The organism is Pseudomonas salmasensis (genome assembly GCF_014268375.2).
GTDB classification, from domain to species: Bacteria; Pseudomonadota; Gammaproteobacteria; order Pseudomonadales; family Pseudomonadaceae; genus Aquipseudomonas; species Aquipseudomonas salmasensis.
The window spans coordinates 57,672-173,014 of record NZ_CP077083.1; the positions used below are offsets into that span (position 1 = coordinate 57,672).

Here is a 115,343-nt window from a genome sequence, read left to right on the forward strand (position 1 = left end):
TTGGCCGGCAACCGCCACCAGGCACGCTGGGACGTGGCCGGTGTGCATCAGCAATTGGGCTTGTTTGCCGGCCTGCCGAGCCCCGATGAAACGCGGGTGGCATTACCCGAGCCCACGGTAGGCGAAGATTTGCACGCCGATTACGCTAGCCTTGGTACCACCCTGGGGCCCCATCCCCTGGCGTTGTTGCGCGCCGAGTTACGCCGGCGCCGCTGCCGCAGTTCCCAGGAGTTGCTTGCGGTGGAACATGGGCGCAACGTGAGCGTCGCCGGGCTGGTCACAGGGCGCCAGCGCCCAGGCACGGCGAGCGGCGTGACCTTTGTTACCCTGGAAGATGAGTTCGGCAACCTCAATGTGGTGGTCTGGCGCGACCTGGCCGAGCGTCAGCGCCAGGCGCTGGTGGGCTCGCGTTTGCTCAAGGTGGACGGCCGTTGGGAGGCGGTGGGCGAGGTGCGGCATCTGATCGCGGGGCGCCTCACCGATTTGACGCCGCTGCTGGAGGGGATTGTGGTGCGCAGCCGGGATTTTCATTAGTTCCAGGGGTTTGTGCATTCCTCTGTGTTCAGGATGAAACCATCCACCGCTGGCGCGCTCCAAAACTTGCGACTGTCTTGTCCCCGCACAGAGCCCAATCATGCAATTTTTATCCAACCCCCACGGCTGTGAAGGCTGGGCCGGCGAAATGGCCCAGCGGATTCGCACATTTGACTGGTCCAGTACCGACCTTGGCCCCTTGGATCAGTGGTCCACAAGCCTGGCCTGCACTGTGCAGATGATGCTGGCCTCACCCGTGCCGATGGTGATGCTGTGGGGGCGGGCGGGGTACATGATCTACAACGACAGCTATTCGGCATTTGCCGGCGGGCGCCATCCCTACCTGTTGGGTACACCGGTGGAACTGGGCTGGCCGGAAGTGGCCGAGTTCAACCGGCATGTGGTGGATACGTGCCTGGCGGGCGGCACCTTGTCGTTCAATAACAAGGAGCTGGTGTTATCGCGTCATGGCCAACCGGAAAGCGTATGGCTGGACCTTTATTACAGCCCCGTGGCCGGGGACAACCAACAGCCGGCCGGGGTGCTGGCGATTGTGGTGGAAACCACCGAACTGGTGAAGTCCGAGCGGGTGCGCCAGGAGCTCACCCATAATCTGGAGCAACGCGTGGCCGCTGAAGTGCAGGCGCGGTCTGCCGCCGAAGACCAGTTGCGCCAGTCCCAGAAGCTGGAAGCGATTGGCGGCCTGACCGGTGGCGTGGCCCATGACTTCAATAACTTGCTGCAAGTGATCGCCGGCAACCTGCATTTGCTCGCCCGGCATGAGCCAGACAATTGTCAGGTGCAACGTCGCGTCACCGCGGCCATCGCCGCTGTGGAGCGGGGGGCCAAGCTGTCGTCGCAACTGCTGGCCTTTGCCCGTCGCCAGCCCTTGTCGCCGGCGGTGTACAACCCGCAGCGCATCTACGCCGGCCTGGGCGAGCTGTTGCAACGGGCGTTGGGGGAAACCATTCATATCGACGTGCAATTGCCCCAGGATTCCTGGTGCATCAATGTCGACCGTAACCAGCTGGAAAATGCGTTGCTCAACCTGGCGATCAATGCCCGGGATGCCATGCAGGGTGAGGGCGTGATTCGTATCACCGGGGAAAATGTCATCCTCAACCCGGACGATTGCGTGGGCAAAAGCATCAAGCCCGGCGAATACGTGCGCCTGGCGGTGGCCGACACCGGCGTGGGCATGTCCGAGGCGACCCTCAAGCGTGCATTCGAACCCTTCTTCACCACCAAGCGCGAAGGCCACGGCACCGGCCTTGGGCTGAGCATGGTGTTCGGATTTGTGCGCCAAAGCGGCGGGCATGTGGACATGTGGAGTGAGGAGGGCAAGGGTTCGGTGGTGCAGATGTATTTTCCCCACTGCCTGGAGCCTGAATGCCTTGAGGACTACAACGATGTGGACCTGCAAGCCAGCGGCCAGGAAACCATCCTGGTGGTCGAGGACAATGAAGGTGTACGCCTGACGGTGGTCGAGTTACTGCAGCAGTCAGGCTACACCGTACTGACCGCCGAGGACGGCGACCGCGCGATGCAAGTGTTGCAGCGCGGCGCGGCGCCGGACCTGATCTTTACCGACGTGGTGATGCCCGGCCGGGTCAAGAGCACCGACCTGGCCACCTGGGCCCGCGCACAGAACCCGCCGGTGCCGGTGTTGTTTACCTCCGGCCACACCCGCGACATTCTGTCCTCCAATCATCTGCTCGGCGCCGATATCCACCTGCTGAGCAAACCCTACAGCCCCGATGCCCTGACCCAACGCGTGCGCAGGGTGCTCGGCGCAAGACAAGGTTGCCCATGACATCACAGCGCAACATCCCACCGCTCACCGCCCAGCAAACGGGCTTCGTCAGGGTGCGTGGCGCCCGTGAACATAACTTGCGTAATGTCGATGTGGATATTCCCCGGGACGCCCTGGTGGTGTTTACCGGCGTGTCTGGCTCCGGCAAATCGTCCCTGGCGTTTTCCACCGTGTATGCCGAGGCCCAGCGCCGCTATTTCGAATCGGTGGCGCCCTATGCGCGGCGCCTGATCGACCAGGTCGGCGTGCCGGATGTAGACAGCATCGAAGGCTTGCCGCCTGCTGTGGCCCTGCAACAGCAACGCGGTACACCGAGTGCGCGCTCGTCGGTGGGCAGTGTCACCACCTTGTCGAGCTTGATCCGCATGCTTTATTCCCGCGCGGGCCGTTATCCGAAAGGGCAGGCCATGTTGTACGCCGAGGACTTCTCGCCGAACCTGCCTCAAGGCGCGTGCCCGCAATGCCATGGCCTGGGCCGTGTGTACGAAGTGACCGAGGCGCTGATGGTGCCCGATCCGTCGTTGACCATCCGCCAGCGTGCAGTGGCGTCCTGGCCGTTGGCGTGGCAGGGCCAGAACCTGCGCGACATCCTTGTGACCCTGGGCTATGACGTGGACATCCCATGGCGCGACTTGCCGAAAAAGCAGCGCGACTGGATCCTGTTCACCGAAGAAACCCCCACCGTACCGGTATACGCCGGCTTCACCCCGCAACAGACCCGCGAGGCGTTGAAACGCAAGTTGGAGCCCAGTTACCAAGGCACCTTCAGCGGCGCTCGGCGCTACATCCTGCATACCTTCGCCCACACCCAAAGCGCGCTGATGAAAAAGCGCGTGTCGCAGTTCATGCAAGGCAGTGCTTGCCCCTTGTGCGAGGGCAAGCGCCTGAACCAGGCGGCGCTCTCGGTGAAGTTTGCCGGGGTGGATATCGGCGAGTTGTCGCAACTGTCCCTGGCGCAATTGGCCGACTTGCTGCGGCCGGTGGCGGCGGGGCAGGACACCATGAAACTGTCGGTGGAAAAACGCCTGGCGGCCCAACGCATTGCCCAGGACCTGCTCGAGCGGGTCAATACGTTGATCGAGCTGGGCCTGGGTTATCTGTCCTTGGAGCGCAGCACGCCGACCTTGTCGTCCGGCGAGCTGCAGCGTCTGCGCCTGGCCACCCAATTGGGTTCGCAGTTGTTCGGCGTTATTTATGTGCTCGATGAGCCTTCGGCGGGTTTGCACCCGGCGGATGGTGAAGCATTGTTCACTGCGCTTGATCGTTTGAAAGCCGCAGGCAATTCGCTGTTTGTGGTGGAGCATGACCTTGAAACCATGCGCCGCGCCGACTGGCTGATCGACGTGGGCCCGGCTGCCGGCGAGCATGGCGGGCAAGTGCTGTACAGCGGGCCGCCCGCAGGGTTGGCGGATGTCGAGGCCTCGCAGACCCGCGAATACCTGTTTGCCCAACCTCGCCTGGCCAATGCGCCAAGCCGCAAGCCGGCCGGTTGGCTGAAGCTTACAGGCGTGACGCGAAATAACCTGAACAATTTGAACGTGGATTTCCCGCTGGGCTGTTTCACCGCAGTGACCGGTATTTCTGGCTCGGGCAAATCCAGCCTGGTCAGCCAGGCGCTGCTGGAGCTGGTGGGCACGGGCCTGGGGCGTGTGCTGGAAAGCGACGACGAACCGAGCCTGGAAGATGCCGCACCGCAAGCCAGTGGCGGGCATATCAGCGCCGGGCTGGAACACATCCAGCGCCTCGTGCAGGTGGACCAGAAACCCATCGGCCGCACGCCGCGCTCCAACCTGGCGACCTACACCGGCTTGTTCGACAACGTGCGCAAACTGTTCGCCGCCACGCCTGCGGCCAAGAAGCACGGCTACGACGCCGGGCAATTTTCCTTCAACGTCGCCAAGGGCCGCTGCCCGAACTGCGAAGGTGAAGGCTTTGTCAGCGTTGAGCTGCTGTTCATGCCCAGCGTGTATGCGCCATGCCCCACCTGCCACGGCGCGCGCTACAACCCCGACACCCTGGCGATCAAATGGCAGGGCTTGAACATCGCCCAAGTGCTGGGGCTGACGGTGGAGCAGGCGGTGCAGGTGTTTGCCGAGCAGCCGGGCATCCTGCGCTCGTTAGTCGTGCTGCGCGATATCGGCCTGGGTTATCTGCGCCTGGGCCAGCCGGCTACCGAGCTGTCCGGCGGTGAAGCCCAACGCATCAAGCTTGCTACCGAGCTGCAACGTAACGCCCGGGGCGCCACGTTGTATGTCTTGGACGAACCGACCACCGGCTTGCACCCCAAGGACGTCGATCGTTTGCTCAGCCAGTTGAATCACCTGGTGGAGGCGGGGCATACGGTGGTTGTGGTGGAGCATGAAATGCGCGTGGTGGCCCAGAGTGACTGGGTGATTGATATCGGCCCGGGGGCAGGGGACCTGGGCGGAACGGTGGTGGCGTGCGGCACGCCCCACCAGGTTGCCAAGAGCAAACACAGCCGTACCGCGCCTTATCTAGCCTGTAGGAGCGAGCTTGCTCGCGAAAAACGTCAACGATAACGCGCGCTTCCTGAACGAACGCGGCGCCTTTGAGTTCTTCGCGAGCAAGGGGCATAGATGTAGGAGCGAGCTTGCTCGCGAAAAACGTCAACGATAACGCGCGCTGCCTGAATGAACGCGGCGCCTTTGAGTTCTTCGCGAGCAAGCTCGCTCCTACAGGGGGATTGTGGTGTTCCCCTTACATATGTTTGTTGTGCTGGATCTGCTCTTTGGCCAGCTTCACCACGTTCTCCACGGTAAACCCGAACTTCTCCTGCAACTTGACCAGCGGGGCCGAGGCGCCGAAGCTGTTCATCACCACTTTGGCGCCGGTCTGCCCGACGTAGCGGTCCCATCCCAAGGGCCCTGCCTGTTCCACCACTACGCGGGCTTTCACCGCCGGCGGCAGGACGCTGTCGCGGTAGGCTTGATCCTGGTCTTCAAACAACTCCCAACTGGGCATCGACACCACGCGAGCACCAATGCCTTGGTCTTTGAGCTGCTCATACGCGGCCACCGCCAAGCTGACTTCGCTGCCGGTGGCGATCAGGATGACCTGCGGTTGATCCGCGCCGGCCAACACATAGGCACCTTTGGCGGCGCCGGAAGCTGCGGCATAGTGGCTGCGGTCCAGGGTTGGCAATGCCTGGCGCGATAACACCATACAGCTGGGCCGATGGGTTTGTGCCAGCGCCACCTTCCACAGCTCAAGGGTTTCATTCGCATCGCCCGGTCGTAGCGTCAACAGCCCTGGGGTGGCACGCAGTTGGGTCAGGTGTTCGATGGGCTGGTGGGTGGGCCCGTCTTCGCCCACGCCGATGGAGTCATGGGTAAACACGAAGATCACCGGCAACTCCATGATCGCCGCCAGGCGGATCGGCGGTTTCATGTAGTCGCTGAACACCAGGAAGGTCGAGGTGTACGGCCGCAGGTAGGACAGCGCCATGCCATTGGCAATCGCGCCCATGGCGTGTTCGCGGATACCGAAGTGCAGGTTGCGCCCGCTGTAGTCATCGGCGCTGAAACGCCCGGCACCGTCGAAAGTGAGGTTGGTCTTGGTCGAGGGCGACAGGTCTGCCGAACCGCCCAGCAGCCAGGGGATCTGTTGGGCGAAGGCATTCAATACCTCGCCGCCCGAAGCACGGCTGGCGACGCCTTTGGCATCGGCGGCAAAGCTGGGCAGGTGTGCTTGCCAGTGCTCGGGCATTTCCCCGGCGCGCATGCGTTGCAGTTCATCGGCCCTTTGCGGGTCGAGGGCCGCCAGGGTCTGGTTCCACTCGGCGTACAGCGGCTCGGCGCGTTCGTAAAGAGCATCGCGCAACACTGTGCGAGCCTCTTCGGGCACCAGAAAACTTGAATCCTGCGGCCAGCCATAGGCGGCCTTGGTCAGGCGAATCTCGTCCTCGCCCAGTGGCTCGCCATGGGCCGCAGCGGTGTTGTGTTTGTGCGGTGAGCCGTAGCCGATCACGCTGTCCACCACGATCAGGGTGGGGGCGCCGGTATTGGCCTTGAAGGTTTCCAGCGCCACGCTCAAGGCCTGCAAGTCATTGGCATCGGTGACGTGTACGGTGTGCCAGCCATAGGCCCGGAAGCGTTGGATCACGTCTTCACTGAACGCCAGCTCAGTGTGGCCCTCGATGCTGATGGTGTTGTTGTCGTAGATCCAGCACAGGTTATCGAGCTTCAAGTGCCCGGCCAGGGACGCAGCTTCGCTGCTGATGCCTTCCATCATGTCGCCGTCACCGCACAGGGTGTAGACGTCGTAGTCAAACAGCACCTGGCCGTCGCGGTTGAAACGCTGGCCCAGCCAACGCTCGGCCATGGCCATGCCCACGCTGTTGGCGCAGCCCTGGCCCAACGGGCCGGTGGTGGTTTCTACGCCGGTGGTCATGCGGTACTCGGGATGGCCTGGGGTCTTGGAGCCGATCTGCCGGAACTGCTTGATATCGTCCAGGCTGACAGCCGGCTGGCCCGAACGCTGGCCGTGGGCATCGATCTCTACCACGCCGGCCAAGTGCAACAGCGAATACAGCAACATCGAGGCATGCCCCACCGACAGCACAAAGCGGTCACGGTTGGGCCAGTCGGGATGCTCGGGGTGATAACGCAGGAAGCGACTCCACAACGTATAACCCACCGGGGCCAGACCCATGGGCGTGCCCGGATGCCCCGAGTTGGCCTTCTGCACGGCATCCATGGCCAGGGTGCGTAGGGTGTTGATGCATTGGGTGTCGGCAGCAGTGGCAACGTGATTCATAAAACCGTTCTCCCTGGGGTGGCGATCTACAGTGGAGGGCAGGGCGGGGCAAAGGTTTGATCCCATCGCTTGCGCCGCGACGAACGGGATGCGATTGACCTCAAACATGACAAGACCGGTTGGAATGGGCTAGCTTCAAGGGCGTAGACCATCGATCAATCTGTGGAGGTACGCCATGCCAGTGAAACATGACCTGTATCAGGACTTGGGGTTGAGCAAGGAAGTTGTTCACGAACGCAGGGCGCAGGACAAACGGTTGGATTCGTTGCTCACCCAATATGATGCTGCCGACGGGGAGGTGCTGGCGGCGGAAAAAGCCAGTGCCAGCGATGAGGAGGTGGAAAAGCTGAAGAAGAAACGGCTATTGATCAAAGACGAAATTGTTGGGCGGCTGGATTGAGCAATCTCTCGTCACACATTTGGAATGTGCACATTTGTTCAGAATTGTCTGGAGGACAAGTGCCGTTTCACTCCTTATGATGCGCCCCGTCCACTCGGCTCTGGGGCTTGTTGCGACGCAAGGATTGCGTTGTTGAGCCGGGTGGGCATCCTCAGAATTTTTGCAATACAGGGCCGAATCGGTCGGCATGAAAATGCTGCCTGTGGGAGCTGGCTTGTCTGCGATGCCGGCCTGTCAGCCGACGCCTATCCACCTGACACCCCCGTAGTCCAACTGTGGGAGCTGGCTTGCCTGCGATGACGCCCTCACAGCCGCCCCATATCTACCTGGCGCCCCAACGATCCAACTGTGGGAGCGGGCTTGCTCGCGAAGGCGGCCTGGCGGGCGACACTGTTATATCGAGTACATATCCATTGCTGCGGTAACGGCCACTTAGGGTTCCGCCCTGACGGCGGCTCACTTTTGAACAGCGCAAAAGTAAGCAAAACGCTCTTGCCCCACCACTCGGCACCTCGCTTAGGCTCGGTGTGCCCGTAATCCGCCAGTGATTTGGGGGGCCGCCGCCACGCGCCATCCATGGCGCGGGGCGGCTAAACCGGCATCCCTGCCGGTTTACCCCCCAAATCCCTGTCGAATTCCGGCCAGCGTGGTTTGACGGGGCGCCTAAGATCAAAAGCAGATCAAGAGCGACTCGCTTCGCATCGTGGTTACCATTAAGGCCGTGGCGCCTGGCATCCAGTCATTTCAACAGCGTTTCAACGCATATATCCATAGAGCGCTGCTGCGTCTGCTCATACAACTGCAACTCATCAATCGTCCTGCGCCCCAGCGCTTGCTCAAAAGCCGTCCGGTTGGAGTTGCCCGCGTAGTGACTCTGTGCCCCATCCCCCAGGTTTGACTGGAAAATCCCCGCCGCACTGACCGGCAGAAAATCCTCGTACACCAGTGGTTCCACCGCCACATGGCCGGCGTTGACCAGCCCCTCCAATGTGCGAGGCTGGTCGATCTGGCGGCGTGCCTCCAAGCCCCTGTCGGTGACGAAGTAGCGAAAATACGCCAAGCCCTGTTCGCGCATCTGCGGGTAGTTATCGGGGAAGGCGTGAAAGTGCTGCTCCATCAATTGCACATAGCGCTCAGCGTTGGCCTCAGTGGGGAACGCGCCGAGTTCGTCGCGGGCGGCGTTCAGAAGTTGGTCGTAAAGGGCGCGGCCTTTGGGCGTGAGCGCGACGCCGCGTTGTTCGATTTCGCCGAAACGCGCGCTGTGGCTGCCGTGGGCGTCGGTGAAGGCGATGGGTTCGTCCAGGGCCTTGAAGCTGGTCTGGCGCAGCAGGATAGGGCACTGGCGCCGGGGCGGGCCTTCGATTACGGCTTTGGGGGTGATGCCTTTGCCGGGCATGGCGGCCTGTACCTGGTCGATGTCCAGGATACGTGGGGTGAGGTGGTTGATGTGCGGGCCTTTGAACGCGACGACGTCGGCGATCAGGCGGTGCTGGTCGCTGAGTTGCTGGTACTGGGCGCTGGTGACCGTGGCGGTGTGGTGCCAGCGGAACGTCTCCAGGGCCTGGCGGATAAAGGCCTCGGCGTCGCTGGCATTCAGGCCGCCTTGGGTTTCTGCTTGTTCGATCAAGGCCAAGGCCTCGGCGGTAAAGATCGAGCGCTTGGCCAAGGCGCTTTCGGCGAAGGCGCGCAGGTCGGGGTTTTCGATCAGTTCCAGGCGCAGTAATGAGGTGAACACGCGAAACGGGCTGGTTTGCAGCGCGTGTTCATGCACGGCGCGAAAGGCGGTTGAGTGAACAGGCACGCCAGCAGGAGTGAGGTCGTAGTAGCCCACCGGTTGCATGCCCATCACCGCGAACAAACGGCTGATGGTTGCCAGTTCCGCAGCGGTGCCCAGGCGGATGGCGCCGTGGCGTTCCATGTCCAGGCGCTGGATTTCGCCGGTACGTTGCAGGTGGTGCGCCAGGGCCGGTTCGCTGTCGAGCACGCGGGCATTGGTCTCGGCCACCAATTCCAGCAGCGCGCCATACAAGGGCACTTCATCTCGATACATGTCGGACATGGCCTTGGAAAAGCCCTTGCGGATCTCGTCAGGGCTGACATGGGCGGTGGCGTGCATAGAAAAATTCCTGATGGCTGGGGCGGTGAACGTGGCCTTTGCCTGATTTTGTTGAGCGGCCGGCTGGCTTGCAAACGAAGATTCCTCTGGACTTCATTCTGCAAATGAATGAGTTGACCCTGCGTCCAAGTCTTCATGTGCAAGCGGGCGTCATTGGGCTCTACACTGCGCCTCACTGTGTAGGTGAAGGAAGACCCAATGACGGCCAAACCCGCAACCAACCTGCTGGGCACCATTGAAGGCCAGCGCCTGGCAACGCAACACGCCGAGCGCTGGCGCGAGTGGGGCCCGTACTTGAGTGAACGCCAATGGGGCACGGTGCGCGAAGACTATAGCGCCGACGGCGACGCCTGGGCCTACTTCCCCCATGAGCATGCACGCAGCCGCGCCTATCGATGGGGCGAGGACGGCTTGGCCGGTTTTAGTGATAAGGCCCAACGCTGGTGCCTGGGCCTGGCGCTGTGGAACGAGCGCGACGCAATCCTCAAGGAGCGCCTGTTCGGCCTCAACAACGCCGAAGGCAACCATGGCGAAGACGTCAAGGAGCTGTACTTTTTCGTCGATGGCGTGCCGAGCCATGCCTACATGCGCATGCTCTACAAATACCCCCATGCGGCCTTTCCCTACGCCGACCTTATCGCCGAAAACGCCCGTCGTGGGCTGGCGGATGCCGAGTATGAAATCCTCGATACCGGTGTGTTTGCAGACAACCACTACTGCGACATCAGCGTCGAATACGCCAAGCATCAACCCGACGATATCTTCATGCGCATCACCGTGCATAACCGTTCGGAGCAACCCACACGCCTGCAGGTACTGCCCCAGCTCTGGGCGCGCAATGATTGGAGCTGGACCCTCGATGCACCCAAGCCCAGCTTGACGCTGGACGGCGAGCGACTGCTGGCCCGCCATCATGAACTCGATGACCGCCACCTCAGCGCCTGGGGCCAGGACGGGACGCAGTGGCTGTTCTGCGAAAATCAAACCAACCGTCCCAAGCTGGACGGGCAACCGGCGCCGGGGCCATTCAAGGATGGCATCAACGATTACGTGGTGGGCGGGCTTGAGTCGGCCGTTCGCCGGGACGCCGGCACCAAAGTGGCCGCGCATTTCACCCTTGAACTGGCGGGCCAGGAAAACAAAACCCTCTACCTGCGCTTTGCGCCTGTGGACGCGCCGGATGTCAATGCGCGCAAGCTGTTCGAACAGCGCCGGCAGGAGGCCGATGATTTCTACGCGGTCTTGCAACAGGACCTTACCGATGACGATGCGCGAAATGTGCAGCGCCAGGCCCTGGCCGGGCTGCTGTGGTCCAAGCAGCTGTACTATTTCGACGTGAACCAGTGGCTCGACGGCGACCCAGCCCAGCCCGCGCCACCGCCCGAGCGCCTGCACATCCGCAATACCCATTGGCGGCACCTGTCCAACTTCGACATCCTGTCCATGCCCGACACTTGGGAATACCCGTGGTACGCCTCCTGGGACCAAGGCTTCCAGGCGGTGGCCATCGCGCTGATCGACCCTGGTTACGCCAAGCAACAGCTGTTGTTGCTGGTAAAGGACCGCTTCATGCACCCCAACGGCCAGTTGCCGGCCTACGAATGGCGCTTTGACGACGCCAACCCTCCCGTGCATGCCTGGGCCAGCTGGCGCGTGTATCAGCAGGACAAGGCGCTGACCGGCGTGGGCGATATGGATTTCCTGGAGCGGATCTTTCACAAGCTGCTGCTGAACTTCTCCTGGTGGGTCAACCGCAAGGACGCCGAGGGCCGTAACCTGTTCCAGGGCGGTTTTCTGGGCCTGGACAATATTGCCTTGTTCGACCGTTCGGCCACGTTGCCGCCGGGTTACCAGTTGGACCAGGCCGACGGCACCGCCTGGGTGGCGGCCTATGCCCTGGACCTGATGCGCATCGGCCTGGAACTGGCCAAGCGTAATGCGGTGTATGTGGACATTGCCGTGAAGTTTTTCGAGCACTTTCTCTACATCGCCGGCGCCATCAACCGCGTCGATGACAGCGCCGAAGGCTTGTGGGATGAGCAGGACCAGTTTTTCTACGACGTGCTGCACCGCCCTGACGGCCACAGCGAACCGGTGCGCCTGCGTTCCATCGTCGGCCTGATGCCATTGTTTGCCGTGCTGGTGCTGGAACAGCGCGAGCATGAAGGCCTGGAAGGCTTGCGCGAGCGCCTGCTGGGTTTTATGCATCATCGGCCGGACCTGGCCAAGCTGGTTTCGCGCTGGACCGAGCCGGGGCAGGGCAACCGCCTGTTGCTGGCGCTGCTGCGCGGTGAACGCACCAAGGATTTGCTGCGACGCATGCTCGATGAACAGGAATTCTTGTCGGCCTTCGGCGTGCGGGCCCTGTCCAAGGCGTTCGCCGAGCAGCCCCTGGCGTTGAAGATGAATGGCGACACCTTGTGCGCCAGTTACCAGCCCGGTGAATCCGACTCACGCCTCTACGGCGGCAACTCCAATTGGCGCGGGCCGCTGTGGATGCCGGTGAACTACATGCTGATTGAATCGTTGCGCGAGTTTCATCGCTATTACGCGGAGCAATTTTCCGTGGAGTACCCGACGGGCAGTGGGTATCTGGCGTCTTTGGAGGAGGTGGCTGACAGCCTCAGCGAGCGGCTGAAGCGGTTGTTTCTCAGGGATGAAAACGGGGTGCGGCCGTCGATGGCAGGGTATGCGCAGTTGCAAGAGGACCCGGCCAGTCGTGACCTGGTGTTGTTCCATGAGTATTTTCATGGGGAGACAGGGCGAGGGTTGGGGGCTTCACACCAGACCGGCTGGAGTGCATTGGTGGCGTTACTGTTGCAACCAAAACCCTGAGCAATCCACAAACCAAATGTGGGAGCGGGCTTGCTCGCGAATGCGGTGATTCGGTGCCTGATGCATTAGCTGACACTTCGCATTCGCGAGCAAGCCCGCTCCCACAGGGATTCAGGGTTGCCCTTGAATCAGGAAGGGAACAGCTCGCTCAGCTTCATCGCCAGCATCATGTCGCCTTCGGTGCGCAGCTTGCCGCCCATGAAGGCCTGCATGCCGTCGGTGGAACCGTCGACGATGCCTTCCAGGGTTTCGCTGTCCATCACCAGGGTGACCTGAGCGTCAGGGTTTTCGCCTTCTTTGAGTTCGCAGGTCTTGTCCTTGACTACCAGCGAGAAATTCTTGGTGTCGTCGATACGGAAACCGAATACCAGGTCCAAGCCTTCGGCAGCGCTTGGGTTGAATTTGGCTTTCATTGCTTCTACTGCTTTAGCTACGTCAGTCATGGTTTCGATCCTTAAGGGTAGAGTCCAGTGACCTTGGGGTCACGGTTGGCCGCAGTTCATCGGAAAGTGATGAGCTGCGGCGCCTTCAACAGTTGCAAGTGGGCGTGACTGTTGAAGGAAGCCAGTGCCACCTCGCGACCACGGAACTTGAGTTGGTTGAGCGAGGTGTTAACAATTTGCCAGTTCATGTCGAAGGCCTGGGCGGCAGGCATTCGGGTAATCAGGTGGAGCATGGCGGTGATGGTGCCGCCGGAGGTGAATACGGCGATTTTGTCGGTGTGGTTCGCGGCGTCAAGAATGCGCTGCAAGCCCCCCTGGACCCGCTCGACAAACCCCAGCCAGCTTTCCAGCCCCGGCGGATCATAGGTGCCGGCCAGCCAGCGTTCGATGATCAGGGCGAAAATGCGCTGGAACTCGCTGCGGTTCTGCGGGCCATTGCGCAGGATGTGCACGGCATCCGGTTCACTGCTGAGCAGGTCGGGCAACAGGCCGCGAATAATCGCTTCGCCGTCGAACTCGTTGAACGCGCTGTCTGTTTCCAGCGCCGGCACCGGCAAGCCCAGGGCGCTGTACTGATCGAACGTGGCGCTGGCGGTGTGCTGCTGGCGACGCAGGTCGCCGGCGATGCAGCGGTCAAATGCAATGCCCAGGTCTGCCAGGTGGCGACCGAGCACTTGCGCTTGTTCCACGCCAACGGGCGAGAGGACGTCATAGTCGTCTGCACCAAAGGAGGCCTGGCCATGTCGAATCAGATAAATGCTGCCCACGTCCGTTTTCCCGGTACGTTGAAAGTCTGGCGAGGTTATGAGGATGCCTGCGAGCTGTCAATGAAAAAACATACGCTTGTTTTAAAAGCGCGTTGGAGCCCACCTGCTGGCGGTTTGATCACTGGCTCCTGCGCGGTAGCGTCGGTATGCTGGGGCCATCCGCGCCTGGCGCAGTGTATTTTTTAAGGAGACCTATGGATTTTTTGGCCGAATACGCGAGCTTTCTGGCGAAGACCGTCACCCTGGTGGTCGCTATTCTGGTAGTACTGATCAGCTTTGCAGCCCTGCGCAGCAAAGGTCGTCGTAAATCCGCCGGCCAATTGCAGGTCAGCAAGCTGAATGATTTTTACAAGGGATTGCGCGAGCGCCTGGAGTCGAGCCTGCTCGACAAGGACCAGCTCAAGGCCCTGCGCAAGTCCGAAAGCAAAGCCGAAAAGAAGAAAGACAAGAAGAAGCCCGAGGCCAAGCCACGGGTATTCGTGCTGGATTTCGACGGTGACATCAAGGCTTCGGCTACCGAAAGCCTGCGCCATGAAATTACCGCGCTGCTGAGCCTGGCCACGCCCAAGGATGAAGTGGTGCTGCGCCTGGAAAGCGGCGGCGGCATGGTGCACAGCTATGGTTTGGCCTCTTCGCAACTGGCGCGCATCCGCCAGGCGGGCGTGCCATTGACGGTGTGCATCGACAAAGTGGCGGCCAGCGGCGGCTACATGATGGCGTGCATTGGCGAGAAGATCATCAGCGCACCGTTCGCCATTCTCGGCTCCATTGGCGTGGTGGCGCAGTTGCCCAACGTCAATCGCCTGCTGAAAAAACACGACATCGATTTTGAAGTGCTGACCGCCGGTGAGTACAAGCGCACCCTCACAGTGTTTGGCGAAAACACCGAGAAGGGCCGGGAGAAGTTCCAGGAAGACTTGGACATCACCCACCAGCTGTTCAAGAACTTCGTTTCGCGTTACCGCCCACAGTTGGCGATTGACGAGGTGGCGACCGGTGAAGTGTGGCTGGGCGTCGCTGCGCTCGATAAACAGCTGGTCGATGAGCTGCAAACCAGCGATGAATACCTGGCCACCAAGGCCAAGACCGCCGAAGTGTTCCACCTGCGCTATGCCGAGCGTAAGAGCCTGCAAGAACGCGTGGGCCTGGCGGCCAGCGGCTCGGTGGACCGGGTGCTGTTGACTTGGTGGAGCCGCTTGACCCAGCAGCGGTTCTGGTAAGCCGTAATACCCTGTAGGAGCGAGCTTGCTCGCGAAAAAATCACAGGCGCCGCGTTCATTCATCAAGCGCGCGTTATCGTTGACGTTTTTCGCGAGCAAGCTCGCTCCTACAGGTGAGATCAGATAAGGCGAGGTTGGATAGAGTCCGCCAACTGCGTAAGGATCAGGCAGCACGACACCGCCCCCGCATCCAGCACCCCCAGCGAACGCTCTCCCAAACGACTGGCCCGGCCAATCTTGGCCACCAGGTCCTTGGTCGAATCCCGCCCCTGAGAAGCAGCGCTTTTCATCGCGTCGAGCGCATCGTTGAACGAAGCCCCCGATGCCTGCGCCCGTTCAAAAGCTTCCACCGCCGGGATCAACGTATCCATCAAGCACTTGTCGCCCACCCCCGCTTCGGTGATGTCCTGCAACGAGGTCAAGCCGCCGCGTAGCAGGTGGGCAAAGGTGGCGGCGTCGATGTCGTCACTGCCGCGCACTTCGTCGGCCATGCCGATAAACAGGCTGCCATACAGCGGCCCCATGGAGCCGCCGATGCCTTCCATCAGGCTCAGGGTCAGTTCGTCCAGGGCTTCGGCCAGGGTCAGTTGGCGGCCTTCGATCGTGCGGCCGCAATGGGCAAAACCCTTGGCCATGTTGATGCCATGGTCGCCGTCGCCTATGGCGCCGTCGACTTCGCTGAGGTACTCACGGTTGGCCACGATGACGCTGACCAGGTCGGCGACGAGGGCGCTGCCGTCATGGGTGGAAAAATGCTGGCTCATGGTTCACTCCGCCTGGGTCATGCCGATGGAGCGGCAGGGTTGGTCGATCAAGGTTTTCAGCTCAGCGTCGAGGCCTAGCAGGGTCAAGGTCACGCCCATCATTTCCAGGGACGTGAAGTAGTTGCCCACGTAGCAACGGTGAATCTTCAAGCCTTTGGCCTTGAGCTGCTTTTCGACCTCGGCGTAGAAAATATACAACTCCATCACCGGCGTGGCGCCAAGGCCAGAGACCAGCACCACCACGCTGTCGTCCTGGCTGAAATCGCGGTCGGCGAGGATCGGCGCCAGCATGCGCTCGGCCATGGCGGCAGCCGGTTCAATCGGGATGACTTCGATACCCGGTTCGCCATGATGGCCGATGCCCAATTCCATCTGGCCGTCGGGAATCTGGAAGTTCGGCTTGCCCACCGCCGCGATGGTGCACGGTGTAAGGCCGATACCAATCGAGCGGCAGCGGTCGACGGTTTTCTGCGCCACCCGAATCACGCCGTCCAGGTCGTAATGCTGGGCGGCGGCGGCACCGCCGATCTTCCACATGAAGATCTCCCCGGCCACGCCGCGACGCTTGGCGATCTCGGCCTTGGGCGCGGACGCCACGTCGTCGTTGGCGACCACCGTGCGGATGCGCATGTCTTTGCTGGCGGCCATTTTCATCGCCAGCTTCACGTTCATATTGTCGCCCGCGTAGTTGCCATACAGGCAGGCAACGCCTGCGCCATGGTCGGCGGCGCGGAAGGCGTCGAAAAAGCTTTTGGCGGTGGGCGAGGAAAAAATCTCGCCGACGGCCACTGCATCCACCAGCCCCGGGCCTACATAACCGAGGAACGCCGGCTCATGCCCGGAGCCGCCGCCAGTGACAATGCCGACGCGGCCCTGGGCGGACGGCCTGGCCTTGACGATGACCCGTGGGTTGCTCTCGTACTGACGCAGTTCGGGGTGCGCGACCAGGATGCCGCGCAGCATGTCTTCGACCACTTGGTCGGGATCGTTGATGACTCGATTCATAACGCGGGTTCCTGTTGTTTTTATTAACTGTAGGAGCGAGCTTGCTCGCGAAAAACGCCAACGATGACGCGGGCTGTCTGATTCAGCGTGGCGGCCTTGAGTTCTTCGCGAGCAAGCTCGCTCCTACAGTAAAAGCGGTTGAGTAAACTTTCAGGGTTCGAGCACAACCTTCAGCGATTTATCGCCGCGCTCCATCACCGCAAACGCTTCCTTGAAATCCGCCAGCGCAAACTTGTGGGTCACCACGTCGCGCATGTCGATCTTGCGGTTGCCGATAAAGTCGATGGCCCTGGGGTACATATACGGTCCCAGGTGCGAGCCGAGAATATCCAGTTCCTTGCGGTCGCCGATGATCGACCAATCTACGGTGGCCTCGTCATTGAACACGCTGAATTCCACAAAGCGTCCCAGCTTGCGCAGCATCGCCAGGCCCTGGTTCACCGCCTTGTGGTGCCCGGTGGCCTCGATATAGATGTCGCAACCGTAGCCATCGGTGATCTCACGGATTTTCGCCAGCACATCGACCTCGGCCGGGTTCCACACTTCGTCGGCGCCCATCCGCAGGGCGAGGGCGGCACGTTCGGGTTTCATGTCCAGCACGATGAGCTTTTTGGGGTTGCGCAACCGCACCGCGCCAATGATGCCCAGGCCCAGGGTGCCGGCACCGGCGACCACCACGATGTCGTCATGGTCGACGTTGGCACGTTCCGCCGCGTGCAACGAACAGGCCAGCGGCTCGATAAGGATCGCTTCATCGGGGGCGATGGATTCCGGCACTTTGTGGATGATGCCTTCCTTGGTGAAGATCATGTACTGGGCCATGGCGCCCTGCACATTGTTCTGGAAGCCATACAGGTCGTGCTTCTGGCACATCCAGTACTGGCCGTGGTTGCAGAAGCGGCAGCCCCAGCACGGCACGATCTGCTCGGAGATCACCCGGTCACCCACGGCCACGCCGCGCTTCTCGGCGCCTGGGCCAAGGGCGACCACGCGGCACACGAACTCATGGCCGGGGATCATCGGTGGCTTCACGTAGCGCGGTTGCTCGGCGTCGCCCCAGAACGACGGCGCGCCGCGATAGGTCTTGATATCGCCCATGCAAATGCCGCACAGCTCGACCTTGGTGAGGATCTCATCGGGGCCGGGGGTGGGCACGTCGACGGTTTCCAGGCGGTAGTCTTCCGGGCCGTGGCAGACCACGGCTTGCATGGTTTTCGGGATGCTTGGGGCGAGTTGTTCAGGTGTGCGTTCGGTGACGGTGGACATGACAAAACCTCACGACATAACGATGAATTACTGAATGCTGTAGCCGCCGTCGATCACCATGTTGGCACCGGTGATCATCTGCGCAGCATCGCTGAGCAGGTACAGCGCCAGCCCGGCGATTTCTTCCGGCTGGGCGAAGCGGCCCGCCGGAATCTGCAATTTGGCCCGTTCACCCACGTCGCCGGCCCAGGCCTTCTTGCCCAAAGCGGTTTCGACGATGGTCGGGGAGATGGCATTGACGTTCACCTGCGGCGCCCACTCCATGGCCAACACCTTGGTCATGCCGACGATCGCGGCTTTGCTGGCGCAGTAGGCGACGTGACGGTCCAGGCCAATCACGGCGGCCTGGGACGCCAGGTTGACGATGCGGCCGCTGCCTTGGGCGAGCATATGCCTGGCGCAGGCCTGGGCCACGAAGAAACTGGCCTTGAGGTTGATGTCCAGGGTGGTGTCCCAGGCGCTTTCAGTCACCTCAATGGCTTTGTCCAGCAGCACCACACCCGCACTGTTGATCAGGTAATCCAGGCGTTGGAAGTGGGCGAATACGCGGTCGATGGTGGGTTGTATCTGGCCGATCTGGCCAAGGTCGACGGCAATACCCAGGTGCCCGGCACCCAGGCCTGCGGCCACCTCGACCACGGCCGGGTCGCGGTCCAGCAGCGCCACTCGGGCGCCGCGTTCCGCCAGCAAGGTGGCGCAGGCCAGGCCAATGCCGGCGGCGCCACCGGTGATCACCGCGCAACGGCCGCTGAGGTCGAAGGCTTGGTTCCAGAAACCAGACATGAATGACTCCCCGTACAGATCAAAAGGTAGAACTCGGTCCAATGTGGGAGCTGGCTTGCCTGCGATTGCATCGACCCGGTCTACCTGATGCCCCGAGGTGCCTGCATCGCAGGCAAGCCAGCTCCCACAGTGGACGGTGTTTCAAGCCACTGGCTACTTACCGCCGCTGACTTGCTTGTACAGCGCATCCGCATTGGCATTGGTCACCGGCACCCAAGGCAGGATGTAGTTCTTGGCCGTGCCGTCGGCCCATTTCACATCCTTGCCATAGCGCTCCCAAATCACCGACTGCGGCTTGTAGTCCTCGCCGGCCAGGGCCCGCAACGCCACGTCCAGCGCGCCTTGAGACTGGGCCTGGGCGTCCTGCAGGAAGGTGGTGACTTCGTCCTTTTTCGCCGCCTGGATCGCATCCGGCATGCCGTCGATGGAGGTGACGGGCACGTCCTTGGAGGTGAGGCCATGGGACTTCAGCGCCTGCACGGCGCCCAGGGCCATGTCGTCGTTCTGGGCGATCACACCGTTAATGCCCTTGGGGTGGGCATTGAGCCAGTCTTCGGTGAGGGTCATGGCCTGGGCGCGGTCCCAGTTGGCGGTTTTCTTTTCGATGATCTTGATGTCCGGGTGTTTGCCCAGCACTTGCAGCTCGCCTTTTTCCCGGTCGATCTGCGCCGACTGGCCAATCGGGCCCTGGATGATCACCACGTTGCCCTTGCCATTGAGCTTGTCGACCATGGCCTGGGCCTGCAGGCGGCCGCCTTCCACGTCGTCGTTACCCACATACGGCACGCTGGCATCGGCTACTTTCGTATTGGAGGCGATGACCACCACGTCGTTGCTCATGGCGGCCTTGACGGTGCCGACGCCGGCCTTGGTATCAATCGGCACGAACAGGATCGCGTCGTAGCGTTGGGTCACCATGTTTTCGATCTGGTTGTTCTGGGTCAGGGCGTCGTAGTTGCCGTCGAACACGGTCAATTGCACGGTGCCATCCTTGACGGCTGGATGTTCCTTGAGCTCGCGGACCCAGTTCTGCATGAACTGGCCCTTGAGGCCATAGACGGCCGCGCCGATCTTGTAGGTCTTGCCATCGGCGGCCAGGGCGATACTGCTGGCGAGCAGGGAGAGGGCCGCCGCGGCGGCCAGGGTGGTACCCAGTTTCATAAGTAGAACTCCGGTTATTGTTATGGGTCGTTCTTCAGCGTTTCTTCTTGCGCCACACGTCGATCAGGACTGCGAACACGATGATCAGGCCCTTGGCGACCTGCTGGTAATAGGAGGACACGCCGAGCAGGTTCAGGCCGTTGTTGATCACGCCGATCAACAGTGCCCCGAACAAGGTGCCGACAATGCTGCCGGTACCGCCAGACAAACTGGTGCCGCCGATCACCACTGCGGCAATCGCGTCCAGCTCATAGGAAACCCCGGCCTGGGGCAGGGCAGAGGTGGTGCGTGCCGACAGCACCACGCCGGCCAACCCGGCGAGCAGGCCGGAGACCACGTAGACCGAGAACATCACTTTGCGCACACCGATGCCGGAGGTGCGTGCGCTTTTTTCGTTGCCGCCCACCGCGTACACGTAGCGGCCGTAGGTGGTGTAGCGCAGCACCATCCAGAAGATCAGCGCGACCACGGCGAAGATGATGATCGGCACGCCCACCGGGCCGACCTTGCCGATGCCCAGGGCCAGGTAGGTGTCGGGCAGGTCGGTGATCGGGCTGCCGTCGTTGAGAATAAAGGTCATGCCCCGGGCGATGCTGAGCATGCCGAGGGTGGCCACGAACGGCGGGATCGACAGGTTGGCGATCATAAAACCATTGACCACGCCGAGCATTGCGCCGGCAAACATCCCCGCGCTGACCGCCGCCAACAGGCCGTAACCCTGGGTGGCGACCATGGCGCTGCACAAGCCGGCGAACGCCAGGATCGACCCCACCGACAGGTCGATGCCCTTGGTCAGGATCACGTAGGTCATGCCCACGGCGAGAATGCCGTTGATGGAGGTCTGGCGCAGGATGTCCATCCAGTTGCGCCAAGTCATGAAGTATTCACTGGAAAACGCCATCACCACGCACAGCAGGATAAACACCAGCGGCAGGCCAAAGCGGTCGAGGGACAGGCGCAGGCGGTTGCGCGGCGCGGCGGTAACGGGGGCGACGATGGTTTTGGCATTCATGAGGCAAGACTCAACAAGGCTTCCTGGGAAAGGGCGGTGTCGGTGCTGATGGTGACCAGCCGGCCGCCTTTGAAGACGGCGATGCGATCGCTCAAGTGCAGCAGTTCCGGAGCTTCCGACGACACCACAATGGCTGCGCCGCCGGCGCGCACGAACTGGTCGAGCAGGTGGTAGATCTCCTGTTTGGCGCCTTCGTCGATGCCGCGGGTGGGTTCATCGCAGAGCAGGCACACCGGCTCCGTGGACAGGCATTTGGCGAGCACCACCTTTTGCTGGTTGCCGCCGCTCATGGACGCCACCGGCAGCTCCAAGGAGCTGGTCTTGATCTGCAGGCGCTTGACCATGTCTTCGGCCAGTTGCGCTTCCTTGCGTGCGTTGATCAGCGACCAGCTCGACAAGCGCTTATAGGCCGACAGTGCAATGTTGGACAGGATGCTGCCGGTCAGCACCAGGCCGCTGTCCTTGCGGTCTTCGGTGACCAGCGACATGCCGGCGTCGATGGTTGCCTTGGGCTGCCCGATGGGCATGGGCTTGCCTTGCAAGGTAACGCTGCCGGAGTCCGCCACGGTCAGGCCGTAGATGCAATTGAGGAATTCACTGCGCCCGGAACCCATCAGCCCATAAATGCCGAGGATCTCGCCACGGCGCAGGTGCAGGCTGATGTCGTGGAACTCGCCGGTGCGGCTCAGGTTGTCGACTTGCAGGCAGGTGCTGGCCGCACATTCGCGCCCCACCTTGTGGTCGATGCGCGTCAGTTCCTGGCCGACAATGCCGCGCACCAGGTGGTCGCGGTCGATATCGGCCATGCGCCCGCTTTCGACAAAGGCGCCATCACGGAAGATGCTGTAGTCATCGGCGATCTGCGCCAGTTCGCTCAGTCGATGGGACACGTACACGATACCGGCACCCCGTGCGGTAAGGCGGCGAATGGCCTTGAACAGGGTTTCGGCCTCGCGCTCGCCGATGGCCGAGGTGGGCTCGTCCATGATCATCACCTGGCAGTCATGGCTGAACGCCTTGGCGATTTCCACCAGTTGCATCTGCGCAACGCTCAAGCGGTGCATGGGGCTGGTGGCGTCGACGTCGAACTCCAGGCTTTCGAGCAGTTCGCGGGTGCGGCGGTTGAGGGCCTTGCTGTCGACGATGCAACCGGCGCGGCGTGGTTCGCGGCCCAGCCAGATGTTTTCGGCGACGGTCATGTAGGGGATGGGTTCGAGCTCTTGGGTGATCATCGCGATCCCTGCGGCCAGGGCTTCACTTGGGCGATTGAACTGCACTGGTGCGCCGTTGAGCAGAATGCTGCCAGCGTCACGCTGGGTGATGCCCATCAGGATGCTCAGGAAAGTCGACTTGCCAGCACCGTTGCCGCCGCACAGGGCGTGGACGCTGCCAGCGCGCAGAGCAAGGCGCCCGTCACGCAGGGCAGGCACCCCGGCATAAGCCTTGGCGACGTGTTCAGCCTGGAGCAGTAATGGCGTGGCCATCGGCGTGTCCTCGTGCTGTGAATTCTTATTAGGTCGCACAGTCATGTTTCGCTGTGATCATATGTGTATCAAATGAAATTCTGATCAGTCAATCTCTTTCACTTAAAAGGTGTGATTCTCATCTGTGATGGGGTTATGGCCTTTATATGGGGCATTGACTGGCGAGTCAGTTAAATCTCGCTTGACAGTAAGGGGTGAATGCTTGCGAAATGCGTGAGAGATATTTCACTAAGTGATCATTTGATCAGTGGAGTTTGGCACCATGAACACACCTTTCCCGGTGGCTATCGGATGTGATGAAGCGGGTTTTGAGCTCAAAGAGCTGTTGAAGCGCCATATCGAGGGGTTGGGGTACCCGGTGACCGACTTCGGTACGCATTCCACGGCGCCGGTGCTGTACCCGGACATCGCCTTGGCTGTGGCCACCGCCATCAATGCCGGGCAGCAGCGCCTCGGCGTGCTGGTGTGCGGCACCGGGATTGGTATGGCCATCTCGGCCAACAAGGTGCTGGGCATCCGTGCGGCCCAGGCCCATGACACCTATTCGGCGGAGCGGGCGCGCAAGAGCAACGATGCGCAGATCCTCTCCATCGGTGCGCGGGTTATCGGTGCGGAGTTGGCCAAAAGCATCGTCAGCGCGTTTTTGGCCTCGGAGTTCGAAGCGGCGCGGTCCGGGGCCAAGGTCGAGCGCATCAATGCGATCGAGCGCGATGGGCATCAGTAGTGGACGGCGCGGGGCAAGAGTCGGGAGAATGCGCCTTTGACGCCGAAACGGAAGCCCGTCCCCATGAGTGACAGTACCCAGCGCATGGCCAGTGATATCGATCAGATGACCGAAGTGGCGATGCTCTATTACCTTGAGAACGTCACTCAGGAGGCCATCGCCAAGCGCTTTGACCTGTCGCGGGCCAAAGTCAGCCGCCTGCTCAAGCGTGCGCGCGATGAAGGGATTGTCGAGGTGCGCGTATTGCAGCACCCGGCGATGAATAACGAGTTGGAGCGGGCGCTGGTGGAGCGCTTCAAGCTTGACCGCGCCTTGATCGCCGTCGACCACAGCGACCCCGACACCCAGCGCTCGGCGGTCGCCAGCCTGGTGGCCAACTACCTCAACAAAACCCTGGGCGACGGCATGATCGTGGCCGTGGGCATGGGCCGTAACGTCGGCGCGGTGGCCGATAACGTGTTTCTGCCGGTGACCCGCAACTGCACCTTTGTGTGTGCCATCGGCGGTTCGCTCAAGGCCGGCGAGTACATGAACCCTGACCACATCTGCCGACGCCTGGCCCTGCGCTTTGGTGGCGAGAGTGAAAGCCTCTACGCCCCGGCGCTGGTGGCCAACCCCGAGCTGCGCGGGGTGCTGATCAACAACGATACGGTGCGTTCGACCCTTGACCGCGCCCGCCGTGCCGATATTGCCCTGATCGGCATCGGCGACATGAGCGAGAACAGCAACATGGTGCGCATGGGCTGGTTCTCGCCCCAGGAAATCGCCCAGGCGCGCCTGTCTGGCACCGTGGGCGACATGATGGGCTATGACTTTATTGACATACACGGCCAGCCGGCGGTCAACGCCATTCAAGGGCGCGTGATCGGGTTGACGGTGCAGGAGCTGTTTCGCATCCCGGATGTGGTGGCGATTGCCAGTGAGAACACCAAGGCGGCGGCGACCCTGGGGGCGTTGCGCTCGGGGGTGATCAATACGCTGGCGACCACCGTCACCAATGCCCACACCATCCTGGCGCTGGACGATGCCACTCGCAAAACCTGATGAGTCGTCTATCTGGCAGGCGGGCAGGCTTTTTGTGGGAGCTGGCTTGCCTGCGATTGCATCGACCCGGTCTACCTGATGCACCGAGGTGCCCGCATCGCAGGCAAGCCAGCTCCCACAAGAGTTGCTGAGCTTCTGATAGCGGTTTACAGGTTTTGTAATAGTTTTGCGCTGTGGGAAATTTGTATTTCGAATGTAGGATTCAAGTCCTTTTGTCATTTCAGGACTTGCATGAACACCCTCTCGGAGCCTCCCAGTCGTCTTTCCCCAAGACCACCGCTGTCGCTGTTTCCGCTCAAGCACCCCGTATTCCGTCAACTAATCTTGTCCCGGTCTTATCACCGCACTTTGCCGTGCCTGGCGTTCTGAACACTTTAAAGACAGAGATTCTATAAATGGAATGGTTAGCGGATCCCACGGCCTGGCTTGGCCTTGCGACCTTGATTGTGCTGGAACTGGTGCTGGGTATCGACAACCTGGTGTTTATCGCGATTCTGGCGGACAAGTTGCCACCGGAGCAGCGTGACCGTGCGCGCTTGATCGGCTTGTCCCTGGCGTTGTTGATGCGCCTGGGCCTGTTGGCGAGTATTTCCTGGTTGGTGACCCTGACCCAGCCGCTGTTTGAGGTGTTCGACAAGAGCTTCTCGGGCCGTGACCTGATTATGCTGTTCGGCGGTATATTCCTGTTGTTCAAGGCCACCATGGAATTGCATGAGCGCCTTGAGGGCCATGTGGCGCAGCACAAGGGCAATGTGGCTTACGCGATGTTCTGGCCGATCGTCGCGCAGATCGTGGTGCTGGATGCGGTGTTCTCCCTCGACGCGGTGATTACCGCCGTGGGCATGGTCGACGAGCTGGCGGTGATGATGATCGCGGTGATCGTGTCCATCGGCCTGATGATCGTGGCGAGCAAGCCGCTGACCCGTTTCGTCAATGCGCACCCGACCGTGATTATGCTGTGCCTGGGCTTCTTGATGATGATCGGCTTTGCCCTGACCGCCGAAGGCCTGGGCTTCCATATTCCCAAGGGCTACCTGTACGCGGCCATTGGTTTCTCGATTCTGATCGAGGTGTTCAACCAGATCGCCCGCGCCCGTCGCAAGAAATCGGCCCAGGGTGTGTTGCCAGTGCGTGAGCGTACCGCCCATGCGGTGATGCGCTTGTTGGGTGGCCGCAGCCTGGCGGTGGAAGAGGTGGGTGAAGAAGTGGCTGACCTGCTGGGCGAGCCGGATGCTGCCCAGGGCCCGCTGTTTGACCGACGTGAGCGGGTGATGATCAGCGGCGTGCTGCAACTGGCCGAGCGGCCGATTCGCACCCTGATGACCCCAAGGGCCAAGGTTGACTGCATCGACCTGGCGGACGACCCCGAGGCTACCCGACTGAAACTGATGCACTCGTCCTACTCGCGCCTGCCGTTGATCCGTAACGGTGCGGTGGATGAACCCCTGGGCTTTGTGCACAAGAAAGAATTGCTCAAGGAATACCTGGCCGGCAACGAGCCGAACCTGGAACACCTGGCGCGTCGGGCGATCAACCTGCTGGAGAGTTTTTCGATCCTCAATGCCTTGGAGCAGATGCGCCAGGAGTCCACCCACATCGCCTTCGTGATCAACGAATTCGGCGACTTCATGGGGGTGTTGAGCATGACGGACATTCTGGAATCCATCGCCGGTGAATTGCCCGATGCCAGCGAAATCGAAGGGCCTGACATTATCGAGGACGGCGATGGTTTCCGTGCCAATGGCGCCTTGAACCTCAACCTGGTGCGTCAGCGTACGGGCTTCAAGGCGATGGCGACCGAGGATTATCAGACCTTGGCGGGTTTGGTGATGAGCCTGCTCGATCGCCTGCCAGTGGTGGGCGATAGCCTGGAGCATGAGGGCTGGCGTTTGACGGTGGCTGAAGTGGAGGAGCGTCGAGTGACACAAGTGCACTTGCGCCCTTGCTCAGGTCATAACGGTTGAAGATGTCTTTCACGCACTGCTCTTGTTCTTCCAGTGCGCCGAAGCCTTTGAATTTTTCTACCAGGGCGCCCTTCAGGTAGATCAGCAGCGTTGGGGTGCCTGTTACGTCAGGGTGCCTCGGCGTATGGGCGCAGTCGAGTATCAGGCTGACGACCCACGGATGCTTCGACGCGGTCTGTTGGAATACATGACATGCCTGCGCGCAAGCGGGGCATTGCTCTGAAAAAAACAGAATAAACACTGGGCGTGGCGTGTTCAGCACCCATCCAAACTCTGTGGCGCTGGAAATTCTGCGCGTGGCGACTCCCATGTCGATCCCCCTGCCTGCCGTGTTGGTTTTTGCCCACGCTAGGCCAGTGGGTCGTCACCGTCTACTGTCAACCTTCACAGGTGCGCGTCACTTCGAGGCGACCCGCCTGAGGGCGTCGTAACACCGTTGTGGGGCGTTGCGTAGCACAGCCATACGGCGACGGCGCAACGCTGCTTACAGCCCCAATCACTATCTCCCTGATCCCTAACGCATTTCTTGCCCCCATAGGTTTCCTCCGGCGTCTGTGGCACACTTTCTGCTGTCTATTCCGTTGTTACATACCAAGTTCCGGTATAGCGGAATACACAATCCCTGGAGTGCTTGTCATGCATCACCGACCTTCCGTATTCAAAGCGTGTGTTTTTCTTGTCGCTGCATCGGCTTCCTTCGCCAGCGGGGTGCAGGCGGCCGACAGCAAGCTTGATGATGTGCTCAAGCGCGGGCACTTGATCGTGGGTACAGGCAGTACCAATGCGCCGTGGCACTTCCAGGGAGCGGATGGCAAGTTGCAGGGGTTTGATATCGACATCGGCCGCATCGTGGCCAAAGGCTTGTTCAATGACCCGAGCAAGGTGGAGTTTGTGGTGCAGTCGTCCGATGCACGTATTCCCAACCTGCTCACCGACAAGGTCGACATGAGCTGCCAGTTCATCACTGTTACCGCAAGCCGTGCGCAGCAGGTGGCCTTTACCTTGCCGTACTACCGTGAAGGTGTCGGCCTGCTGCTGCCCAACAACAGCAAGTACAAGGAAATCGAAGACCTGCAGGCGGCAGGCGATGACGTTACCGTGGCCGTGCTGCAGAACGTGTATGCCGAAGAGCTGGTGCACCAGGCGCTGCCCAAGGCCAAGGTCGATCAGTACGACAGCGTTGACCTGATGTACCAGGCCGTGAACTCAGGCCGCGCCGATGCCGCCGCCACCGACCAGTCCTCGGTCAAATACCTGATGGTGCAGAACCCCGGTCGTTATCGCAGCCCCACTTATGCCTGGAGCCCGCAAACCTACGCCTGCGCGGTCAAGCGCGGCGACCAGGACTGGCTGAACTTCGTCAACACCGCGCTGCACGAAGCCATGACCGGTGTGGAATTCCCCGCCTACAAAGCCTCGTTCAAGCAGTGGTTCGGCGTGGACCTGCCAGAACCGGCGATTGGTTTTCCCGTGGAATTCAAGTGACCCGCAACAACAGGGGCGTGCCTGAACACGCCCCATACAGGTACTGCTGACCATGAACTATCAGTTGAACTTTGCCGCCGTCTGGCGTGATTTCGACACCTTGCTCGCGGGGCTCGGCCTGGGTTTGCAGTTGGCGTTGCTGTCGATCGCCATCGGCTGCGTGATTGGCCTGTTGATGGCGTTTGCCATGCTCTCCAGGCACCGCGCGTTGCGTATTTTTGCCTCGGTGTACGTGACGGTGGTGCGCAATACCCCGATCCTGGTGTTGATCCTGTTGATCTACTTTGCGTTGCCCTCCTTGGGCATTCGTCTGGATAAGATCCCCTCGTTCATCATCACCTTGTCACTGTATGCCGGTGCCTATCTCACCGAAGTGTTCCGCGCAGGCCTGGTGAATATTCCCAAGGGCTTGCGTGAAGCCGGCCTGGCCATCGGCCTGGGCGAGTGGCGGATCCGCGCTTACATCACCGTGCCGGTGATGCTGCGCAACGTGTTGCCGGCACTCTCGAATAATTTCATCTCGCTGTTCAAGGACACCTCTCTGGCCGCCGCGATTGCGGTGCCGGAGCTGACCTACTACGCCCGCAAGATCAACGTCGAAAGCTACCGGGTGATTGAAACCTGGCTGGTCACGACCGCGCTCTATGTGGCTGCCTGTTACCTGATTGCCATGCTGCTCCGTTACCTGGAACAGCGTTTGGCGATCCGTCGCTGAGGAAGGGTCCCCATGTACGAATCCCCCAGTTGGCTGCATGAATTGTGGATCGCGCGCGAAACGCTTTGGGCCGGCTTCCAGGCCAGTGTGGCGGTCTCGGCGCTGGCGATTATCTTTGGCACCCTGATCGGCATCGTCGCCGGGTTGATCCTGACCTACGGTAAATTCTGGATGCGTGCGCCGTTCCGTCTGTACGTCGATTTGATCCGTGGCACACCGGTGTTTGTGCTGGTGTTGGCGTGTTTCTACATGCTGCCGGCCCTTGGCTGGAACATCACCGCGTTTCAGGCCGGGGCCGTCGGGCTCACCTTGTTCTGTGGCTCCCATGTATCGGAAATCGTGCGCGGTGCGCTGCAAGCCATTCCCCGTGGGCAATTGGAAGCGGGTAAGGCGATTGGCCTGACGTTCTATCAGTCCCTGGGCTATGTGCTGTTGCCCCAGGCGCTGCGGCAGATCTTGCCGACCTGGGTCAACTCCTCCACGGAGATCGTCAAGGCTTCCACCTTGCTGTCGGTGATCGGCGTGGCGGAATTGCTGCTCAGCACCCAGCAGGTGATCGCGCGCACCTTCATGACGTTGGAGTTCTACCTGTTCGCCGGGTTTCTGTTCTTTGTTATCAACTACGCCATCGAATTATTCGGGCGCTACATTGAAAAGCGGGTGGCCTTGCCATGAACCAAGCTCAAACCAACCCAGCGCTGCTGGACATTCGTGGCCTGCGTAAACAATACGGCCAGGTGGAAGTGCTCAAGGGCGTTGACCTGTCCATGCAGCGCGGCAATGTGGTGACGTTGATCGGCTCCAGCGGCTCGGGCAAGACCACCTTGCTGCGCTGTGTGAACCTGCTGGAAGAGTTCCAGGGCGGGCAGATCACCCTGGACGGCGAGTCCATCGGCTACAGCGATGTTGGCGGCAAGCGTGTACGCCACCCGGAGCGCGTGATCGCCCAGCACCGCGCAATGACCGGCATGGCGTTCCAGCAATTCAACCTGTTCCCGCACCTGACCGCGCTGCAGAACGTCACCCTCGGCTTGCTCAAGGTCAAGAAGATGGGCAAGGATGAAGCGGTAGCGCTGGCCGAAAAATGGCTGGACCGCGTCGGCCTGCTGGAGCGCCGCAACCACTTTCCCGGCCAACTGTCCGGCGGCCAGCAACAGCGAGTGGCCATTGCCCGGGCCATTGCCATGAACCCCAGCCTGATGCTGTTCGACGAAGTCACCTCGGCCCTCGACCCGGAGTTGGTGGGCGAAGTGCTCAGCGTGATCAAGGGGCTGGCGGAGGAGGGCATGACCATGTTGCTGGTCACCCACGAGATGCGCTTTGCCTATGAGGTTTCAGACCAGATCGTGTTTATGAACCAGGGCCGCATTGAAGAGCAGGGCAGTGCGAAGGACATCTTCGAACGGCCGCAGTCGCCGCGACTGGCGGAATTTCTCAAGAACATTCGTTTTTAACAAGGAGCAACTTTTATGAGCATTACTCGTTACGGCACCGGCAGCACCGCAGGTGGCGGCCAGCCACGTCCATTCGCCCGCGCCGTGGAAGCCGATGGCTGGCTGTACGTGTCGGGCCAGGTGCCGGCGGTGGACGGCGAAATCATCAGTGGCGGCATCATCGAGCAAACTCGCCAGACGATGCGCAACGTGGTGGCGATCCTCGAAGAAGCCGGCTACGAGCTCAAGGATGTGGTGCGGGTGGGCGTATGGTTGGAAGACCCACGGGACTTCTGGAGTTTCAACAAGGTGTTCGGCGAATACTTCACCCCGGAACACGCCCCGGCGCGCGCCTGTGTGCAGGCCAACATGATGGTCGATTGCAAGGTCGAGATCGATTGCGTGGCCTACAAGAAAAAGGGCTGAATATTTAAACCCTGTAGGAGCGAGCTTGCTCGCGAAGATCGTCAACGATAACGCGGGTATTGTTTGTGAACGCGTTGCCCTGGAGTTTTTCGCGAGCAAGCTCGCTCCTACAGAAGAATTCATACCACTGGGGACCGAGTCCACCATGACCGAAGACACCATCAAACGCCGCGCCAAAGGCCTGGACCGTGCGTTCGATATCCTCGATTTTCTCAAGGAAATCGGCCAGCCCCTGCGCCCGAATGATATCGCCAGTGGCATCGGCAGCCCCAAATCCACGGTCTACGAACTGGTGGCGTCGTTGCTGGAGCGGCGCATCCTGGAGACTGTGGGCAAGGACGGCCACGTGTACCTGGGCCGGCAGCTGTATTTCCTCGGCCAGGCACACCTGCGCCACTTCGATCTGACCCGTGAGGCCGACCACGCCTTGCAGGAGATCGTCAGCCAGACCCACGAAACCGCGCAGATGTGCCTGCTCAACGGGCGCAAATACACGGTGGCGCTGATGCGCGAGGGCCAGCGGCATTTCCGTATTTCTTCGGATATCGGCGAAAACGCGCCCATTCCGTGGACCGCCTCGGGGCGCTTGTTGCTGGGGCATTTGAGCGACCAGCAGATCGTCGACCTGATCGACCCCGACGATTTCATCCTGCCGGACGGCCTGCGCCTGCCGCTGGACACTTTCCTGGCGCAGATCCGCCAGGCCAGCCTGGAGGGGTTCTTCTCCTTCGACAGTGTGGCCGACACCTTCACCCATTGTTTTGCCGCCCCGGTGCGTGATGCCCAGGGCATCAGCATCGCGACCCTGTGCATCGTCGCCCCCCGGGCCGATGCCAGCAAAAACTACCACGACTATCGCCGGGTACTGATCGACAGCGCCAACAGCCTGGCCCGACGCATCAACGAATAGGAGTTTTCCATGTCTGCCCTCAATGCCGTTGAAAAAGGTGCCGCCGCCGTCGGTGCCCATATGGTTCGGGATGTCAGCCTGCCGGCCCTGGTGCTGCACCGTGATGCCCTGGAACATAACATCCGCTGGATGCAGGACTTTGTCCGCAGCAGCGGCGCCGAGCTGGCGCCCCACGGCAAGACCAGCATGATGCCCGCGTTGTTCCAACGCCAGATCGAGGCCGGTGCCTGGGGCATCACCTTGGCCACCGCCGTGCAGACCCGCGCCGCCTACGCCAGCGGCGTGCGTCGTGTGCTGATGGCCAACCAACTGGTGGGCGCGGCGAACATGGCCTTGATCGCCGACCTGCTGGCCGATAAGGATTTTGACTTCCATTGCATGGTCGATCACCCGGACAACGTCGCCGACCTGGGCCTGTTCTTCGCCGCCCGTGGCCAGCGCCTCAACGTGATGATCGAGTACGGCGTGGTCGGTGGCCGCTGCGGTTGTCGCAGCGAGCAAGAGGTGCGTGAGCTGGCCAAGGCGATCCAGGCTCAGCCGGCATTGGCCCTCACTGGTATCGAAGGTTACGAAGGCGTGATCCACGGCGAGCATGCCGTCAGTGGCATTCGCGACTTTGCCGCCAGCCTGGTGAGCCTGGCGGTCGAGCTGCAAGACAGCGGCCTGTTCGACCTGCCCAAGCCGATCATCACCGCATCGGGTTCGGCCTGGTACGACCTGATCGCCGAGTCGTTCGAAACGCAGAACGCCGCCGGCCGCTTCCTCAGCGTGTTACGCCCTGGTAGTTACGTGGCCCACGACCATGGCATCTACAAAGAAGCGCAGTGCTGCGTACTCGAACGCCGCAGCGACCTCAACGAGGGCCTGCGCCCGGCAATGGAAGTCTGGGCACACGTGCAGTCGCTGCCGGAGCCTGGTTTTGCGGTGATCGCCCTGGGCAAGCGCGACGTGGCCTACGACGCCGGTTTGCCGGTTCCGCTCAAGCGCTACAGGGCCGGGATCGTGCCTGCGCAAGGTGATGATGTGAGCGGGTGCAAGGTCACGGCGGTAATGGACCAACATGCGTTCATGACGGTGGCGCCGGGGGTTGAATTGCGCATTGGCGATATCCTTTCATTTGGTACGTCCCACCCTTGCCTGACGTTTGATAAATGGCAGGTGGGGTGCCTGGTGGATGAGCAGTTGCAGGTGGTTGAGTCTCTGCGTACCTGCTTCTAGACCGCGTCGCGGCTATCGCAGGCAAGCCAGCTCCCACATTCGACTGCATTCCTCCAGTTGGAATAGGGTCAAGTGTGGAGCCGGGCTTGCCCGCGATGGGGCCCTCCAGCACACCTGAGAACTCTGCCATGAACACCCACCCCCACATCGCCCTCATCGGCGAATGCATGATCGAACTGCAACACCGCGCCGACGGCAGCCTGCACCAGAGCTTCGGCGGCGACACCCTGAACGCGGCGGTGTACCTGCGCCGCGAGCTGGGCGAGGTCGGCAGCGTTGACTACGTGACTGCCCTGGGCGATGACAGTTTCAGCGATGCCATGTGTGAGCATTGGCACGACGAAGGCCTTGGCCTGGGGATGGTCCAGCGCCTGCCAGGGCGCTTGCCGGGCTTGTATTGCATCCAGACTGACGCCCAGGGCGAACGTAAATTCCTCTACTGGCGCAACGAAGCGGCCGTGCGCGACTGCTTTACCACACCGGCCGCCGAGCCGGTCCTTGCGGCCTTGCCGGGCTATGACGTGGTGTATCTCAGCGGCATTACCCTGGCGGTGCTGGGAGATATCGGACGTGAGCGCTTACTGCAGGCGCTGATCGAAGCCCGCCGGCGTGGCGCCAAGGTGGTGTTCGATAACAACTACCGGCCACGGCTGTGGGCCGATGTGCAAACGGCCCGTGAGGCGTATCGCAGGGTGTTGGCCGAGGTGGACATTGCCTTGCTCACCGAGGATGACGAACTCGCGTTGTTTGGCTATGAGAATAGCGAGCAGGTGTTTGCGGCGTACCCGTCGATTGCAGAAGTGGTGCTCAAGCGGGGAGCGGACGCCTGCCTGGTTCGTTGCGCGGGGGAGCGCTTTGCGGTGCCGGCGTTGAAGGTGGAGAAAGTGGTGGACACCACGGCGGCGGGAGATTCGTTTAGTGCGGCGTATTTGGCCTGCCGGCTCAAGGGTGGCTCGCCGCAAGAGGCTGCATTGGCGGGGCATCGGTTGGCGAGCCGGGTGATTCAGGTGCCGGGGGCTTTAATACCGAGATGAATGGCCGCCTGCGGCGGATCGCGGGCAAGCCCGGCTCCCACATTTGTGTGGGTGTGCACTGCTAAATGTGGGAGCTGGCTTGCCTGCGATAGCGGACTGAAGCCATCCACTCAATCCCGGTAAAACACCTGCACCAAGTGATACCCAAACTTGCTCTTGATCGGCCCGTGCACCACCTTCACCGGTTTCTTGAAGATCACCGCATCAATGGCCCCCACCATCTGCCCGGGCCGCACTTCGCCCAGGTCACCACCGCGTTTGCCCGACGGGCAGGTGGAGTACTTCTTGGCCAGCACATCAAAGGCTTCGCCCTTGGCAATGCGCTGCTTGAGTTGTTCGGCTTCTTCGCTGGTTTTCACCAGGATATGACGGGCTTGGGCTTTCATGGGGCTCTACCAGCTGTGCGACGGCGCGCGATTATGCCTGAACTCAGGCCTCGACGCCGATCATGCTACGGATTTTGTTGGCCAACAGGTCAATGGAGAAAGGCTTGGCGACCATGTCCATACCGTCCTCCAGGAACCCCTGGCGCTCGGCGGCTTTCTCGGCATAACCGGTCATGAACAGCACACGCAGGCCTGGACGATGCTGGCGGGCGATTTCTGCCAGTTGCCGGCCGTTCATGCCGGGCAGGCCAACGTCGGTCACCAGCAAGTCCACACGCAAATCCGACTCCAGCAACGGCAGCGCCGCACGCGCATCCGCCGCCTGGTGCGCGGTGTAGCCCAATTCGTCGAGTACATTGACCACCAGCATACGCACCGCCGGGTCGTCCTCGACCACCACCACCGCTTCACCGGCCAGGGCCACGGGGGCTTCGGTCAAGCTGGTGGGCAGGCTGCTTTCCAGCGCCGTGCCATACAAGCGCGGCAGGTACAGGCGCACGCAGGTGCCCTGGCCTGGTTCGCTCTGGATGGTCACATGGCCGCCGGATTGCTGGGCAAAGCCGTAGATCATCGACAAGCCAAGGCCCGTGCCTTGGCCGATGGGCTTGGTGGTGAAGAACGGGTCGAACGCCTTGGCGAGGATTTTCGGCGCCATGCCGCTGCCGTTATCGCTCACGCCGAGCATCACATAGTCGCCGGCCTTGACCGGTTCCAGGGTGGTGATGTCGGTGCCGTCCAGGTAGCTGTTGGCGGTTTCGATCAGCAACTCACCGCCGTCGGGCATGGCGTCGCGGGCGTTGATCACCAGGTTGAGCAGGGCGTTTTCCAATTGGCTGGCGTCAGTGTTCACCGGCCAGATGTCCTTGCCCAGTTGTACCTTGAGTTCGATATGCGCGCCCTTGGTGCGCCGGAACAGGTCTTCCAGGGACGCCACCAGTTGGTTGGGGTCGGTGGGGCGACGGTCCAGCGACTGGCGCCGCGAGAACGCCAGCAGCCGGTGGGTAAGGGCGGCCGCACGGTGCGCGGAAGACACGGCGGCATCGGCAAAGCGGCCGATATCGTCGCTGCGCCCGGCGGCAATGTAACGCTGCATCAGGTCCAGGCTGCCAATGATGCCGGTGAGCATGTTGTTGAAGTCATGGGCGATACCGCCGGTGAGCTGGCCGACCGCTTCCATCTTCTGCGCATGGCGCAGGGCATCTTCTGCACGTTCGCGCTCGAACATCTCGTTCTGCAGGCGCTGGTTGGCCTCGGCCAGCGCCTGGGTGCGCTGGGCCACGCGTTCTTCAAGGTTCTCGTTGAGGTGGCGCAGGGCCTCTTCGGTGAGCTTGCGTTCGGTCTCGTCGATCACAAAGATGTAGAAACCATTCACCGAGCCATCATTGCTAAAACGCGGCAGGTACTTCATCAACGCATGGCGCGGGCGGCCATCGCGATGAGGCGTCACCGTCATGAAGCTGCACGCCTTGCCCTTGAGCGCGGCGGCGATCTTGTCTGCGCGCCCGGCATACACCTCGTCGCCGAGCACTTCGCGGATGGTCTTGCCGTACAGTTCCTGGGGCGTCTTGCCGTACCACTCCAGGTAGGCGCTGTTGTTGAGGCGAAAGCGCTGGTCATGGTCAACGTAGCCGATCAACACCGGCATGGCGTTGATGATCAGTTGCAGCTCGGTCTGGCTCTGGCGCAAGGCCTGCTCGGTGTTTTTGCGCTCGGTGAGGTCCAGTGCGGCGCCGAGGAACCGCGCCGGCCGGCCGTGCTGATCCTTGTAGCAGCGGCCACGGGCGAACACCCAGCGCACCTGGCCGTCGGCTTGCTGCAGGCGGTATTCCTCGGCGTATTCGGTGCCGTAGGTGATGCAATGCTTGATGCTGCGCGTCACCGTGCCCCGGTCTTCGGGGTGCACGCCGTGCAGGTAGGCACTGATGGGCAGCAGGCTTGAATCGTTGGGGTCGACGCCATGCAGGTAGGCGAAATGGGCGTCGGCAATGAAACGATCTTCACCGATATCCCAGTCCCAGGTGCCCACCGCGTCGGTGGCCGCCAATGCGAGTTGCAGGCGTTGCTCGGTGTTGTGCTGGGCCTTGAGGCTTTCTTCGGAACGCTGTTGCAGTTCGAGGGTTTTACTGCGCCGCTCATTGGTTTCAATGGCCGTGACCAGGATGCCGGCCACCTGGCAGCTTTCATCGCGCACCGGGCTGTAGGTCAGGTCCAGCCAGATTTCGGTGTCGCGGCCCTGGCGGTGCAGCACAAAGCGTTGCTCGCTGAAGGTGCGCACCTGGCCGCCGAGCACGGCGTCGTAGACCGGCGCGGCGAAGCTTTCAAGCTCCGGCCAAGTGTGGTGCGCCGGCTGGCCCAGGGCGCCGGGGTGCTTGCTGCCAATCAGGTGGGCAAAGCCATCGTTATAGAGTTGCGTTAGCTGCGGGCCCCACAGCAGCACCATCGGCATGGGTGAATGCACGACGATATCGACGGCAGTGCGCAGGCTTTGCGGCCACTCACTGGCCTCACCGAGGGGGCTTTGCGCCCAGTCCAGCCGCTTGATCAACGCAGCGGCTTCGCTACCGGTGGATGTTCCATTCATAAAAAGCCCTGAGCATGACGCTTTGAAAAAATGACAACACCCATTGTCCCAAGGAAAGGCAACGGGTGACTATCCCCAAAAAATAGCATGCCTTGAGGGTTTTTCTTCAAAACGCTGCATCAGCGCTGAAACCTTTCATCTAACAGGCCAGCTCCGCTCTGTCGCGAAATTGCTCCAGCGCCTGGGGGTTGGCCAGGGCATCGGTGTTCTTCACCGGCTCGCCATGCACCACGTTGCGCACTGCCAATTCGACGATTTTGCCGCTGATGGTGCGGGGGATATCCGTGACAGCGAGGATCTTCGCCGGCACGTGGCGCGGTGTGGTGTTGGCGCGAATCACCTGGCGGATCTGCTGTTGCAGCGCCTCGTCCAGTTCGATTCCGTCATTGAGCCGCACAAACAGCACCACGCGCACGTCGTCCTGCCAGCGTTGACCGATGGCGAGGCTTTCCAGCACCTGCGGGACTTTTTCCACCTGGCGGTAAATCTCGGCGGTGCCAATACGCACGCCGCCGGGGTTGAGCACCGCGTCTGAACGCCCGTGGATCAACAGGCTGCCGTTGGCGCGTTGCTCGGCATAGTCGCCCTGGGCCCACACGCCGGGAAACTGGCTGAAATACGAAGCGCGCAGTTTTTGCTGCTGCGGGTCGTTCCACAGCCCGATGGGCATAGCCGGGAAATGCCGGGTGCACACCAGTTCGCCTTTCTCCCCGACCAGGGGCCGGCCCTGGTCGTCCCACACTTCGATGGCCATGGCCAGGCTCTTGCACTGCATTTCACCGCGCCGCACGGGCAGCACCGGGTTGCCGATCACAAAGCAGGAGACAATGTCGGTGCCACCGGACATCGAGGACAGGCACAGCTCGGCTTTGATCTCGCGGTACACGTAGTCGTAACTCTGGGGCGACAGCGGCGAGCCGGTGGAAATCAGGCCCTTGAGGCTGCCCAGGTCGTGGCTCAAGCGCGGCTGCAACCCGGATTTTTCCAGGGTGGCGAGGAATTTGGGGCTGGTGCCGAACACGCTGATTTTTTCCGCATCGATCAGGTCGATCAAGCGTTCGTGGCCGGGGTGGAACGGTGATCCGTCGTACAGCACCGCAGTGGCGCCGATCGCCAGTACCGACACCAGCCAGTTCCACATCATCCAGCCGCAGGTGGTGTAGTAGAACAGGCAGTCCTCGCGGTTAAGGTCGGCATGCAGGCCGTGCTCCTTGAGGTGCGTCAGCAATACGCCGCCCGTGCCGTGGATGATGCACTTGGGGATGCCGGTGGTGCCGCTGGAATAGAGGATATACAGCGGGTGATCGAACGGCACCGCGACAAATTCGGGATCGCCACAGGCTTGGTAGAAGTCGTCCCACAGCGCGACGTGGGCGTGGGTGGTGTAGTCCCCAGCCTGCGCCTCGGGCTTGGCGTACGGCACGATGATCAGCTGTTGCAGGGAGGGCAGGCGCTCAAGGATTTCATTGAGCTTGGCGCTCTGGTCGATGCGCCTGCCGGCATAGCGGTAGCCTGCGCAGGTGATCAATACCTTGGGCTCGATCTGGCCGAAGCGGTCGATGACGCCTTGGGTGCCGAAGTCTGGCGAGGAGCACGACCAGATCGCACCGAGGCTGGTGGTGGCGAGCATGCCGACCAGGGTTTGCCAGGTGTTGGGCATACACGCGGCCACCCGGTCACCCCTGCCGACCCCGGCCGCCCGCAGGCTTTTTTGCAGGCCGGCCACGTGTTCCGCCAGTTGGGCATAGCTCAATTGTTCGCGTTGGCCGTCTTCGCTGACAGCCACCACCGCAGGGTGATCATCGCGGCGGCGCAACAGGTGTTCGGCAAAGTTCAGGGCGGCGCCGGGAAACCAATGGGCGCTGGGCATCTCGACGTCTTCGATCAGTGTGACGCTGGGCGGGCTGCGAAACTGCACGTCGAAGAACGCGACAATCGCCTGCCAGAAGTCCGGGCGCTGGTCGATGCTCCATTGGTGCAGGGCGGGGTAGTCGTTGAGTTGCACGCCGTGGCGTTGGTTGATGAAGCGGCGGAACTGGTCCATGCGCGTGTTGGCGATGCGTTCCGGGGAGGGTTGCCAGAGGATCTCGGACATAAGCTGCCTCTTGTTAAAATTGTGGGGGCTGTGTGTGAATTACTGGGCCAGCCAGCCACCATCGATGTTCCACGCCGCGCCGCGCACCTGGGCTCCGGCTTCGCTGCACAGAAACAACACCAGCTCGCCCAACTGCGACGGCGTCACAAACTCCAGCGACGGCTGTTTCTCCGCCAGCAGATCCTGCTGCGCTTGCTGTGGGTCGACCCCGCTGGCCACACGATCATCAATCTGCTTCTGCACCAGTGGCGTCAGCACCCAGCCCGGGCAGATGGCGTTGCAGGTCACATTGCTGGTGGCGGTTTCCAGGCCCACCACCTTGGTGAGGCCAATCACCCCATGCTTGGCCGCCACATACGCTGCCTTGCCCACTGAGCCGACTTGCCCGTGCACCGAGGCGATATTGACAATGCGCCCCCAGCCTTTGGCCTTCATGCCCGGCAAGCTCAGGCGGGTGCTGTGGAACACCGAGGACAGGTTGATGGCGATGATCGAATCCCAACGTTCCACAGGGAAATCTTCCACGGCTGCCACATGCTGGATCCCGGCATTGTTGACCAGGATGTCCACGCCACCGAACTCGCGCTCGGCGTAGGCGAGCATGTCGGCGATCTGCGCGGGGTCGCTGACGTCGGCCGGGTGGTGCCCGACCTTGCCGCCAAACGCCTGCACCTGGGCGATCACCGCACTGGCGTCGCCAAAGCCGTTGAGAATCAGGTTGGCGCCGGCCTTGGCGAGGCTCAGGGCTATCCCTAAGCCGATGCCGCTGGTGGAACCGGTGACCAAGGCGGTCTTGCCATTCAAAGTCGTCATGAAAACCTCACACAATGCCGGTGGCGTAGAAAGTACCGATCACCACGAACACCGCAAGGGTCTTGATGATCGTGATGCCAAAAATGTCCTTGTAGGCTTCGCGGTGGGTCAGCCCGGTGACCGCCAGCAGGGTGATCACCGCGCCGTTGTGGGGCAGGGTGTCCATACCGCCGCTGGCCATGGCCGCGACTCGGTGCAGCACTTCAAGAGGGATATTGGCCGCGTGGGCGGCTGCAATAAAGCTCTCGGACATCGCGGCGAGGGCGATGCTCATACCGCCGGAAGCAGAGCCGGTGATACCGGCCAGCAAGGTCACGGTAATCGCTTCGTTGACCAGCGGGTTGGGGATGCCCTTGAGCCAGTCCGCCAGTACCAGAAAACCCGGCAGCGAGGCGATCACGGCGCCAAACCCATATTCCGACGCGGTGTTCATCGCCGCCAGCAATGCACCGCTTACCGCGCTTTTACTGCCTTCGGCCAGCTTGCTCTTGATCGCCGAAAAGCCGAACACCAACACCACGATAATCCCCACCAGCAACGCCGCCTGCACCGCCCAGATCGCGGTGAGCTTGGCGATTTCGGTGGTCACCGGCGCGCTCATGCCCGGCAGGCTGAGGCTGTGGGTCTTGCCGTACCACTGCGGGATCCAGTGGGTAAACAGCAGGTTCATCACCCCCACCAGGATCAGCGGCGACAACGCGAGCCATGGGTTGGGCAAGCTCAGGTTGTCGGCGGTTTCCGGCTCATTGCGCAACTCGGTGCCATAGCCTTCACCGGCCCGCTGGGCCTTGTTGCGCTGGCGCGCCAGGTAGAGCATGCCGGCGCAGAACACGAAGATCGTGCCGATCAGCCCCAGCCACGGCGCCGCCCAGGCGGTGGTGTTGAAGAAGGTACTGGGGATGATGTTCTGGATCTGCGGCGTGCCGGGCAGGGCGTCCATGGTGAACGAAAACGCGCCGAGGGCGATGGTTGCCGGGATCAGGCGCTTGGGAATATTGCTCTGGCGGAACATCTCGGCGGCGAACGGGTACACCGCAAACACCACCACGAACAGCGACACGCCACCGTAGGTGAGCAGGGCGCAGACCAGCACAATCACCAGCATCGCCTGGCGCGTGCCGAGCAAGCGGATCGCGGCGGCGACGATCGAGCGCGAAAACCCCGACAGCTCAATGAGCTTGCCGAACACCGCACCGAGCAGGAACACCGGGAAATACAGCTTGATAAAGCCGACCATCTTTTCCATGAACACCCCGGTAAAGGCAGGGGCGACGGCGGACGGGTCGGTGAGCAGCACCGCGCCAAGGGCGGCGATGGGGGCGAACAGGATAACGCTATAGCCACGGTAGGCGGCCAGCATCAGCAGCGCGAGCGCGGCCAGGGCAATGATCACACTCATGGTGTGTCTCCATCGGATTGTTATTGTTGTGGGTGACGCTTTGGGAGGGAGCTATAGCGAGATGTGTGCCATATTTGTAACGTGTTGATATATATGAAGTTATTTGATTTTTTGGATATCTTTCCAGAAGACAGTCTCAATCGAGAGACGAGTGGAGATCCTTTGTGGGAGCTGGCTTGCCTGCGATAGCGGTGGTTCAGCGGGCTTATAGGGCACTGTTATACCGCTATCGCAGGCAAACCAGCTCCCACACACGCATGTCTTGATATTGGGAATTGTGTCTCTTTATTGAGACTGGGTTAGTCCAAGCGCCAACATTTTTTTATACAACGTCGACCGCCCAAGCCCCAACCGCTTGGCCGCCTCTACCACATTGCCTTCACAGGCCTTGAGCGCCTCCGCAATCACCTGCCGATCAAACCGCTCCCGCGCCGCCGCAAAGGTTTCACCTTCGACCGCCGCCACCGCGCCCCGCTGTACCGGGCTGAACGTGCCAATCGCTGCGCGAAGGTCGCTGGCATTGAGCATCAGGTCATCACTCAACAGCGCTGCCCGCTCCAGGACATTGCGCAGCTCGCGGATATTGCCCGGCCAGGCATGTTGGGCCAACAGCGCCAGCGCATCGCGGTCCAGTTCGTGCTGGCTGCGCAACTCCTCAAGGATCGCCTCGCTCAACGCCGGAATATCCTCCAGGCGTTCACGCAACGGCGGCACCTGGATCGGCAGCACGTTCAGTCGGTAATACAAATCCGCACGAAACTCGCCACGCTTGATCGCTGCTTCCAGGTCCATGGACGTCGCGGCAATCACCCGCACATCGCTGTGCAGCATCTCGTTGGAACCCACCGGTTCGAATTCCTTTTCCTGCAACACCCGCAGCAATTTGCTTTGCAGTGGCAGCGGCATGTCGCCGATTTCGTCGAGAAACAACGTGCCGCCCTGGGCGATCTGGAACTTGCCAGGGCGTCCCTTGCGGTCGGCACCGGTAAAGGCGCCGGGTGCGGTGCCGAAGAATTCGGCTTCAAGCAGGTCATGGGGAATCGCCGCGCTGTTGATGCTCACAAAGGCTTTGTGCGCCCGTGGCGATGCGCCGTGGATGGCCTGGGCGAGCAGCTCTTTGCCGGTGCCGGTTTCCCCGAGCAGCAATACCGGCGACTCGGCGCTCGCACTGCGCCGCGCCCGGCGCTTGACCTCCAGGCTCGCCGCGCTGGTGCCGATAAAGTGCGCGAAGTTGTATTTGCTCTGCCGCGATCGCAGCAGTGAGCGCGTGGAGGCCAGCTCCTGCTGCATGCTCAGGTAGCGCTCGATCAGCGGCGACAGGTTGCGCAGTTCATCGAACAGCGCAAAGCCAATCGCGCCGATCACCGCCCCGGCCTCGTCGTGGATCGGCAGGCGCATCACCACCAGCGGGCCCTTGGGAGTGTCCTGGATGTCCAGCAGGATCGGCCGGTCATTGCGCACCACCTGGCGCAGCAGGCTGTTGGAAATCACCTGCTCGCACGGCTGGCCGATGGCTTGGTCGGCGCTCTTGAGGCCAAAACGCTTGGCGTAACGCTCGTTCATCCACACGATATTCGCATCGCGGTCGACGATGACCGTGCCTTCGCTGGACTGCTCGATGATCTCGAACAGCGACTGGATGGCCAGGCCGCGAACCTGTTGGTAGTCCTTGAGGCTGGTACTCATGGAAACAAAATCCTGTAGGAGCGAGCTTGCTCGCGAAGGTCGTCAACGATAATGCGGTGTATCTGAAAAAACGGGGGGTATTTAAGTTTTTCGCGAGCAAGCTCGCTCCTACAGGGGGATGTGCGCTGCTGCCAGCAGTTCTTTGGTGTACGGGTGTTGGGGCGATTCGAACACATCATGGCTGGCGCCACGCTCCACTACCTTGCCATCCTTGACCACGATCATGTCATGGGCCATGGCCCGCACCACCGCCAGGTCATGGCTGATAAACAGGTAGGTCAGGCCATATTTGTCCTGCAGTTCGCGCAGCAGCGCCACCACTTGTTTCTGCACCGTACGGTCCAGGGCCGAGGTGGGTTCGTCGAGCAGCATCAGCGCGGGCTTGAGCACCAGGGCGCGGGCAATGGCAATGCGTTGGCGCTGGCCACCGGAAAACTCATGGGGGTAACGATGCCGGCTGGCGGGGTCCAGCCCCACGTCCTTGAGCACCTGGATCACTTGCGCTTCGCGGTCGGCCAGGCTGCACGGTGCGTGCACTTCCAGGCCTTCGCTGATGATCTGCTGCACCGACATGCGCGGGCTGAGGCTGCCATAGGGGTCCTGGAACACCACCTGCATCTGCTTGCGCCATGGGCGCATCTGCTGATGGTTGAGCGGGTCCAGGGCCTCACCCTGAAAGCGGATGCTGCCGCTGGAGTCGAGCAAGCGCAGGATCGCCTGGCCCAGGGTGGACTTGCCGGAACCGGACTCACCGACAATCCCCAACGTCTTGCCGCGCTGCACGCTGAGGCTGATGCCGTCCACCGCACGCAGGTAGGTCTTGGCCCGGAACAGCCCGCCGCCGAGGGGGAATTGCACGCTCAGGTCGTCCACTTCCAGTACCGTCTCACGCGGCTCGCTGCACAGCACATCGCCCGAAGGTTCGGCGTCCAACAGCAGGCGGCTGTAAGGATGCTGCGGGCTGGTGAACAAGGCCTGGCAGTCGGCCTGCTCGACGATTTCCCCGGCGCGCATCACACAGACCCGCTGGGCGATACTGCGCACCAGGTTCAGATCGTGGCTGATCAGCAGCAGTGACATGCCCAACCGCTGTTGCAAGGACTTGAGCAGCAGCAGGATCTTGCGCTGCACCGTCACGTCGAGCGCCGTGGTGGGCTCATCGGCAATCAGCAGTTCGGGCTCGCAGGCCAGGGCCATGGCGATCATCACCCGCTGGCGCTGGCCGCCGGACAATTGATGGGGGTAGGCCTTGAGCCGTTCCTGGGGTTTCTGGATGCCCACCAGTTCCAGCAGTTCGAGGATGCGCGCCTGCGCCGCCTTGCCGCCAAGGCCCTTGTGCAGCAGCAGGGTTTCGCCGATCTGCTTTTCGATGCTGTGCAGCGGGTTCAGGGAGGTCATCGGCTCCTGGAAGATCATGGCAATGCGGTTACCGCGCAATTTTTGCAGGGTGCTTGGTGAGGCGCCGATCAGTTCCTGGCCGCGATACTTGATCGAACCCAGGGTTTCGGTGCCGGCTTGCGGCAGCAGTTGCAGGATCGAATGGGCCGTCACCGACTTGCCCGAGCCCGACTCGCCCACCAGCGCCAGGCACTCGCCGGGGCGCACGTCCAGGCTCAGGTTGCGCACGACGGTCTGGCCGTTGAAAGCGACGCACAGGTCGCGGATTTCGATCAGGTTCATACGCAGTCACTCATGAGCGGGGGTCGAAGGCATCACGCAGTGCCTCGCCGATAAACACCAGCAACGACAGAATCAGCGCCAGGGTGAAAAACGCCGTCAGCCCCAGCCACGGCGCTTGCAGGTTCTGCTTGCCCTGGCCGATCAGCTCGCCCAGGGACGCGCTGCCGGCGGGCATGCCAAAGCCAAGGAAATCCAGGGCGCTCAAGGTGGAAATCGCCCCGGTCAAGATAAACGGCAAATAGCTGAGGGTCGCGGTCATGGCGTTGGGCAGGATGTGCCGACGAATGATCTTGCCGTCGCCCAGGCCCAGGGCGCGCGCGGCCTTGACGTATTCCAGGTTGCGCCCGCGCAGGAACTCGGCGCGCACCACGTCCACCAGGGCCAGCCAGGAAAACAGCGCCATGATCCCCAGCAACCACCAGAAGTTCGGCTCCACAAACCCCGACAGGATAATCAGCAGGTACAGCACCGGCAGGCCAGACCACACCTCCAGGATGCGTTGCCCAAGCAAGTCCACCCAGCCGCCGTAGTAGCCCTGCAACGCCCCGGCGGCAATCCCGATGACGGCGCTGATGGCGGTCAGTGCCAGGGCAAACAGGATCGACACCCGTGCACCAAAGATCACCCGCGCCAATACATCGCGGGACTGGTCGTCGGTGCCCAGCCGGTTCACCGCCGACGGCGGGCTCGGAGCAGGGCGGGTAAGTTCGTAGTTGGGGGTGTCATCGCTGAACGGAATCGGCGGGAACAGCATCCAGCCTCCCTCCTGCTTGATCAGCTTTTGCACATAGTCACTGCGGTAGTCCGCCTGGAACGGCAATTGCCCGCCGAACTGCTGCTCGGTGTAGCGCTTGAACACCGGGAAATACAGCTCGTTCTTGAAACTGAGCACCAAGGGCTTGTCATTGGCGATCAACTCGCCGCCCAAGGTCAGGATGAACAGGCCGATAAACAGCCACAGCGACCACCAGCCACGGCGGTTTTTCTTGAAACGCTCGAAACGCCGACGCGCCACGGGAGACAGGTTGAGCATCAGGCGTTCCTCGCGGCGAAGTCGATACGCGGGTCCACCAGGGTGTAGCAGAGGTCACCGATGAGTTTTATCAAAAGGCCGAACAGGGTGAAGATAAACAGCGAGCCAAACACCACCGGGTAGTCCCGGGACACGGCCGCCTCGTAGCTCATGCGGCCCAGGCCATCGAGGGAGAAGATCACCTCAATCAGCAGCGAACCGGCAAAGAACACACTGATAAACGCCTGGGGAATCCCCGAGATCACCAGCAGCATGGCATTGCGGAATACGTGACCGTACAGCACCCGGCGTTCGCTCAAACCCTTGGCGCGGGCGGTGACCACGTACTGGCGGGTAATTTCATTGAGGAACGAGTTCTTGGTGAGGATGGTCAAGGTGGCGAACCCGCCGATCACCAGCGCCGTGACCGGTAGCACCAGGTGCCAGAAATAGTCGGCCACCTTGCCCACGGTGCTCAGTTCGGCGAAGTTTTCCGAGACCAGCCCGCGTACCGGGAACCAGTTCAGCGAGGTGCCGCCGGCGAACACCACGATCAGGAACATCGCAAACAGGAACGCCGGCATCGCATAACCGATGACGATGGCCGTGCTGCTCCACATATCAAAGCTGCTGCCATGGCGCACGGCCTTGCGTATGCCCAGCGGGATCGACACCAGGTAGGTGATCAGCGTGGCCCACAGGCCGAGGGAAATGGTGACGGGCATCTTTTCCAGGATCAGGTCAGTCACCGTCGCGCCGCGAAAGAAGCTGTTGCCGAAGTCCAGTTGGGCGTAGTTCTTGAGCATCAACCACAGGCGTTCCGGCGCGGATTTGTCGAAGCCGTATTGTTTTTCGATGTCCTTGATCAGCTTCGGGTCCAGGCCGCGGCTGGCCCGCGAGCCGCTGATGCCTTCGCCGGATGCACCGGCTACACCGCCGCCGCCAATGCCTTGCAAGTGCGCGATGGCTTGTTCCACCGGCCCGCCGGGCGCGGCCTGCACGATCACGAAGTTCACCAACAGGATGATCACCAGCGTCGGGATGATCAGCAGCAGGCGCCGTACGATATAGGCAAACATCAGTGGGCCTCTCCGCGTTTTTTCAATTCAGCCTGCATTTGTTCGTTCGTCAGCGGGGTGGGGCTGACTTCCCACCAGGTTTCCAGGGCTTCGTCGTTCTTCGCCTCGATGGCCGGGCGCCCGAAACGGTTCCACCACGCGGCGGAGGTGCCCGGTGGGTAATAGTTGGGGATCCACAGGTAATTCCATTGCAGTACACGGTCCAGGGCGTGGGCATAGGTGAGCATCTTCGCCTGGGTGTCGGCCTTGACCAGGCCATGGATCAGCGTATCGACGGCCGGGTCCTTGAGCACGATGTAGTTGTTGGCGCCCGAATCGAACGCGGCGGCAGAACCGAAATAGTTGTACAGCTCCATGCCGGGCGAGGTGGTCACAGGGAAGCCTGTGACGATCATGTCGTAGTCGCGGGCCATCAGCCGGTTGACGTATTGCGAAGAGTCTATGCGGCGGATATTCAGGGTGATGCCGATCTGCGCCAGGTTGCGTTTGTAGGGTAGCAACAGGCGCTCAACGCCGTTCTGCACATTCAGGAAGGTGAATTCCAGCGGTTCGCCCTGGGCATTCACGAGTTTGTCGCCCACGGGTTTCCAGCCAGCGTCTTCCAGCAGGGCCAAGGCTTGCAGCTGTTTATCGCGGATCATGCCACTGCCATCGGTGACCGGGGCCTTGAACACCTGGGTAAACACCTCGTCGGGAATCTGCCCGCGCAGGGGTTCGAGGATCGCCAGTTCTTCCGGAGTGGGTAACTGGCTGGCGGCCAGCGGGCTATTGGAGAAATAGCTCTGCTGGCGAATGTACAGGTTGCGCATCATCTGCCGGTTGGCCCATTCAAAATCCCACAGCATCGCCAGGGCCTGGCGCACGCGGCGATCCTTGAACATCGGTTTTTGCACATTGAACACATAACCCTGGGCCGGCTGCGGCATCTCCTTGGCCAGATGCGCGCGCTGCAAGCGGCCATCGTCCAGGGCCGGGCCGTTGTAGCCGATGGAGTAACCAGTGGCAGAGAATTCACGGTTGAAATCGTAGGCGCCGCCACGCAGCACCTGGCGCGCTACTTCGGTGTCGCCGAAGTACTCCAGGCTCAGGTGATCGAAGTTGTACAGGCCACGGCTGACCGGCAAGTCCTTGCCCCACCAGTCGGGGTCGCGGGTGAAGGTGATGGTGCTGCCGGAGTCGATCTTGCTGACCTTGTAAGGGCCGCTGCCCAGCGGGGCTTCGTAGCCGCCGCCGTTGGCAAAGTCGCGGGTCTTCCACCAGTGCTCGGGGAACACTGGCAAGGTGGCGATATCCAGAGGCAGGGTGCGGTTTTCGTTGCTGGAAAAGTCAAAGCGCACCTGACGTTCGCCTTCGACTTCGACGTGTTTGACGTCGGCAAACAACGTGCGATAGCGCAGGCTGCCTTGGGTCATCAACACGTCAAAGCTGTAACGCACGTCTTGCGCGGTAATGGGCGTGCCATCGGCAAAGCGCGCCTTGGGGTTCAGGTAAAAACGCAGCGACAGGCCGTCGCCTGCGCGTTCCATCTTTTGCGCCACCAGGCCATAGACAGTGTAAGGCTCATCCAACGAGCGCAACGCCAAGGGCGCGTACACCCAGCCGTCGACCTGGGACACGCCGATGCCTTTGTCGATATAGGGCAGCACGTGGTCAAACCGCCCCACCTCCAGCGCTGAGCGCCGCAGGCTGCCGCCCTTGGGGGCGTTGGGGTTGGCGTAGTCGAAATGGCTGAAACCTTCGGCGTACTTGGCGGGCTCGCCGTACACCGTCAGGTAGGTTTGCGGGGCCGCGATCACCGCAGTGCTGGCCATTAGCAAGGCCAGGGTGGAACAGAGCAGAGATGAAAAAGCCAATCGCATTATCAGCCTTGAACGCCGGGTAAAGAATAATAAGGATTTGTACGCTAACGGCCTGGGCATCGCCAGTCATCAGATGCACAACGGCCCACCAAAGGGCGGGCCGTTGTTTATAGCATCAGCGCAGATTGAATCAATCCTGGCGGCTGGTGACTTCCAGCAGGTGATAGCCGAACTGAGTCTTCACCGGGCCTTGCACGGTGTTGACCGGGGCACTGAAGACCACGGTGTCGAATTCCTTGACCATCTGGCCTGGGCCGAACGAACCGAGGTCACCGCCTTGGCGGCTGGATGGGCAGCTGGAGTTGGCTTTAGCGACTTCTGCGAAATCAGCGCCGCCTTCGATTTGGGCTTTGAGTTCGTTGCACTTGTCTTCAGTGGCAACGAGGATGTGACGGGCGGTGGCTTTGGCCATGGTGAGTAACTCCTAGAGTAAAAAACGGTGAGCGTACCGGATTCAGGCGGTTATTTCTCGGCAAAGTTCCACTGGGTGTTCAGCCGCCACTGTTCAGGCCGTGCCGGTTCAAGGCAGCACGAGATAGTCGTTGCGCTGCACGATCGGTCGGTGCGCCGCTTGCACCAGGTGTATATAGCGGCCGTCCACCAGGTCGATGGGCAGGCAGTCGTCGATATCCAGCACGGCGTCGGTGTGGGCCTGGGACCAGTGGCTGAGCATCTGCTGCTTGCCTTTGCGCATGGCCTCCTGTTTGTGATGGGCGACCACCAGTAGATAGTGATGGGCTTCGCCGAAGCTGTTGGCCTCGTAGCCGCCGAGGTTGATGAAGTACAAGCGCGGCGCATCGCCGTGGGGGGCCAGGGGGCTGAGCTCCACCTTCCAGCCGTCGACGCCATCGACGGCCATCCATGAATCGATGTGTAGGCCTTTGGGGCTGCCAAACCAGGCGTCTCGTAATTGCGGGTAGGTGGCTTGCAGGGTGTCGGCCACTGCGAATACCACATCGTGTACTTCGATCCTGGCCCGCGGGTGCTTACCCCCGAGCATGACGACAAACAGCATTACCGGTGTTTCCTGGGGAGTGGTGAGAGGGCAACCATACTGCGATTGAGCTGGTTTGTCCGGTTGGGATCGGGCCTTTGTGTCGCTATGCTGAACCTGTGGGAGCTGGCTTGCCTGCGATGACGGCCTGACAAGCAACACCTATCCACCTGACACCCCCCAATCCAACTGTGGGAGCGGGCTTGCTCGCGAAGGCGGCCTGGCAGTCAACACAATTGGATTGTGTACATATCCATTGCTGCGGTAACGGCCACTTAGGGTTCCGCCCTGACGGCGGCTCACTTTTGAACAGCGCAAAAGTAAGCAAAACGCTCTTGCCCCACCACTCGGCACCTCGCTTAGGCTCGGTGTGCCCGAACGCAGGCTTGACTCCGTGGGCCGCCGCCACGCGCCATCCATGGCGCGGGGCGGCTAACCCGGCGTCCTGCCGGGTTACCCACGAATTCAAGCCTGCGTTCGGCCAGCGTGGTTTAACGGGGCGCCTAAGATCACAAGCAGATCAAGAGCAAGATCAACAGCGGCTCGCTTCGCATCGTGGTTACCGTTAACCCGTCACTGGGCTGCGCCAGTCATCCGAGCCGGACGTCCCGGCGACTTCGTGCGTCCAGATGATCTTGCGATAGGTGAAGTGCACATCCTCCAGGTGGGTGAAGTGGGCGTTGTCTGGGTCCTGGCAGTTGGGCATGCGCGACTGGATGTCGACGATGGTGGCGCCTTCCAGCTCAATCGTGAAGTAGTGCTCCTGGGTTCCGGCCGAGGAGGTGCGCAGCCACTCCAGGCGGCAGGACACTTCTTCGCCGGTGGTCAGGGCGCTGAACAGCAAGGGTGAGGATTTATCGAAAACCTTGCTGATCATCAGCGGTTTATGCACGCGCTGACCGGTCGGCTGGCCCGATTGCGGGTCGCGGGGAATGATCACCTGATGAGCAAACGCCTGCACCAGAATCTGGTCCTCATGGCCTTCCTGATAAATGTTGCCTACCGAGTCCTGGGTAAATGTGCCTGCCGTAATCAAACCTTGTTTGACACCGGTGATGGAGAGGTACGCGGGTGTGGGCATGACGGGTTTCCTTGCCTGATTGAGTAGGTATTGCCGGGCAGCGAGAGCGCTGAACGGGCAGGAACCTATAACAAGAAGCGTGCCTGAAAGTGTGAGGGCCAATGAAATAAAGGCGAAGAGGGCGCAGGGGGAGGTTATTGAGCGTTTATTGTCGGGCTGGGGGTGTTTTTTAGCGCTATTAGTTGCGCGTTTATGCGCAATTAGTTGCTCATTTCATATGTTTGTTAAATGTGCGGCCGTGGCAGTCGAGGGGTGGTTTTGGCTTGGTTAAGCTGCGCAAATACCTGCGCATCTTCCTTGGTATAGGGGTGTGTAGGATGTTTCTTAAGTTCCGTTCTGTTACTTGCTGATTGTTTTTTTCGTGGCTAAGGTTCGCTCACTTCAATGTGTTTTGAGCGAAAGTTCAAGGGCGTTTTAACAATGACGTTAATTTTGCCTACTTTGCCTTGGATGGTTGTGTGCAGCCCAAAATGGTTTATTCAGAAAAGCAATATGCCTATTACTTAGAACTTGCACGGACAGCGTGTTCGCCCAGCAGTTTTGTTGGCAGCGATATGCGTTTTTCAAGCGAGTTTGAAGTGCTGGAAACCGAGCTGGGCAAGGCGCACTCCATTCATGGGGCGGGCCTGCCGGATTGGCAGAAGATCAGCGAAATCAGCGAGGGCATTCTGCGTGAGCACTCCAAGGATCTGCGCGTCGCCGCCTGGTTGGCCTGGGCCTTGTATCAACGTGATTCATTTGCTGGGTTGCTGGCCGGCCTCGGTGTGCTGCGTGACCTCTGCGAGCATCATTGGGCGCAGGTCTATCCCGTTAAGCTACGTACCCGCATTGCGGCGCTTGGCTGGTTGGTGTCGCGCCTTGAACAAGCGTGTGCGCACAACCTCCCGCTCGGTGATCAACGACCGTTATTCCAGGCGTTGTTGGAACACCTGGAATGTCTGGACCGGCTATGGGGCGAACAGCTAGGCAGCGAGGCGCCGTTGCTGTTGCCGGTTCGCCGGCAGTTGTCGGCGCGCTTGGCCCAGGCTGTAGCTGAACCAGGCAGCGTTGCGGGCGTCATTGCCCAGGTCAAGCCAGCGCCAACTGCGCTGCTGGAACCCGAGCAACCGCTCAATAACGAAAAAGACGCGCACAAGCGGCTGCGCGCATTGCAGGAGCAGGCTCGGCCTTTATGTGCCTGGTGGTTGCGTCAGGATGCCACCGACCCGCGCGCCGTGCGCCTGGGCCGAACCCTGGCGTGGTTGATGCTCGTCAATTATCCCGACGCCAATACTGAGCGGGTGACGGCGCTGCGCCCATTGGCTGGCGACAAGCGCAAGCGCTATCAAGACCGCTTCAGCCAAGGCCATTACGCCGATCTGTTGCTTGAGCTTGAGGTCAGCCTGGCCGGTGCGATGTTCTGGTTCGATGGGTTGCGCATGGTCTGGGAGTGCCTGGAGGCCTTGCACGCAGAGCTGGCCATGACCGAACTGGAAATGCAATTCGCTCTGCTGCTGCATCGCCTGCCGAACCTGCCTGAGTATCGGTTCGACGACGGCACGCCCTTTGCCGACCCCGCGACAGGTGAGTGGATCGCGCTTCACGTGATGCGTCACGTACACAAGCCCGAGCCCTCCAGTGTCGTCGTCGACAGCGTTGCCCAGCCCTGGGAAGCCGCGTTGCAAGCGGTGATGCCCTGCCTGCGCAAGGACGGTCTCAAGGCTGCGGTGGGCGCGCTCAAGCAAGGGCTGCGGGCGGCGAGCGGTGATCGAGCGAGTTTTCACTGGCACCTGGCACTGGCCAGGTTGTGTGTGGCGGCCGGCAAGCATGACCTGGCCAGGATCCAGCTGGAACAACTCGACCTGCAATTACAGCGCACTGGCCTGGAAAGTTGGGAGCCGGAGCTGGCCGTGCAAGTCGGCCAACTGCTGTATCGCTGCTACGAGCTGTTGCCACAAAACCAAGCCGTACAAGACGCAAAAGACACCCTGCATCGCCGGTTGTGCCATTTCGACCTGGAAGCAGTACTTCAATAGCGCCTCATAAAAAAGGAGAAGCACCATGGCCAAAGACGGTTCGGTAGCCCCCAAGGAACGTATCAACATTACCTTCAAACCCGCGGTCGGTGGCGCGCAGGAAGACGTCGAGCTGCCGTTGAAGCTGCTGGTGCTGGGGGATTTTTCCCTGCGGGCAGACCCACGCAAACTCGAAGATCGCAAGCCCATCGGCATCGACAAGCACACCTTTGACGAGGTGTTGGCCAAGCAGGCGTTGAGCCTGACGCTGAGCGTGCCTAACCGCCTTCAGGATGCAGCCGAGGTGGAAGAGTTGCCGGTTCAGGTGCGGATCAGCGCGATGAAGGACTTCAACCCCGCGAACCTGGTGGAGCAGATCCCGCCATTGCAAAAGCTGATGGCGTTGCGTGAGGCATTGGTGGCGCTCAAGGGCCCGTTGGGCAATACGCCCAGCTTTCGCAACGCTATCGAGCGGGCGTTGGCCAATGGTGATTCCCGCGCTCGAGTGCTTGCCGAACTCGGCCTGGATAGGCCTCAAGCCTGACATTTTCAGTAAAAGGACACTGACACCATGACCACGATTCAACACGGCAAGCAACCCGTTCAGGTTATCGAGGGCGGTAGCATCCTCGATAACATCATTTCCCAGACGTTACTCGGCGCCGACGACGAGGCTTATGGCATCGCCAAGCGCGGCGTGTCGGCGTTTATCGCAGAGCTGGTCAAGCCACATAATCGTGATGAGCCCGTAAAGAAACGCCTGGTCGACCGGATGATCGCCGAGATCGATACCAAGCTCAGCGAGCAAATGGATGAGATTCTTCACCACCCGGACTTCCAGGCGTTGGAGGCTTCGTGGCGAGGCTTGCAGTTGCTGGTCGATCGCACCAATTTTCGCGAAAACATCAAGATCGAACTGTTGAATGTCTCGCGCCAGGACCTGCTGGATGATTTTGAAGACTCCTCGGAAATTACCCAATCCGGGTTGTACAAACACGTCTACAGCGCCGAGTACGGCCAGTTCGGCGGCCAGCCAGTGGGCGCAATCATTGCCAACTACTTTCTTTCGCCCAGCGCACCCGATGTGAAACTGATGCAATACGCATCCAGCGTCGCCGGCATGGCCCACGCGCCCTTTATCGCTGCGGCGGGGCCGAGTTTCTTCGGCTTGGAAAGCTTCACCGGGTTGCCCGACCTGAAGGATCTGCGGGACCATTTCGAAGGCCCGCAATTTGCCAAGTGGCAGAGCTTCCGGCAGAGCGAAGACGCCCGATATATTGGCCTCACCGTACCGCGCTTTCTGCTGCGCACGCCGTATGACCCCCTTGAGTGCCCGGTCAAGACCTTCGCCTACCAGGAGAATGTGGTTAACAGCCACGAGCATTACTTGTGGGGCAATACCGCCTATGCCTTTGCCACTCGCCTGACCGACAGCTTCGCGCGCTTTCGCTGGTGCCCCAACATTATTGGCCCGCAAAGCGGCGGGGCGGTAGAGGACCTTCCGCTGCATCACTTCCAGAGCATGGGCGAGATCGAAACCAAGATTCCTACCGAGGTGCTGGTGTCGGACCGGCGCGAGTACGAGCTGGCACAAGAAGGTTTCATCGCCTTGACCATGCGCAAGGGCAGCGACAATGCGGCGTTTTTTTCCGCCAGTTCCGTACAGAAGCCCAAATCCTTTGGCATCAGTGAGGAGGGCAGGGCGGCAGAACTCAATTATCGCCTGGGCACCCAATTGCCCTACATGATGGTGGTCAACCGCCTGGCTCATTACCTCAAGGTGCTGCAACGGGAGCAGTTGGGCGCATGGAAAGAGCGGACGGACCTGGAGCTGGAACTCAACAAGTGGGTTCGCCAATACGTGGCGGACCAAGAAAACCCCAGCGCCGAAGTACGTGGGCGGCGCCCATTGCGTGCCGCGCGCATTGTCGTCAGCGATGTCGAAGGCGAGCCTGGCTGGTACCGGGTCAACGTCACGGTACGCCCGCATTTCAAATACATGGGGGCAGACTTCACATTGTCCCTGGTCGGCAAGCTCGATAAAGAATGAGCAGAGGCCAGGGCATGCTTGAGCACAACAGTCTTTTCGAACGCCTCGAGCAGGGGGCGTCGAACCCGGGCGCCGCGGTGGCGTCCATCGCCGCACATTTGGGGAAAATGCTCAGCACTCGTGCGGGCAGTGTCCAGACGCTGCCTGATTATGGCTTGCCTGATCTCAATGACATGCGGCTCAGCTTGCATGAGTCCTTGAGCCAGTCGCGGCTGCATATCGAACGATTTATCCAGGCCTATGAGCCGCGGCTGTCGAATGTACGTGTCAGGCTGCTGCCGGTTGTGCGTGACTCCTTGTCCCTGGCATTCGCCATTGAGGCTGAGCGGATGATTGACGGCGTCTTGCACGCCTTGGTGTTCCACGCGCGCCTTACGGATACCGGACGGGTTGAGGTCTGTGCCGATGACGCTTAACCGTTATTTTCAAAGCGAACTCAGTGCGCTGCGCCAACTGGGGCGGCGTTTTTCCGAGCGTAATCCCGCCCTGGCGCCGTTTCTCGGCGAAGCCGGCCAAGACCCGGATGTCGAGCGCTTGCTGGAGGGGTTTGCCTTCCTGACCGGGCGCCTGCGCCAAAAGCTGGATGACGAACTGCCAGAGTTGACGCACTCATTGATGCACCTGCTCTGGCCCCATTACATGCGGCCGATACCGGCCTTCAGCATTCTTCAATTCGACCCGTTGAAACGCTCCGGCCCCAGCGTACGGGTGGCGCGGGACACCGCGGTGCAAAGTGCTCCCATCCACGGTGAGCGTTGCCAGTTCCGTACATGCTACGCCACTGACGTCATGGCCTTGCAACTCAGTGGCCTGGAGTACAGATGCCAGGGCGATGGGGCCTGGTTGGATTTGCACCTGCGCATGAGTGTCGACGGCAGCTTCAGCGAGTTGATATTCGATTCGCTGCGACTGCACCTGGCCGGTGACCATTACATCAGTCAGGGCCTGTATCTGAGTCTATTGCGTCACCTGGAGTGCATCAGCCTGTTGCTGGTGGATCACGATGGTCTGCCGATCACCACCAGCGATGGCCACCCGGTGACGCTGCGGCTCAATGCCAGTCGGGTCCGGCCAGTGGGGTTTTCCCAGGAACAGGCGCTGATTCCTTACCCGCAGAACACCCTGGAGGGTTATCGGCACCTGCAGGAGTATTTCGCCTTTCCCGAGAAGTACCTGTTTGTCGACGTCGAAGGCCTGGACGTGTTGCACAGTTTGCCCCACGAGTTGCTACGGCAGACGCACGGCCTGGTGATGCGTTTCGAACTTCGCAGCCAGGGCCGTGAGCCCCTGCGTCCTACCGTGGATAACGTGAAGCTGTATTGCACGCCCATCGTCAACCTGTTTACACAGGATGCAATTCCCATTCGCCTGGACGGTAAACAGGACGAGTACCTCCTGGTGCCCGGGGAATATACGCCGGGCAATGCCTGCGTGTTTTCCGTGGACCGAGTCACCGGTTGGCGACCCGGTGGCTTGGGTTATCAAACCTACGTGCCGTTCGAGTCGTTTGAACATGACGGCAACAGCGAGCCACTGGCGGCACCGCCCAGCTACAGCATTCGCCAACGTTCGTCGGTTCAACATGCCGGACTCGACACCTGGATGGGGTTCGGCAATCGCCGCGAACAGGGGCAGGAAACCCTGTCGGTCGAACTGACCTGTACCAATGGCAACCTGCCACGGCAATTGCGTGCAGGCGAGATTAACCAGCCCGGCGAACAGACACCGGAGTCGTTGACGTTCCGCAATATCACCGCGCCAACGGCGAGCTACGCGCCGCCCCTGGACCAGGATTTCCTGTGGAAGCTCATCAGCAATATGTCGCTCAACTACTTGTCGTTGACCGATATCAACGCCTTGAAAGTGATTCTCGAAACCTACGACCTGCCGCGTTATTACGATCGTCAGGCGTTGAAGGTCAGCCAGAAAAGGCTGGGGGCCTTGCGCGCTATTCATCATGAGGCGATGGATCGCCTGCATCGTGGGTTACCCGTGCGAGGTGTGCGGGTCGATCTGACCGTCGATTCCCAGGGCTTTGTCGGTCAGGGCGACTTGTTTGTATTTGCTTCGGTCCTCAATCAGTTCTTTGCGCTTTATGCCAGCCTCAATTCCCATCACGAGTTGCGTGTCATCAGCACACAAGGAGACGTGTATCTATGGCCATCCCTGATGGGACAGCAGCCCCTGCTCTGACTCAACTTTGCCGTGGTATCCGTGAATACACGCTGTTCCAGGCAGTTTTGCAGGTCACCGAGCGATTGCGCGAGGCTCATCCGCTGCTGGATGAGGACGCGTTGTACGACCAGTTGGAGTTCCAGGCCAACCCTGGCTTGGGGTTTGCCGCGCATGATATCGACCGAGTGGAGTTCTTTATGGAGCACGGACATTTGCGTGCGCGCTTGCGGCTCAATGTACTGGGGTTGTTTGGCGCCGGGTCCCCACTGCCTGCGTTTTACGGTGAGCAGGCATTTGCCGAGCAGCCAGGCGGCAACCCCACTCGAGACTTCCTGGATCTGTTCCATCATCGCCTGCACCGGCTGATGCTTCCGATCTGGCGCAAATACCGCTATCGGGCCTGTTTCCGGGCAGGCGCCAATGATGGTTTTTCCGAACAGATGTTTGCCTTGACTGGGCTGGGCGGCACCGTGATCCGTGGTGCTTCCCGACTCGATTGCAAGCGCCTGCTGCCATACCTTGGCCTGTTGAGTGTGCGGGTGTACTCGGCGGCAATGATCGAGTCGGTCCTGCGTTACTACTTCAAGCACGACGCGTTGTTTATCGAGCAGTGGGTTGAACGCCAGGTGAAGGTTAGCCAGGTACAACGCAATGACCTTGGACGGGCCAATAGTGTCCTTGGTGAGGATCTGGTCCTGGGACGCCGCGTCGCTGACCGCAGTGGCAAGTTCAGGGTGCATGTCCTCGCGTTGGGGTGGCAGCGCTTTCACGACTTCCTGCCCACGGGAAAGGCCCATCAGCCGCTGCGCTCGCTGGTGCGCCTGACGCTGCGGGACCCATTGGAATACGACCTGCGCCTGGTAATGGCACAGGACCAGATCAGGCCGTTGCACATTGGCGAAAACACGGTGTGCCGCCTGGGCTGGACCACTTGGCTGGGGCGTGAACGGGCCGATGGCGTAATCACGCTAACCCGCAATTTTCATTAGGGATGAATAGGCATGATGAATAGGGATTTGCAACACATGATCGACGCACTGTCTGCCTGTTTCGCACGCTTGGGGTTCGAGCGCGATGAACACGCGTTACCTGACGTATGTGTCAGCGCGGCGGCCCGGCTGAGCCAGTGCGACGTCAGCCAGTTGTACCTGCTCGATGAAGTAACCGGCGGGCTTGAACTGATCGCCCAACATCTTGCCCAGGTGCCGTCGCTCGCCGTAGTGCCTTCACGGCCTAGTCAGCATTCCCACCAGTTGCTGCACGACACCTTGACCCAGGGCACAGCGTTGAGCCTGGAGGATGTGCAAGGCAGCGGCCATGACACGGGTTTCCTGCCAGCATTGGCGACACCTTGGCGGGCACTATTAAGCGTGCCGCTGTTCAACCGATGCGAACGCATGACCGGTGTGCTGGTATGCGCCCGCCAACACCCGGCCCAGTTGCAAGGCTACGCTCCCTCCTTGGGGCATTTGGGCAGCTTCGCCGTCAACCAGTTGCGGGTACTGCGCGATGGGCAGCCCAACGTTGGCACGCAGCCCGAACGCAGCAAACCGTTGGCTGGCGCATACGGTTTGATCGGCATCAGCGCGGCGATGGAGCAGGCGTGCCGGCTGATCAGTAAAGTCCTGCACACCCCTTACACCGTGCTGCTGCAGGGCGAGACCGGCACGGGCAAGGAAGTGGTGGCTCGTGCCATTCATGCGGCCGGGCCGCGCAAGGCCAAGGCCTTTGTGGTGCAAAACTGCGCGGCGTTCCCGGAAGGGTTGCTTGAAAGCGAGCTGTTCGGTTACCGCAAAGGGGCGTTCACGGGTGCCGAACGCAATCACGCGGGGCTGTTCGACTCCGCACATGGCGGTACGTTGCTGTTGGATGAGATCGGCGATATGCCGCTGCCCTTGCAAGCCAAGTTGCTACGGGTATTGCAGGAGGGTGAGGTTCGCCCGCTGGGTGCCAGTGCGGCACACAAGGTCGACGTACGCATCATTGCCGCGACCCACCGCGACCTCGCGGCGATGGTCGCCGAAGGGCGCTTTCGCGAAGACCTCTATTACCGACTGGCTCAGTTCCCCATCACCTTACCGGCCCTGCGCGAGCGAGGCGGCGATGTGCTGCAACTGGCGCGCCATTTCACAAGCAAGGTGTGCGCAGCGCTGGGGAGGCCACCTGTCGAGTGGTCGAATACCGCCCTCGATCAACTGTCCAGCCACGGTTTTCCCGGCAACGTACGCGAACTCAAATGCCTGGTGGAGCGCGCCGTGTTGTTGTGTGACGACAGCGTGATTCGGCCCGAGCATCTGGCGCTGCCCCTGGCAGCAAAGCCGGCTACTCCCGATGACGTGACACTGCGCCAGCGTATGGAGCGAGTAGAGCGCACGTTCCTGCTCGACTGCCTGCACAAGAACCACGGTAATCGCACCCGCACCGCACGGGAGCTGGGGGTCGCCCGGCGCACCCTGCTTTACCGCCTAGCCCGGTTGAACATTCCCTTTGGTGATGCCCGGGAGGAACGCTGAATGGCGCACTTGATTTTTACTGTGGGAGAAACCTGATGACTGATCGTCCATGGCACGTCGTCGTGCTGGTGATGTGTTTGCTGGGAGGCTGTAACGCCAACTATGTGTTCGATGATGCCGAGTACCACCCTTTGGGTGACCCGCAGGCGATCATTCGTGGCCGCTGAAAGGAGGGGGCATGAAGCAGCAGCTTGTGTTTGAGGTCTGCGCGTGCGAAAGCGACAAGAGCCTACTCCTGGCCCGCAAAGTATTTGACGGTGCTGGCGGCGTGATCGGGCGCGGTCCTGGGTGTGACTGGGTGATCCCTGACGCCAGCCGCGTGCTCTCCAGCCATCATGGGCTGATCGGTTACCGTGAAGGCCGTTATTTCCTCACGGATATCAGCCGCAATGGTATCGGGGTAGCCAACAGTCCCGAACGCTTGCGCAAGGGGCAGGCGCGATTGATCAGTGACGGCGACGTATTCGAGCTGGGGGTGTTGACGATACGTGCGCAACTGCTGGCATCGCCGCGACCTTCTGATGCGCTGCTGGCGCCTACGGCAGTACCGATCCCCGATGACGCTTTCCTGTCGCTGGACCCGCTGCATGGCTTGGACCTTGATTGCCAGAGGCAGGCCACGTCGGATGATCTGGAGGCCTTGAACAAGAGCGCCGATGAGCAAGCGGTATGGGCAGATCACTATGGGGCCGATTGCGAGCACGTGGTATTGCCGCGTCGGCAAGACCCCTCGGTAGCGCTTGGCGCGGTGCCCACTGTTGCGATGACGCCGTCGACCGACGAGGTGTTCTGGTCGCAATTTGCAGCGGTCCTGGGCATGGACCTTACGCCCCTCGACACACCGGCCCGGGAGGCACTGGCGATCAAGGTGGCGCGCTTGTTTCGCGTGACGATCGAAGGGCTGCAGCACAGTTTGCGCACCCGGGAAGAACTGAATAATGAACTGGGTACAGCAGCGTTCGCCAGTCAGGGCGTGGGCCAGAACCCTTTGAAAGCGCATAGCGACACTGATGCTGCGTTGGCCGCGATGCTCGATACCCGCGAGTTGGGGCAACTGCCCGCCGTGCGCGCCATTGCCCAGGCTCACCGAGAACTGCAAGTGCATCAGGTTGCGCTGCTGGCCGCCTGTCGAAGCGCCATGCGTAACGCCCGAGCTGCCTTTGAGCCCAGCCACCTGTTGGGGTGCTTTGAGTCTCAGGGCACGTCTGCCGGGTTTTTCTTGCGTGGTGGGCATTGGCGTGCCTACCAGCGTCACTACCAGCGTGTGGTGGCGCAAGAACTGTTGAATGATCGCCCTTTGGGCGGCGACTTCGCCAAGGCCTATGAGGAGCAGGTGCGCCTGATCTCCAGCCTGCACATGGATTTTCCAGGATGATAGTCATGTATCGAGCCACCCTTGCTTCGCTGTTGCTCTTGTGCGGGCTGTTGGCGGGTTGCAGCGCCGTCACGCCTTTTTCCACGCTGACCAAGCTGGATGTGACGCTGACCGCCAGCGAGCACGTCAACCCGGACCTGCACGGTCGTCCTTCTCCCGTGGTCGTGCAGTTGATCGAACTGCGCCATGGCGTCGCCTTTGAACATGCCGACTTCTTCAGCCTGTATGGCAATGCGCAGCAGGCGCTGCCCAAGGACTGGGTCGGCAGCGAGGAGGTTGAATTGCGTCCGGGTGACCGGCTGGCGCTCAAACTGCGCATCGCTGCTGACAGTCGTTTTGTGGGGGGGCTGGCCGCTTATCGAGACTTGCCCCATGTGCAGTGGCGGCTGTTGGTGCCCCTGGCGGTGCAGCAACGCAACCGTGCCGAGCTGGTGCTGGACCAGGGCGGTATACGTGTTGTCGACCCGCTCGCTGGTGTGGAGACGCAATAACATGCAGGTTCATAAAGTCATTTGGCAGGAAGGCATGCTGTTGCGGCCACAGCACTTGCAGCACAACGACCGCTATTACCACCAGCAGCTCAATCAGACCCGCCTGCTGGGCAGTGACACCTGGGGGTTGCTCACGCTTGAACTCAATACGCAGTACCTCAAGCTGGGCAAGCTGGTGGTCAGCCAGGCCAGTGGCGTGTTGCCGGACGGTAGCCTGTTTGACTTGAATGCCGCCATGGAGCCACTGGTGCTGCAGGTGCCAAAGGCTTCGGGCACGCAAGGGGTTTACCTGGCGCTGCCGCTGGCCAGCGGCAGTCACCTTGAAGTCCGCCAGCCTGAGCAAAGCGAGGTGTTGGCGCGCTACCTCAGCTGTGAAGTGGAAGTAGGGGACTCCAACGTGGGGGTGGATACGCGTTGCCGAATCCACTGCGCGCGCCCCGACCTACGTCTCCTGTTGGGTGAACAGCCGGGTGACCAGCACTTCGTCAAGCTCAAGGTGGCCCAGGTACTGGACGCCAGCGGTGAAGGCGGTGTGAAGCTGGATACGGCATTTATCCCGACGTTTATCTTCGTGCAGGAGCATGGGTACGTGGCGTCGTGTCTCAAGGAGGTGGTTGGCCTGCTTGCCTGTCGGGGTGATGCAATCGCGGCGCGCATTCGTGGCGAAAGCACCGCCGCAGGCACGCAAATCGCTGACTTCCTGATGCTGCAAGTGATCAATCGTTACGAGTTGGAGCTGCGCCACTGCCTGAGCCAGGCGCAGGTGCGGCCAGAAGCGGTGTTTCGTGCGCTGGTGTCGTTGTTTGGGGAGCTATCAACCTTCACCACTGACAGTAAACGCGCGCAGTTGGATGTTCATTACCAGCACGGTGACCAGGGCGCCAGTTTTCGCGCTCTGATGGCGCAGCTGCGCACGGCGCTGTCGGTAGTGCTGGAACAACAGGCAATCGAGTTGACATTGCAGCCACGCCAATACGGGGTCCTCGTATGCCCGGTCAGCGAGTTGAAATTGCTTGGCACCGCCACCTTCATCCTGGCGGCCACTGCGCAGTGTGAAGAGCAGGAACTGCGCCAGCGCCTGCCAGCACACCTGAAAGTCGCGCCGGTTGAACGCATACGTGAGTTGGTCAACCTGCATTTGGCCGGTATCAAGGTCAAGCCCCTGCCAGTGGCGCCGCGACAGATTCCGTTCCATGCCGGCAAGACCTATTTCATGCTCGATATGAGCCCCCGTGATATTGCACAGCTAGAGCAGTCGGGTGGTTTCGCTTTCCACGTGGGAGGTGAATTCACCGGGCTCGAACTCGACTTCTGGGCCATCAGGAACTGAATGCCATGGACAGTGAATACACCCAGGATGAAAAAACCGTCCTGCTCGACCGGGAAACTCATGAACCTGCCCAGGGGCCGTTGACGGATTTCCCCTCGCCGCCGCGCTACGAACAGCTGCAAGACCGCATGATCTACGCCGGCCACAGGCTCGATACCCAGAGCTTTCAGGCAGGGCTCAACCCGCTGGTAGCCGCAGCCTGGGCGGTACTGTTCGAGGTTATTGGGCTCAGGGTCTGCTCCGGCCGTGAAAACCTGGGCACGCTCAACGACCGATTAGCGTTGGCGATGACTCAGTTTGAAACCCGTGCCCTGCAGGGCGGGGTGGAGAACAGCCAGGTCATGTCGGCGCGCTATGTGTTGTGCAGCGTGATTGATGAGGCGGTGGTGACCACGCCATGGGGGGCGCAAAGCGAATGGTCGAAGATGAGCCTGTTGAGCCGCTTTCATAACGAAACCTTCGGTGGCGAAAAAGTGTTCCAGTTGCTGGAGCGCCTCACGCGCGACCCGGTGAAGCACTTGGCAATGCTGGAGTTGCTGTACTTGTGCCTGTCCCTGGGGTTCGAAGGCAAATACCGGGTAATGGAGCGGGGCGTGTTGCAACTTGAGGCTGTGCGCGATGCGTTGTATCGCCAGATTAGACACGTACGTGGAGAGCCGGCGGCGGTAGCGCTACTGCCTGCCCAGCAGAGGGCCGACCGGCGCAAGCAGGTGCGGGTCGTCCCTGCCACCTGGTGGGTAGGCCTCACCGTGGTGTGTGTGTTGGCGATGTACACAGGGTTTGCCTGGGTGCTGAGCAACGAGCGTACGCACGCGCTGCAACCCCTTCAACTGTCGGCGTCGGATCCGCTCCGCACGCCTTTGTAAACGCTGGGAGCAATGAATGATCGCATTCTTCAAGGGTGTGGGCACCGTGCTGGGCAGGATTTGGGTGTGGAGCCTGTTGCTGGTGCTTTCCTGTGCAGCAATGGTGTGGTTTTTGGGGCCGCTGCTGGCGGTGGCTGACCACCGTATCTGGGCCGGGGCGACTGCTCGGCTGGTTACCATCAGCAGTATGTTCTTGCTATGGGGACTGGCGATGGCGTTTGCGCGCCCAGGGTTTGCCACCTGGCGCCAAGCGTCGGAACGCGTGGCGCGCCGGCAGCCGATGACGCGGGTGGAAGACGAGCGCCGACACCTGCGCAGTCGGTTCAAGAAAGCCGTGCACCTGCTCAAGACATCCCGCCATTATGGCGAACGTAACGCACGTTGGCGTCATGAGTTGCCCTGGTACCTGTTGATCGGTGAATCGGGCAGTGGCAAGACGCAGTTGCTGGCGGCCGCGGGCTTACCGCTGGCGTTGGATCACGCGCAAGCGCGGCCGATTGGTAGCAGTGCTCATTGTGACTGGTATTTCGGCGACGAAGGCGTACTGGTCGACACCCCGGGGCGCTATTTTACCCAGCCCGACCCTTCAGTGGACGCCGCAGGCTGGGCCACCTTGCTGCAGTTGCTCCGGCGGCGGCGCCAAGTGCGGCCGCTCAGCGGTGTGGTGGTGACGCTGTCGGCCGATACGCTTTTGAGCACCACTGAATACGACTTGGATCATCACGCACGTCGTCTGCATTCGCGGTTGCAGGAGATCCAACAGACGTTGCATGTGGATGTGCCGATTTACCTGGTGTTGACCCACGCCGACCGGTTGCCGGGATTCGCTGAATACTTCGACTCACCCCTTGGAGAGAGTGCCGACAGCGTGCTGGGTCAGCACCTGCATACCTGCGCCGAGGGTATTGACGCCACACAGGTTCGTCAGGCGCTCGAGCAATTATTGCAGCGCTTGAACAGTGAGCTGATTGGGCGATTGCATCAGGAGCGCAATGTCGAAAGGCGCGGGCAGATGCTGGAGTTTCTCCAGCAGGCGGCACGAATAGGGGAGCGCGTCAGCCTGTTCGTTGACATGGCGTTTTGCGCTCATCGCTACCAACCCATCAACGGTCTGCGAGGGTTGTTCTTGACCTGCGCCGATGGCAGGCACCCGCGTTTTGTGCAGGGCCTGTTCAGCCAAGTGATCTTCGCCGAGGCCGACCTTGCGGGCTTGCAGGCCCAGGAACAGCAACGTCTGCGTTGGCGCCAGGGGGCGCAGGCGATAACGGCGGCGCTGGTTATTGGCGGTGTCGGCGGGCTGTGGGGGCACAGTTACTCTGTCAACCACCAACGCTTGGCGCAATTGGCAGCGCTGACATCTCACCCACCGCTCGGCCTCCCGGCCGGCGATGAGAGCACGGCGCTGCTGGCGCTGTTGGACGCGCGACTGGCGGCGATCCAGGTTTTTCCCGGGTCGGCAGATTTCCGCCTGGTGGAGCGCACCGGGTTGTATCAGGGAGAGTTGAGCCGTCCCAGTGTCGATCAAGCTTATGAACAGGCGCTGCAACAGCCATTGCTGGCCTGGATCACCGCCCAGTTGGAAGAGCAGGTACTCGCCAGCCTGGGGGATCGGGAGCGGCTGCTCGACGACCTGCGCGCCTACCTGATGCTCAATCTGCGTGAGCGCCGTGACACGACCTGGCTGGCGGAACATATCGCAAGCCTTTGGTCGGTGCGCTTTGCCGGGGATATGCCGACACAGAAACGCCTTAATACGCACCTTGCGCGGCTGCTGGAGCAACCCTTTGTGGTGCCACTCAACGAAGAACGGGTGGCGCAGGCCCGCGAAGCGCTGAGGGGCGAGTCGTTGGCCGATGGGGTCTATCGGGTATTGCGCGAACAAGCGCGCAGCCTGGAGCCGTTGCGGCTGGCCGAGGGCAAGGTGTTCGCCGCTATCGACCCGCCTGTGCCGGGGTTCTATACCAAACGCTATGTGCAGTACTTCGAGGCGCAGGGCCCGCGGTTGGTAAACGCCATCACCCAGGACAACTGGGTGCTAGGGCAGGGCGCCGACTTGAGCCCCCAGGACTTGCGGCGCCTGATGGCTGAACTGCAGCAACGCTATTTCAGCGAGTATGCCGATGCCTGGAGCGATGCGCTTGGCCGAGTCAGGCTGCAGGAGACCGACAACCTGCGCCAGGATGCCGAGCAACTGATGAACCTGACGTCGGCGCAATCGCCCTTGATTCGTCTGTTGCAACAGGTGCGTGAAAACACGCGTCTGTTGCCAGGCCCTGGACTGCTGGACAAAGTGGCCCAGCAGTCGGCAGACCTGGGCGAGATGGCCAAGTCGCGGTTGACGGCTGGGCAGGCGGCTATTGTCGAGGCGCCGCGGCGCGCCTTGCAGCGCCGATTCGAGCCTTTGCATCAATTGCTGGATGAGCAACACAACCCCGGCGTAGAGCTGACTCAGGCGTTGCGCCTGCTGGATGAACTGCACCTGCAACTGACGGCATTGAACCGGGACAGCGCACCCGAGCAGGCGGCTTTCCTGCGTGCCAGGCAGCGCATGGAGGGCCAGCAGGATGCATTGGGCAATCTGCGTGACGCCGCCGCGCGCCTGCCGCTGCCCGTTGCCGGCTGGCTAGAAGGTGTAGCCGATGACAGTTGGCGGCATCTGCTGGAGCAGGCCTATGTGCACGTCAACCAACGTTATCAGAGCGAGGTGCATAGCCTTTACGCCAAGGCGATCGGCCGACGTTACCCATTCAATGCGCACGCCAGCAGTGAGGTCGCCCTTCATGATTTTCAGGAGTTCTTCAAGCCCCGCGGGGTGATGGCGCGCTTTTATGAGGGCTACCTGCGGCCCTTTATCAGCGTCGACGGCAGCCGCTATCGACTGCGTGGGCTGGATGGCCAGAGTTTGCCGGTTTCGCGTGCGCTGCTGGAGCAATTGATGAAGACCCAGGTTATCCGCCGCGGCTTTTTTACCGAAGATGCGGGGGAGTTGTCTGTGCGATTCACCTTGGCGCCCTACAGCCTGGACCCATCGGTCAGCCGTGCGATCCTGCGGTTTGGCGACCAGCAATTGGAGTATCGCCACGGTCCGATCGTACCCATGGCGTTCCATTGGCCCACCGATGCAGACAATGGGCGCAGCAGCCTGGTTCTGGAGAGAGGCACCGAGCAGCGACCCTTGGGCATCGAAAAGAACACCGGGGCGTGGTCGTTGTTCCGGTTCCTGGACCTGCTGCAGAAAGAGCCCGCCGGTGGCCGAAATATACAGATCCTTAAGGCAGACCTCGCCGGCCTGCGCGCCAATTACCGGCTCACCAGCCAGCGTACGCCTGGCCCGTTTGACATGGACACATGGCGCACCTTTCGCCTGCCGGAGCAGCTGTGAACCCGATGGATAGCCCGTGGCGCAGCGCCGGGCGCACGCAGCGAGGCCAGGCGCGGTTGCGCAATGAGGATGCGTTCCTGGACAACCCGCGCGCCGGTTGTTGGGCGGTGGCGGACGGCATGGGCGGGTATCGGCACGGGGATGTCGCCAGTCAGTGGGTAGTCAGCCACTTGGCGTCGGTGCCGGCTGACGGCAACCTCGATCAGCGTATTCAAGCGGTTCGCCACCGTTTGCAGGAGGTCAACCAAGGGGTGAGACGTGCATGGACGGAACCTGGCGCAAGCGGTGACGTGACGATGGGCAGCACCGTGGTTGCCCTGTTGCTGGAGAAGGGCCGGGCGGCCTGTCTATGGGCGGGAGACAGCCGTTGCTATTTATGGCGCGACCAGAGCCTCTATCAGTTATCCAAGGACCACTCGCTGCTGCAGCGCCTTATGGATGAGCGTCAGTTGAGTGTGGCGCAAGCCAAGGCCCACCCGCGTGCCAGGGCCTTGACCCGAGCGGTTGGCGCGCGTTCGCGGTTGCACGTTGAAGTACTGGAGCTGCGTACCCGCCCGGGGGATGTATTTTTGTTGTGCAGTGATGGCTTGTATCAGGCCCTAAGCCACGTTGACCTGGGGCGGGCGTTGAGCATGGGCACGCCTCAACGGGCAGTGGAACGGCTATTTGCAGGGGCGTTGCGCAGGCCGGTAAGTGATGACCTCACTGCGGTTGTGGTGCAGCCTTGAACCCGGCGCCCCAACCCTCGCGCCTGCTGGCTGGGCGTTATCACCTTGAACGTGTCCTGGGCAGAGGCGGCATGGGCCGGGTGTACCGCGCCCGCGACCTGCTGCACGAGCAATTGGGCGAGCCCTGTTCCAACGTAGCGCTCAAGCTGCTGGACGAGCCCATTTCCCACTGCCCCGACGCGCATGTGTTGTTGTACAGCGAGTTTGCGCTGGCCCGCAGCCTGCGGCATGAGCACGTGGTGCGGGTGTTTTCGTTTGAGGTCGATACATACAGCCACGTCGCGTTTTTCACTATGGAGTTGCTGCAAGGGGTGACGCTGGACCGACTGCTTCTGGAGTGCCCCCATGGCTTGCCCTGGCGGGAGTTGCGACCCATCGCCTTGCAGTTGCTGGACGCGTTGGTCTACACCCACCAACAAGACGTTCTGCACGGTGACGTCAAACCCGCCAACGTCATGGTGGGCGAGGAGGGCGTGCGGCTGTTCGATTTTGGGCTGGGCCATGCCGTTGCACAGGCTGCGGTGGGTTTGCCGAGTGTGAGCCGCAGTCGTTTCAATGCCTGGACACCTGCCTACGCAGCCCCGGAGCTGTTGGCCGGCGGTGCGCTGACCGCCGCTGCCGACCTGTACGGCGTGGCCTGCATCCTGTACGAGCTGGCCGACGGCAGGTGCATTGGCGAACGCGCCTCTACAGACAGGCTGCCCCGGCCCGCCCAGTTGCCCAGGCATTGCTGGGCAGCCTTACAGGCCGCGTTGGCGATAGACCCGCAGCACCGAAGCATAACGGTGGCGGAGTTGCGTCACGTCATGGGGCGTAACCGACCACGCTGGTGCTTGTAGGGTAAAGGTCAAACGGCCAAGCCGTGCAACTGGCAGTACTGCGCCCAGTCCATGCCTGCCATCTGTGCGACTTCTTTATGCACTTCGCGGCGCTGGGCCTCGAAGGTTTCGGTGGAGTCGGCCGTCAGCTTGAGGGTCAATTCCCAGGCGAACAGGTTGTGCTGTTCAGCGTATGCTTCGAAAGCTTCATGCAGGCGGTCGGCGCGATACTGCGCCAGGGTTTCGCCCCTGGCCTGGGCTGCCAGCGGGTTAAGACTGTCCAGTTCGGCAGCGACCTGCGGTTGTTCGCGCAGGAATCTGTCCAGTGCAATCTGGTGCGTATCGTTGGGTGCCGACACAGGTAGACACCTTAATGAGAAGGGTGGGAACTGCTATCGGACGTGCGTGCGTTGAGGTGATGGCGAGCACGCTTGCGCGACCTGCGCCGCATCCAGTTCTGCAACGGCGCCAGCAAGAAAAACATCAGGTAAGCGACTAGCACCAGCGTGAGGTCTACCCAGGTTTCAGCCACAGGCCCGGTAAATAATTCAATGACATTCTTGATCACAAACAGCAACACCACGCTGCACAACCACAGCAGGATGGTGACAAATAGAGGACGCATGTTACTTGAGCGCTTGTCTTGCATAGTGAGGTTCTCTCCTTTGGCCTGTTGTCGTTCCAGGCAAGATTCCCTGAGTGCGTACCCATTATCAGACAGGTTGTAACATCGTATAACACGCACAAAACGTGCGGATGATACCGACTCAGACAGCCTTAGGGGATGATTCATGTCAGAAAGTTCGATAAATCTGTAGGGAATTAGTCTAGCAACCTCGCATTCATTGGTAAAAAAGCCGCGCAGGGACGGGCATAAAGGCTTTCGCTTCGGCTATCAGGGCGTGTAGCGTTAGCGGGTGTTACCGGCCCTGATCTTCAGCGGCAGTCGGTGACAGGCAGAGGACGGCCCATGGCGCACACCCTGTTCAAACTTTTCCTGACCCAGCGCCTGGCAGTCCTGGCCAGTACGGAGTCGTTGCGGGCGATTCGTGAAGGGCTGCTGTGGATCCTGCCGTGCCTGCTGGTGTCCGCCGGTTTCCTGATTCTGTCCGAATGTGCCCAGGCGCTGGGTTTCGACCCGCAGGTGGTGAGTTTCCTGGCGGGGTTGCATAAACAGATCAGTTCGGTGATTCCACTGCTGGTGGCGGCCTCCATCGGTTACATGTTGGCGATTCAACACCGTCTGCCACAGCTGCCGGTCGCCTTTCTGTGCCTGGCCCATGTGGTGGTCGCCACCTTCGTGCTGCGTGAGTACCCGCGTGCTTCGGCCACGTTCCTCCTGTTTATTGCCATTGCTTCGCCCTTGATCAATGTGCCGGCCATTGCCTGGCTGCACCGCTTTCGCTGGACGCGCCTGGTCAACCAAGACCTGGTCGGCCATAACCTCAAAGGCACCATCAACATGGTAGTGCCCGGTGCACTCACGGCCTTGTCGTTGGTAGCGGTGTTGTCGTTGCTGCTGTTGATCCCCCATGTGGCGCAAATCCAGGGGCCGCAGGTGCTTGATGCGTTGCAGACGCCTTACGGCAGCGGGTTGTTTGTCACCCTGATGAATTCGCTGCTGTGGTTCTTCGGCATTCACGGCGTGTATGCCATGCAGCCATTATTCGATGCCTTGGACCAGGCGGTGGCGCTCAATGGCGCAGCGTTGGCGGCGGGGGAGCCGGTGCTCTACGTGCTCAACAACGGCTTGCTGGGCAGTTTTGCGTTTATCGGTGGCTCGGGCGCAACCTTATGCTTGCTGTTGGCGATCCTGCTGTTTTCCAAGAGTCAGTCCATGCGTTTGCTGGCGGTGGCCAGTTTGCCGCTGTCGCTATTCAATGTCAGCGAGGTGCTGTTGTTCGGTTTGCCGATCATCCTCAACCCGCGTCTGTTCATACCGTTCCTACTGGTACCGGCGTTCAACGCAATGGTGGCCTTGATGGTGGTGCAACTGGGTTGGGTGTCGCCGGCGGTGGCCAGTGTGCCGTTTACCGCCCCGGTGCTGCTCAATGCCTACCTCAGCACCCACGGCGACGTGGCGGCGGTGGTGTTGCAGATCGTTCTGCTGGGGGCCGGTACGCTGGTGTATGCGCCTTACGTCAGGGCGATTCATCGCCAGTCCAGCGATGGCGGCACGGTGTATCTCAAATCTTTGGACATGACGTTTCGCGGCCTTGAGGAAAAAGGCCGCCTGCTGGAGTTCGACCCGGTGCTGGCCACCCACCAGACATTGGCCCGCCAGGCCGCAGAGTTGAACCGCATCCAGCAGATCAGCGATTACGAGTTCTACCTTGAGTTTCAACCCCAGGTCTCCACCCGCACCGGCTTGTGCACCGGCTGCGAGGCGCTGATGCGCGCCCGGGACAGCCAGGGCACGGTGCATTCACCCTGGGAGTTCCTGCAATGGCTGGCGCACGCCAGGCTGATGCCGGATGTGGACGTGTGGGTGGCGTCCCAGGCCGTGCGCCAGTATCAGAAATGGCAGAAGGTGGGTTTTGAACTGCCGATGACTATTAATATTTCCAGCACCACGCTCAAGGACGCTGCCTACGGCGATCGCCTGGTGGAAATTCTTGCCCAGGCCCGAGGGCGAGTGTCAGTAGAAATTACCGAAGACGCGCTGGTCAGCGATATCCCGGCCACTCGCCAGACCATTCAGAAGCTGCAGGCCATGGGCGCCAAGGTCTATCTGGATGATTTTGGCACTGGGTTTTCTGCGCTGAGTTACTTGCACCAGTTTCCGGTGGATTTCATCAAGATCGACCGCAGTTTTGTGGTGGCTCAGCGTGACCCTAAAGGCGCCCAGGTGCTCACCGGTATGTTGCGCTTCTGCGAGGCCTTGGACCTGGGCGTGGTGGTGGAGGGGGTTGAGACGGCCGAGCAGTTGGCGTTCTTGAGTCATGGGCCTGAGTTGTTTATTCAGGGTTGGTATTTCAGCAAGGCACTGCCTGGGGATCAGATGCCACGCTTTGTGCGGGAGCGCAGGGCGTTGGTGTGATGGCCGACGCTTATCTAACTGACACCTTGCGGTCCAACTGTGGGAGCTGGCTTGCCTGCGATGACGGCCTGTCAGCCGACGCCTATCCACCTGACACCCCACAATCCAAATGTGGGAGCTGGCTTGCCTGCGATGCCGGCCTGCCAGCCGACGCCTATCTACCTGACACCCCACGATCCAAATGTGGAAGCGGGCTTGCTCGCGAAGGCGGCCTGACAGTCGACGCAGTTATACCGAGTACATATCCATTTCTGCGGTAACGGCCGCTTAGGGTTCCGCCCTGACGGCGGCTCACTTTTGAAAAGCCGGAATGCCGGCCCAGACAAAAGTAAGCAAAACGCTCTTGCCCCACCACTCGGCACCTCGCCTAGGCTCGGTGTGCCCGAACACAGTCTTGAATCCGTGGGCCGCCGCCACGCGCCATCCATGGCGCGGGGCGGCTAACCCGGCGTCCTGCCGGGTTACCCACGAATTCAAGCCTGCGTTCGGCCAGCGTGGTTTAACGGGGCGCCAAGATCAAAAGCAGATCAAGAGCGGCTCGCTTCGCATCGTGGTTACCGTTGGTTGCCAAGCCTTTGAAAGAATTTTCCTACAGGTGTTGACCTTGCCACTACGGGAACCTTTAGGCTTTTTTCCGAGTACGCCCAACCACAAAAACAAGATTCAGGGGTTATCAATGGATACTGCTGCCCTGCAACAACGCTCGGATTCCGATCTCTTCGCCAACGCCTCGCGGCTGATGGCTAATGCCTTGGAACCCGGCGCCAATTACACCCAGGTCACCCGCGCGCTGGAAGCGCTGCTCGCACAGGCTCGGCAAGGCCTGGCGGGAGATTCCGACGCCTACGCGCACTATCAGTCAGCCCTGCTGCAACTGCATATCCCCGGTGACCCGCGTACCGAGCCGACTCGGCGCTGGATGGCCAGCGAGGTTTACCGCGTCGAAGATGAGTTCGCTGCCGACGTGCCGGGCTTTACCGCGTTGCCGGTGGACGAGTTCCGTCAGCAGGTCGACGCTGAAATCGCTGCGCGCAGCCGGGTCAATCACCCGATGTCGGTGCATCTGTTCCAAGGTACGCCGCCGGTTCAGGATGTGCGCTTCTTCCTGGAGCATCACTGGACCCGTTCCTACAACTTCTACAGCCTGCTGGCCGAACTGGCCTTTCGCTTCGAAGCCATCGAAGACGCCTCGGTGTTTTACCGCAACCTGTACGGTGAAGCAGGGGCTGAGACACCGGAGCGTTCGCACCCGGCGATGCTGGCTCATCTGATGGAGTATTTCGATATTCCGCTGGCCATCGACTTCCCTGCGCTGCATCCGCTGGAAAAGGCCTATCTCAATAATCGCATTCGCTGTGTGCGCCACACCGATGTCGCCTGGGGACTTGCACTGCTCTATGCGGTGGAGTCTGTCAGCTGCGTCAACCATCGGCGTATCTACGAGTTGCTGCAACGCCTGGATGTACCGGCGCAGCCCAGTGAGTTCCATCGCCTGCATGGCACCCAGGATGAGATTGATACCGAGGAAATGTGGGCACTGATTGCCAAGTTCGCCAGCGAGGAGGGCTTTCAGCGCACGTTCATGCGTGCCCTCAAGCGCCACTTCGAAATCAACAAGGCCTACTTCGACAACCTGTGGCAGCAGATGCAGGCCCAACGCCTGTCTGCCTGAACGACCCGCGATCCGAAAACAAAAATAATGGAGCACATGATGAGCCCACGTAATTTTTCCCTTCCGCAATTGCAGCATATTCACACGGCCGAAGCCCGTCTGTTGGCGGAAGCCTTGAAGCCGGACGCGACGTTCAATCGCATCGAAATTGCCGCCAACATGCTGCGCGCGTTGTGCGAGACCGGCCAACGTGGCGACGCCGCGAATGCAGCGCAGTGCCAGCAATTGCTGTACATCCTGTCGCTGAGCGATGACGTGGCCACCGCCTCCACCCGGCGCTGGCTGGCCAATGCCGTCTATAGCGTGCAAGAGCGTTTCATGCCGTCTGTCGACCTCGCATCGCCGTTGTCCGAGGCCGGTTTCCAGCAACGCCTGGAAGAGCAGATTGCCGCGCAGTCGCGGGAAAACCATCCGATGTCGCAGTATGTGTTTGAAGGCAAAGCCTCTCGCGAGCAATTGCAGGTGTTTTTGCGCCACCAATGGTTCCGTACTTACCGCCTGTACCGGGACGCCGCCGACCTGCTGGTCAACCTGACTGACGTGGACGAGGCGGCTGCCCTGGCGCGTTATCTCTACGGCGAGTTGGGCGAAGAGGATGAGCAACGTTCCCACCCGAAGCTGTTGGCCAAGCTACTCGCCGCCGTAGGCCTGAATGCCGATTTCGAGGCTCTTTCGACGATGCCCGAGGAAATCGCCTACCTCAACAACCGCGCACGTTGCTTCCGCAACCCCGATGTCGGCTGGGGCCTGGCGGTGTTCTACATCACCGAACTGGTGGTGCCAGGCAACCACGGCAAGCTGTACAACGCCCTGCGCAACGCAGGCTTGAGCCAGGATGACGCGGAGTACTACGAAGTGCACATCAGTTTGGTGCCGCCACGGGCCAAGCGTGAATGGGCGTTGATCTCACGGCGCATTCCGGACCTCGGGTTCCAGAACGCGTTCCTCACGTCCCTGGCCGAGCACTTCCGGCTGGAGCGGGCTTACTACGATGCAGTCTGGGAACAAGTGCAACGCGTGAAGTAGCCCTCCTTAGGACAACGCGAGTAACTCGACATGCCAAGTCATATCACTGAATCCCGTATCCACGGGGGCGCTTACTCGTCCCCGGAATTTGCCGCGATCTTCTCTGATGCCAATCAGGTGCAGAAGTGGCTCGATGTTGAAACTGCGCTGGCGGCGACCCAGGCGCAGATGGGCATCATCCCCCACGAGGCCGCCCGGGAAATTGCCCGGGTGGCCAGTGTGGAACTGCTGGACCTCGACGCGTTGGGGCGTGAGAGCCTGGAAACCGGGCACATCCTGGTGCCGACCCTGCGCGCCTTGCAGGGGTTATGCGCCGATGGGCTGGGTGAATACGTGCATTACGGCGTGACCACCCAGGACATCCTCGACACCGGGCTGATCTTGCAGATCCGCGATGCCTGGGGCCTGGTGGTGCAGCGTTTGCGTGGGATCCGTGGGCATTTGCTCACGCTCGCCTTGCGCCACAAGCACACGCCGATGGTCGCCAGGACTCATGGGCAGCAGGCATTGCCCACCACGTTTGGCTACAAGGTGGCGGTGTGGGTCGATGAGATCGATCGGCACCTTGAACGCTTTGACGAAGCCTATGCACGGGTGATGGTCGGTAACCTGACCGGCGCCGTGGGCACCCTGGCCGGGCTTGGCCCGCAGGGTTTGGATGTGCAGCGCCGCACCCTGGAAAGCCTGGGCCTGGCGGCGCCATTTAGCAGTTGGCACAGCGCCCGCGACCGCATCCTGGAGGCGGCGTGGTTGCTGGTGCAGGCGTCGGCAACCTTGGGCCGTGTCGCCAATGAGATCTACCACCTGCAGCGCACCGAGATCGACGAAGTGCGCGAAGGCCGGCGGGCAGGGCAGGTGGGGAGCAGCACCATGCCCCACAAGCAAAACCCGTCGACGGTGGACCTGATCAGCGCGCTGTCGCGGCTGGTGCGCGCGCAGATGGTTGCGCTGACCGACGCGGCGTTCCAGTTGCACGAGCGTGACGGCACCACCTGGCGCATCGAATGGGCGGCCTTGCCGGAGCTGTTCATTTACGCCGGCGCCTTGCTCGCCCGTATGGAAGGCTTGCTGCTGGCTGGACTGGAGGTGCGTGAAGCGCGCATGCGCAGCAACCTGGATTTACTGGGGGGGCTGATCCTGTCGGAGCGCGTGATGCTCGCGCTGGCGCCTCGGTGTGGCAAGCAGACGGCCCACCACCTGGTGCACGACATCGCCCTGCAAAGCCAAGACGCAGGCATCTGCTTTCGCGACGCACTGCTTGGCGACTCGCGGCTGCAGGGTTGTTTCAGCGCGCAAACGCTCGATGAGCTGCTTGACCCGACCACCTACACGGGGCTGGCGGCCGAGATGGTCGATTTGGTGGCAACTAAAGCACTGCCCCGCGCTTGCGGCCATGGCCTTGAAGCGACGCGGGCAACCCCAGGCAATACCAGTCAGTCCCAGTACGCGATGGAGGGTATGTGATGGATGCGCAAACATTGGAAATGACCGCCCGTGCTTCTTGTACCGCACGTTCGGACCGCCCGGGCTTTGAACATGACGGCGAGCAATGCCGCCACGAACACAGCCATATTCTTGACTCGAAAACCCACGGTTCAGGCTATGCCGGCCCGCAGAGCCGCAAGATCTTCTGCAGTCATTGTCGCCTGCAACGCTGGCTGGACGTGGAAGCGGCGCTGGCCATGGCCCAGGCCGACGTCAACATCATCCCGCGCGAGGCGGCGCTGGAGATCGAAAAGGCCGCGTTGCTGTCGGGCATCAATGTGCGCCAACTGGCCGAGGGCGTGGCGGCCACTGGGCATTCGCTGATGCCATTGCTCAGCGCCCTGCAAAAAAACTGCAGCCCCACTGCCCGTGAATACGTGCATTACGGCGCCACCACCCAAGACATCCAGGACACCGCTCAGTCCCTGGAAATGCGCGATGTGCTTGATGCGATGGACTCGGCCCTGGAGACCTTGCTGGGCAAGTTGTCGACCCTGGCCGATGCACACCGTGACTCGCTGATGGTCGCCAGGACCCACTCGATTCCCGCCTTGCCAACCACCTTCGGGCTGAAGGTCGCCGGCTGGATCGATGAGCTGTTGCGCCACCGTCAGCGCCTGGCCGAGGCGCGCCAGCGGGTGCTGGTGGTGCAGTTGTTCGGCGGGGTCGGCACCATGGCGGCGTTCGGCCCGGACGCCATGCCGATGCTGGAGCGTTTTGCCCAGCGCTTGTCGCTGCAAGTACCCCTGACGGGCTGGCATGTGTCCCGTGACCGCGTTGCCGAGTTCGTCAGCACCCTGGCCATGGTCACCGCCTCGTTGGCTCGCGTAGCCGATGAAATTCGTACGCTCAATCGCTGGGAAATCGCTGAAGTGGAAGTGGGCTGGAGCGACCAGCAGATCGGCAGCAGCACCATGCCGCACAAACGCAACCCTGAAGGTTGCGAGCAGGTGGTGGTGTTGGCGCGGCTGGCCAAGGCCCAGGTCATGCTCGCGCTGGACGCGATGATTCTTGAGCATGAGCGCGATTACCGGGGTACCCGGCTGGAGTGGTGCGCGGTCGCGGACGTTTCCCACTATGCGCTGATGGCGCTCTCGATTCTGACCGAGACCATCGACGGGCTCACCGTGAATGTGCAGAAGATGGAAGGCACCGCCCAGGCCTATGGCGATGCCATCTGCACCGAAGCGGTGGTGTTCGAAATGGCGCGCAAGCTGGGCAAGAGCAGCGCCTACCAGATCATCTTCGAAGTGTCCCAGGCCAGCCAGCGCAATCACGTGTCGATCCGCGAGGCAATCGAGGCCGATGCGCGGGTGCTTGCGGTCATGAATGACGGCGCCCTGGCCCGGCTGTTCGAACCCCGGACTCACCTGGGCATGTCCGAACGCATTGTTGACAACGTGCTGGCCAAACTCGCCGGCCACTGATCATTGATCTCTGAACAGACTTGCAAATTCATTAAGGAGCGACAGATGTCCAACGTTATGGAAGTTGATAAAGCCAAGGTCCAGCAATTTTCGGCGCGCATCATGGAGGATTACGGCAACACGCTGCGCGGCGCCATGCTCTACATCGGCGACCAGCTCGGCTTGTTCAAGGCATTGGCCGACGGCCACGCGGTGACCCTGGAGGAGTTGGCGCACAAGACCGGCTACAACGCACGTTACTTGCGCGAATGGCTGGGCAGCATGGCCACTGGCAATTACGTGACCTACGACGCGCAAACCCGCCGCTACCAGATGCCGGCTGAATTTGTGCCAGTGCTGGCCGATGAAGACTCGCCGTATTTCGCCGGTGGGATTATCCAACTGAGCGTGCCGTTCGTGAGCATGGCGCCCAAGGTCATTGAAGCCTTCCGCCACGGCGGGGGGTGCGCCGAAGAGGCCTTCCCGCTGGAAACCTGGAAAGGCATGGAACGCATGACCATGCCCTGGTACAAGCACTACCTGGTCCAGCACTGGATCCCGTCCCTGGACGGCGTCGAAGAGAAGCTCAAGACCGGCGGCAGTGTGCTGGATTTCGGCTGCGGCGCTGGCCTGGCGGCGATCACCATGGCCAAGGCCTACCCCGAGGCGCGCATTGTCGGCTGCGACTTCCACCTGCCTTCCATCGAGCTGGCGCGGGCCAACGCCGAGGCGGCAGGTGTGGGTGACCGGGTGCAATTCGAGGTGAACGACTCCGATGCCTTGCGCGGCCAGCAATTCGACTTCGTGACCACCTTTGTGGTGATCCACGATGCCACCGACCCTCAGCAGATGCTCAAGGATTTACGCGCAGCAACGGCCGAAGACGGCACTTACCTGATGGTGGAGCTCAACCTGTCCGAAGAGCTGCACGAGAACATGAACCTGTTCGGGCGCGTCATGTACCCGCAGAGCACCCTCTATTGCATGACCTGTTCACTGTCCCATGGTGGGGCGGGGCTGGGGGCGTTCATGGGCGAGAAGCGTGCCCGCCAGATGGCGCAAGCGGCCGGGTTCAGCCGCTTCCGTAAAGTGCCCTCGGAGTGGCCTCCAATGCCAGCGCTGTTCGAACTCAAGCCTTGATATGAGCCATCCGGCCATTGCGTTGCGCAGTAAGGCAATTTAATGGCCCCTTTGTAACAAAATCCTCGCCAAAATCACTTTTATTTTCAGGTGGTTAGGTGAGGATGCAAATGCGCTCTGTGGGAATGATGCTGATTGCCTGCTCCCTGGCCGGCGGCGCGACTGTCGCGCAGGCCAGGGAATTGCGCGAAGGTGACAAGTACATGTGCAGTTGGGGCGCCGGCACGGCCGCCAGGGCCCAGGAGCTCAAGTTATCCGGCGTTTCGCTGTACGCCGCCCGGCAGAAGATCCAGACCCTCAAGTTCAGCAAATCGTGGATGCGCATGATGGCCATGGGTATCACCGAGCAGACTTATGACAGTCGTTCAAGGCTTAAGCCGGAGGCGATTCGTCAGAGCTTTTACCAGGATTGCCTGCGCTACAAGGTTGCGCGCAAGTAATTCGTAGCCCCGCACCCGCTGTGAGGCCTTTACAAATCCACGACAAACCCTGTGTGAGTATTTGCATACAATGGCGCACTTCTTCATGGAGGCCTGTATGCAAGTGCTGATTCGAGCGGCAACACCCGATGACGTCGACACACTGTGCGCGATTCGCACCGCGGTGGTGCAAAACCACCTGAGCCTGGCACAGATGGCTGACCTGGGGATTACCCCACAGGTGTTGCGCGAAACGTTGCACGCAGCCCCTTGCGGCTGGATTGCGCAAGTGGACGGCCAGGCGGCGGGGTTTTCCATGGTCGATCTGGATGAAGGCGAAGTATTCGCGATGTTCGTGTTGCCCTCGCACGAGAAGCTTGGCCTGGGCCGTCAACTGATGGCGGTGGCCGAGGCGGCGCTGTTTGAGCGCCACGACAGGCTCTACCTGGTAACTGATGGGCGTGATGAAATCCGCGCCAATGGGTTCTATCAGCGCCTGGGCTGGTCCGTCGTGGGGCCGGTCGACGGCGATGATGTGCGCTATGAAAAGAGCAGGGCGCCATAAGGCCATGAATGCCCCAGAGCCTCCATCGTCCAACAGCTTGCGCTACTTCGCGGTGGGCGTAGTGGGCGTCGCCGTGTTACTGGGGTTCTATTTCATTCACCTTAACGCCAAGGTCGACCGCCAACGCGAAGAGGCCACTGAACGCCTGACGCTGTGTCGTCACCTGGAGGCCGTGGCGGGGGCCACCGCTTCCAGCCGTGAGGCGCTTCAAGAAACGTGCAAACAGTTAAGTGAACAGTTACTTAAAAGTGCAGCGGATTAATAACCCTTTTTTATACGTGGGCTTATAGCCGTTACTTGCACCAAAAGGTGGCATGGCTACAGCCTTCTACCTTAAAAAACATGTGGTTATTGAATGACTTACGGCACTTTCAATCCGACGAAAGGATTAAAATAATCTTGTTACATGTTTTTACAGTCGCTACTATAGCCGGGCGTTCACCTCCCACGGTTTATGCATTTTTAAATCCCAAGTTTCCATCAGCTACTTGGGATTTTTTTTGCCCGCGATTTAATCCTGGTTTGCAGTTCATGGCCCGCCACGCCCGACAAAATGAGTGCTGGCTAACACTATTGCATTAATTGTCCGGTGGCCGGCGAAACCTTATCTATGCTGCTTGCATCACCTCAATCGGGTAGAACCCAGGGACGGGGGGCTGATCATGATTTCCATCACCGAATTCAACCGCATCATGGCCTCAGGCTTCCTGCCGCTTTCGTGTGAGTGCTGCTTGAACAGCGATGGCTCACTGCGCATCAGCGTGTTCGAGCCTACGTCCGGCCGTGTCGACTTGCTGCTGACCCGCGTATCGCCCGAGGGCCTGGACAGCATCCGTGCCATCTCCAACCTGATTGGTGAGTTGCGTACCGAGATAAAGGCCGGGCGCCGTGGGTTTGCTGCAGTGGGTTAGCGGCTGCCCAGCGCGTCAGAGGCGCCGCAGGAAGGATTTGACGATGTGGCGGGTGGCGTCCGTGGTGTCCAGCTCATCCAGGGCGCTGTAGGCATACCACTGGCAATCGACAATTTCGTTGCACGGCCGTGCTTCGTCGATATTGACCACCGAGGCCTCGAACACATGGTGGAGGGTGTCGCGGGCCTTGAGCTCCTGCAGGTACAGCAAGCCATCCACATTTAAGCCGGTTTCTTCTTCCAGCTCGCGTTCCGCCGCGCCTACCGGGCGCTCGTCCGCTTCCACTTTCCCGCCGGGCAATGCCCATTTTGATCTGGCCTTGCGCACGAAGAGGATGTGCCCCGCATGTTCGCAAATGACGGTTGCCCTAATTTTCATCGAGTGTGCCCCCGTGCCGGATGAATGTCATAAAAGTGTAATGCAAATGTCATGCTAAGTGGTTATGGCGCGCCGGGGCCGGTATGTGGATACTGCCCGATTGACGAATTTGAACGAGGGCATTTAATGCAGACCATACGCTGGGGCATGATCGGCTGTGGCAGTGTCACTGAATTGAAGAGTGGACCGGCTTTCTATAAAACGCCAGGTTCGGCATTGGTGGCCGTGATGGGGCGGCGTGCCGAGGCGGTGCGCGATTATGCGGCGCGCCATGGCATTGCCCGTTGCTATACCGATGCCCAGGCCTTGATCGACGACCCCGAGGTGGATGCGGTCTACATCGCCACACCGCCCGACAGTCATCTTGAGTACGCCTTGATGGTAGCCGCGGCAGGCAAGCATTGCTGCGTCGAAAAGCCGATGTCGCTGAATGCTGAACAGAGCGCGTTGATGCAGCGCACCTTCGAGCGCGCCGGGCTGCACCTGTTTGTCTCCTATTACCGGCGTTCCCTGCCGCGCTTCGAGCAAGTGCGCACCTGGCTGCAGGAAGGCCGTATCGGCGAGTTGCGCCACCTGACCTGGACCCTGTGCAAGCCTGCGGCCGCAGCAGACACCCACGCTGCCAATTGGCGCACCGACCCGGCCATTGCCGGTGGCGGTTATTTTGCCGACCTGGCCAGCCATGGGTTTGACCTGTTCCAGTACCTGGCGGGCGATATCGTTGAAGTCTCAGGCTTTTCGGCGCGACAGGCTGGACGCTACGCAGCAGAAGACGCAGTGACGGCCTGTTGGACATTCGCCAACGGTGCCTTGGGCATGGGCTGCTGGAACTTTGTGGCGGACCGTCGCGAAGACCGGGTCGAACTGATCGGCAGTCGCGGCCGTATTCAGTTTTCGGTGTTCGAGGACCAACCGCTGCGTCTTGAAGGCGAGACCACCGAAGTGCTGGAAGTGCCGTGTCACACCCATATTCAATGGCACCATGTGCTGAACATGAATGCGCATATTCGTGGCGAGGCCGTGCATCCGTCGCTGGCCATCGAAGCGCTGAAGACCGATATCATCCTGGACAAGGTGCTACACCGTTACTCCCATCATCCCTAGTCGTGGCGATAGCGTAAGGCTTTACTCTTTTAAAGGAATACCGGGATGAAATACTGGATGGTGTTGTGGCTGCTGATCGCCACCGCGGCAACGGCGGCGCCACGCAGCCAAGGGCAGTCGGGCGAGTTTGATTTCTATGTGCTGTCGCTCTCGTGGTCACCCACGTTTTGCCTCACGCACCCAGGCAACGAGCAATGTTCGGGCAAGGGCTACGGTTTTGTGTTGCACGGATTGTGGCCGCAATACGCGCGGGGAGGGTGGCCGGCGTCCTGTACGCCGCAGACGCACTTGAGCGAGGCAGAAATAGACAAGGGCGCGGCGCTGTTTCCCACCCGTGCGTTGCTCAAGCATGAGTGGGCCAAGCATGGCACCTGCAGTGGGTTGCAGCCGTTGGAGTATCTGGAGAAGACCGATGTGGCGCTTGGTGCGGTGGTGATCCCGCAGCAGTTGCAACCGTTCAACACGCCGCCGTCATTGCAGGCCAAAGAGATCGAGGCGCTGTTTCGCGAGAGCAACCCACGCATGGGCAACCACGGGATGGCGGTGATCTGCAAGGGTAAGGTGTTGTCGGAGGTGCGGGTGTGCCTGACCAAGGACCTGGCCTTTGCCGGTTGCCCGCGCAGTGTGAAAAGCCAATGCCGTGGGGGCGATATTCGTATTCCCACGCAGCGCTGAGCAGCGCAGGCGCCTAGAGCTCGCCGGAATACTTCACCGCAGCTGCAGCGCGTGAGGGGACATTCAGGCTGCGCAGCAATGACGACACATGGATACGCACGGTAAACGGCGAGATGTTCAGGGCCTTGGCAATTTCCTTGTTGGTCTTGCCCTGGGCAATCAGGCGCAGCACCTCCTGCTGACGTGGGGTGAGGGTGTGGGTGTCGAGGGGCAGCAGGCCTGAAGGGGCGAACTTGACCAACACTTCGCCCTCGCGGATCGCCAGCAGGGCCTGGCCGATCTCATCCGGGGCGATGTTCTTGCCGATAAAACCGTCGGCGCCCAGCGCCATGACCTGTTCGATCAGCGCGGGGTCGTCGACCATTGACACCACCACGAATGTGGTACGGCGCAGTTGCTGGCGTAACTCGGCCAGTTGGCTGATGCAGGTCAGGCCGGGGAAGCGCAGGTCGAGGATCAGTGTGTCGACCTCGCCCGCCTCGCACAGCAACGCATTCACCGTGGCCAGGTCGCCGGCCTCCTGCACCACCGCGCCCGGCAGCAGGCGCTGCACGGTGCGCGTCATGCCTTCGCGAAACATGGGGTGGTCGTCGGCGATGATGATCCGGCCGGTCATGATGTGCTCCTTCCTGGGGCAAGGCCTGTGTCCAGGCATGCTAATTTATTTAACGTCGGTGTAGGAGCGAGCTTGCTCGCGAAGAACTCACAGGCGCTGCGTTCATTCAGGCAAAACGCGTTATCGTTAACGGCTTTCGCGAGCAAGCTCGCTCCTACAGATGATAGGTCAGGGATATGACGATGAGTCTTGAGACCAACTCCGAACTCGATCAGGCTAACCTGCGCATTGTGGTGGCCACCATCGCCATTGTGTATATAAGCCTACTGGGTTTCCTACCTGGGCAATCGCTGGACACCTACCTGCCGGTGATCCTGTATATCTTCCTGTTCCTGCTGGCGTCCATCGTGCTTCGCCAGGTGATCGCGCGCTGGCCCGGGCATTACCCGGCGCGGCGGATCTTCGGCATGATCCACGATTACACTGGCACCTCGTTCGGCCTGGTGGTGGGTGGTGAAGCGGCATTGCCGCTGTATGCGGTGATGGTCTGGGTAAACCTGGGCAATGGCATGCGCTACGGTTCGCGCTACCTGGCGATAGCCACGGGGTTGGCATTGCTGGCGTTGCTGATCGTGTACCAGCTTACGCCGCTGTGGCAGGCGCAGCCGTTCATGGTACTGATGCTGATGATCACCAGCACGGTGATCCCGGTGTATGCGCATATTCTGCTGGAGCGCACGCGCAAGGCTTCCGAACAAGCCATCGCCGCCAACCTGGAAAAATCCCGCTTTCTCGCCCAGGCCAGTCATGACCTGCGCCAGCCTATCCACTCCATCGGCCTGTTCACTGCCTGCCTGCGCGAAGCCCGCTTGGGGGAGGACGAACAGCGCTTGGTGGACAATATCGACCGTTCGCTGCTTAACGTCTCGCAATTGTTCCGTTCGATTCTCGACCTCTACACCCTCGACAACGGGCGCCTGTTGCCCAAATACCAAGTGATTCACCTGGGCGACTTTCTCGCCGACCTGGTGCGCCAGAATGCCGAGGCCGCACGCTGGGCGGGGGTGGAGTTGCGCTTGCGCCCCTGCGCCCATTGGGTGCTGGTCGATCCGGGCATGTTGGCAACCATGGTGCAAAACCTGCTCTCCAATTGCTTCAAATACGGCGCGCAACGACCGGTGCTGATCGGTGTGCGTGTTCGCGATAGCGGCTTGGTGGTGGAGGTGCACGACCAGGGGCGGGGCATTGCCAGGGAGCATCTGTCGAAGGTCTTCGAAGAGTTTTATCGCGTGCGCCAACTGCGTGACAAGGACGTCGAAGGCGTGGGCCTTGGGCTGTCCATCGTCAAGCGCCTGGGGCAGTTGATGGGGTTGCAGGTGAGCCTGCGTTCGCGGGTGGGCCGTGGCACTTCTGTCAGCCTGCATGGCTTGGCCCTGGCTAACGCGCCGCACCAACCGGCGCTGCGCGACGACGCACGTCAGGCCGGGCTGCTCACCGGGCTGAAAGTCTGCCTGGTAGAGGATGACTACAACGTGCTGCTCGCCACCCAGGCCCTGCTCGAGCGCTGGGGGTGCCAAGTGCAGGCCGAGTCCACGGGGCAGGGTTTGGTCAGCGACTGCGACATCATCGTCGCCGACTATGACCTGGGTAACCACGCCACCGGCATCGAATGCATCGACCAGCTACGCGAGCAACGTGGCTGGGCGGTGCCAGCGCTGATCCTCACCGGGCACGACGTGGAGAAAATCCAGGCCGCGTTGCACGACCGTCAGATCGCCATCCTGTCCAAACCGGTACGCCCTGCGGAACTGCGCGGCACCCTGCGTGAGCTCAGTCAGGAAAAAATTACTGCATGAACGGCGTCATTGCATTGCCGCGCGCGCCTTTTGGCTGGCAGTAGGCGGCAGGCTTCATCAGGCCAAAACTGGCGACCGCAAATAGGCCGCCGCTGGCCCCGCTGGGTACGGAGCAGTTGTATTCGCCGGACGCGGTGTTGGCTACATAGTAGGTGCTCATGGAATCGCTGCGCACATTGGAGATACGCTTCACGGGCTCGCCCAGATTGGTTTCAGACAGCTTTTTGAGATGGTCTTCGGTGGGCTTGATATTGCTGCAACCGGCGACGCCGATGATCAAGGCGCCCAACAGGGCAAGGCGAGTGACAGGGGAGTGGAGTTTCATGGTGCTTCTTCCTTGGGGTTGTTTTTGGTTTTTCCAACGCGCAACGAACCCACGCGCACTGAATGCGCGGTGTGGGTGAGAACGTTGGAAGTGCCGCGGAATATAGCGCCGCTGTGAGGTAGGGTCGATTAGCACAAATGGGCTAATGGCAGTTTGAGGTCATGGAAGGAGCTTGCGATGCTGGAGATAAAACGTGCCACGCCGGACGACGCCGAGCGTGCGTTTGAGATTCGTCGTGAGGCCATTCGTGGCCATTGCATTGGCGCCTATAGCGCTGAACAAATGGCGCTCTGGACCCGAGGTCGCGCCAGTGATGGCTACGGCGCGCTGATGGAAAAACAGTTCTTCATGGGATGGTTCAATGGCGAACCTGTCGCCACGGGCATGCTGGATCTTGCCAGCCATGAAATCGGCGCCTTGTTTGTATTGCCCGTATTCAGCGGGCGGGGGTTTGGCAAGGCGATGCTTGCTCACTTGGAACAGGTGGCGCAGCAGCAGGCGATTGAGCAGGTTGTGTTGGATGCAACATTGAACGCGGTGAATTTTTATAGAGCGTGCGGGTATGTGGGCGATGAGCAGGCGGTGTATCGCTCTCCGTCCGGGTTGGTGCTGGCGTGTGTACCGATGGTGAAGCCACTGCGGGTTATGACGCCTGTTTGAATGCAGTGCGCAGTTGCTCGATCACAGGCGCTATCCCTGGCCCTTGAATCGGCGGCGGGGTGGGGCTTTCGCCAAACTCGCGCCATACAAACAGGGTCAGCTCAGCGCCATCGGTCATGGGCTCGAGGGGCTGCGTACCGAAAGCGTTCAGCGAGCGATAGCGTTCGTCCCGCCAGAACGCTTGCTCTACCCAGTCATAGACGGGGATGCAATGAAAATGCAGTGGCAAGCCCGGCACATGGCCGTAACGGCTGATATACAGCCATTTGGGCTGGAGCTGGGTTTGCATCACCCGCTGGATAGTGGCGAGCAGGCCACCCAGTTCGGCCAGCGCGGCTTCAGGCATATCGGGGAGGGCGTCAATCGGCGCCCTGGCGCCCAGCATCAGGTAGCCCGGCAGCTTCGAGGTCAGGTGGTGGTTGAGTTGCCAGTGTTCGGTTTGGTGAAGGATAAAGGCTGGGTTGATTTGCATGCGCACGGGGCCCTGTGGGTTGGAGTGGCAGGATACCAAGGCTTATCCTTCCAGTTATCTACCTGACGCCCCACGATCCAAATGTGGGAGCTGGCTTGCCTGCGATGACGGCCTGACAGCCGGCCCATATCTACCTGACACCCTACGATCCAACTGTGGGAGCGGGCTTGCTCGCGAAGGCGGCCTGGCAGGCGACACAGTTGGATTGTGTACATATCCATTGCTGCGGTAACGGCCACTTAGGGTTCCGCCCTGACGGCGGGTCACTTTGGAAGAGCCCCAAAGTAACCAAAGGGCTCTTGCCCCACCACTCGGCACCTCGCTTGGGCTCGGTGTGCCCGAACGCAGGCTTGAATTCGTGGGCCGCCGCCACGCGCCATCCATGGCGCGGGGCGGCTAACCCGGCGTCCTGCCGGGTTACCCACGAATTCAAGCCTGCGTTCGGCCAGCGTGGTTTAACGGGGCGCCTGAGATCAAGATCACAAGCAGATCAAGAGCAAGATCAACAGCGGCTCGCTTCGCATCGTGGTTACCTGTGGGCGGCACGTTCGACATCTCTGTCGATTGAACGGCCGCCATCGCAGGCAAGCCACACATTTGGATCGTGGGGGCATCATTTGGATCGTGGGGGCATCAATTAGATCAGCGTCCGTTTCTGAAGTACCCAGGGGCATTTTCTTCAATACCCTCGTCGCCCTGCGCGTTACCGTGATCTCAATATCGTTGGCATCACACAAGGAACTGTAATGAGCTTGATTCTCTCCATGGCCGCTTTTGCCCTGGCCACGTCCATTACCCCGGGCCCCGTTAATGTGGTTGCTCTAAGTGCCGGTGCGCGTTTCGGTTTTGTCGCCAGCCAGAAACATGTGTTCGGCGCCGCCGTAGGTTTCACCTTGTTGTTGATACTGATCGGCCTGGGGCTGCATGAAGTGCTGGTGCGCTGGCCGATCCTGATCCAACTGATCCGCTGGGGCGGCGTCGCGTTCTTGTTGTATATGGCGTGGAAGCTGGCAGTAGATGATGGCCGGCTCGACGCCGACGGTGCGCACACCGCGCCGTCGATGCTGTATGGCGCGATCATGCAGTGGCTCAACCCGAAAGCCTGGCTGGCGTGTGTGGCAGGCATGGGGTTGTTTGTGGCCGATGGCGATGCGGCGCAGGTGTGGTTGTTTGCCGCGCTTTACCTGGTGATCTGCTACCTGTCGGTAGCGTGCTGGGCGTATGCGGGGACGTTTTTGCGCCGCTACTTGAACAACCCGAAGGGGGTGCGCCTGTTCAACCGCTCAATGGCCGCGTTGCTGGTGGCCAGTGTGGGTTATTTGCTGATGGCTTGAGGTTTTCTCGGTATTGCCCCGGCGTGGCCGCGAAGTGTTGTTTGAAGGTGCGCTGGAAGTGCGCCTGGTCGGCAAAGCCCGCAGCCAGGGCGACGTCGGCTATCAGCGCGCCATTGCGCAGTTGGCTGCGGGCGAACTGGATGCGTCGGTTGACCATGAAGGCGTGGGGCGTCAAGCCGTAATACTGCTTGAATGCGCGGATCAGGTAAGACGGCGACAATTCGGCGGCCTGGCAGATGTCTTCGAGTTTCAAGGCTTGTGTGCAGTGGGCGCGGATGTAGTCGGCGGCGCGTTCCAGTTTGTGGTTGACCTCGCGCACCGGCGCCAACGAAGGGTTCAGGCGCTGTTGTACCTCGGTGAAGTAACTCACCAGCGCGCTCTGTTTTTGCAGCAGATCGGCCTGTGCATCCACGAGCGTGCGGTACAGGTCGAGCAAGCCGTGGTACAGCGCGGTATCGCGGGTATGGGGCGTGTCGAAGGGCCGGTAGCCCTGGTCGGTACTGAACCCCAACTGGTATTGCAGGTCGGTCAGCCACGGCGTGTCGAGGTACAGCATGTGGTAGGACCAGGGCTGGTCATGGATGGGATTGCACGCATGCACATCGCCGGGGTTCATCAGCACCACGGTGCCGGCGCTGATGTCGAAGGTGCGCGCGCCGTAGTGGTAATAGCTGCAGCCGGTGGTGATCGCACCGATGGAAAAATGCTCATGGGCGTGCCGGGTGTAGGTGACCTTGCGCCCGTCGGCGATGGTGCGCGCTTCGATGAGCGGCAGGCGTTCGTCGCGCCAGAAGCGCGGTGCTGTAACGGCGGTCATGGGCAGGCGCTCCGGGTGGTAATTGAATGAGCAGGCCTGCAGCCTTATATAAAAAACGCGATTGTTCAAGCCTCAGGGATGTTCGAGGGCCAGGCCGCGCAGGTAGTCGGCCCAGGGGTCACTGCCGCTGGCGGCTGCCTGCAGGCTAATCGGCAACTTGGCTTGCTGGCTCAAAGCCAAGCTGTCGTGCAGCAGGTGCTGTTCGACAATAACCTGCGTGAGTGCGTAGCTGCGTGGTGAATCCAAGGTGCTGGGGACGCGCCGGCCCAGGCTGTCTGGTGCGGGAATGTCGTCCGCGCTGGGCAGCTCATGGTCGAGCTTGTTGAGCACCAAGCGGGTGTCAACATCCGTCACGGCGACTTTGGCCGGCGGCGTTCCCCGTGCATACGCCGCCCAGTCGAAGCGCATCCAGGCTTGGTGAGTGGCCGTGTCGACGGCCTGCATGACCTGGGTGTAGTTCAGGTCGCGTCGTGGGCGAATCAGCACCTGCTTGGGAAAGAACTCATAGAAGTGCTGGTCAGTGAAATACGTGACATACACCAGCACCGCCAATCGGCCCACCTCAGTAGAGGCGCGCGGCCCCCGCCGACTCACGCTGAAAAACTGCACATTGCCGTATTCCAGGGCTTCACGCCGCGGCAAGGTCAGGTGTGACAGCCAATAGCGAATGGACTCTCCATAGGCGGCCTTCACCTGCTGGAGCTTCTTGTCAAAGGCGCTGGCAAAAACGCTGTTGATCTGCCCCAGCAAATGAAAACGCTTGGCCATTTCCCGGTATTTGATCGCCGGGTTCGAGGAGTGCCAGCGGTTTGAGGTGGCGTCCAGGCTGCCAGCCATGTGCAGGTCGACGAACGAATACTTGGGGCCGGTATGTACATTCTCGAAGCGACCGTCTTCGGAAAACGGCGAGCTTTGCGGCAGCCACATCAACAGGGGTGTTTCGAGTAGGGGGTTGTCGGGATAGACCTCGCGCAGATCCTCCAGAGCGGTCTGGCGCAACGTTACGATGGGCTGGGCAAATGTCCGCAGAGTGGACGCCAGGCGTGTACGTTGAAAGTTGAGCGCTTGGCGCGCCGTGTTCAACGCCTGGGGCCCGGTACGTGCCTGGGCACGCAGCACGCCATTGGCCTCGGCCCAGTCCAGGATAGGGCCGGCCGCTTCGTGGCTGTCCAGGAAGTTTTTCCAGGTTCCCTCGGGGGGCAGGTAGGCCAGGCTCATGATCTGCTGATAGCTCAACTGACGAGACGAGCCTTGCACGACCTTTTCCATATAGCTCACGTACTGGCGGAACAGCACCCAGGCCTGAGAGCTCTGGCAAGGGGTCGATTCGGGGATGTCGCGAACCAGCAAGTGTGGGCTTTTCCCGCAGAGCAGCAGGTGGGCGGCGAGGGCTGCGACTGGTGCGCTGAGCCCATACAGGCTGGCTTCGATCTGGCGGCGAGTGAACGAGGCGGACTCGCCCCAGTAGTAATCACCCTGCCAGTCGATGCCGTTGATACGGGTGGGGTGCACGTGCGGCTCGGGGTCGAGACTCAAAATCAGCGCGGCCAGGATCAGCGCGTTGCGGCTGCCGCTCTCGGTGCGTTCACCGGCATGCCCGCCGTGCCAGTGCAGGGTGTTTGACAGGCGTTCACCCAGTTGTTGCGCCAAAGGGGACGCCAGCATGCGCATCAGGAGAAAGTCTGCTTCGGCGTGCACATCGGCTATGGACTTACCGGCCAGGTCGGCCCCGCCAAGCACTTCAAACAGCAGACCGTCCTTGTCCGTCATGAATGCGTTGCTGAGGGTCAAGACTTGCTGGCGCTCCGACGTCGACAACTGCCACGCCGTTGTCTGCCAGCCGGTCGACGGTTTGAGCGCCCGCCACCAGGCACGATCACTGACTGACAGCGGCTGGATGACTTCCAGGCGCTGCAACGTAGCGCGCGCTTCTTCCAGTGTGCGGGGCAAACTGAAGTGGTAAAGCTTCAGTGCCTGGGCAAGGGTCACTGTGTTGTCCGTGCGCAGATAGCCACCGGTTTTGGCTGCCGCGTCCTGAAGTTGGCGTAAGAGCGTCGCTAGCCTGGGTTGTTCCAGGACGGCATCGGTCAGCGATACCCGTTTGCCGTCCAGGTCATCGGCGCAGAGGCTACCGGTGGCGCTCAGTACCACTGGGCTGGAGGAGTCTATACGCTCGCGTACGCGCAAGGCCAGGAAGGCCAAGTCGTCGGTCAGGACGGTCAATTGGTCATAGGCTTTTTTCACGGTGGCCTCAAGGGCGTCCGGATCGGCGCTGATCACCCCATCAAGCCCGTCGGGCTTTAGTAGCGCGTCATCGTTGATGACCTTCGCCAATGCGGTGTGCAACGTATGACGGTCATTCAATACACCGACAAAGTGTTGGTGACGGTACAGCTCGGCAAAGGAGCGTCTGCCATTGAGTATTACCGGTACTGTCGGTGCGGGCACCTGGCGCAGGCGCCCGACCAGGGCGTTGATGGCCGATAAGCTCCAGGGCCGTTCGATGGCGTATGCCTGCAATGCCGCAGCCACGCTGAGGCTATGGTTCAGGTAAAGATCGAGGCCCAATTGCTTGCCGATCGACACCAACGTGTCCCAGCGCGCATCGCGATTGGCCGGCACGAGGAAGTTCCACTCAAGCGTACTGCCAATCAGGGGCACCGCCAGTTGTTGAAGCTGGAAGTCGAAGTACACGCGGGACGCTGTTTGCGTCGTTGCGCCCAGATCGTTTTCATCCACGATCGCCTGCAGCAGGCTCCCTGCCTGTTTCAAGGTCCTGGCCAGTCGCGAATCGGACGTCAGTTGTACACGCGTGCGATAAATGTCCAGGGGCGAATACGCCTCGCTGTCCAGGGCAATCCGGGCCAGCGCATCGGCCAGTTGCTGGCGGTCCTTGGCCTGTTCGGTCAATTCTGCGTAGATCATCGACTTGCTGCGCCCATTATCGTCAAAGCCCGGGAAACGACCCAAGGTCTTTAGTTCTTCGACAATCGCCTGGACCTGCAGGTGATTGGCAGGCATCGGCAAACCATGGAACGCCAGTGCCAGGTTTAACGGCCATGTGAGGGGGCTCGCCTGCGGCTGCGGGTCGATCAACGGCATGCCCAACGCTGTCGGGTCGATTAGCTGGCTGATGAAAATAATCGGGTTGGCGTGGGCCCACCAGCCGGACGCGTCGGCCAGCTTGAAGATTTTGGGCAGGTTGCCCACGGTAGCGCTCAGGGTGCTGTTGTGGACCCGCACGCTCTTGGGGTCAATGCCTTGGGCGTCGACCCAGGCCCTGAAACCTTTGGCGTTGACGGCTTTACCGAAGGCTGCGCTCCATTGACCGAGCAATGACCCTGCGGCAATCGGTATGGGGTGTGTGGGGGCTGCCACGGCCTCGCTCGCCGGGACGCAAAGCAGGCCTGTCAGTTGGTCGACCAGGTTGCGGTCACCCTTCGTGAGCAAGGCTTGGCGTTCACTTACAAAGGTGGTCGTGGGTGTGAGCGTGACCGGCAGGGCGGTATCGCTGGGCAAGGTATCCCAGGTCAGGGCGAGGGGGCGAAGGTCTTCCATGAGCACGGTTCCGGTCTTGAGGGCAAACCCGGATGTTGACAGTGGCGGCCGGCACCTTCGTAGCAGGGGGTTCCTGCAAAGCCGTGGCTTATATCAGCCAGCGTCGCGAGGGGCTGGCCTTTCGTCAGGCAGGTACTAGAAAGGCTGCCTTGAGCAACTGCCGGGTATAGGCATGCTGCGGGTCGGCAAAAATCGCCCGGGCATCGCCTTGCTCCACCACCTGGCCTTGCTTGACCACCATCAATTGGTGACTCAGCGCCTTCACCACTGCCAGGTCATGGCTGATAAACAGGTAGGTCAGGTTGTACTTGGCCTGCAAGCCGCGCAGCAACTCTACCACTTGGCGTTGTACCGTGCGGTCCAGGGCCGAGGTGGGTTCGTCCAGCAGGATCAGGCGCGGCTTGAGCACCAGCGCTCGGGCGATGGCGATGCGTTGGCGCTGGCCGCCAGAGAATTCGTGGGGGTAGCGATGCCGGGATTCGGGGTCCAGGCCCACTTCCTTGAGCGCTGCGATAATCGCCGCTTCTTGTTCGGCGGGCGTGCCCATCTTGTGGATGCGCAGGCCTTCGCCAACGATCTCGCTGACGCACATGCGCGGGCTCAGGCTGCCGAACGGGTCCTGGAACACCACCTGCATTTCCCGGCGCAGCGGGCGTACCTGTTGCTGGCTGAGGCGGTCCAGTTGCTGGCCTTCGAAGCGAATCCCGCCCTGGCTGCCGATCAGGCGCAAAATTGCCAGGCCCAGGGTGGACTTGCCCGAGCCACTTTCACCCACGATGCCCAGGGTTTGCCCCTGGGGCAGGCTGAAGTTGATGCCGTCCACGGCCTTGACGTAATCCACGGTGTTGCGCAAAAAGCCTTTCTTGATCGGAAACCAGACTTTCAGGTCGTCCACTTCCAGCAGCGGTGGGCCGACCGTGTTGTTGGCCGGCCCGCCACTGGGCTCCGCAGCCAGCAATTCTTGGGTATAGGGATGCTGGGGCGACTGGAACAGTGTCGCGCAATCGGCCTGCTCCACGATGCAACCTTGCTGCATGACGCACACGCGGTGGGCGATACGCCGTACCAGGTTGAGGTCGTGACTGATCAGCAACAGCGCCATGCCCAGCCGCGCCTGCAGCTCCTTGAGCAGTTCCAGGATCTTCAACTGCACGGTGACATCCAGCGCAGTGGTCGGCTCGTCGGCGATCAACAACTCAGGCTCGTTGGCCAATGCCATGGCGATCATTACCCGCTGGCGCTGGCCGCCGGACAGCTCGTGGGGCAATGCCTTGAGGCGTTTGTGGGGCTCGGGGATGCCCACCAGCTCCAGCAACTCCAACGTGCGCTGGGTGGCGACCTTGCCGGTCAGGCCCTTGTGCAGGCCGAGCACTTCGTTGATCTGTTTTTCGATGGAGTGCAGCGGGTTCAGGGAGGTCATCGGCTCCTGGAAGATCATCGCAATGCGGTTGCCGCGTATATGCCGCAGGGTCTTCTCTTTGAGCGTCAGCAGGTCTTGCCCTGAATACTCGATAGTGCCCGACGGATGCCTGGCCAACGGGTAGGGCAGCAGGCGCAGGATCGAATGGGCGGTGACCGATTTGCCCGAACCGCTTTCGCCCACCAGCGCCAGGGTTTCGCCGCGCTTGATGTCGAAGCTCACGTGGTTGACCACGCGGTGATGATGCTCGCCGGTGACGAACTCGACACTGAGGTCGCGAATTTTGATCAGATTGTCCGGATTCATCTCATTTCCTCGGGTCGAACGCATCGCGAGCGGACTCGCCGATAAACACCAGCAGGCTCAACATGATCGCCAGCACTGCAAAGGCACTCATGCCCAGCCACGGCGCCTGCAGGTTGGATTTGCCCTGCGCCACCAGCTCACCCAGCGAAGGCGAACCTGCCGGCAGCCCGAAGCCAAGAAAGTCCAGGGCGGTGAGGGTGCCGATGGCGCCGGTGAGGATGAAGGGCAGGAAGGTCATGGTCGAGACCATCGCATTGGGCAGGATATGGCGAAACATGATGGCGCCGTTCTGCATGCCCAGCGCCCGCGCCGCGCGCACGTATTCCAGGTTACGCCCGCGCAGGAACTCGGCGCGCACCACATCCACCAGGCTCATCCAGGAAAACAGCAGCATGATCCCCAGCAGCCACCAGAAGTTGGGTTGCACGAAGCTGGCCAGGATGATCAGCAGGTAGAGCACCGGCAAGCCGGACCAGATTTCCAGGAAACGCTGCCCGGCCAGGTCGACCCAGCCGCCATAAAAGCCCTGCAAGGCGCCGGCAATCACGCCGATGATCGAGCTGAGGATGGTCAGGGTCAGGGCGAAGAGCACTGACACGCGAAAGCCGTAGATCACCCGCGCCAGCACATCGCGCCCCTGGTCATCGGTGCCCAGCAGGTTGACCGAAGACGGCGGCGCTGGGGCCGGGACTTTCAGGTCGTAATTGATGCTCTGGTAGCTGAACGGAATCGGCGCCCACAAGGTCCAGGCGTCCTTGGCCTTGAGCAGTTCCTGGATGTACGGGCTCTTGTAGTTGGCTTCCAGCGGGAATTCACCGCCGAAGGTAGTCTCCGGGTAGCGCTTGAGCGCCGGGAAGTACCAGCCGCCGTCGAAGTGCACTGCCAGGGGTTTGTCGTTGGCGATCAACTCGGCGCCCAGGCTTAGCACGAACAGCACCAGGAACAGCCACAGCGACCACCAGCCACGCTTGTTGGCCTTGAACCGCTCGAACCGGCGGCGATTGAGGGGGGACAGGTTCATCTCAATGCTCCCGGCTGGCAAAGTCGATACGCGGATCGACCAGGGTGTAAGTGAGGTCGCCGATCAGTTTCACGATCAGCCCCAGCAGGGTGAAGATAAACAGCGTGCCGAACACCACCGGGTAGTCACGGTTGATCGCCGCTTCAAAGCTCATCAGGCCCAGGCCGTCGAGGGAGAAGATCACTTCCACCAGCAACGAGCCGGTAAAGAAGATGCCGATGAAGGCCGAAGGGAAACCAGCGATCACCAGCAGCATGGCGTTGCGGAACACGTGGCCATACAGCACGCGGCGGTTGGTAAGGCCCTTGGCCTTGGCGGTGACCACGTACTGTTTGTTGATTTCGTCGAGAAAGCTGTTCTTGGTCAGCAGGGTCATGGTCGCGAAGTTGCCGATCACCAGGGCGGTGACGGGCAGCGCCAGGTGCCAGAAGTAGTCGAGGATCTTGCCGCCCCAGCTCAACTCGTCGAAGTTGTTGGAAGTGAGCCCGCGCAAGGGGAACCAGTCGAAATAACTGCCACCGGCAAACACCACGATCAGCAGAATCGCAAACAGGAACGCCGGTATCGCATAGCCGACGATGATCGCCGAGCTGGTCCACACATCGAAATGGCTGCCGTGGCGCGTGGCCTTGGCGATCCCCAAGGGGATGGACACCAGGTACATGATCAGGGTGCTCCATAACCCGAGGGAAATGGACACCGGCATCTTCTCCTTGATCAGGTCGATGACCTTGGCGTCCCGGAAAAAGCTATCACCGAAGTCCAGCTGGGCGTAGTTCTTGACCATGATCCACAAGCGTTCCGGCGCCGACTTGTCGAAGCCGTACATCTTTTCGATTTCCTTGATCAGCGCCGGGTCCAGGCCCTGGGCGCCACGGTAGCTGGAACCGGCCACCGCGACTTCGGCCCCACCGCCGGCAATGCGGCTGGTGGCACCGTCGAAGCCTTCGAGCTTGGAGATCATCTGCTCTACCGGGCCGCCGGGTGCGGCCTGGATGATGACGAAGTTGATCAGCAGGATCCCGAACAGCGTGGGGATGATCAGTAACAGGCGGCGAGCAATATAGGCCAGCATTCAATTGCCTCCGCTCGCCGCATCGGCGTTCTGCGTGGTGTCGAGGGATACCGCCGGTTTGACGTCGGGTTTAGCCCACCAGGTGGCGGTGCCGACGTCGTAGCGTGGCGAGACCTTGGGGTGGCCCAGGTGGTCCCAGTACGCAACACGGAAGGTCTTGATGTGCCAGTTGGGGATCACGTAGTAACCAAACTGCAGCACACGATCCAGCGCCTTGGCGTGGGCGATCAGGCTTTGGCGCGAACCGGCGTCGATCAACTCTTCCACCAACTGGTCGATGGCGGGGTCCTTGAGGCCCATGTAGTTGCGGCTGCCGGGCTTGTCGGCGCTGGAGGATTTCCAGAACTCGCGCTGCTCGTTACCCGGCGAGGTGGATTGCGGGAAGCTGCCCACCAGCATGTCGAAGTCGCGCGAGCGCAGGCGGTTGACGAACTGCGAGACGTCCACCCGACGAATCACCAGGTCGATGCCCAGGTCTGCCAGGTTGCGCTTGAACGGCAGCAGGATGCGTTCGAACTCGGTCTGGGCCAGCAGGAACTCGATGGTCACGGGCTTGCCGGTGCTGTCGACCATTTTGTCGTCGACAATCTTCCAGCCCGCCTCTTGCAGCAGTTGGTAGGCTTCGCGTTGCTGGGTGCGGATCATGCCGCTGCCGTCGGTGTGGGACGGTTCGAAGGCCTGGGTGAAGACTTCACCAGGGATCTTGTCGCGCAGCGGCTCAAGGATCGCCAGTTCCTCCGGGCCGGGTAAGCCGGTGGCGGCCATTTCCGAGTTTTCGAAATAGCTGCGGGTGCGGGTGTAGGCACCGTTGAACAACTGCTTGTTGCTCCATTCGAAATCCAGCAACAGGCTGATGGCTTTGCGCACCCGCACATCCTGGAACATCGGCTTGCGCATGTTGAACACAAAACCCTGCATGCCGGTGGGGTTGCCGTTGGGGATTTCTTCCTTGATCAAGCGGCCTTCTTTCACCGCTGGAATGTTGTAGGCATTGGCCCAGTTCTTGGCGCTGAACTCCAGCCAGTAGTCGAACTGCCCGGCCTTCAAGGCTTCCAGGGACACCGTGCTGTCGCGGTAATAATCGGTGATGCGCGTATCGAAGTTGTAGAAGCCCTTATTGACTGGCAGGTCCTTGGCCCAATAATCCTTGACCCGCTCGTAGCGAATCATGCGGCCCGGCTTGACCTCGGCCACCTGGTAAGGCCCGCTGCCCAGGGGGATTTCCAGGTTGCCCTTGGAGAAATCCCGGCTGGCCCACCAGTGTTTGGGCAGCACTGGCAACTGCCCGAGGATCAACGGCAACTCGCGGTTGTTGGTGCGCTTGAACTTGAACAGCACGCGCAACGGGTCTTCGGCCACTACTTCATCGACGTCGGCGTAGTAGTTGCGGTACAGCGGGTTGCCTTCCTTGATCAGGGTCTGGAAGGTGAATACGACGTCTTCGGCGCGGATCGGGTGGCCATCATGGAAGCGCGCTTCGGGGCGCAGGTAGAAGCGCACCCAGCTGTTGTCCGGGGCTTTTTCGATCTTGCCAGCCACCAGGCCGTATTCGGTGATGGGTTCGTCCAGGCTCTGCATGGCCAGGGTGTCGTAGATCAGTGGCAGGTTGTCCGCCGGCACGCCCTTGCTGATGTAGGGGTTGAGGCTGTCGAAGCCGCCCATGGCCGATTCGCGGAAGGTACCGCCCTTGGGGGCGTCGGGGTTTACGTAGTCAAAATGCTTGAAGTCGGCGGGGTACTTGGGGGGCTCGTTGTAGAGGGTCAGCGCATGTTGTGGCGCGGCGTGCGCCGCGGTGCACAGCAACAGGCTGGCGAGCAGGGTAGTACGCAAGGACATCATTGGGCTTTCTCCGAAGCTTTCAGCCACCATGCGCTCAGGCCCAGGCTATAGGGCGGCGTGGTGACGAAGGCGAACCGGTTGCGGTACGCCAGGCGATGATAGTTGAGGTACCAGTTGGGGATGCTGTAGTGCTGCCATAGCAGCACACGGTCCAGGGCGCGGCCGGCGGCCAGTTGTTCTTCGCGGGTCTGCGCCGCCAGCAGGTGGTCCAGCAGGTGGTCGACCACCGGGTTGGCGATACCGGCGTAATTCTTGCTGCCTTTGATTGCAGCCTGGCTGGAGTGGAAGTACTGCCACTGCTCCAGACCGGGGCTCAAGGTCTGGCTGAGGGTCATCAGAATCATGTCGAAGTCGAATTGATCGAGGCGCTGTTTGTACTGTGCGCGGTCAACGGTGCGCAAGCGGGCGTCGATGCCGATGCGGGTCAGATTTTCGACATAAGGTTGCAGGATGCGCTCAAGGTTCGGGTTGACCAGCAGGATTTCCAGGCGCAGCGGTTGCCCGTTTTTATCGAGCAGGCGCTGCCCCGACAGTTTCCAGCCGGCCTCGCCGAGCAGGGCCAGGGCCTGGCGCAGCGTGTCGCGGGGGATGCCGCGGCCGTCGGTGTGCGGCAGGCTGAACGGCTGGGTAAACAGCGCGGCCGGCAGTTGGTCGCGGTAGGGCGAGAGCATCAGCCACTCATGGCCCACGGGCAGGCCAGTAGCCGAGAATTCACTGTTGGGGTAATAGCTCACCGAACGCTTATAGGCGCTGCTGAACAGCGTGCGGTTGGTCCATTCAAAATCGAACATCAACCCCAAGGCTTCACGCACCTTGGCCTGGCTGAATGCCGGTCGCCGGGTATTCATGAACAGGCCCTGGCTCTGGGTGGGGATCTGATGGGCGATCTGTGCCTTGATCACATCGCCGCGGTTGACCGCCGGGAAGGTGTAGCCCGTGGCCCAGTTCTTGGCCTGATGCTCGATATAAATATCGAATTCACCGGCCTTGAAGGCTTCAAAGGCCACGTCGCTGTCGCGATAGAACTCCACTTCGACCTTGTCATAGTTATATAAACCCTGGTTGACCGGCAGGTCTTTGCCCCAGTAATCCTTGACCCGTTCAAACACCAATTGCCGCCCAGGCGCAACCTTGGTGATGCGGTAAGGCCCACTGCCCAAGGGCGGCTCGAAGGTGGTGGCCTTGAAGTCACGGTTTTTCCAATAGTGCTGGGGCAGCACCGGCAACTCGCCCAGGCGCAGGATGAGCAAGGGGTTGCCGGCGCGCTTGAACACAAAGCGGATACGGTGTGGGTTGAGGATGTCGACCCGGGCCACTTCCTGCAGGTTGGTGCGGTACTGCGGGTGGCCTTCGGTCAGCAGGGTGCGATAGGAAAACGCCACATCATCGGCGGTGATCGGCTTGCCGTCGTGAAAGCGTGCTTCGGGGCGCAGGTTGAACACCACCCAGCTGCGGTCCTCGCTGTATTCCACCGATTGGGCAATCAGGCCATAGCTGGAAGTGGGCTCATCGCCGGAAGGCGCGTATTGCCCGGTGCCGACCATCAAGGGTTCATTGAGCTCGTTGACGCCGTACTGCAGGAAGTTGGCGGTGGAAACCGGGCTTGAGCCCTTGAAGGTATAGGGGTTGAGCGTATCGAAGGTGCCAAATGCCATCACCCGCAATGTGCCGCCTTTGGGCGCTGCAGGGTTTACCCAATCGTAATGGGTGAATTTGGCTGGGTACTTGAGTGTGCCGAACTGCGCATAACCGTGGCTCTCGGTGATCGTCGCGTTCGCCGCAAAGCTCAAGGCCAGGCTTATTAGTAGAAGGAGGGGACGCTTCAAGTCAGAGATCCGATCCGGGCGGCTTGGGCTTTATGATCGGTACAGTAACAGCTTGTTCCGGTTGGAAAAAGGCTGTCGGGAGGGCCATTTGCGGACTGCGAGCTATTGGACGGTGTGAAGGTCAAATGTGGGAGCTGGCTTGCCTGCGATAGCATCGACTCGGTGCCTGGGACACACACCGAGGTGTCTGCATCGCAGGCAAGCCAGCTCCTACATTGATTATCTTGGCCCGGAAACCACCAGCATCTGGCCTGGCTTCAATGCCTGGCCGGTACGCGGGTTCCAACGCTTGAGATGTTGCATCTCGACGTTAAAGCGCTTGGCCACCATGTACAGCGAGTCACCTTTCTTGACCTTGTACTGCACCGGTTTTTTCGCCGCGACTTTACGCGTGTCCTGCATCACCAGGGTCTGGCCGACCTTGAGGGCCTGGCCGTTGAGCTTGTTCCAGCGCTGCAGGTCATGCACATCGACCTTGTTGGCCTTGGCAATAAGCGTGAGGTTGTCGCCACTGCGTACCTTATAGCTGCGGGTACGCCCGGCAACCGCCTTGGTTTCGACTTCGTCGAACACCGGCTTTTTAGGGCGCATGCTCAGCAATTCTTCCGGCTTCATCGTCGAAAGGGTGCTGGTCAGCAGTTGGGCCTTGGAGGTCGGCACCAGCAGATGCTGGGGGCCGTCCAGGGTAGTGCGTTGTTTCAAGGCCGGGTTGAGCTGGAACAGTTCGTCTTCGTCGATCTCGGCCAGCGCGGCAACCCGTGAAAGGTCCATGCTTTGCTTGACTTCAACGACCTCGAAGTACGGCGTGTTGGCAATCGGGTTCAGGTTGACGCCGTAGGCTTCGGGCGCCAGTACCACCTGGGACAAGGCCAGGAACTTGGGCACATAGTCCTTGGTTTCCTGGGGCAGGGGCAGGTTCCAGTAATCGGTGGGCAGGCCGAGCTTTTCGTTGCGCTCGATTGCCCGGCTCACCGTGCCTTCGCCGGCGTTATAGGCCGCCAGGGCCAGCAGCCAGTCGCCGTTGAACATGTCATGCAGACGCGTCAGGTAGTCCAGGGCGGCGGTGGTGGAGGCGGTGATGTCGCGGCGGCCGTCGTAGGCGCGGGTCTGGCGCAGGTTGAAGTAGCGCCCGGTGGAGGGAATGAACTGCCACAAGCCGACCGCATCGCTGCGCGAATACGCCATGGGGTTGTAGGCACTTTCAATCACTGGCAGCAGTGCCAGCTCCAGGGGCATGTTGCGTTCTTCAAGGCGTTCGACGATGTAATGAATGTAGAGGCTGCCGCGTTCGCCGGCATTCTCCAGGAAGGAGGGGTTGCTGGCGAACCACAGGCGCTGTTGCTCGATGCGCGGGTTGACGCCGACACCGTCCTGCAATTGAAAGCCCCGACGCATGCGTTCCCAGACATCCTGGGGCACTTCGGGGCTAGGCTTCTCTGATAGCCAAATAGGTTTTTGCTTGATCTTGGCAGCAAGATTCGGTTTGGGTTGCACGGTGGATTGTGCAGCGTAATGAGTCGATTGGCAGCCCGCCAGAGTTGCGGAAACGGCCACCGCCACGGCTTGAGCCAGGCGGGTCAATGCGTCTGAAGAAATGGATTTACGAATAGATGACGACATTGGCTGGAAGTAAGTTCCGGGCAAAAATGTCGGGCGATTCTAGAAAGCGCTGTGGTTCCGGTCAACCATTCAGAAATTACGTATCAGATTGCATCCTGTTAGAACTTATCTTTCCAAGCCCTCAAGCTAGCAAACACCTCGGCCCCAGAGCGGTTGTCGCGGCCGTTCCGTTCGTCCGCTTTTTGTTTAACGGATGTTTCAGCGGTGCGCAGAAAAGGGTTAGTACGTTTTTCCAGGGCCAGGTTGGATGGCAGCGTCATCTCCCCAAGGGCGCGAAGTTGGGCGACTTTTTCCACGCGCTCGGCGATGTCGGCGTTGTGCGGTTCCACGGCTTGGGCAAATTTCAAGTTACTTTGCGTGTATTCGTGGGTGCAGTACACCAGCGTATCGGCGGGCAGCGCGGCCAGGCGTTCCAGGGAGCTGTACATCTGTTCGGGTGTGCCCTCGAACAGGCGACCGCAACCGGCAGCGAACAAGGTGTCGCCACACAGCAACACGCCTTGGTGGTAAAAGGCGATGTGGCCCAGGGTATGGCCTGGCACCGCGTACACGTGGAAGTCCCAGCCCAGCACGCTGATACGGTCGTTATCGTGCAAGGCCACATCCCGCGCCGGGATCTTTTCGTTGGCAGGGCCGTAGACCTTGGCGCCGGTGGCATTTTTCAGTTGCTCGACACCGCCTACATGATCATGGTGATGGTGGGTGACCAGGATGTCGCTGAGGCACCACTCGGCATTCTGCTTGAGCCAGGCCAGTACTGGCGCGGCATCGCCGGGGTCGACCACGGCGCAGCGTTGGGTGGCGGGGTCTTGTAACAACCAGATGTAGTTGTCGGTGAAGGCGGGTAGGGCACTGATCTGTATCATTCTTCGATTCGCCAAGCTGAACACATTGGTGCATCTTAGAACGTCTAGGCGAGTTGGAGAATGCAATGACTGATAAAGCGTTCGCCCAGGCCGATCCTGAGTGGCTGGCCCTGATCAGCGCGGCCCGCGAATGGTTGTCCGGGCCGATTGGGCAGTTTTTGCTGGAAGAAGAGCGGCGCATGCTCGAAGACGAGCTGGGCCGGTTCTTTGGTGGCTATCTGGTGCATTACGGGCCGTCAGCCGACACGCCGCCCTCGGCGCCGCAGGTGCAACGCAATGTGCGTCTGGGCGCGCCGTTGCCGGGGGTGGAGATCGTCTGCGAGGAACAGGCCTGGCCCTTGAGCGAACACGCCGCCGATGTGGTGGTGTTGCAGCATGGCCTGGATTTCTGCCTGTCGCCCCATGGTTTGTTGCGCGAAGCGGCGAGCAGTGTGCGCCCTGGTGGCCATTTGCTGATTGTCGGCATCAACCCCTGGAGCAGTTGGGGCCTGCGCCGTGTGTTCGCCCATGATGGACTGCGCCAGGCGCGTTGCATCGCGCCTTCACGGGTGGGCGACTGGCTCAACCTGCTGGGCTTCGCGCTGGAGAAACGCCGCTTCGGGTGCTATCGTCCGCCGCTTGCGACTGCCAAGTGGCAGGGCCGCCTGGCCGGTTGGGAACGCCGCGCAGGGGCCTGGCAGCTGTCGGGTGGCGGCTTCTATTTATTGGTTGCACGCAAGATCGTGGTCGGGCTGCGACCGGTGCAACAAGTACGCCGCGAGCCGATCGGCAAGCTCGTGCCGATGCCGTTGGCCAAGGTCAACCGCGAACAACGCGAACCGTAAAACCTCTTTTTGATTTCAGGCCGAATAACCGATGACCGATAGCGTAGAACTCTTCACCGATGGCGCCTGCAAGGGCAATCCCGGCCCAGGCGGCTGGGGCGCCTTGCTGGTGTGCAAGGGCGTGGAGAAGGAACTGTGGGGCGGCGAAGCCAATACCACCAACAACCGCATGGAACTGATGGGCGCGATTCGTGGCCTCGAAGAGCTCAAGCGGCGCTGCAACGTACTGCTGGTGACCGACTCGCAATATGTGATGAAGGGCATCAACGAGTGGATGGTCAACTGGAAAAAACGCGGCTGGAAGACGGCGGCCAAGGAGCCGGTCAAGAATGCCGACCTGTGGCAGTTGCTCGATGAGCAGTGCAACCGTCACGACATCACCTGGAAATGGGTACGCGGGCACATTGGCCACCCTGGCAACGAGCGCGCCGACCAGTTGGCCAACCGTGGCGTGGATGAAGTGCGCGGCTACAAGCAGAGCTGAACACTGACGCCGCAGCGGCCGTTCGAGCCGCTGCTTCACTGCCGCCATCGCGCGTGGCGAGTCGACTTTGCTAAACCTTGTAAAAAACTGTTGGGTGTTCACCGGTGGCTGGGTGCCATGGGGCGCTTCGTTTACAGAGCGTGCTAATATCCCGCCCCTTGAACTGTACCGAACCGTTGAGAGCTAAACCCTGATGGCCATCCGATCTGTTGTACTCGATACCGAAACCACCGGCATGCCGGTGACCGATGGTCACCGGATCATCGAAATCGGCTGTGTCGAACTGATGGGGCGCCGCCTGACCGGCCGCCACTTCCACGTCTACCTGCAACCGGACCGTGACAGTGACGAAGGGGCGATTGGCGTCCACGGCATCACCGATGAATTCCTCAAGGGCAAGCCGCGCTTCGCCGAAGTGGCCGATGAGTTCTTCGAGTTCATCAACGGCGCCCAGTTGATCATTCATAACGCGGCGTTCGACATCGGTTTCATCAATAACGAATTTGCCCTGATGGGGCAGACCGACCGTGCGGACATCTCCCAGCACTGCACGATCCTCGATACCTTGATGATGGCCCGCGAGCGTCACCCGGGCCAACGCAACAGCCTCGATGCCTTGTGCAAGCGTTATGGCGTCGACAACTCCGGCCGTGAACTCCACGGCGCCTTGCTCGACTCCGAGATCCTGGCCGACGTTTACCTGACCATGACCGGCGGGCAGACCAGCCTGTCCCTGGCCGGTAATGCGTCTGATGGCAGCGGTTCGGCGGAGGGCTCGGGCAACCGCCCTTCGGAAATCCGCCGGCTGCCGGCTGATCGCAAACCGACGCCGATCATCCGTGCCAGTGAGCAGGACCTGGCCGAGCATGCGGCGCGGCTGGAGGCGATTGCCAAGGCGGCGGGTGCGCCGGCGTTGTGGACGCAACTCACCCAGCAATAACAGCGTTCACCTATCTATCTGGCGCCCCGCGATCCAAATGTGGGAGCTGGCTTGCCTGCGATGGCTGCCTGACAGCCGACGGTAACCACGATGCGAAGCGAGCCGCTCTTGATCTTGATCTGCTTTTGATCTCAGGCGGCCCCCCAAATCACTGGCGGATTACGGGCACACCGAGCCTAGGCGAGGTGCCGAGGGGTTGGGGCAAGAGCCCTTTTGGTTACTTTTGGGGCTCTTTTCCAAAAGTGACCCGCTGTCAGAGCGGAACCCTAAGTAGCCGTTACCGCAGCAATGGATATGTACACAATCCAACTGTGTTGACTGTCAGGCCGCCTTCGCGAGCAAGCCCGCTCCCACAGTTGGATAGTGGGGTGTCAGGTAGATAAGTGTCGGCTGGCAGGCCGTCATCGCAGGCAAGCCCGCTCCCACAGTTTGATTGCGGTATGGCCGGCAGGCAGGCCGTCACGGGAGCAAGTTCCCTCGCCACAGGTTCAGCCCCGTACCGAAGTTATGTAGATACCTCTCGACCGCCTGTGAAATCTTCATTCGCCACTTTTGCTTCCAGCTTCTACCCTTGTGCAAAGCCTCCGGAGTAAGAGTGCTCATGTACAAAGACCTGAAGTTCCCCGTTCTGATCGTGCACCGTGACATCAAGGCCGACACCGTTGCCGGTGACCGGGTTCGAGGCATCGCCAGGGAGTTGGAACAGGAGGGCTTCAGTATTTTTTCTGCGGTGGACTACGCCGAGGGGCGGCTGGTGGCCGCGACCCATCATGGTCTGGCGTGCATGTTGATCGCTGCCGAAGGCGCCGGGGAAAACACCCACCTGCTGCAAAACATGGTAGAGCTGATTCGCCTGGCGCGGCTGCGCGCACCCAACCTGCCGATCTTTGCGTTGGGCGAGCAAGTCACCCTGGAAAACGCCCCCGCCGATGCCATGAGCGAGCTCAACCAGCTGCGCGGCATCCTTTATCTGTTCGAAGACACCGTGCCGTTTCTGGCGCGCCAAGTCGCCCGCGCCGCACGCACTTACCTGGATGGCCTGTTGCCGCCATTCTTCAAGGCGCTGGTGCAACACACCGCCGATTCCAATTATTCCTGGCACACCCCCGGCCATGGCGGTGGCGTGGCCTATCGCAAGAGCCCGGTGGGGCAGGCGTTTCATCAGTTCTTCGGGGAGAATACCCTGCGATCGGACTTGTCGGTGTCCGTGCCCGAACTGGGCTCGCTGCTCGATCACACCGGGCCGTTGGCCGAAGCCGAGGCCCGCGCCGCGCGCAACTTTGGCGCCGACCATACGTTCTTCGTGATCAACGGCACGTCCACCGCCAACAAGATCGTCTGGCATTCCATGGTAGGGCGCGATGACCTGGTGCTGGTGGACCGCAATTGCCACAAATCCGTGTTGCATTCGATCATCATGACCGGCGCGATCCCGCTGTACCTGTGCCCGGAGCGCAACGAGCTGGGTATCATCGGCCCGATCCCCCTGAGCGAATTCAGCCCTGAGTCGATCCGCGCCAAGATCGACGCCAGCCCCTTGACCCGTGGGCGAGCACCGAAAGTGAAATTGGCGGTGGTGACCAACTCCACCTATGACGGCCTGTGCTACAACGCCGAACTGATCAAACAGCAGTTGGGCAGCAGTGTCGAGGTGCTGCACTTCGATGAGGCCTGGTACGCCTACGCCGCCTTTCACGAGTTCTTCGCCGGGCGCTATGGCATGGGCACCTCGCGCACGCCGGACAGCCCCTTGGTGTTCACCACCCACAGTACGCATAAATTGCTGGCCGCCTTCAGCCAGGCGTCGATGATCCACGTGCAGGACGGCGGCGCACGGCAACTGGACCGTGACCGCTTCAATGAAGCCTTCATGATGCATATCTCCACCTCGCCGCAATACAGCATCATCGCGTCGCTGGATGTGGCCTCGGCGATGATGGAGGGCCCGGCCGGGCGCTCGCTGCTCCAGGAAATGTTCGACGAGGCCTTAAGTTTCCGTCGCGCCCTGGCTAACTTGCGCCAACATATCGCGGCCGAGGACTGGTGGTTTTCCATCTGGCAACCACCCTCGGTCGCAGGCATCGACCGGGTCGCCACGGCGGATTGGCTGTTGCACCCTGGGGATGAGTGGCATGGCTTTGGCGACGTGGTCGAAGACTACGTGCTGCTGGACCCGATCAAAGTCACGCTGGTGATGCCTGGCCTCAACGCCGGCGGGGCCTTGAGCGAGTGCGGGATTCCCGCCGCAGTGGTCAGCAAGTTCCTTTGGGAGCGCGGGCTGGTGGTGGAGAAGACTGGGCTGTATTCGTTCCTTGTGCTGTTTTCCATGGGCATTACCAAAGGCAAGTGGAGCACCTTGCTCACCGAGCTGCTGGAGTTCAAGCGTAGCTACGATGCCAATGTCAGCCTGGCCAGTTGCTTGCCGTCGGTGTATGCCCAAGGCCCGGCGCGTTATCAAGGCCTGGGGCTGCGCGACCTTTGCGACCAGTTGCACAGCTGTTACCGTAGCAATGCCACGGCCAGGCACCTCAAGCGTATGTATACGGTATTGCCGCAAATCGCGATGAAACCCGCCGATGCCTACGACCAGTTGGTCAAGGGCGAGGTGGAGGCGGTCTCTATCGATGCCTTGGCAGGACGCATCGCCGCCGTGATGCTGGTGCCTTACCCGCCGGGCATTCCACTGATCATGCCTGGTGAGCGCTTTACCGAGTCAACCCGTTCTATCATCGATTACCTGGCATTTGCCCGCACGTTCGATAGCAGTTTTCCCGGTTTCGTCGCAGATGTGCATGGGCTGCAACACGAAGATGACGGCAGTGGCCGTCGTTACACCGTCGATTGCATCAAGGGTTAAGGAAGTTTATGCAAGCTGTGATGAACCCGAAGTATCCAGGGCTCAGTGTGCGAGTCGCCGACGAAGGTTTTGACGCCTATGTGTGGGGCAATGATTTCAGCTTTGAAGTCAGCGCCTATGGAGTGCCGCAAATGGGCCAACGCGTTGACCAATGGCCAGTGGAGCGCGTGCTGCCTTACCGCAAGTGCTATGGCATCGACCCGGAAGAATTCGCCAGTTTCCGTGATGCCGCCGACAGCTCGATCTTCATGGCGTACCTGGATGACTGCGCGGTGGGACATATCGTGGTCAGCACCAACTGGAACGGTTTTGCCCACGTTGACGAGTTGGCCGTGGCGCTGCCGGCGCGCCGACATGGCGTGGCCAAGTCACTGTTGGATGTGGCGCAGTTCTGGGCCCGCAAGAAGAACCTGCCGGGCATGATGCTCGAGACCCAGAACAACAACCTCGGCGCCTGTCGCCTGTATGAGCGGTGTGGCTATGTGATGGGCGGCATCGATCAACTGCGTTATCGCGGAATTGACCCGCAAACCCGCGAGGTCGCGATCTTCTGGTATCGGTTGTTCAAGACCGAGCGGGATGCGGCTTGACGTCGCCCACCGTCAACATTGACGCCGCACCCCGCAGAGAGGCTTATGAGTCGAGCCAGGAATGCTCGCTGCCGATCTTGACCTTCAGTTGGTCACGAAACGTGCGGTAATGCTGCTTGGCCTCCTGTATTTTTTTCTTGAGCCCGATAGGCGCCTTCAGGCCTTTGCTCTGGTAATACTTGCGTATCTCCTTTTCCATGTCGAAAGGCTTGGCCCTGAAGTTTTCAGTGCCATCGATAAACCGAATGTCTTTGGTGGCGCCATCGAAGCCAACGTCATAAATATCCGGCCGGGTTGATTTGAGGGTGTCGTCAAACATCAAAGGGCCAACAGTTTCAAATACTTTTCTTTCGTACGTCTGAAACTCCGGGGTGAGGCTATAACCGCCCTTGGCGTTGCGCGTGATAGTCGGGCGGTGATTTTCAAAATAGGTTTTATTGGCGGTGAAACGCCGATTCATCTCGCTGATCATCTCGGTCATGACCGGGTTGTTGGGTTGTGTGGCGAAGTTACTCGTGTTGTAGAACGGTTTGTAGTCGGTTAACTGGTGCGCCACCGGATGATTCAACAGGATGTCCGAATCGCCTGCATTCAGCCCGGCAGCGCCGATGGCCCCTTTGATCTGGTCATCGGTGTCCAGATAAATACCGCCGTATTTGTTCATCAGTGGGTAGCGCGCCACATCGGAAGTCGCCGCGAGGTTCTTGCCCTGGCCCTGGCGGAAATAGCTATACAGTTCAGTATGTTTGAGCTGTGCAAAAAAATCGTCCTCATGCAAGTTCATGACAGTGATACCCGGAGCGTCTTTTTCCATCTTGAGTTTAATGGCCTGGAATAACTCCGGTGTGTCGGCGTCCACATGCACGATGGATTTGAACTCGGGCATTTTTTTAGCGTTTTTATTCATGTTCTTGATCAAGCGATCAGGCAATTCCCCGCCAGCCCAGAAATAGTGGATGTCCTTGGGCACTGGCCGCACGTTCGTGGGGGGCTTGGGGATGGCGGGCGGAGTGACTACAACAAACTGGAAGCGGTGCGAGTCTGCCTTTTGAGCCTGATTCATCTGATCGAGCGAGCCCTGCTGCCATTTGCCTTTCTTGTCCCTCCAGAAATAATCCGTTTGCAGCTCGTCACTGTCGCTGAGGCCTCGCCAGGCGCCCGCTTCGCTGTCAAAGCTGACGCAGGTGTTCCTGGCGACGTAGGGATACTCGTTGCCCGGCCTGAAAGTCACGCCATCCATCGGCAAGACGTAGGTGTGGTCGTCGAGTTTCCAGGCGGGCAGTGGGCCAGGTCTACCACCGAGCAAACGATTGGCCGTGGCCGAAGGCTCCCAACCGGCGCTGCCCATATCCTTGACCGCGATGTCATCCTTCGGGGCGTGGGGGTGTTGAATAACGCGCTGACCGTCCTTGACCGTGGACGGGTAGAGCTTATTGTCGATCTTTATATATTCCTGGTTGTTCGGGCCCATGTAGACGTTGCCCTGCAAGCCTTTGACCTGCAGCAGGTCTGGGGAGACGGCCGCTTCGTAACCCTGCAGTGACGGCGTGTTGAGCACCTTGAGCTCGCCGTTGGCGGCCACCACGGATGGGTGGAAACCCTGGAGTGGCGGCCCATAGGGCAGGCCCTTGACGGCGTCAAAGGCGTGCCAGTTGCCGCCTCGGAACACCGCCCCGACTTCCAGGTCATGCCCGGCAATCCTGGCGGTACCCGTGGAAACCAGGCCATGCTGGGTACTGGCGGCTTTGAGCAGGTCGTAGCTGCCGGTGGCGCCCCTGAGCGTATTGAAGGCTTTCGCGCCCTTGGACCAGGCCCAGCGGCTGATGCCCTTGAGCAAATCGCCCGCGCCGCCCAATGGGTTGAGCGCTTCGAGCGCCACGGTGCCGAGGAAGCGTGCGGCTCTGGCGGCGCCTTTGACCCCGCTGACGCCTTTGCTGAGCACTTTGCCGGCCTGGGCGGCTTTGCCTGCGCCCAACGTCACCAGGCCCATCACCTCGAAGCCGAGGTCCATCAAGCCATCACCGATGTTGCCCTGCATGAAATTAACAATCGTCGACCGGAAAGGAATCATGTTGAGGAAAAACTCACCGATAGCGTGGTTGGCGGCGCTGGTTTTGTCGTATGAAGTGGTTCCACGGGCGTGCTGAAGCAAGTCATCGCCGTGCAGGTCCAGGCGTTGGGTGAGCACTTTGGCGATGTAGCGGGTGCGCTCGGAGTCGAACACCTGCGGCGTTTCAACGCTTGCCGGCGTTTCCTTGGATCGTTGGGCGTGCTCGTCTGCGAACGGGTTGAAGCGCACGGTCCTGTGCAACGTGTTTGCGTCGCGCATATCGAGTCGGGAATAGGGCGGCGAATAAATATGCGCGAGGTAATTGTGTTTTGTAATGCTCCCGGCGTGGGTGTCGATCCGATAAATATTGACCTGCCCGTTGCGGGTGATTTTCACATCCAGCGTATGGCCTTTCTTGATCAGGGTCTTGCTCGAAAAATCGGCTTCTATGAAGTAGTCGTTGGTATGGAAAAATTCGAGCTGGCCATATTCGAAATTTTCACGATCTTGCGGTAGCAAGGTCGATATGAGGTGCTGGGTCATTCCCGCGTGACCCTTCTCCAACGTTTCCATTGCAGGCTTGTAGCGCTGGGTAAAGGCGTCTGCGACCGACAGCGCACCGGCATTGGAAAGCGCACAAAACGCCTTGATGGGGATGCGTGTGTCGCGAGTGATCCAATGCTCGCTGTCGTCGTTATTGACTTTTTCACCCTGCATGACCACATCCAGCATGGAGTGCGTGCCGGGAAAGCGACCTGGTCGTCCTTGAACCAGCCGGGCCTTGGTCAGGTGTTTTGCCCTGAAGACGTCGTCTGGCACATTGGGAAATGTTTCTCGAAGCAATTGCATGCCCATCTCCTCGCGCATCGGAATGGGGGTTGCCAGCGCCAGGGCCGTGGCCTGTAAAGATTGCTGCTGAGTGCTGAAGGCGGCTTGTGTGGCGCGCATCTGCGTATCGCTGGGGGAGGTGTCTGCTTTCAAGTGACCGTTGACGACTCCCCAGTTGTGCAAGGCTTCGCGATGGATCGTCTGCGTCAGTGCTGCACCGACATCGGTGACCTCGGCGGCAGCGAGTATCTCGCCGTAGGTCATCGTGAGCACACGCCCCGGCGATTCGACTTCCAGCTTGGCTACGGCGATTTCCAGCTGAGTCCAGGGCACGCTGCCGTAGGTCACGCTGGGCGGTATGTCCTTGACCAGATACTGCGGCGCGGTGCGTGCCAGCAACAGGCGAGCTGCAAGGTCGGCCGATGCCTTTGACGCTCGACCATCCTTGACCAGATGGTGGCTCAAACCCTCGATCACCGCGTTGGGCGGTTGATTCCAGAGGGCCCGTTGCCCGAGATCAAAGCCACTCACGCTGTTGCGTTTTGGTGCTCCCTGGGCTTGCGGGTCCAGGCCCAGCGCAATGGCCGCCAACAAGTAGTCATTGACGCTGGTGTTGGTCGCGATGCCGCCCAGTCTCGTTTGAATGAACCTGCCCAGTGCTTGGGCCTTGGCTGAACCCAGCAGCATTTCCATGGCGCTGGCCGGGAACTTGAAATCGTTATTGGACAGGTGGGTGACAGAACACAGGTAGCCCAGTACCCCTTGTTTATCGCTCAGCGGCAGTTCCGGCAGGGCGGGGTCGGGCGTGTTCAACAGGTCAATCAGGGCTTGTCGGTCCTGCCCCGACAGTGGGATGGGCCACGACAGGGCGCCACCGTAATTGCCCAGGGGGAACGTCTGGACATGCTTGATTGCCACCTGATAAAGCGCCAGCAATGCCTCAAGAGTCTTGGGTGCCGGCATGCCGCTGCCGCTGAGGAATGTACCTAGCTTGACCCGGCTGTTGGGCGCCAGGTTGTGTTGCAGCGAGTACCGTGAGCCTTCGCACACCGGTAGCGTGGAGGTTGCCAGGTGCGTGGTGAGCCGGGCTTCGAGTTCGCGTCGCTGGTGGTCAGACAAGTCGCCGGTAAAGGCGTCGTTCAGCTCCTTGAGGAGTTCGCCCAGGTTGTCTGCCAGTACCTGCCAGTTACAGCGCTCACTGAAGGCTTGTTTGAGGGCTGCCGGGTTGTCGAGCGCCTCAGGGGCCACGTCGTTGCTGGGGGCCTCCACTGGTAAGGGCTGCGTCGTGAGCGAAGGCGGGGGCGGTGCTTGAGTCCGGGCAGCAGGGTGCAGCAGCGGCAAGTGCGCCAGTACATTGGGAAGTGGGAGCATGGGTATCAATCCTTGGTTGCGCTGTTCATCCGGTAGAAAGTCCGTGCTTTGCTCTGGATAAGTGCGCTGCCCAAAGAATTGGGTTCCTGTTGTTTCTTTAAGGCGGTGTGTCGATGCCTGGAAGGGAAGGGAAGGGCGCGAAGGCCGTTACAGTGCTGGCGGGCCCGCCAGCAGGGCCTGGGCCTTTTGCGTGACGATTTCCAGCAGCGCATTCAGTGCGGGTGTGGCAGCGGCACTCTTCAACGTCAGCGCGTAAAGGCCGACCGGGATAAGCGGCGATAGCGGGCAGGTATCCAGCCCGGCCTCCTGCGCACCGAAGGCGGTGAACGGGTCGACAATTGCCAGGCCCTCTCCGGCCTCCACCAGGCCGCGCATCATCGGGTAGGTTTGCACCCGCGTCTGTACCACGGGCAGTGGTCGCAGGGCTTGCAGCTTGGCATCCAGCACGCGGCTGAGCGGGTCATGGCCTTCCAGGCCGATCAGCGACTGGCCGGCCAAGTCCTGCAATGCAATGTATTTTTGCTTGGGCTTGAGCCAGCCATGGGGAGCCAGCAGCTGCAATTTGCCTTGGGCCAGCACCGTGCTTTGGATCTGTGGATGCTCGGGGTCATGCAGGCTCAGGCCCACATCGGCTTCATGCAACAACAGACTGTTGATGATCTGCCCAGTGGGTTGGCTCGACAGGTTGCACGGCATGTCCTGGAAGCGTCGACGCAGCGCGGCAATGCTCTGGGGCAGCAGTTGGTTGGCCAGCGGCGGCGTGCAGAGGGCGCGCAAGGGCGGCGCGTGGTGGTGTTTCAAACGGCTGGCAAGGCGTTGCAGCGGCTCCAGGGCTTCGTACAGAGCAGTGATTTGCGCCTGCAACTCCAAGGTTTCCCGGGTTGCCTGCAAGCGCCCGCGCACGCTGGCGAACAGCATGAAGCCCAGTTGCTGCTCCGCGTCCTTGAGGGTGGCGTCTACTTCGCCCACGGAGAGTTGCAACCACTCGGCGGCGGTGCCGAGGTGGCCGGTCTGCAAAATGGCCTGAATCACTTCGATATGACGTAAACGCATGGCCGGAGTCTATGTGCAGTGCGCAGGGGTTTCAATGGCGCAGGCCCGCGTGCGCAAAAAAGACTGCCGGGGTCGTCCCGGCCTATGGCGTTCAGCCACGACCCTACTAGAATGACCGCTCTGATCAGCAACGACCCCTGCCGGTTTGCCGGTACTTAAAATAAAAAACAGGTCTGGTCTCATATGCCTCTGCCCTCGACGCTCTTCGGGGTAACGGCCAAGCAACTCCTGGTCCTGGTGACCGTGGGAGGCCTGGCGGCTTACTTCTTCAATCATCAGGATGAACCGACGCCGGACAACCTCGCACTGCAAGCCTTTATCCGCGCCCAGCAACAGGTGGACGAGCAGGTAGGCGCAGTAGTGGGGATTACCCTGGTCAGGGAGGTCGAGGCTTACCCCGCGTACAACGCGCCGGGTTACAAGCGCTCGATGTATACGGTGCAAGGGGAGCGCGGCCAGTTGCTGGTGACGCTCAAGCAAGACGAGCAGGGCATAGAGGTGACGCAGATCCGCAGCCCATGAGCGTCCCCAGCCCAGTCGCCAGGACTGAGCAGGTGAACAAGGCAAGCGCTTACGAGGCCAGAGTGGTTTCTGACTCGCGCACGAGAATGGTGCCCGACTGGATCAGTTTGAATTCATCACCTTCCAGCTTTTCTACACGGTCGCCAATGGCCAGCTTGTAGGTCACGGTGGGCGTCGATCCCGCCAGGTCGCCTTGCGCCGGGTTGGATTCCTGGAACTCATGCACCGAATACACGCGGCCTTCCGCGTCTCTGGCATGAAACTGTCCAACAAGTACTGCAGCCATCTGTTTAGAACCTCTGGAGATAAACACTCGATTTGCGGTTCTGTAGACCGTCAGGGAGCGGGGTAGTTTACCTATAAGAAAAAAATACTATTCGCTGATATTTTCAGACGCTTCCTACGTAAGCACTGGCAGGGAAAACGTCGAGGGAATCTGCACAGCCCTCTGGTGAACGCGCCGCGAAGCCTCTATAACTACAAGCTCCTTTATTCAGAAGTCGGGAAACCTCAATGAGCAAGGTCTACACGATTGCCGTCCTGGTGGGCAGCTTGAGAAAAGAGTCGATCAACCGCAAGGTCGCGCTGGCCCTGGCCGAACTGGCCCCTGCCAATCTCAAGTTGAACATTGTTGAAATCGGCGACTTGCCGCTCTACAACGAGGACATCGACGGTGCAACACCGCCAGCAGCCTACAGCACTTTTCGCAAACAAGTGAGTTCATCCGACGCGGTGCTGTTCGTCACCCCTGAATACAACCGCTCCGTGCCGGCCGCCTTGAAAAACGCCATCGACGTAGGCTCGCGCCCTTACGGGCAAAGCGCCTGGAGCGGCAAGCCGGGGGCGATCATCAGCGTCTCGCCGGGTGCCATTGGCGGCTTTGGCGCCAACCACCACCTGCGCCAGTCCCTGGTGTTCCTGGATGTGTGGTGCATGCAGCAGCCGGAAGCCTACCTGGGCGGGGCGGGCAATGTGTTCGATGAGGCGGGGAAGGTGTCGGACAAGACCAGGCCGTTCCTGCAGGCATTCATCGATGCCTACGGTAAGTGGGTAGAAAAACAGAAGGCTTGAAATTAGCCCGGCCCCTGTAGGAGCGAGCTTGCTCGCGAAAAACTCCATGACAACGCGCTCATTCAGGATGCCAGCGTTGTCGTTACGATCTTCGCGAGCAAGCTCGCTCCTACAGTAGGGGGTTATCGCAACCAGTTGGTGCGTGCCAGTTCGATAACCTCATCGCCGCGCCCGCTCATCACCGCCTTGAGCATATACAGGCTGAACCCCTTGGCCTGTTCCAGCTTGATGCTCGGCGGCATCACCAGTTCCTGAGTGGCGGTCACCACATCCACCAGTACCGGGCCATCATGGGCCAGCGCACGGCGCAGGGCCGGCTCCAGGTCTTCGGATTGTTCCACACGAATGCCCAAAATGCCCATGGCATTGGACATGGCCGCGAAGTCCGGGTTTTTCAGCTCGGTGCCAGTGTCCAGGTAACCTGCAGCCTTCATCTCCATGGCGACAAAACCCAGGGACGAATTGTTGAATACCACCAGTTTGACCGGCAATTGCAGTTGCGCCAGGGAAATGAAATCCCCCATCAACATGGTGAAACCACCGTCCCCGGACATCGAGATCACCTGCCGTCCAGGGAATGCCGCCTGGGCGCCGATAGCCTGGGGCATGGCGTTGGCCATCGAACCGTGGTTGAACGAGCCGATCAACCGGCGCTTGCCGTTCATCTTCAGATAACGCGCCGCCCACACGGTGGGCGAGCCGACATCGGCGGTGAAGATCGCATCATCATCGGCCAGTTCGCTGAGCAAGCGCGCCACATACTGGGGGTGGATCGGTCGACCGGCCTTGGACGGTTGCGCCAGGTCATCCAGGCCTTGGCGGGCTTTTTCGTAGTGCTTCAGGGAGGTTTCGAGGAAGCTGCGATCGGTCTTGCGGGTCAGGCGTGGCAGCAGCGCGTCGATGGTTTCACTGACATCGGCGGCGATGCCCAGGTCCAAGGTCGCACGGCGCCCCAGGGCTTGCGGGTTGCGGTCCACCTGGATGATCTTGGCGTCGGTGGGGTAGAACTGGCGATAAGGGAAGTCGGTGCCGAGCATGATCAAGGTGTCGCAATCGAGCATGGCGTGGTAACCGGAGCTGAAACCGATCAGGCCGGTCATGCCGACGTCGAACGGGTTATCCCACTCCACGTGCTCCTTGCCCCGCAGTGCATGCACCACCGGCGCGCCGAGGGCGTCGGCCAGCGCCACTACCTGATCGTGGGCGCCGGCACAGCCGCTGCCACACAGCAGGGTGACTTTCTCGCTGCTCTGGAGCATGTCGGTGAGGCGCTGCAAGTCCTGCTCAACCGGCACGGTGCGCGGTGCGTGCAAGGCCGGCCACGGCTTGAGCTTATCTTCCACTTCCAGCAGCGATACATCCCCCGGTATCACCACCACCGCCACGCCTCGGTTGAGGATCGCCGAACGCATGGCACGGTGCAGCACCTGAGGCATCTGCTCGGGGTTGCTCACCAGCTCGATAAAGTGGCTGCACTCCTTGAACAGTTCCTGGGGATGGGTTTCCTGAAAGTAATTCAGGCCAACCTCCGAGGACGGAATTTGCGCGGCAATCGCCAGCACCGGCACATGGTTGCGATGGCAATCGAACAAACCATTGATCAAATGCAGGTTACCCGGCCCGCAACTGCCGGCGCACACCGTCAACTCGCCGGTGGCCGCC

The 115,343-nt window shown here is 60.9% G+C and carries 97 protein-coding genes and 1 pseudogene (2 of these 98 cut by a window edge); 54 read left to right on the top strand and 44 right to left on the bottom strand.

Annotated features, from left to right (window positions below; genetic code table 11):
• The 3 genes from HU731_RS00235 to uvrA form a co-directional block, all read left to right on the top strand.
• A protein-coding gene (locus tag HU731_RS00235; protein WP_186606540.1) for an error-prone DNA polymerase crosses the window boundary here: on the top strand, positions 1-534 show its final stretch. Its footprint begins 2,538 nt before the window's first position; only the last 534 of its 3,072 coding nucleotides appear in the window; its start codon lies off the left edge, out of view; the stop codon is at positions 532-534.
• Between the two features lie 100 nt (positions 535-634).
• The gene (locus HU731_RS00240; protein ID WP_186606541.1) at positions 635-2,347 is read left to right on the top strand and encodes an ATP-binding protein; all 1,713 of its coding nucleotides are present in this window, start codon (positions 635-637) and stop codon (positions 2,345-2,347) included.
• Positions 2,344-4,887: an excinuclease ABC subunit UvrA gene (gene uvrA, locus HU731_RS00245; RefSeq protein WP_186606542.1), complete on the top strand. Its 2,544-nt coding sequence runs from the start codon at positions 2,344-2,346 to the stop codon at positions 4,885-4,887. Before HU731_RS00240 ends, uvrA begins: the two co-directional genes overlap by 4 nt.
• 178 nt (positions 4,888-5,065) lie before the next feature.
• Here uvrA and tkt read toward each other — a convergent pair whose 3' ends face one another.
• Positions 5,066-7,123 (bottom strand): transketolase, encoded by a 2,058-nt coding sequence (gene tkt, locus HU731_RS00250; RefSeq protein ID WP_186606543.1) that lies wholly within the window; start codon positions 7,121-7,123, stop codon positions 5,066-5,068.
• 175 nt (positions 7,124-7,298) lie between these two features.
• Between tkt and HU731_RS00255 the strand changes: the two genes are divergently transcribed.
• Complete coding sequence (locus HU731_RS00255) at positions 7,299-7,523, top strand: DUF465 domain-containing protein (RefSeq protein WP_186606544.1); 225 nt, start codon at positions 7,299-7,301, stop codon at positions 7,521-7,523.
• A 739-nt stretch (positions 7,524-8,262) separates the two neighbouring features.
• Here the strand turns inward: HU731_RS00255 and hglS are convergent.
• Entirely contained in the window at positions 8,263-9,639 is a 1,377-nt protein-coding gene (hglS, locus tag HU731_RS00260) for a 2-oxoadipate dioxygenase/decarboxylase HglS (protein WP_186606545.1), read from the bottom strand.
• A 198-nt stretch (positions 9,640-9,837) separates the two neighbouring features.
• On the opposite strand from hglS, the gene HU731_RS00265 reads away from it, so the two are divergent.
• Entirely contained in the window at positions 9,838-12,474 is a 2,637-nt protein-coding gene (locus HU731_RS00265) for an MGH1-like glycoside hydrolase domain-containing protein (protein ID WP_186606546.1), read from the top strand.
• A gap of 128 nt (positions 12,475-12,602) precedes the next feature.
• Here HU731_RS00265 and HU731_RS00270 read toward each other — a convergent pair whose 3' ends face one another.
• On the bottom strand, positions 12,603-12,917 hold the full coding sequence (locus tag HU731_RS00270; protein ID WP_014718185.1) for an SCP2 sterol-binding domain-containing protein: 315 nt from the start codon (positions 12,915-12,917) through the stop codon (positions 12,603-12,605).
• 56 nt (positions 12,918-12,973) lie between these two features.
• Positions 12,974-13,684: a histidine phosphatase family protein gene (locus tag HU731_RS00275; protein WP_186606547.1), complete on the bottom strand. Its 711-nt coding sequence runs from the start codon at positions 13,682-13,684 to the stop codon at positions 12,974-12,976.
• 194 nt (positions 13,685-13,878) lie between these two features.
• On the opposite strand from HU731_RS00275, the gene sohB reads away from it, so the two are divergent.
• On the top strand, positions 13,879-14,904 hold the full coding sequence (gene sohB / locus HU731_RS00280) for a protease SohB (RefSeq protein WP_186606548.1): 1,026 nt from the start codon (positions 13,879-13,881) through the stop codon (positions 14,902-14,904).
• Between the two features lie 119 nt (positions 14,905-15,023).
• On the opposite strand, the gene dhaL is transcribed toward sohB, so the two are convergent.
• The 7 genes from dhaL to HU731_RS00315 form a co-directional block, all read right to left on the bottom strand.
• Complete coding sequence (gene dhaL / locus HU731_RS00285; RefSeq protein WP_186606549.1) at positions 15,024-15,668, bottom strand: dihydroxyacetone kinase subunit DhaL; 645 nt, start codon at positions 15,666-15,668, stop codon at positions 15,024-15,026.
• Between the two features lie 3 nt (positions 15,669-15,671).
• Positions 15,672-16,673, bottom strand: a complete 1,002-nt coding sequence (locus tag HU731_RS00290) for a dihydroxyacetone kinase subunit DhaK (protein WP_186606550.1) — start codon at positions 16,671-16,673, stop codon at positions 15,672-15,674.
• A 150-nt stretch (positions 16,674-16,823) separates the two neighbouring features.
• Positions 16,824-17,939, bottom strand: coding sequence for an MDR/zinc-dependent alcohol dehydrogenase-like family protein (locus HU731_RS00295; protein ID WP_032876099.1), 1,116 nt, complete (start codon positions 17,937-17,939; stop codon positions 16,824-16,826).
• Between the two features lie 27 nt (positions 17,940-17,966).
• Positions 17,967-18,722, bottom strand: coding sequence for an SDR family oxidoreductase (locus HU731_RS00300; protein WP_186606551.1), 756 nt, complete (start codon positions 18,720-18,722; stop codon positions 17,967-17,969).
• Positions 18,723-18,875: 153 nt separating this feature from the next.
• Positions 18,876-19,883: a substrate-binding domain-containing protein gene (locus tag HU731_RS00305; RefSeq protein WP_186606552.1), complete on the bottom strand. Its 1,008-nt coding sequence runs from the start codon at positions 19,881-19,883 to the stop codon at positions 18,876-18,878.
• Between the two features lie 34 nt (positions 19,884-19,917).
• Positions 19,918-20,895 (bottom strand): ABC transporter permease, encoded by a 978-nt coding sequence (locus tag HU731_RS00310; protein WP_003191840.1) that lies wholly within the window; start codon positions 20,893-20,895, stop codon positions 19,918-19,920.
• On the bottom strand, positions 20,892-22,379 hold the full coding sequence (locus HU731_RS00315) for a sugar ABC transporter ATP-binding protein (protein ID WP_186606553.1): 1,488 nt from the start codon (positions 22,377-22,379) through the stop codon (positions 20,892-20,894). Before HU731_RS00315 ends, HU731_RS00310 begins: the two co-directional genes overlap by 4 nt.
• A gap of 262 nt (positions 22,380-22,641) precedes the next feature.
• Between HU731_RS00315 and rpiB the strand changes: the two genes are divergently transcribed.
• The 3 genes from rpiB (at position 22,642) to HU731_RS00330 (ending at position 26,111) form a co-directional block, all read left to right on the top strand.
• Positions 22,642-23,103, top strand: coding sequence for a ribose 5-phosphate isomerase B (gene rpiB / locus HU731_RS00320; protein WP_032896873.1), 462 nt, complete (start codon positions 22,642-22,644; stop codon positions 23,101-23,103).
• A 63-nt stretch (positions 23,104-23,166) separates the two neighbouring features.
• Positions 23,167-24,147 carry a sugar-binding transcriptional regulator gene (locus HU731_RS00325; protein WP_003191835.1) on the top strand — a complete coding sequence of 327 codons (981 nt, stop codon included), beginning with the start codon at positions 23,167-23,169 and terminating at the stop codon, positions 24,145-24,147.
• A 395-nt stretch (positions 24,148-24,542) separates the two neighbouring features.
• Positions 24,543-26,111: a TerC family protein gene (locus HU731_RS00330; protein WP_186606554.1), complete on the top strand. Its 1,569-nt coding sequence runs from the start codon at positions 24,543-24,545 to the stop codon at positions 26,109-26,111.
• 88 nt (positions 26,112-26,199) lie between these two features.
• Here HU731_RS00330 and HU731_RS00335 read toward each other — a convergent pair.
• Positions 26,200-26,421 (bottom strand): annotated as a pseudogene (locus tag HU731_RS00335) (thioredoxin family protein); the annotation flags it as partial.
• Positions 26,422-26,747: 326 nt separating this feature from the next.
• Between HU731_RS00335 and HU731_RS00340 the strand changes: the two are divergent.
• The 8 genes from HU731_RS00340 (at position 26,748) to HU731_RS00375 (ending at position 33,332) form a co-directional block, all read left to right on the top strand.
• The gene (locus tag HU731_RS00340) at positions 26,748-27,596 is read left to right on the top strand and encodes a transporter substrate-binding protein (protein WP_186606555.1); all 849 of its coding nucleotides are present in this window, start codon (positions 26,748-26,750) and stop codon (positions 27,594-27,596) included.
• 52 nt (positions 27,597-27,648) lie between these two features.
• Positions 27,649-28,311, top strand: a complete 663-nt coding sequence (locus HU731_RS00345) for an amino acid ABC transporter permease (protein ID WP_003191828.1) — start codon at positions 27,649-27,651, stop codon at positions 28,309-28,311.
• Positions 28,312-28,323: 12 nt separating this feature from the next.
• Positions 28,324-28,986 (top strand): amino acid ABC transporter permease, encoded by a 663-nt coding sequence (locus tag HU731_RS00350; RefSeq protein WP_073525247.1) that lies wholly within the window; start codon positions 28,324-28,326, stop codon positions 28,984-28,986.
• A complete protein-coding gene (locus HU731_RS00355) occupies positions 28,983-29,765 on the top strand; it encodes an amino acid ABC transporter ATP-binding protein (RefSeq protein ID WP_020301585.1) in 783 nt (260 codons plus the stop codon). Before HU731_RS00350 ends, HU731_RS00355 begins: the two co-directional genes overlap by 4 nt.
• A gap of 15 nt (positions 29,766-29,780) precedes the next feature.
• Positions 29,781-30,170, top strand: coding sequence for a RidA family protein (locus HU731_RS00360; protein WP_034119946.1), 390 nt, complete (start codon positions 29,781-29,783; stop codon positions 30,168-30,170).
• A gap of 145 nt (positions 30,171-30,315) precedes the next feature.
• Positions 30,316-31,080, top strand: coding sequence for an IclR family transcriptional regulator (locus HU731_RS00365; protein WP_032896883.1), 765 nt, complete (start codon positions 30,316-30,318; stop codon positions 31,078-31,080).
• A gap of 9 nt (positions 31,081-31,089) precedes the next feature.
• Positions 31,090-32,298, top strand: coding sequence for an amino acid deaminase (locus HU731_RS00370; RefSeq protein ID WP_186606556.1), 1,209 nt, complete (start codon positions 31,090-31,092; stop codon positions 32,296-32,298).
• Positions 32,299-32,426: 128 nt separating this feature from the next.
• Positions 32,427-33,332, top strand: coding sequence for a sugar kinase (locus HU731_RS00375; RefSeq protein WP_186606557.1), 906 nt, complete (start codon positions 32,427-32,429; stop codon positions 33,330-33,332).
• A gap of 110 nt (positions 33,333-33,442) precedes the next feature.
• Here the strand turns inward: HU731_RS00375 and HU731_RS00380 are convergent, their stop codons facing one another.
• The 13 genes from HU731_RS00380 to HU731_RS00440 all read right to left on the bottom strand — a co-directional run bounded on the left by HU731_RS00380 (position 33,443) and on the right by HU731_RS00440 (position 49,997).
• Positions 33,443-33,718: a peptidylprolyl isomerase gene (locus tag HU731_RS00380; RefSeq protein WP_003174397.1), complete on the bottom strand. Its 276-nt coding sequence runs from the start codon at positions 33,716-33,718 to the stop codon at positions 33,443-33,445.
• Positions 33,719-33,761: 43 nt separating this feature from the next.
• Complete coding sequence (locus tag HU731_RS00385; protein ID WP_186606558.1) at positions 33,762-36,299, bottom strand: PAS domain-containing hybrid sensor histidine kinase/response regulator; 2,538 nt, start codon at positions 36,297-36,299, stop codon at positions 33,762-33,764.
• 139 nt (positions 36,300-36,438) lie between these two features.
• Positions 36,439-38,394, bottom strand: a complete 1,956-nt coding sequence (locus HU731_RS00390; RefSeq protein ID WP_186606559.1) for an acetoacetate--CoA ligase — start codon at positions 38,392-38,394, stop codon at positions 36,439-36,441.
• A gap of 39 nt (positions 38,395-38,433) precedes the next feature.
• Positions 38,434-39,207, bottom strand: coding sequence for a 3-hydroxybutyrate dehydrogenase (locus tag HU731_RS00395; RefSeq protein ID WP_056788134.1), 774 nt, complete (start codon positions 39,205-39,207; stop codon positions 38,434-38,436).
• Positions 39,208-39,214: 7 nt separating this feature from the next.
• Positions 39,215-40,606 (bottom strand): GntP family permease, encoded by a 1,392-nt coding sequence (locus HU731_RS00400; RefSeq protein ID WP_003191810.1) that lies wholly within the window; start codon positions 40,604-40,606, stop codon positions 39,215-39,217.
• A 285-nt stretch (positions 40,607-40,891) separates the two neighbouring features.
• On the bottom strand, positions 40,892-42,292 hold the full coding sequence (locus HU731_RS00405; RefSeq protein WP_186606560.1) for a sigma-54 interaction domain-containing protein: 1,401 nt from the start codon (positions 42,290-42,292) through the stop codon (positions 40,892-40,894).
• Between the two features lie 108 nt (positions 42,293-42,400).
• Positions 42,401-43,972: an ABC transporter ATP-binding protein gene (locus HU731_RS00410; protein ID WP_186606561.1), complete on the bottom strand. Its 1,572-nt coding sequence runs from the start codon at positions 43,970-43,972 to the stop codon at positions 42,401-42,403.
• Positions 43,973-43,982: 10 nt separating this feature from the next.
• Positions 43,983-45,005 (bottom strand): ABC transporter permease, encoded by a 1,023-nt coding sequence (locus HU731_RS00415; RefSeq protein WP_186606562.1) that lies wholly within the window; start codon positions 45,003-45,005, stop codon positions 43,983-43,985.
• Positions 45,005-46,063 carry a microcin C ABC transporter permease YejB gene (locus HU731_RS00420; protein ID WP_032876053.1) on the bottom strand — a complete coding sequence of 353 codons (1,059 nt, stop codon included), beginning with the start codon at positions 46,061-46,063 and terminating at the stop codon, positions 45,005-45,007. The genes HU731_RS00415 and HU731_RS00420 overlap by 1 nt, the downstream gene beginning before the upstream one ends.
• The gene (locus HU731_RS00425; RefSeq protein WP_186606563.1) at positions 46,063-47,922 is read right to left on the bottom strand and encodes an extracellular solute-binding protein; all 1,860 of its coding nucleotides are present in this window, start codon (positions 47,920-47,922) and stop codon (positions 46,063-46,065) included. The genes HU731_RS00420 and HU731_RS00425 overlap by 1 nt, the downstream gene beginning before the upstream one ends.
• A 130-nt stretch (positions 47,923-48,052) precedes the next feature.
• On the bottom strand, positions 48,053-48,334 hold the full coding sequence (locus HU731_RS00430; RefSeq protein ID WP_003208024.1) for a peptidylprolyl isomerase: 282 nt from the start codon (positions 48,332-48,334) through the stop codon (positions 48,053-48,055).
• Positions 48,335-48,442: 108 nt separating this feature from the next.
• Positions 48,443-48,937, bottom strand: coding sequence for a DUF1543 domain-containing protein (locus HU731_RS00435; protein ID WP_186606564.1), 495 nt, complete (start codon positions 48,935-48,937; stop codon positions 48,443-48,445).
• A gap of 544 nt (positions 48,938-49,481) precedes the next feature.
• Positions 49,482-49,997 carry an Hcp family type VI secretion system effector gene (locus HU731_RS00440; protein WP_014718214.1) on the bottom strand — a complete coding sequence of 172 codons (516 nt, stop codon included), beginning with the start codon at positions 49,995-49,997 and terminating at the stop codon, positions 49,482-49,484.
• Positions 49,998-50,467: 470 nt separating this feature from the next.
• Here HU731_RS00440 and tssA point away from each other — a divergent pair, with 470 nt between their 5' ends.
• The 15 genes from tssA to HU731_RS00515 all read left to right on the top strand — a co-directional run bounded on the left by tssA (position 50,468) and on the right by HU731_RS00515 (position 67,740).
• Positions 50,468-52,012 carry a type VI secretion system protein TssA gene (gene tssA / locus HU731_RS00445; RefSeq protein WP_186606565.1) on the top strand — a complete coding sequence of 515 codons (1,545 nt, stop codon included), beginning with the start codon at positions 50,468-50,470 and terminating at the stop codon, positions 52,010-52,012.
• 25 nt (positions 52,013-52,037) lie between these two features.
• Positions 52,038-52,535, top strand: coding sequence for a type VI secretion system contractile sheath small subunit (gene tssB / locus HU731_RS00450; RefSeq protein ID WP_186606566.1), 498 nt, complete (start codon positions 52,038-52,040; stop codon positions 52,533-52,535).
• A gap of 27 nt (positions 52,536-52,562) precedes the next feature.
• On the top strand, positions 52,563-54,041 hold the full coding sequence (gene tssC, locus HU731_RS00455) for a type VI secretion system contractile sheath large subunit (protein ID WP_186606567.1): 1,479 nt from the start codon (positions 52,563-52,565) through the stop codon (positions 54,039-54,041).
• 14 nt (positions 54,042-54,055) lie between these two features.
• Positions 54,056-54,457, top strand: coding sequence for a type VI secretion system baseplate subunit TssE (gene tssE, locus HU731_RS00460; RefSeq protein WP_186606568.1), 402 nt, complete (start codon positions 54,056-54,058; stop codon positions 54,455-54,457).
• Positions 54,447-56,234, top strand: coding sequence for a type VI secretion system baseplate subunit TssF (gene tssF, locus HU731_RS00465; RefSeq protein WP_186606569.1), 1,788 nt, complete (start codon positions 54,447-54,449; stop codon positions 56,232-56,234). Before tssE ends, tssF begins: the two co-directional genes overlap by 11 nt.
• A complete protein-coding gene (gene tssG, locus HU731_RS00470; RefSeq protein WP_186606570.1) occupies positions 56,198-57,205 on the top strand; it encodes a type VI secretion system baseplate subunit TssG in 1,008 nt (335 codons plus the stop codon). The genes tssF and tssG overlap by 37 nt, the downstream gene beginning before the upstream one ends.
• Positions 57,206-57,217: 12 nt before the next feature.
• Complete coding sequence (locus tag HU731_RS00475) at positions 57,218-58,729, top strand: sigma-54 interaction domain-containing protein (RefSeq protein ID WP_186606571.1); 1,512 nt, start codon at positions 57,218-57,220, stop codon at positions 58,727-58,729.
• A gap of 35 nt (positions 58,730-58,764) precedes the next feature.
• Positions 58,765-58,896, top strand: coding sequence for a type VI secretion protein (locus tag HU731_RS00480; protein WP_186606572.1), 132 nt, complete (start codon positions 58,765-58,767; stop codon positions 58,894-58,896).
• Positions 58,897-58,907: 11 nt separating this feature from the next.
• Positions 58,908-60,104 carry a type VI secretion system-associated FHA domain protein TagH gene (gene tagH / locus HU731_RS00485; RefSeq protein ID WP_186606573.1) on the top strand — a complete coding sequence of 399 codons (1,197 nt, stop codon included), beginning with the start codon at positions 58,908-58,910 and terminating at the stop codon, positions 60,102-60,104.
• A gap of 5 nt (positions 60,105-60,109) precedes the next feature.
• Complete coding sequence (tssJ, locus tag HU731_RS00490) at positions 60,110-60,595, top strand: type VI secretion system lipoprotein TssJ (protein WP_186606574.1); 486 nt, start codon at positions 60,110-60,112, stop codon at positions 60,593-60,595.
• 1 nt (position 60,596) lies between these two features.
• On the top strand, positions 60,597-61,925 hold the full coding sequence (tssK, locus tag HU731_RS00495) for a type VI secretion system baseplate subunit TssK (RefSeq protein WP_186606575.1): 1,329 nt from the start codon (positions 60,597-60,599) through the stop codon (positions 61,923-61,925).
• 5 nt (positions 61,926-61,930) lie between these two features.
• Positions 61,931-62,791, top strand: coding sequence for a type IVB secretion system protein IcmH/DotU (gene icmH, locus HU731_RS00500; RefSeq protein ID WP_186606576.1), 861 nt, complete (start codon positions 61,931-61,933; stop codon positions 62,789-62,791).
• 16 nt (positions 62,792-62,807) lie between these two features.
• Positions 62,808-66,173 carry a type VI secretion system membrane subunit TssM gene (gene tssM, locus HU731_RS00505; RefSeq protein WP_186606577.1) on the top strand — a complete coding sequence of 1,122 codons (3,366 nt, stop codon included), beginning with the start codon at positions 62,808-62,810 and terminating at the stop codon, positions 66,171-66,173.
• Positions 66,174-66,178: 5 nt separating this feature from the next.
• The gene (locus HU731_RS00510) at positions 66,179-66,901 is read left to right on the top strand and encodes a PP2C family protein-serine/threonine phosphatase (protein ID WP_186606709.1); all 723 of its coding nucleotides are present in this window, start codon (positions 66,179-66,181) and stop codon (positions 66,899-66,901) included.
• Positions 66,902-66,972: 71 nt separating this feature from the next.
• The gene (locus HU731_RS00515) at positions 66,973-67,740 is read left to right on the top strand and encodes a serine/threonine-protein kinase (RefSeq protein ID WP_367616879.1); all 768 of its coding nucleotides are present in this window, start codon (positions 66,973-66,975) and stop codon (positions 67,738-67,740) included.
• 8 nt (positions 67,741-67,748) lie between these two features.
• On the opposite strand, the gene HU731_RS00520 is transcribed toward HU731_RS00515, so the two are convergent.
• Together HU731_RS00520 and HU731_RS00525 are read right to left on the bottom strand one after the other, a co-directional pair.
• Positions 67,749-68,078 carry a DUF6388 family protein gene (locus HU731_RS00520; protein WP_186606579.1) on the bottom strand — a complete coding sequence of 110 codons (330 nt, stop codon included), beginning with the start codon at positions 68,076-68,078 and terminating at the stop codon, positions 67,749-67,751.
• A gap of 11 nt (positions 68,079-68,089) precedes the next feature.
• Positions 68,090-68,368 carry a hypothetical protein gene (locus HU731_RS00525; RefSeq protein ID WP_186606580.1) on the bottom strand — a complete coding sequence of 93 codons (279 nt, stop codon included), beginning with the start codon at positions 68,366-68,368 and terminating at the stop codon, positions 68,090-68,092.
• A gap of 321 nt (positions 68,369-68,689) precedes the next feature.
• On the opposite strand from HU731_RS00525, the gene HU731_RS00530 reads away from it, so the two are divergent.
• The 10 genes from HU731_RS00530 (at position 68,690) to HU731_RS00575 (ending at position 79,383) form a co-directional block, all read left to right on the top strand.
• Entirely contained in the window at positions 68,690-70,759 is a 2,070-nt protein-coding gene (locus HU731_RS00530; protein ID WP_186606581.1) for an EAL domain-containing protein, read from the top strand.
• 676 nt (positions 70,760-71,435) lie between these two features.
• The gene (locus HU731_RS00535; RefSeq protein WP_186606582.1) at positions 71,436-72,431 is read left to right on the top strand and encodes an HOASN domain-containing protein; all 996 of its coding nucleotides are present in this window, start codon (positions 71,436-71,438) and stop codon (positions 72,429-72,431) included.
• 39 nt (positions 72,432-72,470) lie between these two features.
• Positions 72,471-73,457: an HOASN domain-containing protein gene (locus tag HU731_RS00540; RefSeq protein WP_186606583.1), complete on the top strand. Its 987-nt coding sequence runs from the start codon at positions 72,471-72,473 to the stop codon at positions 73,455-73,457.
• A 30-nt stretch (positions 73,458-73,487) separates the two neighbouring features.
• A complete protein-coding gene (purB, locus tag HU731_RS00545; RefSeq protein ID WP_186606584.1) occupies positions 73,488-74,921 on the top strand; it encodes an adenylosuccinate lyase in 1,434 nt (477 codons plus the stop codon).
• Positions 74,921-76,369 carry a class-II fumarase/aspartase family protein gene (locus tag HU731_RS00550; RefSeq protein WP_186606585.1) on the top strand — a complete coding sequence of 483 codons (1,449 nt, stop codon included), beginning with the start codon at positions 74,921-74,923 and terminating at the stop codon, positions 76,367-76,369. The genes purB and HU731_RS00550 overlap by 1 nt, the downstream gene beginning before the upstream one ends.
• Positions 76,370-76,414: 45 nt before the next feature.
• Positions 76,415-77,488: a class I SAM-dependent methyltransferase gene (locus HU731_RS00555; protein WP_044273072.1), complete on the top strand. Its 1,074-nt coding sequence runs from the start codon at positions 76,415-76,417 to the stop codon at positions 77,486-77,488.
• A 110-nt stretch (positions 77,489-77,598) separates the two neighbouring features.
• Positions 77,599-77,928: a hypothetical protein gene (locus HU731_RS00560; protein ID WP_003191756.1), complete on the top strand. Its 330-nt coding sequence runs from the start codon at positions 77,599-77,601 to the stop codon at positions 77,926-77,928.
• A 97-nt stretch (positions 77,929-78,025) separates the two neighbouring features.
• On the top strand, positions 78,026-78,472 hold the full coding sequence (locus HU731_RS00565) for a GNAT family N-acetyltransferase (RefSeq protein WP_186606586.1): 447 nt from the start codon (positions 78,026-78,028) through the stop codon (positions 78,470-78,472).
• Positions 78,473-78,476: 4 nt separating this feature from the next.
• Positions 78,477-78,734: a hypothetical protein gene (locus HU731_RS00570; protein ID WP_186606587.1), complete on the top strand. Its 258-nt coding sequence runs from the start codon at positions 78,477-78,479 to the stop codon at positions 78,732-78,734.
• Positions 78,735-79,134: 400 nt separating this feature from the next.
• The gene (locus HU731_RS00575) at positions 79,135-79,383 is read left to right on the top strand and encodes a DUF1652 domain-containing protein (protein WP_186606588.1); all 249 of its coding nucleotides are present in this window, start codon (positions 79,135-79,137) and stop codon (positions 79,381-79,383) included.
• A 15-nt stretch (positions 79,384-79,398) separates the two neighbouring features.
• Here the strand turns inward: HU731_RS00575 and HU731_RS00580 are convergent, their stop codons facing one another.
• On the bottom strand, positions 79,399-79,761 hold the full coding sequence (locus HU731_RS00580) for an NUDIX hydrolase (protein ID WP_186606589.1): 363 nt from the start codon (positions 79,759-79,761) through the stop codon (positions 79,399-79,401).
• A gap of 126 nt (positions 79,762-79,887) precedes the next feature.
• Here HU731_RS00580 and HU731_RS00585 point away from each other — a divergent pair, with 126 nt between their 5' ends.
• Both HU731_RS00585 and HU731_RS00590 read left to right on the top strand, forming a co-directional pair.
• Positions 79,888-80,865, top strand: coding sequence for a Gfo/Idh/MocA family protein (locus tag HU731_RS00585; protein WP_186606590.1), 978 nt, complete (start codon positions 79,888-79,890; stop codon positions 80,863-80,865).
• Positions 80,866-80,910: 45 nt separating this feature from the next.
• Positions 80,911-81,540, top strand: a complete 630-nt coding sequence (locus HU731_RS00590) for a ribonuclease T2 family protein (RefSeq protein WP_186606591.1) — start codon at positions 80,911-80,913, stop codon at positions 81,538-81,540.
• 13 nt (positions 81,541-81,553) lie between these two features.
• Here the strand turns inward: HU731_RS00590 and HU731_RS00595 are convergent, their stop codons facing one another.
• The gene (locus tag HU731_RS00595; RefSeq protein ID WP_186606592.1) at positions 81,554-82,156 is read right to left on the bottom strand and encodes a LuxR C-terminal-related transcriptional regulator; all 603 of its coding nucleotides are present in this window, start codon (positions 82,154-82,156) and stop codon (positions 81,554-81,556) included.
• 182 nt (positions 82,157-82,338) lie between these two features.
• Between HU731_RS00595 and HU731_RS00600 the strand changes: the two genes are divergently transcribed.
• The gene (locus HU731_RS00600; RefSeq protein WP_186606593.1) at positions 82,339-83,952 is read left to right on the top strand and encodes an ATP-binding response regulator; all 1,614 of its coding nucleotides are present in this window, start codon (positions 82,339-82,341) and stop codon (positions 83,950-83,952) included.
• Here the strand turns inward: HU731_RS00600 and HU731_RS00605 are convergent.
• A complete protein-coding gene (locus HU731_RS00605) occupies positions 83,942-84,277 on the bottom strand; it encodes a hypothetical protein (RefSeq protein ID WP_186606594.1) in 336 nt (111 codons plus the stop codon). The genes HU731_RS00600 and HU731_RS00605 overlap by 11 nt on opposite strands.
• A 177-nt stretch (positions 84,278-84,454) precedes the next feature.
• Here HU731_RS00605 and HU731_RS00610 point away from each other — a divergent pair, with 177 nt between their 5' ends.
• Positions 84,455-84,937, top strand: a complete 483-nt coding sequence (locus tag HU731_RS00610; protein WP_186606595.1) for a GNAT family N-acetyltransferase — start codon at positions 84,455-84,457, stop codon at positions 84,935-84,937.
• Here HU731_RS00610 and HU731_RS00615 read toward each other — a convergent pair.
• Positions 84,921-85,409 carry an HIT family protein gene (locus HU731_RS00615; RefSeq protein WP_186606596.1) on the bottom strand — a complete coding sequence of 163 codons (489 nt, stop codon included), beginning with the start codon at positions 85,407-85,409 and terminating at the stop codon, positions 84,921-84,923. The genes HU731_RS00610 and HU731_RS00615 overlap by 17 nt on opposite strands.
• A gap of 746 nt (positions 85,410-86,155) precedes the next feature.
• Between HU731_RS00615 and HU731_RS00620 the strand changes: the two genes are divergently transcribed.
• Complete coding sequence (locus HU731_RS00620) at positions 86,156-86,743, top strand: LysE family translocator (protein ID WP_186606597.1); 588 nt, start codon at positions 86,156-86,158, stop codon at positions 86,741-86,743.
• Here the strand turns inward: HU731_RS00620 and HU731_RS00625 are convergent.
• From HU731_RS00625 to gloB, 9 genes are all read right to left on the bottom strand, one after another.
• Positions 86,685-87,560: an AraC family transcriptional regulator gene (locus tag HU731_RS00625; RefSeq protein WP_186606598.1), complete on the bottom strand. Its 876-nt coding sequence runs from the start codon at positions 87,558-87,560 to the stop codon at positions 86,685-86,687. The two genes, HU731_RS00620 and HU731_RS00625, sit on opposite strands and share 59 nt — an antisense overlap.
• A 72-nt stretch (positions 87,561-87,632) precedes the next feature.
• Positions 87,633-91,118, bottom strand: coding sequence for a hypothetical protein (locus HU731_RS00630; protein ID WP_186606599.1), 3,486 nt, complete (start codon positions 91,116-91,118; stop codon positions 87,633-87,635).
• 124 nt (positions 91,119-91,242) lie between these two features.
• Positions 91,243-92,844: an ABC transporter ATP-binding protein gene (locus tag HU731_RS00635; RefSeq protein ID WP_186606600.1), complete on the bottom strand. Its 1,602-nt coding sequence runs from the start codon at positions 92,842-92,844 to the stop codon at positions 91,243-91,245.
• Position 92,845: 1 nt separating this feature from the next.
• A complete protein-coding gene (locus tag HU731_RS00640) occupies positions 92,846-93,865 on the bottom strand; it encodes an ABC transporter permease (protein WP_003190688.1) in 1,020 nt (339 codons plus the stop codon).
• A gap of 1 nt (position 93,866) precedes the next feature.
• A complete protein-coding gene (locus HU731_RS00645) occupies positions 93,867-94,940 on the bottom strand; it encodes a microcin C ABC transporter permease YejB (protein WP_186606601.1) in 1,074 nt (357 codons plus the stop codon).
• A complete protein-coding gene (locus HU731_RS00650; RefSeq protein ID WP_186606602.1) occupies positions 94,941-96,779 on the bottom strand; it encodes an extracellular solute-binding protein in 1,839 nt (612 codons plus the stop codon). It lies immediately after the preceding gene.
• Positions 96,776-98,605 carry an extracellular solute-binding protein gene (locus HU731_RS00655; protein ID WP_186606603.1) on the bottom strand — a complete coding sequence of 610 codons (1,830 nt, stop codon included), beginning with the start codon at positions 98,603-98,605 and terminating at the stop codon, positions 96,776-96,778. Before HU731_RS00655 ends, HU731_RS00650 begins: the two co-directional genes overlap by 4 nt.
• Positions 98,606-98,824: 219 nt before the next feature.
• Positions 98,825-100,225: a transglycosylase SLT domain-containing protein gene (locus tag HU731_RS00660; protein WP_003190692.1), complete on the bottom strand. Its 1,401-nt coding sequence runs from the start codon at positions 100,223-100,225 to the stop codon at positions 98,825-98,827.
• Positions 100,226-100,323: 98 nt separating this feature from the next.
• On the bottom strand, positions 100,324-101,091 hold the full coding sequence (gene gloB, locus HU731_RS00665) for a hydroxyacylglutathione hydrolase (RefSeq protein WP_186606604.1): 768 nt from the start codon (positions 101,089-101,091) through the stop codon (positions 100,324-100,326).
• A 65-nt stretch (positions 101,092-101,156) separates the two neighbouring features.
• Here gloB and HU731_RS00670 point away from each other — a divergent pair, with 65 nt between their 5' ends.
• From HU731_RS00670 to HU731_RS00690, 5 genes are all read left to right on the top strand, one after another.
• Positions 101,157-101,915, top strand: a complete 759-nt coding sequence (locus HU731_RS00670) for a class I SAM-dependent methyltransferase (RefSeq protein WP_003190694.1) — start codon at positions 101,157-101,159, stop codon at positions 101,913-101,915.
• A gap of 31 nt (positions 101,916-101,946) precedes the next feature.
• Positions 101,947-102,399 carry a ribonuclease HI gene (gene rnhA / locus HU731_RS00675; protein ID WP_003173571.1) on the top strand — a complete coding sequence of 151 codons (453 nt, stop codon included), beginning with the start codon at positions 101,947-101,949 and terminating at the stop codon, positions 102,397-102,399.
• 199 nt (positions 102,400-102,598) lie between these two features.
• Complete coding sequence (dnaQ, locus tag HU731_RS00680; RefSeq protein ID WP_164692278.1) at positions 102,599-103,339, top strand: DNA polymerase III subunit epsilon; 741 nt, start codon at positions 102,599-102,601, stop codon at positions 103,337-103,339.
• 601 nt (positions 103,340-103,940) lie between these two features.
• Entirely contained in the window at positions 103,941-106,196 is a 2,256-nt protein-coding gene (locus HU731_RS00685; protein ID WP_186606605.1) for a lysine-specific pyridoxal 5'-phosphate-dependent carboxylase LdcA, read from the top strand.
• Between the two features lie 8 nt (positions 106,197-106,204).
• Positions 106,205-106,786: a GNAT family N-acetyltransferase gene (locus HU731_RS00690; protein ID WP_186606606.1), complete on the top strand. Its 582-nt coding sequence runs from the start codon at positions 106,205-106,207 to the stop codon at positions 106,784-106,786.
• A 43-nt stretch (positions 106,787-106,829) separates the two neighbouring features.
• Here the strand turns inward: HU731_RS00690 and HU731_RS00695 are convergent, their stop codons facing one another.
• Positions 106,830-111,035, bottom strand: coding sequence for a glycosyltransferase family 32 protein (locus HU731_RS00695; protein WP_186606607.1), 4,206 nt, complete (start codon positions 111,033-111,035; stop codon positions 106,830-106,832).
• 147 nt (positions 111,036-111,182) lie between these two features.
• Positions 111,183-112,088, bottom strand: coding sequence for a LysR substrate-binding domain-containing protein (locus tag HU731_RS00700; RefSeq protein ID WP_186606608.1), 906 nt, complete (start codon positions 112,086-112,088; stop codon positions 111,183-111,185).
• Between the two features lie 183 nt (positions 112,089-112,271).
• Here HU731_RS00700 and HU731_RS00705 point away from each other — a divergent pair, with 183 nt between their 5' ends.
• Positions 112,272-112,610: a hypothetical protein gene (locus HU731_RS00705; RefSeq protein ID WP_186606609.1), complete on the top strand. Its 339-nt coding sequence runs from the start codon at positions 112,272-112,274 to the stop codon at positions 112,608-112,610.
• 49 nt (positions 112,611-112,659) lie between these two features.
• Here HU731_RS00705 and HU731_RS00710 read toward each other — a convergent pair whose 3' ends face one another.
• Complete coding sequence (locus tag HU731_RS00710; protein WP_032892208.1) at positions 112,660-112,896, bottom strand: hypothetical protein; 237 nt, start codon at positions 112,894-112,896, stop codon at positions 112,660-112,662.
• A gap of 227 nt (positions 112,897-113,123) precedes the next feature.
• Between HU731_RS00710 and HU731_RS00715 the strand changes: the two genes are divergently transcribed.
• Positions 113,124-113,681 carry an NADPH-dependent FMN reductase gene (locus tag HU731_RS00715; protein WP_186606610.1) on the top strand — a complete coding sequence of 186 codons (558 nt, stop codon included), beginning with the start codon at positions 113,124-113,126 and terminating at the stop codon, positions 113,679-113,681.
• A gap of 122 nt (positions 113,682-113,803) precedes the next feature.
• Here the strand turns inward: HU731_RS00715 and poxB are convergent, their stop codons facing one another.
• Positions 113,804-115,343, bottom strand: the 3' portion of a protein-coding gene (poxB, locus tag HU731_RS00720) for a ubiquinone-dependent pyruvate dehydrogenase (protein WP_186606611.1). It continues 185 nt past the right edge of the window; 1,540 of the gene's 1,725 nt are visible here — the last part of the coding sequence; its start codon lies beyond the right edge, outside the window — the gene reads right to left on this strand; its stop codon occupies positions 113,804-113,806.

Coding starts and splice junctions, on each gene's coding strand:
- HU731_RS00550 (WP_186606585.1), top strand. CDS start 74,921: ATGGATGCGCAAACATTGGAAATGACCGCCCGTGCTTCTTGTACCGCA.
- HU731_RS00440 (WP_014718214.1), bottom strand. CDS start 49,997: ATGCCCACACCCGCGTACCTCTCCATCACCGGTGTCAAACAAGGTTTG.
- HU731_RS00590 (WP_186606591.1), top strand. CDS start 80,911: ATGAAATACTGGATGGTGTTGTGGCTGCTGATCGCCACCGCGGCAACG.
- HU731_RS00345 (WP_003191828.1), top strand. CDS start 27,649: ATGAACTATCAGTTGAACTTTGCCGCCGTCTGGCGTGATTTCGACACC.
- gloB (WP_186606604.1), bottom strand. CDS start 101,091: ATGATACAGATCAGTGCCCTACCCGCCTTCACCGACAACTACATCTGG.
- rpiB (WP_032896873.1), top strand. CDS start 22,642: ATGAACACACCTTTCCCGGTGGCTATCGGATGTGATGAAGCGGGTTTT.
- HU731_RS00310 (WP_003191840.1), bottom strand. CDS start 20,895: ATGAATGCCAAAACCATCGTCGCCCCCGTTACCGCCGCGCCGCGCAAC.
- HU731_RS00290 (WP_186606550.1), bottom strand. CDS start 16,673: ATGAATCGAGTCATCAACGATCCCGACCAAGTGGTCGAAGACATGCTG.
- HU731_RS00365 (WP_032896883.1), top strand. CDS start 30,316: ATGACCGAAGACACCATCAAACGCCGCGCCAAAGGCCTGGACCGTGCG.
- HU731_RS00475 (WP_186606571.1), top strand. CDS start 57,218: ATGATGAATAGGGATTTGCAACACATGATCGACGCACTGTCTGCCTGT.
- tssB (WP_186606566.1), top strand. CDS start 52,038: ATGGCCAAAGACGGTTCGGTAGCCCCCAAGGAACGTATCAACATTACC.
- HU731_RS00325 (WP_003191835.1), top strand. CDS start 23,167: ATGAGTGACAGTACCCAGCGCATGGCCAGTGATATCGATCAGATGACC.
- HU731_RS00390 (WP_186606559.1), bottom strand. CDS start 38,394: ATGTCCGAGATCCTCTGGCAACCCTCCCCGGAACGCATCGCCAACACG.
- HU731_RS00575 (WP_186606588.1), top strand. CDS start 79,135: ATGATTTCCATCACCGAATTCAACCGCATCATGGCCTCAGGCTTCCTG.
- HU731_RS00405 (WP_186606560.1), bottom strand. CDS start 42,292: ATGAGTACCAGCCTCAAGGACTACCAACAGGTTCGCGGCCTGGCCATC.
- HU731_RS00270 (WP_014718185.1), bottom strand. CDS start 12,917: ATGACTGACGTAGCTAAAGCAGTAGAAGCAATGAAAGCCAAATTCAAC.
- HU731_RS00395 (WP_056788134.1), bottom strand. CDS start 39,207: ATGACGACTTTGAATGGCAAGACCGCCTTGGTCACCGGTTCCACCAGC.
- HU731_RS00605 (WP_186606594.1), bottom strand. CDS start 84,277: ATGAAACTCCACTCCCCTGTCACTCGCCTTGCCCTGTTGGGCGCCTTG.
- HU731_RS00640 (WP_003190688.1), bottom strand. CDS start 93,865: ATGAACCTGTCCCCCCTCAATCGCCGCCGGTTCGAGCGGTTCAAGGCC.
- HU731_RS00380 (WP_003174397.1), bottom strand. CDS start 33,718: ATGAAAGCCCAAGCCCGTCATATCCTGGTGAAAACCAGCGAAGAAGCC.
- HU731_RS00265 (WP_186606546.1), top strand. CDS start 9,838: ATGACGGCCAAACCCGCAACCAACCTGCTGGGCACCATTGAAGGCCAG.
- HU731_RS00515 (WP_367616879.1), top strand. CDS start 66,973: ATGGGCCGGGTGTACCGCGCCCGCGACCTGCTGCACGAGCAATTGGGC.
- HU731_RS00610 (WP_186606595.1), top strand. CDS start 84,455: ATGCTGGAGATAAAACGTGCCACGCCGGACGACGCCGAGCGTGCGTTT.
- tssC (WP_186606567.1), top strand. CDS start 52,563: ATGACCACGATTCAACACGGCAAGCAACCCGTTCAGGTTATCGAGGGC.
- rnhA (WP_003173571.1), top strand. CDS start 101,947: ATGACCGATAGCGTAGAACTCTTCACCGATGGCGCCTGCAAGGGCAAT.
- HU731_RS00555 (WP_044273072.1), top strand. CDS start 76,415: ATGTCCAACGTTATGGAAGTTGATAAAGCCAAGGTCCAGCAATTTTCG.
- hglS (WP_186606545.1), bottom strand. CDS start 9,639: ATGCACGCCACCGCCCATGTCAGCCCTGACGAGATCCGCAAGGGCTTT.
- HU731_RS00340 (WP_186606555.1), top strand. CDS start 26,748: ATGCATCACCGACCTTCCGTATTCAAAGCGTGTGTTTTTCTTGTCGCT.
- icmH (WP_186606576.1), top strand. CDS start 61,931: ATGGACAGTGAATACACCCAGGATGAAAAAACCGTCCTGCTCGACCGG.
- HU731_RS00635 (WP_186606600.1), bottom strand. CDS start 92,844: ATGAATCCGGACAATCTGATCAAAATTCGCGACCTCAGTGTCGAGTTC.
- HU731_RS00630 (WP_186606599.1), bottom strand. CDS start 91,118: ATGGAAGACCTTCGCCCCCTCGCCCTGACCTGGGATACCTTGCCCAGC.
- HU731_RS00690 (WP_186606606.1), top strand. CDS start 106,205: ATGCAAGCTGTGATGAACCCGAAGTATCCAGGGCTCAGTGTGCGAGTC.
- HU731_RS00400 (WP_003191810.1), bottom strand. CDS start 40,606: ATGAGTGTGATCATTGCCCTGGCCGCGCTCGCGCTGCTGATGCTGGCC.
- HU731_RS00385 (WP_186606558.1), bottom strand. CDS start 36,299: ATGAATGGAACATCCACCGGTAGCGAAGCCGCTGCGTTGATCAAGCGG.
- HU731_RS00430 (WP_003208024.1), bottom strand. CDS start 48,334: ATGGCCAAAGCCACCGCCCGTCACATCCTCGTTGCCACTGAAGACAAG.
- HU731_RS00415 (WP_186606562.1), bottom strand. CDS start 45,005: ATGCTCAACCTGTCTCCCGTGGCGCGTCGGCGTTTCGAGCGTTTCAAG.
- HU731_RS00425 (WP_186606563.1), bottom strand. CDS start 47,922: ATGCGATTGGCTTTTTCATCTCTGCTCTGTTCCACCCTGGCCTTGCTA.
- tagH (WP_186606573.1), top strand. CDS start 58,908: ATGAAGCAGCAGCTTGTGTTTGAGGTCTGCGCGTGCGAAAGCGACAAG.
- HU731_RS00295 (WP_032876099.1), bottom strand. CDS start 17,939: ATGTCCACCGTCACCGAACGCACACCTGAACAACTCGCCCCAAGCATC.
- HU731_RS00315 (WP_186606553.1), bottom strand. CDS start 22,379: ATGGCCACGCCATTACTGCTCCAGGCTGAACACGTCGCCAAGGCTTAT.
- HU731_RS00300 (WP_186606551.1), bottom strand. CDS start 18,722: ATGTCTGGTTTCTGGAACCAAGCCTTCGACCTCAGCGGCCGTTGCGCG.
- HU731_RS00560 (WP_003191756.1), top strand. CDS start 77,599: ATGCGCTCTGTGGGAATGATGCTGATTGCCTGCTCCCTGGCCGGCGGC.
- HU731_RS00350 (WP_073525247.1), top strand. CDS start 28,324: ATGTACGAATCCCCCAGTTGGCTGCATGAATTGTGGATCGCGCGCGAA.
- HU731_RS00435 (WP_186606564.1), bottom strand. CDS start 48,937: ATGCTGTTTGTCGTCATGCTCGGGGGTAAGCACCCGCGGGCCAGGATC.
- HU731_RS00525 (WP_186606580.1), bottom strand. CDS start 68,368: ATGCAAGACAAGCGCTCAAGTAACATGCGTCCTCTATTTGTCACCATC.
- tssJ (WP_186606574.1), top strand. CDS start 60,110: ATGTATCGAGCCACCCTTGCTTCGCTGTTGCTCTTGTGCGGGCTGTTG.
- HU731_RS00585 (WP_186606590.1), top strand. CDS start 79,888: ATGCAGACCATACGCTGGGGCATGATCGGCTGTGGCAGTGTCACTGAA.
- HU731_RS00670 (WP_003190694.1), top strand. CDS start 101,157: ATGACTGATAAAGCGTTCGCCCAGGCCGATCCTGAGTGGCTGGCCCTG.
- HU731_RS00535 (WP_186606582.1), top strand. CDS start 71,436: ATGGATACTGCTGCCCTGCAACAACGCTCGGATTCCGATCTCTTCGCC.
- HU731_RS00645 (WP_186606601.1), bottom strand. CDS start 94,940: ATGCTGGCCTATATTGCTCGCCGCCTGTTACTGATCATCCCCACGCTG.
- sohB (WP_186606548.1), top strand. CDS start 13,879: ATGGATTTTTTGGCCGAATACGCGAGCTTTCTGGCGAAGACCGTCACC.
- HU731_RS00330 (WP_186606554.1), top strand. CDS start 24,543: ATGGAATGGTTAGCGGATCCCACGGCCTGGCTTGGCCTTGCGACCTTG.
- HU731_RS00420 (WP_032876053.1), bottom strand. CDS start 46,063: ATGTTTGCCTATATCGTACGGCGCCTGCTGCTGATCATCCCGACGCTG.
- tssK (WP_186606575.1), top strand. CDS start 60,597: ATGCAGGTTCATAAAGTCATTTGGCAGGAAGGCATGCTGTTGCGGCCA.
- HU731_RS00600 (WP_186606593.1), top strand. CDS start 82,339: ATGAGTCTTGAGACCAACTCCGAACTCGATCAGGCTAACCTGCGCATT.
- HU731_RS00570 (WP_186606587.1), top strand. CDS start 78,477: ATGAATGCCCCAGAGCCTCCATCGTCCAACAGCTTGCGCTACTTCGCG.
- HU731_RS00660 (WP_003190692.1), bottom strand. CDS start 100,225: ATGTCGTCATCTATTCGTAAATCCATTTCTTCAGACGCATTGACCCGC.
- HU731_RS00650 (WP_186606602.1), bottom strand. CDS start 96,779: ATGATGTCCTTGCGTACTACCCTGCTCGCCAGCCTGTTGCTGTGCACC.
- HU731_RS00625 (WP_186606598.1), bottom strand. CDS start 87,560: ATGACCGCCGTTACAGCACCGCGCTTCTGGCGCGACGAACGCCTGCCG.
- tssG (WP_186606570.1), top strand. CDS start 56,198: ATGGCCATCCCTGATGGGACAGCAGCCCCTGCTCTGACTCAACTTTGC.
- tssE (WP_186606568.1), top strand. CDS start 54,056: ATGCTTGAGCACAACAGTCTTTTCGAACGCCTCGAGCAGGGGGCGTCG.
- HU731_RS00480 (WP_186606572.1), top strand. CDS start 58,765: ATGACTGATCGTCCATGGCACGTCGTCGTGCTGGTGATGTGTTTGCTG.
- HU731_RS00580 (WP_186606589.1), bottom strand. CDS start 79,761: ATGAAAATTAGGGCAACCGTCATTTGCGAACATGCGGGGCACATCCTC.
- tssA (WP_186606565.1), top strand. CDS start 50,468: ATGGTTTATTCAGAAAAGCAATATGCCTATTACTTAGAACTTGCACGG.
- tkt (WP_186606543.1), bottom strand. CDS start 7,123: ATGAATCACGTTGCCACTGCTGCCGACACCCAATGCATCAACACCCTA.
- HU731_RS00370 (WP_186606556.1), top strand. CDS start 31,090: ATGTCTGCCCTCAATGCCGTTGAAAAAGGTGCCGCCGCCGTCGGTGCC.
- HU731_RS00375 (WP_186606557.1), top strand. CDS start 32,427: ATGAACACCCACCCCCACATCGCCCTCATCGGCGAATGCATGATCGAA.
- HU731_RS00595 (WP_186606592.1), bottom strand. CDS start 82,156: ATGACCGGCCGGATCATCATCGCCGACGACCACCCCATGTTTCGCGAA.
- HU731_RS00615 (WP_186606596.1), bottom strand. CDS start 85,409: ATGCAAATCAACCCAGCCTTTATCCTTCACCAAACCGAACACTGGCAA.
- HU731_RS00700 (WP_186606608.1), bottom strand. CDS start 112,088: ATGCGTTTACGTCATATCGAAGTGATTCAGGCCATTTTGCAGACCGGC.
- HU731_RS00565 (WP_186606586.1), top strand. CDS start 78,026: ATGCAAGTGCTGATTCGAGCGGCAACACCCGATGACGTCGACACACTG.
- HU731_RS00355 (WP_020301585.1), top strand. CDS start 28,983: ATGAACCAAGCTCAAACCAACCCAGCGCTGCTGGACATTCGTGGCCTG.
- HU731_RS00695 (WP_186606607.1), bottom strand. CDS start 111,035: ATGCTCCCACTTCCCAATGTACTGGCGCACTTGCCGCTGCTGCACCCT.
- HU731_RS00540 (WP_186606583.1), top strand. CDS start 72,471: ATGAGCCCACGTAATTTTTCCCTTCCGCAATTGCAGCATATTCACACG.
- HU731_RS00620 (WP_186606597.1), top strand. CDS start 86,156: ATGAGCTTGATTCTCTCCATGGCCGCTTTTGCCCTGGCCACGTCCATT.
- HU731_RS00715 (WP_186606610.1), top strand. CDS start 113,124: ATGAGCAAGGTCTACACGATTGCCGTCCTGGTGGGCAGCTTGAGAAAA.
- HU731_RS00530 (WP_186606581.1), top strand. CDS start 68,690: ATGGCGCACACCCTGTTCAAACTTTTCCTGACCCAGCGCCTGGCAGTC.
- HU731_RS00710 (WP_032892208.1), bottom strand. CDS start 112,896: ATGGCTGCAGTACTTGTTGGACAGTTTCATGCCAGAGACGCGGAAGGC.
- HU731_RS00360 (WP_034119946.1), top strand. CDS start 29,781: ATGAGCATTACTCGTTACGGCACCGGCAGCACCGCAGGTGGCGGCCAG.
- uvrA (WP_186606542.1), top strand. CDS start 2,344: ATGACATCACAGCGCAACATCCCACCGCTCACCGCCCAGCAAACGGGC.
- HU731_RS00255 (WP_186606544.1), top strand. CDS start 7,299: ATGCCAGTGAAACATGACCTGTATCAGGACTTGGGGTTGAGCAAGGAA.
- purB (WP_186606584.1), top strand. CDS start 73,488: ATGCCAAGTCATATCACTGAATCCCGTATCCACGGGGGCGCTTACTCG.
- tssF (WP_186606569.1), top strand. CDS start 54,447: ATGACGCTTAACCGTTATTTTCAAAGCGAACTCAGTGCGCTGCGCCAA.
- HU731_RS00685 (WP_186606605.1), top strand. CDS start 103,941: ATGTACAAAGACCTGAAGTTCCCCGTTCTGATCGTGCACCGTGACATC.
- tssM (WP_186606577.1), top strand. CDS start 62,808: ATGATCGCATTCTTCAAGGGTGTGGGCACCGTGCTGGGCAGGATTTGG.
- HU731_RS00705 (WP_186606609.1), top strand. CDS start 112,272: ATGCCTCTGCCCTCGACGCTCTTCGGGGTAACGGCCAAGCAACTCCTG.
- HU731_RS00240 (WP_186606541.1), top strand. CDS start 635: ATGCAATTTTTATCCAACCCCCACGGCTGTGAAGGCTGGGCCGGCGAA.
- HU731_RS00510 (WP_186606709.1), top strand. CDS start 66,179: ATGGATAGCCCGTGGCGCAGCGCCGGGCGCACGCAGCGAGGCCAGGCG.
- dhaL (WP_186606549.1), bottom strand. CDS start 15,668: ATGAGCCAGCATTTTTCCACCCATGACGGCAGCGCCCTCGTCGCCGAC.
- HU731_RS00410 (WP_186606561.1), bottom strand. CDS start 43,972: ATGAACCTGATCGAAATCCGCGACCTGTGCGTCGCTTTCAACGGCCAG.
- HU731_RS00305 (WP_186606552.1), bottom strand. CDS start 19,883: ATGAAACTGGGTACCACCCTGGCCGCCGCGGCGGCCCTCTCCCTGCTC.